This window comes from Mesorhizobium sp. B2-4-2, from assembly GCF_006442845.1.
In the GTDB taxonomy this organism is placed as follows: Bacteria; Pseudomonadota; Alphaproteobacteria; order Rhizobiales; family Rhizobiaceae; genus Mesorhizobium.
Window position 1 is genome coordinate 113,531 of record NZ_VFVM01000001.1, and the last position, 112,459, is coordinate 225,989.

General features: G+C 64.7%; 109 protein-coding genes (2 of these 109 cut by a window edge). 65 read left to right on the forward strand and 44 right to left on the reverse strand.

Going from position 1 to position 112,459, the window contains the following annotated elements:
• The 5 genes from FJ942_RS00575 to FJ942_RS00600 form a co-directional block, all read left to right on the forward strand.
• Positions 1-847, forward strand: partial view of a Rieske 2Fe-2S domain-containing protein gene (locus FJ942_RS00575; RefSeq protein WP_140561633.1) — the 3' end only. Its footprint begins 920 nt before the window's first position; the window shows 847 of its 1,767 coding nt (coding positions 921-1,767); its start codon lies beyond the left edge, outside the window; its stop codon occupies positions 845-847.
• A gap of 9 nt (positions 848-856) precedes the next feature.
• The gene (locus FJ942_RS00580; protein ID WP_140497527.1) at positions 857-1,504 is read left to right on the forward strand and encodes a glutathione S-transferase; all 648 of its coding nucleotides are present in this window, start codon (positions 857-859) and stop codon (positions 1,502-1,504) included.
• A 57-nt stretch (positions 1,505-1,561) separates the two neighbouring features.
• Positions 1,562-2,689 (forward strand): S-(hydroxymethyl)glutathione dehydrogenase/class III alcohol dehydrogenase, encoded by a 1,128-nt coding sequence (locus tag FJ942_RS00585; protein WP_140497529.1) that lies wholly within the window; start codon positions 1,562-1,564, stop codon positions 2,687-2,689.
• 274 nt (positions 2,690-2,963) lie between these two features.
• Positions 2,964-3,797 (forward strand): S-formylglutathione hydrolase, encoded by an 834-nt coding sequence (gene fghA / locus FJ942_RS00590; RefSeq protein WP_140562365.1) that lies wholly within the window; start codon positions 2,964-2,966, stop codon positions 3,795-3,797.
• 206 nt (positions 3,798-4,003) lie between these two features.
• Positions 4,004-5,074, forward strand: coding sequence for a tartrate dehydrogenase (locus FJ942_RS00600; protein WP_140897067.1), 1,071 nt, complete (start codon positions 4,004-4,006; stop codon positions 5,072-5,074).
• A 127-nt stretch (positions 5,075-5,201) separates the two neighbouring features.
• Here the strand turns inward: FJ942_RS00600 and FJ942_RS00605 are convergent, their stop codons facing one another.
• On the reverse strand, positions 5,202-6,137 hold the full coding sequence (locus FJ942_RS00605) for a LysR family transcriptional regulator (RefSeq protein WP_140897068.1): 936 nt from the start codon (positions 6,135-6,137) through the stop codon (positions 5,202-5,204).
• Between the two features lie 77 nt (positions 6,138-6,214).
• Here FJ942_RS00605 and FJ942_RS00610 point away from each other — a divergent pair, with 77 nt between their 5' ends.
• Positions 6,215-6,742, forward strand: coding sequence for a hypothetical protein (locus tag FJ942_RS00610; RefSeq protein ID WP_140897069.1), 528 nt, complete (start codon positions 6,215-6,217; stop codon positions 6,740-6,742).
• Positions 6,743-6,806: 64 nt separating this feature from the next.
• Here FJ942_RS00610 and FJ942_RS00615 read toward each other — a convergent pair whose 3' ends face one another.
• The 3 genes from FJ942_RS00615 to FJ942_RS00625 all read right to left on the reverse strand — a co-directional run bounded on the left by FJ942_RS00615 (position 6,807) and on the right by FJ942_RS00625 (position 9,977).
• On the reverse strand, positions 6,807-7,553 hold the full coding sequence (locus FJ942_RS00615; protein WP_140497539.1) for an SDR family NAD(P)-dependent oxidoreductase: 747 nt from the start codon (positions 7,551-7,553) through the stop codon (positions 6,807-6,809).
• 59 nt (positions 7,554-7,612) lie between these two features.
• Positions 7,613-9,124: an altronate dehydratase family protein gene (locus FJ942_RS00620; RefSeq protein ID WP_140497541.1), complete on the reverse strand. Its 1,512-nt coding sequence runs from the start codon at positions 9,122-9,124 to the stop codon at positions 7,613-7,615.
• A gap of 178 nt (positions 9,125-9,302) precedes the next feature.
• A complete protein-coding gene (locus FJ942_RS00625) occupies positions 9,303-9,977 on the reverse strand; it encodes a GntR family transcriptional regulator (RefSeq protein ID WP_140497544.1) in 675 nt (224 codons plus the stop codon).
• 314 nt (positions 9,978-10,291) lie between these two features.
• Here FJ942_RS00625 and FJ942_RS00630 point away from each other — a divergent pair, with 314 nt between their 5' ends.
• From FJ942_RS00630 to FJ942_RS00655, 6 genes are all read left to right on the forward strand, one after another.
• Positions 10,292-11,791, forward strand: coding sequence for a sugar ABC transporter ATP-binding protein (locus FJ942_RS00630; protein ID WP_140555628.1), 1,500 nt, complete (start codon positions 10,292-10,294; stop codon positions 11,789-11,791).
• Positions 11,788-12,786, forward strand: coding sequence for an ABC transporter permease (locus tag FJ942_RS00635; protein WP_224681912.1), 999 nt, complete (start codon positions 11,788-11,790; stop codon positions 12,784-12,786). The genes FJ942_RS00630 and FJ942_RS00635 overlap by 4 nt, the downstream gene beginning before the upstream one ends.
• Positions 12,786-13,781, forward strand: a complete 996-nt coding sequence (locus FJ942_RS00640; RefSeq protein ID WP_140686640.1) for an ABC transporter permease — start codon at positions 12,786-12,788, stop codon at positions 13,779-13,781. The genes FJ942_RS00635 and FJ942_RS00640 overlap by 1 nt, the downstream gene beginning before the upstream one ends.
• A gap of 14 nt (positions 13,782-13,795) precedes the next feature.
• Positions 13,796-14,734: a sugar ABC transporter substrate-binding protein gene (locus FJ942_RS00645; RefSeq protein ID WP_140514469.1), complete on the forward strand. Its 939-nt coding sequence runs from the start codon at positions 13,796-13,798 to the stop codon at positions 14,732-14,734.
• Between the two features lie 164 nt (positions 14,735-14,898).
• Positions 14,899-15,114 (forward strand): KTSC domain-containing protein, encoded by a 216-nt coding sequence (locus FJ942_RS00650; protein WP_140525095.1) that lies wholly within the window; start codon positions 14,899-14,901, stop codon positions 15,112-15,114.
• Between the two features lie 133 nt (positions 15,115-15,247).
• A complete protein-coding gene (locus FJ942_RS00655) occupies positions 15,248-15,928 on the forward strand; it encodes an aspartyl/asparaginyl beta-hydroxylase domain-containing protein (protein ID WP_140525094.1) in 681 nt (226 codons plus the stop codon).
• 43 nt (positions 15,929-15,971) lie between these two features.
• On the opposite strand, the gene hutH is transcribed toward FJ942_RS00655, so the two are convergent.
• Complete coding sequence (hutH, locus tag FJ942_RS00660; protein WP_140671913.1) at positions 15,972-17,468, reverse strand: histidine ammonia-lyase; 1,497 nt, start codon at positions 17,466-17,468, stop codon at positions 15,972-15,974.
• A 249-nt stretch (positions 17,469-17,717) separates the two neighbouring features.
• Between hutH and FJ942_RS00665 the strand changes: the two genes are divergently transcribed.
• Both FJ942_RS00665 and FJ942_RS00670 read left to right on the forward strand, forming a co-directional pair.
• Complete coding sequence (locus tag FJ942_RS00665) at positions 17,718-18,398, forward strand: GntR family transcriptional regulator (RefSeq protein WP_246679626.1); 681 nt, start codon at positions 17,718-17,720, stop codon at positions 18,396-18,398.
• A gap of 198 nt (positions 18,399-18,596) precedes the next feature.
• Entirely contained in the window at positions 18,597-19,430 is an 834-nt protein-coding gene (locus tag FJ942_RS00670) for an SDR family oxidoreductase (protein WP_224519090.1), read from the forward strand.
• A gap of 6 nt (positions 19,431-19,436) precedes the next feature.
• Here FJ942_RS00670 and FJ942_RS00675 read toward each other — a convergent pair whose 3' ends face one another.
• Complete coding sequence (locus FJ942_RS00675) at positions 19,437-20,312, reverse strand: SMP-30/gluconolactonase/LRE family protein (protein WP_140514479.1); 876 nt, start codon at positions 20,310-20,312, stop codon at positions 19,437-19,439.
• A complete protein-coding gene (locus FJ942_RS00680; protein WP_140497561.1) occupies positions 20,309-20,968 on the reverse strand; it encodes a GntR family transcriptional regulator in 660 nt (219 codons plus the stop codon). The genes FJ942_RS00675 and FJ942_RS00680 overlap by 4 nt, the downstream gene beginning before the upstream one ends.
• Before the next feature lie 141 nt (positions 20,969-21,109).
• Here FJ942_RS00680 and FJ942_RS00685 point away from each other — a divergent pair, with 141 nt between their 5' ends.
• The 9 genes from FJ942_RS00685 (at position 21,110) to FJ942_RS00725 (ending at position 30,632) form a co-directional block, all read left to right on the forward strand.
• Entirely contained in the window at positions 21,110-22,306 is a 1,197-nt protein-coding gene (locus tag FJ942_RS00685; RefSeq protein ID WP_140628984.1) for a UxaA family hydrolase, read from the forward strand.
• A gap of 35 nt (positions 22,307-22,341) precedes the next feature.
• Entirely contained in the window at positions 22,342-23,112 is a 771-nt protein-coding gene (locus tag FJ942_RS00690) for an ABC transporter permease (RefSeq protein WP_140555620.1), read from the forward strand.
• Positions 23,109-23,861 (forward strand): ABC transporter permease, encoded by a 753-nt coding sequence (locus FJ942_RS00695; RefSeq protein WP_140583911.1) that lies wholly within the window; start codon positions 23,109-23,111, stop codon positions 23,859-23,861. Before FJ942_RS00690 ends, FJ942_RS00695 begins: the two co-directional genes overlap by 4 nt.
• Positions 23,858-24,664: an ABC transporter ATP-binding protein gene (locus FJ942_RS00700; RefSeq protein WP_140547458.1), complete on the forward strand. Its 807-nt coding sequence runs from the start codon at positions 23,858-23,860 to the stop codon at positions 24,662-24,664. The genes FJ942_RS00695 and FJ942_RS00700 overlap by 4 nt, the downstream gene beginning before the upstream one ends.
• 24 nt (positions 24,665-24,688) lie before the next feature.
• Positions 24,689-25,921, forward strand: coding sequence for a PhnD/SsuA/transferrin family substrate-binding protein (locus tag FJ942_RS00705; RefSeq protein WP_140897070.1), 1,233 nt, complete (start codon positions 24,689-24,691; stop codon positions 25,919-25,921).
• Between the two features lie 57 nt (positions 25,922-25,978).
• Entirely contained in the window at positions 25,979-26,878 is a 900-nt protein-coding gene (locus tag FJ942_RS00710) for an NAD(P)-dependent oxidoreductase (RefSeq protein WP_140555617.1), read from the forward strand.
• Between the two features lie 17 nt (positions 26,879-26,895).
• The gene (locus tag FJ942_RS00715) at positions 26,896-27,156 is read left to right on the forward strand and encodes a UxaA family hydrolase (RefSeq protein WP_210243336.1); all 261 of its coding nucleotides are present in this window, start codon (positions 26,896-26,898) and stop codon (positions 27,154-27,156) included.
• A 125-nt stretch (positions 27,157-27,281) separates the two neighbouring features.
• The gene (locus FJ942_RS00720; RefSeq protein ID WP_140728071.1) at positions 27,282-28,070 is read left to right on the forward strand and encodes a DeoR/GlpR family DNA-binding transcription regulator; all 789 of its coding nucleotides are present in this window, start codon (positions 27,282-27,284) and stop codon (positions 28,068-28,070) included.
• Between the two features lie 84 nt (positions 28,071-28,154).
• Positions 28,155-30,632, forward strand: coding sequence for an FAD-dependent oxidoreductase (locus FJ942_RS00725; RefSeq protein WP_140555613.1), 2,478 nt, complete (start codon positions 28,155-28,157; stop codon positions 30,630-30,632).
• Here FJ942_RS00725 and FJ942_RS00730 read toward each other — a convergent pair.
• Positions 30,629-31,498: a LysR substrate-binding domain-containing protein gene (locus FJ942_RS00730; RefSeq protein WP_140497582.1), complete on the reverse strand. Its 870-nt coding sequence runs from the start codon at positions 31,496-31,498 to the stop codon at positions 30,629-30,631. The genes FJ942_RS00725 and FJ942_RS00730 overlap by 4 nt on opposite strands.
• Before the next feature lie 293 nt (positions 31,499-31,791).
• On the opposite strand from FJ942_RS00730, the gene FJ942_RS00735 reads away from it, so the two are divergent.
• The 9 genes from FJ942_RS00735 (at position 31,792) to FJ942_RS00775 (ending at position 42,518) form a co-directional block, all read left to right on the forward strand.
• Complete coding sequence (locus tag FJ942_RS00735) at positions 31,792-32,991, forward strand: 2-aminoethylphosphonate--pyruvate transaminase (RefSeq protein WP_140497584.1); 1,200 nt, start codon at positions 31,792-31,794, stop codon at positions 32,989-32,991.
• Positions 32,992-33,016: 25 nt separating this feature from the next.
• Positions 33,017-34,273, forward strand: coding sequence for a phosphonoacetate hydrolase (gene phnA, locus FJ942_RS00740; RefSeq protein WP_140728072.1), 1,257 nt, complete (start codon positions 33,017-33,019; stop codon positions 34,271-34,273).
• 238 nt (positions 34,274-34,511) lie between these two features.
• Positions 34,512-35,969 carry a phosphonoacetaldehyde dehydrogenase gene (gene phnY / locus FJ942_RS00745; RefSeq protein ID WP_140583899.1) on the forward strand — a complete coding sequence of 486 codons (1,458 nt, stop codon included), beginning with the start codon at positions 34,512-34,514 and terminating at the stop codon, positions 35,967-35,969.
• 71 nt (positions 35,970-36,040) lie between these two features.
• A complete protein-coding gene (locus FJ942_RS00750; protein ID WP_140728073.1) occupies positions 36,041-37,399 on the forward strand; it encodes an aspartate aminotransferase family protein in 1,359 nt (452 codons plus the stop codon).
• Between the two features lie 2 nt (positions 37,400-37,401).
• Positions 37,402-38,412, forward strand: coding sequence for an NAD(P)-dependent oxidoreductase (locus FJ942_RS00755; RefSeq protein ID WP_140878786.1), 1,011 nt, complete (start codon positions 37,402-37,404; stop codon positions 38,410-38,412).
• Positions 38,413-38,667: 255 nt separating this feature from the next.
• The gene (locus FJ942_RS00760; RefSeq protein ID WP_140564380.1) at positions 38,668-39,696 is read left to right on the forward strand and encodes a 2-aminoethylphosphonate ABC transporter substrate-binding protein; all 1,029 of its coding nucleotides are present in this window, start codon (positions 38,668-38,670) and stop codon (positions 39,694-39,696) included.
• Between the two features lie 59 nt (positions 39,697-39,755).
• Positions 39,756-40,868: an ATP-binding cassette domain-containing protein gene (locus FJ942_RS00765; RefSeq protein WP_246670978.1), complete on the forward strand. Its 1,113-nt coding sequence runs from the start codon at positions 39,756-39,758 to the stop codon at positions 40,866-40,868.
• The gene (locus FJ942_RS00770; protein WP_140514510.1) at positions 40,861-41,718 is read left to right on the forward strand and encodes a 2-aminoethylphosphonate ABC transporter permease subunit; all 858 of its coding nucleotides are present in this window, start codon (positions 40,861-40,863) and stop codon (positions 41,716-41,718) included. Before FJ942_RS00765 ends, FJ942_RS00770 begins: the two co-directional genes overlap by 8 nt.
• Positions 41,719-41,720: 2 nt before the next feature.
• Positions 41,721-42,518, forward strand: a complete 798-nt coding sequence (locus FJ942_RS00775) for an ABC transporter permease subunit (RefSeq protein ID WP_140514512.1) — start codon at positions 41,721-41,723, stop codon at positions 42,516-42,518.
• A gap of 7 nt (positions 42,519-42,525) precedes the next feature.
• Here the strand turns inward: FJ942_RS00775 and FJ942_RS00780 are convergent, their stop codons facing one another.
• The 8 genes from FJ942_RS00780 to FJ942_RS00815 form a co-directional block, all read right to left on the reverse strand.
• The gene (locus tag FJ942_RS00780) at positions 42,526-42,972 is read right to left on the reverse strand and encodes a MaoC/PaaZ C-terminal domain-containing protein (protein WP_140514514.1); all 447 of its coding nucleotides are present in this window, start codon (positions 42,970-42,972) and stop codon (positions 42,526-42,528) included.
• A gap of 8 nt (positions 42,973-42,980) precedes the next feature.
• Positions 42,981-44,057 (reverse strand): Gfo/Idh/MocA family oxidoreductase, encoded by a 1,077-nt coding sequence (locus FJ942_RS00785; RefSeq protein ID WP_140514516.1) that lies wholly within the window; start codon positions 44,055-44,057, stop codon positions 42,981-42,983.
• The gene (locus FJ942_RS00790) at positions 44,050-44,379 is read right to left on the reverse strand and encodes an L-rhamnose mutarotase (protein ID WP_140497605.1); all 330 of its coding nucleotides are present in this window, start codon (positions 44,377-44,379) and stop codon (positions 44,050-44,052) included. The genes FJ942_RS00785 and FJ942_RS00790 overlap by 8 nt, the downstream gene beginning before the upstream one ends.
• Positions 44,380-44,389: 10 nt before the next feature.
• Entirely contained in the window at positions 44,390-45,502 is a 1,113-nt protein-coding gene (locus tag FJ942_RS00795) for a mandelate racemase/muconate lactonizing enzyme family protein (RefSeq protein WP_140728075.1), read from the reverse strand.
• A gap of 4 nt (positions 45,503-45,506) precedes the next feature.
• Positions 45,507-46,604 (reverse strand): sn-glycerol-3-phosphate ABC transporter ATP-binding protein UgpC, encoded by a 1,098-nt coding sequence (gene ugpC, locus FJ942_RS00800; RefSeq protein ID WP_140555594.1) that lies wholly within the window; start codon positions 46,602-46,604, stop codon positions 45,507-45,509.
• Positions 46,605-46,608: 4 nt separating this feature from the next.
• On the reverse strand, positions 46,609-47,475 hold the full coding sequence (locus FJ942_RS00805) for a carbohydrate ABC transporter permease (RefSeq protein WP_140629022.1): 867 nt from the start codon (positions 47,473-47,475) through the stop codon (positions 46,609-46,611).
• Complete coding sequence (locus tag FJ942_RS00810; protein WP_140514521.1) at positions 47,475-48,371, reverse strand: sugar ABC transporter permease; 897 nt, start codon at positions 48,369-48,371, stop codon at positions 47,475-47,477. Before FJ942_RS00810 ends, FJ942_RS00805 begins: the two co-directional genes overlap by 1 nt.
• 145 nt (positions 48,372-48,516) lie before the next feature.
• Positions 48,517-49,836 (reverse strand): sugar ABC transporter substrate-binding protein, encoded by a 1,320-nt coding sequence (locus FJ942_RS00815; RefSeq protein WP_140655549.1) that lies wholly within the window; start codon positions 49,834-49,836, stop codon positions 48,517-48,519.
• 169 nt (positions 49,837-50,005) lie between these two features.
• Here FJ942_RS00815 and FJ942_RS00820 point away from each other — a divergent pair, with 169 nt between their 5' ends.
• Positions 50,006-50,791, forward strand: a complete 786-nt coding sequence (locus FJ942_RS00820) for an IclR family transcriptional regulator (RefSeq protein WP_140497617.1) — start codon at positions 50,006-50,008, stop codon at positions 50,789-50,791.
• A gap of 62 nt (positions 50,792-50,853) precedes the next feature.
• On the forward strand, positions 50,854-51,690 hold the full coding sequence (locus tag FJ942_RS00825; RefSeq protein ID WP_140818445.1) for an amidohydrolase: 837 nt from the start codon (positions 50,854-50,856) through the stop codon (positions 51,688-51,690).
• 20 nt (positions 51,691-51,710) lie between these two features.
• Here FJ942_RS00825 and FJ942_RS00830 read toward each other — a convergent pair whose 3' ends face one another.
• The 8 genes from FJ942_RS00830 to FJ942_RS00865 all read right to left on the reverse strand — a co-directional run bounded on the left by FJ942_RS00830 (position 51,711) and on the right by FJ942_RS00865 (position 59,273).
• Entirely contained in the window at positions 51,711-52,679 is a 969-nt protein-coding gene (locus tag FJ942_RS00830; RefSeq protein WP_140897071.1) for an ABC transporter permease, read from the reverse strand.
• A 1-nt stretch (position 52,680) separates the two neighbouring features.
• Positions 52,681-53,631 carry an ABC transporter permease gene (locus FJ942_RS00835; RefSeq protein WP_140897072.1) on the reverse strand — a complete coding sequence of 317 codons (951 nt, stop codon included), beginning with the start codon at positions 53,629-53,631 and terminating at the stop codon, positions 52,681-52,683.
• On the reverse strand, positions 53,628-54,368 hold the full coding sequence (locus FJ942_RS00840) for an ATP-binding cassette domain-containing protein (protein ID WP_140555583.1): 741 nt from the start codon (positions 54,366-54,368) through the stop codon (positions 53,628-53,630). Before FJ942_RS00840 ends, FJ942_RS00835 begins: the two co-directional genes overlap by 4 nt.
• Positions 54,361-55,098 carry an ATP-binding cassette domain-containing protein gene (locus FJ942_RS00845; protein WP_140897073.1) on the reverse strand — a complete coding sequence of 246 codons (738 nt, stop codon included), beginning with the start codon at positions 55,096-55,098 and terminating at the stop codon, positions 54,361-54,363. The genes FJ942_RS00840 and FJ942_RS00845 overlap by 8 nt, the downstream gene beginning before the upstream one ends.
• A gap of 72 nt (positions 55,099-55,170) precedes the next feature.
• Positions 55,171-56,358, reverse strand: coding sequence for an ABC transporter substrate-binding protein (locus FJ942_RS00850; protein WP_140562013.1), 1,188 nt, complete (start codon positions 56,356-56,358; stop codon positions 55,171-55,173).
• 22 nt (positions 56,359-56,380) lie between these two features.
• Positions 56,381-57,526, reverse strand: a complete 1,146-nt coding sequence (locus FJ942_RS00855) for an extracellular solute-binding protein (RefSeq protein ID WP_140897229.1) — start codon at positions 57,524-57,526, stop codon at positions 56,381-56,383.
• A gap of 32 nt (positions 57,527-57,558) precedes the next feature.
• Positions 57,559-58,719: a CaiB/BaiF CoA-transferase family protein gene (locus tag FJ942_RS00860; protein WP_140497632.1), complete on the reverse strand. Its 1,161-nt coding sequence runs from the start codon at positions 58,717-58,719 to the stop codon at positions 57,559-57,561.
• Between the two features lie 2 nt (positions 58,720-58,721).
• Entirely contained in the window at positions 58,722-59,273 is a 552-nt protein-coding gene (locus FJ942_RS00865) for a MaoC family dehydratase (RefSeq protein ID WP_140623716.1), read from the reverse strand.
• A gap of 199 nt (positions 59,274-59,472) precedes the next feature.
• Here FJ942_RS00865 and FJ942_RS00870 point away from each other — a divergent pair, with 199 nt between their 5' ends.
• Positions 59,473-60,570: a lactonase family protein gene (locus tag FJ942_RS00870; RefSeq protein ID WP_140648981.1), complete on the forward strand. Its 1,098-nt coding sequence runs from the start codon at positions 59,473-59,475 to the stop codon at positions 60,568-60,570.
• Positions 60,571-60,869: 299 nt separating this feature from the next.
• Here the strand turns inward: FJ942_RS00870 and FJ942_RS00875 are convergent, their stop codons facing one another.
• The 3 genes from FJ942_RS00875 to FJ942_RS00885 form a co-directional block, all read right to left on the reverse strand.
• Positions 60,870-61,859 (reverse strand): Tim44 domain-containing protein, encoded by a 990-nt coding sequence (locus FJ942_RS00875; protein WP_140497638.1) that lies wholly within the window; start codon positions 61,857-61,859, stop codon positions 60,870-60,872.
• Between the two features lie 68 nt (positions 61,860-61,927).
• A complete protein-coding gene (locus FJ942_RS00880; protein WP_140497640.1) occupies positions 61,928-62,224 on the reverse strand; it encodes a zf-TFIIB domain-containing protein in 297 nt (98 codons plus the stop codon).
• Positions 62,225-62,478: 254 nt separating this feature from the next.
• Positions 62,479-63,468, reverse strand: a complete 990-nt coding sequence (locus FJ942_RS00885) for a zinc-dependent alcohol dehydrogenase family protein (RefSeq protein WP_140897074.1) — start codon at positions 63,466-63,468, stop codon at positions 62,479-62,481.
• Between the two features lie 103 nt (positions 63,469-63,571).
• On the opposite strand from FJ942_RS00885, the gene FJ942_RS00890 reads away from it, so the two are divergent.
• Both FJ942_RS00890 and FJ942_RS00895 read left to right on the forward strand, forming a co-directional pair.
• Positions 63,572-64,474: a LysR substrate-binding domain-containing protein gene (locus FJ942_RS00890; RefSeq protein ID WP_140897075.1), complete on the forward strand. Its 903-nt coding sequence runs from the start codon at positions 63,572-63,574 to the stop codon at positions 64,472-64,474.
• 141 nt (positions 64,475-64,615) lie between these two features.
• Positions 64,616-66,262 carry an acetolactate synthase large subunit gene (locus tag FJ942_RS00895; RefSeq protein ID WP_140897076.1) on the forward strand — a complete coding sequence of 549 codons (1,647 nt, stop codon included), beginning with the start codon at positions 64,616-64,618 and terminating at the stop codon, positions 66,260-66,262.
• A gap of 62 nt (positions 66,263-66,324) precedes the next feature.
• Here FJ942_RS00895 and FJ942_RS00900 read toward each other — a convergent pair whose 3' ends face one another.
• Positions 66,325-66,972 carry a GNAT family N-acetyltransferase gene (locus tag FJ942_RS00900; protein WP_181168572.1) on the reverse strand — a complete coding sequence of 216 codons (648 nt, stop codon included), beginning with the start codon at positions 66,970-66,972 and terminating at the stop codon, positions 66,325-66,327.
• A gap of 166 nt (positions 66,973-67,138) precedes the next feature.
• On the opposite strand from FJ942_RS00900, the gene FJ942_RS00905 reads away from it, so the two are divergent.
• The 4 genes from FJ942_RS00905 to FJ942_RS00920 are packed head-to-tail and all read left to right on the forward strand — an operon-like array spanning position 67,139 to position 71,491.
• Entirely contained in the window at positions 67,139-68,440 is a 1,302-nt protein-coding gene (locus FJ942_RS00905; protein WP_181169764.1) for an ArgE/DapE family deacylase, read from the forward strand.
• Positions 68,437-69,495 (forward strand): phosphotransferase, encoded by a 1,059-nt coding sequence (locus FJ942_RS00910; protein ID WP_140671884.1) that lies wholly within the window; start codon positions 68,437-68,439, stop codon positions 69,493-69,495. Before FJ942_RS00905 ends, FJ942_RS00910 begins: the two co-directional genes overlap by 4 nt.
• 6 nt (positions 69,496-69,501) lie before the next feature.
• Positions 69,502-70,806: an aspartate aminotransferase family protein gene (locus FJ942_RS00915; protein ID WP_140671882.1), complete on the forward strand. Its 1,305-nt coding sequence runs from the start codon at positions 69,502-69,504 to the stop codon at positions 70,804-70,806.
• 28 nt (positions 70,807-70,834) lie between these two features.
• Positions 70,835-71,491, forward strand: coding sequence for a GntR family transcriptional regulator (locus FJ942_RS00920; RefSeq protein ID WP_140555566.1), 657 nt, complete (start codon positions 70,835-70,837; stop codon positions 71,489-71,491).
• Positions 71,492-71,523: 32 nt separating this feature from the next.
• Here the strand turns inward: FJ942_RS00920 and FJ942_RS00925 are convergent, their stop codons facing one another.
• Genes FJ942_RS00925 through FJ942_RS00945 form a run of 5 tightly spaced genes read right to left on the reverse strand, consistent with a single transcriptional unit; the run spans position 71,524 to position 76,262 of the window.
• Complete coding sequence (locus FJ942_RS00925; RefSeq protein ID WP_140897077.1) at positions 71,524-72,822, reverse strand: FAD-dependent oxidoreductase; 1,299 nt, start codon at positions 72,820-72,822, stop codon at positions 71,524-71,526.
• Positions 72,819-73,796 carry a branched-chain amino acid ABC transporter permease gene (locus FJ942_RS00930; protein ID WP_181169798.1) on the reverse strand — a complete coding sequence of 326 codons (978 nt, stop codon included), beginning with the start codon at positions 73,794-73,796 and terminating at the stop codon, positions 72,819-72,821. The genes FJ942_RS00925 and FJ942_RS00930 overlap by 4 nt, the downstream gene beginning before the upstream one ends.
• A complete protein-coding gene (locus FJ942_RS00935; protein WP_140897079.1) occupies positions 73,793-74,701 on the reverse strand; it encodes a branched-chain amino acid ABC transporter permease in 909 nt (302 codons plus the stop codon). The genes FJ942_RS00930 and FJ942_RS00935 overlap by 4 nt, the downstream gene beginning before the upstream one ends.
• On the reverse strand, positions 74,698-75,465 hold the full coding sequence (locus FJ942_RS00940; protein ID WP_140497660.1) for an ABC transporter ATP-binding protein: 768 nt from the start codon (positions 75,463-75,465) through the stop codon (positions 74,698-74,700). The genes FJ942_RS00935 and FJ942_RS00940 overlap by 4 nt, the downstream gene beginning before the upstream one ends.
• Positions 75,462-76,262 (reverse strand): ABC transporter ATP-binding protein, encoded by an 801-nt coding sequence (locus FJ942_RS00945; protein ID WP_140897080.1) that lies wholly within the window; start codon positions 76,260-76,262, stop codon positions 75,462-75,464. The genes FJ942_RS00940 and FJ942_RS00945 overlap by 4 nt, the downstream gene beginning before the upstream one ends.
• Positions 76,263-76,407: 145 nt before the next feature.
• On the opposite strand from FJ942_RS00945, the gene FJ942_RS00950 reads away from it, so the two are divergent.
• The 6 genes from FJ942_RS00950 (at position 76,408) to FJ942_RS00975 (ending at position 80,798) form a co-directional block, all read left to right on the forward strand.
• Positions 76,408-77,136, forward strand: a complete 729-nt coding sequence (locus FJ942_RS00950; RefSeq protein WP_140497664.1) for a GntR family transcriptional regulator — start codon at positions 76,408-76,410, stop codon at positions 77,134-77,136.
• Between the two features lie 9 nt (positions 77,137-77,145).
• Positions 77,146-77,634 (forward strand): DUF3830 family protein, encoded by a 489-nt coding sequence (locus FJ942_RS00955; RefSeq protein ID WP_140497666.1) that lies wholly within the window; start codon positions 77,146-77,148, stop codon positions 77,632-77,634.
• Between the two features lies 1 nt (position 77,635).
• Positions 77,636-77,995 (forward strand): TIGR04076 family protein, encoded by a 360-nt coding sequence (locus FJ942_RS00960; RefSeq protein WP_140497668.1) that lies wholly within the window; start codon positions 77,636-77,638, stop codon positions 77,993-77,995.
• A complete protein-coding gene (locus FJ942_RS00965) occupies positions 77,992-79,047 on the forward strand; it encodes an aldo/keto reductase (RefSeq protein ID WP_140763457.1) in 1,056 nt (351 codons plus the stop codon). Before FJ942_RS00960 ends, FJ942_RS00965 begins: the two co-directional genes overlap by 4 nt.
• Positions 79,044-79,475, forward strand: coding sequence for a DUF4440 domain-containing protein (locus FJ942_RS00970; RefSeq protein WP_140497672.1), 432 nt, complete (start codon positions 79,044-79,046; stop codon positions 79,473-79,475). Before FJ942_RS00965 ends, FJ942_RS00970 begins: the two co-directional genes overlap by 4 nt.
• A 63-nt stretch (positions 79,476-79,538) precedes the next feature.
• The gene (locus FJ942_RS00975) at positions 79,539-80,798 is read left to right on the forward strand and encodes an ABC transporter substrate-binding protein (RefSeq protein WP_140514561.1); all 1,260 of its coding nucleotides are present in this window, start codon (positions 79,539-79,541) and stop codon (positions 80,796-80,798) included.
• A 109-nt stretch (positions 80,799-80,907) separates the two neighbouring features.
• Here FJ942_RS00975 and FJ942_RS00980 read toward each other — a convergent pair whose 3' ends face one another.
• Complete coding sequence (locus FJ942_RS00980; RefSeq protein WP_140671880.1) at positions 80,908-82,569, reverse strand: alkaline phosphatase family protein; 1,662 nt, start codon at positions 82,567-82,569, stop codon at positions 80,908-80,910.
• Positions 82,570-82,700: 131 nt separating this feature from the next.
• On the opposite strand from FJ942_RS00980, the gene pcaD reads away from it, so the two are divergent.
• Positions 82,701-83,525 carry a 3-oxoadipate enol-lactonase gene (gene pcaD, locus FJ942_RS00985; RefSeq protein ID WP_140671878.1) on the forward strand — a complete coding sequence of 275 codons (825 nt, stop codon included), beginning with the start codon at positions 82,701-82,703 and terminating at the stop codon, positions 83,523-83,525.
• On the opposite strand, the gene FJ942_RS00990 is transcribed toward pcaD, so the two are convergent.
• The 3 genes from FJ942_RS00990 to FJ942_RS01000 all read right to left on the reverse strand — a co-directional run bounded on the left by FJ942_RS00990 (position 83,515) and on the right by FJ942_RS01000 (position 86,565).
• Positions 83,515-84,378 (reverse strand): carbohydrate ABC transporter permease, encoded by an 864-nt coding sequence (locus FJ942_RS00990; RefSeq protein ID WP_140497680.1) that lies wholly within the window; start codon positions 84,376-84,378, stop codon positions 83,515-83,517. The genes pcaD and FJ942_RS00990 overlap by 11 nt on opposite strands.
• Entirely contained in the window at positions 84,375-85,049 is a 675-nt protein-coding gene (locus FJ942_RS00995; protein ID WP_246679628.1) for a sugar ABC transporter permease, read from the reverse strand. The genes FJ942_RS00990 and FJ942_RS00995 overlap by 4 nt, the downstream gene beginning before the upstream one ends.
• A 223-nt stretch (positions 85,050-85,272) precedes the next feature.
• Complete coding sequence (locus FJ942_RS01000; RefSeq protein WP_140897081.1) at positions 85,273-86,565, reverse strand: sugar ABC transporter substrate-binding protein; 1,293 nt, start codon at positions 86,563-86,565, stop codon at positions 85,273-85,275.
• Between the two features lie 321 nt (positions 86,566-86,886).
• On the opposite strand from FJ942_RS01000, the gene FJ942_RS01005 reads away from it, so the two are divergent.
• From FJ942_RS01005 to FJ942_RS01040, 8 genes are all read left to right on the forward strand, one after another.
• A complete protein-coding gene (locus FJ942_RS01005) occupies positions 86,887-88,155 on the forward strand; it encodes an extracellular solute-binding protein (protein ID WP_140514572.1) in 1,269 nt (422 codons plus the stop codon).
• A gap of 50 nt (positions 88,156-88,205) precedes the next feature.
• A complete protein-coding gene (locus FJ942_RS01010) occupies positions 88,206-89,138 on the forward strand; it encodes a sugar ABC transporter permease (protein ID WP_140514575.1) in 933 nt (310 codons plus the stop codon).
• Positions 89,135-89,992: a carbohydrate ABC transporter permease gene (locus FJ942_RS01015; protein WP_140897082.1), complete on the forward strand. Its 858-nt coding sequence runs from the start codon at positions 89,135-89,137 to the stop codon at positions 89,990-89,992. The genes FJ942_RS01010 and FJ942_RS01015 overlap by 4 nt, the downstream gene beginning before the upstream one ends.
• The gene (locus FJ942_RS01020) at positions 89,989-90,726 is read left to right on the forward strand and encodes a PIG-L family deacetylase (protein WP_140629063.1); all 738 of its coding nucleotides are present in this window, start codon (positions 89,989-89,991) and stop codon (positions 90,724-90,726) included. The genes FJ942_RS01015 and FJ942_RS01020 overlap by 4 nt, the downstream gene beginning before the upstream one ends.
• Entirely contained in the window at positions 90,723-91,598 is an 876-nt protein-coding gene (locus FJ942_RS01025) for an ROK family protein (protein WP_140897083.1), read from the forward strand. The genes FJ942_RS01020 and FJ942_RS01025 overlap by 4 nt, the downstream gene beginning before the upstream one ends.
• Positions 91,595-92,365, forward strand: a complete 771-nt coding sequence (locus tag FJ942_RS01030) for a GntR family transcriptional regulator (protein WP_140562046.1) — start codon at positions 91,595-91,597, stop codon at positions 92,363-92,365. The genes FJ942_RS01025 and FJ942_RS01030 overlap by 4 nt, the downstream gene beginning before the upstream one ends.
• Positions 92,366-92,405: 40 nt before the next feature.
• Positions 92,406-93,197 carry an SIS domain-containing protein gene (locus FJ942_RS01035; RefSeq protein WP_140520921.1) on the forward strand — a complete coding sequence of 264 codons (792 nt, stop codon included), beginning with the start codon at positions 92,406-92,408 and terminating at the stop codon, positions 93,195-93,197.
• A 289-nt stretch (positions 93,198-93,486) separates the two neighbouring features.
• A complete protein-coding gene (locus FJ942_RS01040) occupies positions 93,487-94,521 on the forward strand; it encodes a LacI family DNA-binding transcriptional regulator (protein WP_140897084.1) in 1,035 nt (344 codons plus the stop codon).
• On the opposite strand, the gene FJ942_RS01045 is transcribed toward FJ942_RS01040, so the two are convergent.
• Positions 94,509-95,459: an alpha/beta hydrolase gene (locus tag FJ942_RS01045; protein ID WP_140897230.1), complete on the reverse strand. Its 951-nt coding sequence runs from the start codon at positions 95,457-95,459 to the stop codon at positions 94,509-94,511. The genes FJ942_RS01040 and FJ942_RS01045 overlap by 13 nt on opposite strands.
• A 23-nt stretch (positions 95,460-95,482) precedes the next feature.
• Positions 95,483-96,631, reverse strand: coding sequence for a Gfo/Idh/MocA family oxidoreductase (locus FJ942_RS01050; protein ID WP_140897085.1), 1,149 nt, complete (start codon positions 96,629-96,631; stop codon positions 95,483-95,485).
• Positions 96,632-96,806: 175 nt separating this feature from the next.
• Between FJ942_RS01050 and FJ942_RS01055 the strand changes: the two genes are divergently transcribed.
• The 6 genes from FJ942_RS01055 to FJ942_RS01080 are packed head-to-tail and all read left to right on the forward strand — an operon-like array spanning position 96,807 to position 102,086.
• Complete coding sequence (locus FJ942_RS01055; protein WP_140897086.1) at positions 96,807-97,628, forward strand: sugar phosphate isomerase/epimerase; 822 nt, start codon at positions 96,807-96,809, stop codon at positions 97,626-97,628.
• A gap of 4 nt (positions 97,629-97,632) precedes the next feature.
• Complete coding sequence (locus tag FJ942_RS01060; protein ID WP_140897087.1) at positions 97,633-98,709, forward strand: Gfo/Idh/MocA family oxidoreductase; 1,077 nt, start codon at positions 97,633-97,635, stop codon at positions 98,707-98,709.
• Entirely contained in the window at positions 98,709-99,530 is an 822-nt protein-coding gene (locus tag FJ942_RS01065) for a sugar phosphate isomerase/epimerase (protein ID WP_140897088.1), read from the forward strand. The genes FJ942_RS01060 and FJ942_RS01065 overlap by 1 nt, the downstream gene beginning before the upstream one ends.
• Positions 99,527-100,360, forward strand: coding sequence for an alpha/beta hydrolase (locus FJ942_RS01070; protein ID WP_140685216.1), 834 nt, complete (start codon positions 99,527-99,529; stop codon positions 100,358-100,360). The genes FJ942_RS01065 and FJ942_RS01070 overlap by 4 nt, the downstream gene beginning before the upstream one ends.
• Complete coding sequence (locus FJ942_RS01075; RefSeq protein WP_140895587.1) at positions 100,357-101,079, forward strand: ribulose-phosphate 3-epimerase; 723 nt, start codon at positions 100,357-100,359, stop codon at positions 101,077-101,079. Before FJ942_RS01070 ends, FJ942_RS01075 begins: the two co-directional genes overlap by 4 nt.
• The gene (locus FJ942_RS01080) at positions 101,076-102,086 is read left to right on the forward strand and encodes an ROK family protein (RefSeq protein WP_140897089.1); all 1,011 of its coding nucleotides are present in this window, start codon (positions 101,076-101,078) and stop codon (positions 102,084-102,086) included. Before FJ942_RS01075 ends, FJ942_RS01080 begins: the two co-directional genes overlap by 4 nt.
• A 114-nt stretch (positions 102,087-102,200) precedes the next feature.
• Here the strand turns inward: FJ942_RS01080 and FJ942_RS01085 are convergent, their stop codons facing one another.
• The gene (locus FJ942_RS01085; protein ID WP_140897090.1) at positions 102,201-103,529 is read right to left on the reverse strand and encodes a dicarboxylate/amino acid:cation symporter; all 1,329 of its coding nucleotides are present in this window, start codon (positions 103,527-103,529) and stop codon (positions 102,201-102,203) included.
• A 323-nt stretch (positions 103,530-103,852) separates the two neighbouring features.
• Between FJ942_RS01085 and FJ942_RS01090 the strand changes: the two genes are divergently transcribed.
• From FJ942_RS01090 to FJ942_RS01100, 3 genes are all read left to right on the forward strand, one after another.
• The gene (locus FJ942_RS01090) at positions 103,853-105,658 is read left to right on the forward strand and encodes a sensor histidine kinase (protein WP_140897091.1); all 1,806 of its coding nucleotides are present in this window, start codon (positions 103,853-103,855) and stop codon (positions 105,656-105,658) included.
• Positions 105,655-107,046 (forward strand): sigma-54 dependent transcriptional regulator, encoded by a 1,392-nt coding sequence (locus FJ942_RS01095; protein ID WP_140897092.1) that lies wholly within the window; start codon positions 105,655-105,657, stop codon positions 107,044-107,046. Before FJ942_RS01090 ends, FJ942_RS01095 begins: the two co-directional genes overlap by 4 nt.
• Before the next feature lie 65 nt (positions 107,047-107,111).
• Positions 107,112-107,540, forward strand: coding sequence for a GNAT family N-acetyltransferase (locus tag FJ942_RS01100; RefSeq protein WP_140562060.1), 429 nt, complete (start codon positions 107,112-107,114; stop codon positions 107,538-107,540).
• Here FJ942_RS01100 and FJ942_RS01105 read toward each other — a convergent pair whose 3' ends face one another.
• The 4 genes from FJ942_RS01105 to FJ942_RS01125 form a co-directional block, all read right to left on the reverse strand.
• On the reverse strand, positions 107,541-108,656 hold the full coding sequence (locus FJ942_RS01105) for an anhydro-N-acetylmuramic acid kinase (RefSeq protein ID WP_140897093.1): 1,116 nt from the start codon (positions 108,654-108,656) through the stop codon (positions 107,541-107,543). It abuts the gene before it with no gap.
• Entirely contained in the window at positions 108,656-109,657 is a 1,002-nt protein-coding gene (locus FJ942_RS01110; protein ID WP_140897094.1) for a serine hydrolase, read from the reverse strand. The genes FJ942_RS01105 and FJ942_RS01110 overlap by 1 nt, the downstream gene beginning before the upstream one ends.
• Before the next feature lie 226 nt (positions 109,658-109,883).
• Positions 109,884-111,632, reverse strand: coding sequence for an ABC transporter ATP-binding protein (locus FJ942_RS01120; protein WP_140897096.1), 1,749 nt, complete (start codon positions 111,630-111,632; stop codon positions 109,884-109,886).
• Positions 111,629-112,459: the 3' portion of an ABC transporter permease gene (locus FJ942_RS01125; protein WP_140897097.1), read on the reverse strand. Its footprint extends 9 nt past the window's final position; the window shows 831 of its 840 coding nt (coding positions 10-840); its start codon lies beyond the right edge, outside the window — the gene reads right to left on this strand; its stop codon occupies positions 111,629-111,631. The genes FJ942_RS01120 and FJ942_RS01125 overlap by 4 nt, the downstream gene beginning before the upstream one ends.

A 112,459-nucleotide genomic window follows, 5' to 3' on the forward strand; every position in this document is an offset into this window, starting at 1 on the left:
GCCTGGGGCCCATATCGACGTCCATATGCCCAATGGCGAGATCAGGCAGTATTCGATCACCAACGGCCCTGGTGAAACCGACAGCTTCATCATCGGCGTCAAGCTGGAGCGGGATTCGAAGGGCGGCTCCAAATGCATGCATGAGACAGTCCGCGAGGGCGACGTGCTGGCGATCTCCGAGCCGCGCAACAATTTCCCGCTGCGCCGTGACGCGATCAAGACGCTGTTCGTCGCCGGCGGCATCGGCATCACGCCGCTGCTCGCAATGGCGCAGGCGCTGAAGAACCAGGAGCTGGCGCACGAGCTGCACTATTTTGCGCAAGGGGAGGAACACCTCGCTTTCGCCGATCGGCTGAAGCATCTCGGCGATGCGCTGAAGCCGCATCTCGGGCTGTCGCCGGACGCGACCGGCGCCGAGCTTCGGGGGATTCTCGCCGGTTACCGGGACGGCATGCATCTCTACATCTGCGGTCCCGGACCGATGCTGGAAGCCGCCCGCAAGATCGCCGCCGAGCAGGGCTGGCCGGATACCGCCATCCATTTCGAATATTTCAAGAACACCAACAAGATCGACGACAGTTCGAGCTTCGAAGTAGCGCTGGCGCGCTCCTGCGTCACGCTGCAGGTGCCGGGCGGCAAGACGATCATGCAGGTCATGCGCGAGAATGGCATCGATGTTCCGTCGTCCTGCGAGCAGGGCGCATGCGGTACCTGCGTCGCGACAGTGATCGAGGGCGAGCCGGACCATCAGGACGTCTACCTCAACGATGCCGAGCGCAAGGCCGGAACCAGGATCATGACCTGCGTCTCGCGCGCCAAATCGGCACGCCTCGTGCTCGACGTTTAGGAACTCCCGATGATCACGCTTTACGATTACGAACTTTCGGGCAACTGCTACAAGCTGCGGCTGCTGATGAGTTTTCTCGGCATCGACTACAAGACAGTGCCGGTCGACTTCTACCCCGGCCGCGAACACAAGTCGGAATGGTTCCTGAAGCTCAATCCGCTCGGCCAACTGCCGGTTATCGAGGATGAAGGGCTGATCCTGCGCGACGCCCAGGCGATCCTGGTCTACCTCGCGTCGAAATACGATCCGTCGGGCACATGGTATCCCCGGAACAGACCGGCCCTGCTCGGCGAGATCAGCCAGTGGCTGGCCTTCGCCGACGGCATCACTTCGACGGCGTCGGCCGCCCGCCTGCACGACGCGCTGTTCTACGATTTCGACATCGATGCCGCACGCGCCGGCGCGCACCGGCTGTTCCGTATCCTCGACGAGCATCTGTGGTTCGGCGAGCAGCAGGGCCGCGGCTGGATCTGCTCGGCCGATCATCCGACCATCGCCGATATTGCCTGCTTTCCCTACATCATGCTGTCGGAGGAGGGCGGCATTACGCGCCAGGACTATCCCGCCATCCGGCGTTGGTGCGATCGTGTCAAACGCATCAAAGGCTTTACCGTGATGTCGGGCGTGTTCCCGGCGGGGCCGGCCAAGGCCGCATGATTTCTATCGCAACGCCGGGCGATCGGTCGTCCCGGCAAGCAAGTTTGGGAGAAAGAAATGAAAACCCGCGCCGCTGTTGCCGTTGCTGCCGGAAAGCCGCTTGAGATCATGGAGGTCGACCTTGACGGCCCGCGCGAGGGCGAGGTGCTGGTCGAGATCAAGGCGACCGGCATCTGCCACACCGACGAGTTCACGCTGTCGGGTGCCGATCCCGAGGGCCTGTTTCCCGCCATTCTCGGCCATGAGGGCGCCGGCGTGGTGGTCGATGTCGGCAAGGGCGTCACCTCGGTCAAAAAGGGCGACCATGTGATCCCGCTCTATACGCCCGAATGCCGGCAGTGCCCGTCGTGTTTGTCGCGCAAGACCAATCTGTGCACCGCCATCCGCGCCACGCAGGGGCAAGGCCTGATGCCGGACGGCACCTCGCGCTTCTCGATCGGGGGCGAAAAATTGTTTCACTATATGGGCTGCTCGACCTTCTCCAACTTTACGGTGCTGCCGGAGATCGCCGTTGCCAAAGTCAATCCCGACGCGCCCTTCGACAAGATCTGCTACATCGGCTGCGGGGTGACCACCGGCGTGGGCGCGGTCATCAACACCGCCAAGGTCGAGCAAGGCGCGACCGCGGTGGTCTTCGGCCTCGGCGGCATCGGGCTCAACGTCATCCAGGGCCTGAAACTTGCCGGCGCCGACATGATCATCGGCGTCGATCTCAACAACGACAGACGAGCCTGGGGCGAGCGCTTCGGCATGACGCATTTCGTCAATCCGAAGGAGATCGACGGCGACATCGTTCCCCATCTCGTCAACATGACCAAGCGCGGCGCCGACCAGATCGGCGGCGCCGACTATACGTTCGACTGCACCGGCAACACCAAGGTGATGCGCCAGGCGCTGGAGGCTTCGCATCGCGGCTGGGGCAAGTCGGTGGTCATCGGTGTGGCGGGCGCCGGCCAGGAGATCTCGACGCGGCCCTTCCAGCTGGTCACCGGGCGGACCTGGATGGGCACCGCCTTCGGCGGCGCGCGCGGCCGCACCGACGTGCCCAGGATCGTCGACTGGTACATGGACGGCAAGATCGAGATCGACCCGATGATCACCCACACGCTGAAGCTCGAGGACATCAACAAGGGTTTCGACCTCATGCATGAGGGCAAGTCGATCAGGAGTGTCGTGGTTTACTGAGGGCGGCCCACACGCCGCGGGCCCGAGGACATCCCCGCTTGGACCGACAGGAGCCCTGTCGGCTTGAGAAGGCGGGCCACAGAAATGCCCGGACTTTTCGCTACCTCCAGCCTCCCGGCCAGGTCGGCGTGTTCCCAAAGTCCGGCGTCGACCGGCGGCGTGACCAAGGTGCACCTCGGTTACGCCGCCGGTGCTGTTTGCAGGGCTGAAGGTTGCGGGTGCGGCGGCCGGCAGCTATGTCGGACGGAAAGGTCATGACGAAAAGGCAGAGTTGATGAAAGTCGTTTCCACGTCCAAGTCGCATGGCGGCGTCCAGGGTGTTTATTCGCACGCTTCAGAGGTCTGCGCCTGCGACATGACCTTTGCCGTCTTCGTGCCGCCGCAGGTCAACGATGGGCCGGTGCCGGTGCTGTGGTATCTTTCGGGTCTCACCTGCACCCATGCCAATGTCATGGACAAGGGCGAGTACCGGCGCCTGGCGGCCGAGCTTGGCCTCATCGTGGTCTGCCCCGACACCAGCCCGCGCGGTGCCGATGTGCCGGACGAGAAGGATAATTGGCAGTTCGGCTGCGGCGCCGGTTTCTATGTCGATGCGACGCAGCAGCCTTACGCCAGGAACTACCGTATGTATTCCTACGTCCTCGACGAGCTGCCGGGATTGATCGCCGCGAACTTCCCTGCCGACACGGCGCGCCAGGGCATATCGGGTCATTCGATGGGCGGACACGGCGCGTTGACGATCGCGCTGAAGAACCCCGACCGCTTCAGGAGTTGCTCGGCCTTCGCGCCGATCGTTCAGCCGACGACCGCTGGCTGGTCGCGGCCTGCGCTCGAGAAATATCTCGGCGCCGACGACAGGGACTGGCGCGCCTATGACGCCACGCTGCTTATCGAGGACGGCCGCCGTTTTGGCGAGTTCCTGGTTGACCAGGGCACGGCCGATGGGTTCCTTGACGAAGGCCTCCGTCCGTGGCTGCTGGATGAAGCCTGCAAGAAGGCCGGCATCGACCTCACCTTGCGCATGCAGGAAGGCTACGATCATTCCTACAACTTCATCTCGACCTTCATGGACGATCACCTGAAGTGGCACGCCGCGCGGCTAGGCTGAAGAACCGCCGGGCATTATCAGCGGTAGGACCTGTGCATCGGCGAAGGCGACATAGCCATGGCGCAGGCGGCGCACGGGTCCGCGCCCGATATCGCCGGCAAGGGTATCGTCAATCCCTACGATGATCGAATCCACCCGCATGCTGCTGCAATGGCTTGGCCACAACCGCGGCGCCATCGTCGCTGCCATCGAGAAGGAAACTGAAAATGTCCTCGCATAGGATCGCTGTCATCGGTGGTGACGGTATCGGGCCGGAGGTCGTCGAGGCCGGCGTGAAGGTTCTGGAAGCCCTGACCGCTGTCGAACCGGGTTTGGCCTTCGACTTCAAGCGCTTCGACTGGGGCTCCGATTATTACCGCCGCAACGGCCGCATGATGCCGCCGGACGGCCTCGGGCAACTGGAGGGTTTCGATGCGATCTATTTCGGCTCGGTCGGCGATCCGGACCTTCCCGACGACATCACCCTCTGGGGCCTGCGCCTGGCCATCTGCCAGGGGTTCGACCAATACGCCAACGTGCGGCCGACGCGCCTCTTGCCCGGGCTGACCGGCCCGTTGCGGCCCGATCTCGGCAAGCAGATTGACTGGGTGATCGTGCGCGAAAACAGCGAAGGCGAATATGCCGGCGTCGGTGGTCGCGCCCATCGCGGACTGCCTATCGAGGTCGGCATGGATGTCGCCGTCTTTACCCGCGCCGGGATAGAACGCATCGCACGTTTCGCCTGCGAGCTTGCGCTGTCGCGCCCCCGCAAGCTTCTGACGGTTGTCACCAAGTCGAATGCGCAGCGTCATGGCATGGTGCTGTGGGACGAAGTCGTGCGCGGCCTGCTTCGCGACTACCCCGGTCTCACCGTCGACTGGATGCTGGTGGACGCCATGACCCAGCGCATGGTCAACAAGCCCGGCAGCATCGACACGGTTTTGGCGACCAATTTGCATGCCGACATCCTCTCCGACCTGGCCGCCGCGCTGGGCGGATCGCTCGGCATAGGCTCGACGTCGAACATCGATCCCTCGCGCAGCCGGCCGTCCATGTTCGAACCCATCCATGGTTCGGCCTTCGACATCACCGGCAAGGGCGTCGCCAATCCGCTCGGATCGTTCTGGACGGCGAGCCTGATGCTTGAGCATCTCGGCGAGCAGGCCGCCGCGCGGCGCCTCATGGTTGCGATCGAGCTTGTCACGGACCGGGCGGAATATCTCAGCCCCGATCTCGGCGGCACCGCGAGCACCGCCGAGGTTACCGCCGCGGTGATCGCGGCCCTTCGCGCCAATTAGAGTAATTCCAGGAAAAGTGTGTACGGTTTTCCCGGGAAAAGCGCGTAGCGCTTTCCCTTGGGAATTGCGACAAAAACAAAGAGATAGCGCGGCACGAACAGGCAAGCATGTCATCGAGGGCGTGGCCTCAGGAAGTTCGCGCGCCTTCGGCGTCCGTTCCCCGATATTTAACATGCTCTATGAACGCGCGCAGTTTGGGCAAGACCTGGCGTCTGTCGGGATAATACAGAAAAACGCCAGGCGTCGTGACGGCGAAGGGCGTGAGCAACGCTTGCAACCGGCCATCGGCAATCGGGGCTTCGGTGAGAGGGCCGGGCACCTGTGCAAGTCCGACACCTTGGATCGCCGCGCCAAGCAGTGTCGGGTAATCATGCGCGACCAGCGGCCCGGAGACGATTGCCTCGACGGTCTTGTTGCCGTCGATGAAGGGCCAGGGCGCGATCGATCCGTTGGAGCGGCGCATGCGCAGGCAGGCATGGCCGCGCAGATCGTCGAGGCGCTCCGGCCGTTTCTGCCGGCGCAGATAGCCAGGGCTGCCGACGACCACGAGCGGGAACGGCGGCGTCAGCCGAACCGCGACCATGTCGGCGGCGATGAACTGGCCGAGCCGGATGCCGGCGTCGAATCCCTCGGCCGCCAGGTCGACCAGCTCACCGCTTGCGGCGATCTCCACCTCTACTTCGGAATAGGCCTGGCAAAAGGATGCCACCAGCGGCTCCAGCAGGATCGGCACAACGGCGCGCGGCACAGAGAGGCGCAACAGCCCGGTCGGCCGCTGCCCAAGTTCACGTGCGACTTCGCTTGCTGCGACCAGTTCCTCGAAAGCGGGCTTTGCGCGCGAAAGGAACCGTTCGCCGGCTTCGGTCAGGCCGACGCTGCGCGTCGTGCGCATGAAGAGCGCCGCGCCGACGCGCACCTCGAGCGCGCGCACCGCCTGGCTGATCGCCGATGGCGTGACGCCGAGCTCCGCGGCCGCTTTTCGGAAGCTGCGGTGTTGCGCGACGCCGAGGAACGCCTCCACGCCGTCGAGCGCACCTTTCCGGATTGTGAAGTTCTGCTTCATGCCCCGTCAACATTATCGCGAATAGTCAACCGCTGGAAGCGGGCGTAAATTGCGCCGTGTATCTCTCGGGAGGCCATATGTCGCCTGCAACCATTTTCCTGTTACATCTCGCTCTAGGCTACGTGCCTTGGCTGCTCTGCGTCGGCGTGTATGTCTTGCCTCGGCTCAGATCCGTCAACCTGGTCGAGGCGCAACGTGCCATCGCCACGCTGCACAGCTTCCGCTTCTTCGGGCTTGTCTTCATCGTTCCAGGCGTCGTCGGGCGCGATTTGCCGGCTGATTTCGCCACCTTCGCCGCCTATGGCGACTTCGCAACCGGAGTGTTGGCCATGCTGGCGCTTTTGACGACGAGGATACGTCCGCTGTTCTGGTTGTCCGTCGTCGCGTTCAATCTCGTGGGGACGATCGATATCGCCGTCGACTACTATCACGGCAGCCAAGCCGGTCTTCCTGAGCTGGCGGGGCAGTTGGGCGCTGCATACGCGATCCCCGTAATCTATGTCCCACTGCTGCTGATCACGCACGCCGTCGCGTTCTACCTGATGCTGCGCCCCCAGTTCCAGGCAGCTCGAGTCTTCGCCGGCGACGCGGCCGCATCTCCGTGACGCAGCAAGTGCCGGTGTACCGGGGCGCCGCGGCGCAGACGCTTCGCGGCGCGCCGGTATTCGACTAATAGGTCGTGCGCCCGCCCGACAGGTCGAAGGTCGAGGCGGTGGTGAAGCTGTTTTCCTTTGAGACGAGCCAGGCGACCATGGCGGCGGCCTCGTCGACCTCCAGCAGACGGCCGCGTGGAATGCGCGAGCGCATGTATTCGATGTGCTCGGGCGTGAGCTGTTCGAGGATTCGAGTCTGCGCGGTGGCCGGCGAGATGCAGTTGACCGCAATGTCATACTGCGCGAGCTCCTTGCCGAGCGACTTGGTCATGCCGATGACCGCCGCCTTCGAAGCGGAATAGGCGGCGGCGTTGGGATTGCCTTCCTTGCCAGCGACGGAAGCGATGTTGACGATCCGCCCGTAATTGCGCGCCTTCATCCCGGGCACCACGGCGCGGTTGACGTAGAAGGTGCCGTTGACGTTGATGTCGATGATCTTCTTCCACGTCTCTATGTCGTAGCTGTCGAGCGGGGCGGCGGGACCGGCAATGCCGGCAGAATTGACCAGGATGGAGATTTTGCCGGCGCTCTCCTCGGTTTTTGCCCGCGCGGCGTCCACCGTCTCCCAATCCGCAATGTCGACGACCAGGGTCGTGGCGGCCTTGCCAAGGTCGCGCTTGGCCGCTTCGAGGCGCGCCTCGTCGACGTCCCATAAGGTGACCGTCGCGCCGGAGGCGACGAAACGTTTAGCCATCGCGAAGCCGAGGCCTTGCGCGCCTCCGGTGACCACGGCGTGTTGGCCGTCAAGATCGATCCTGTTCATGCCGAGCGTTCTTTCTGGTTGAGTGAATTGAGGTTGCCCGTTGCGGGCGGGCGATGTCGCTACATGGTAGCGCCGAGGTTCCAGGGCACGAACTCATTGTCGCCGTAGCCCAGCGATTCCGATTTGGTACGCGCGCCCGATGCCACGCGCAGGATCTCTGCGAAGATCTCCTGGCCTTTGTCGTCCAGCGTGACGCCGTCGAGGATGTCCCCGCAATTGATGTCCATGTCCTCGCGCATCTGCTCGAAAATGAAGGAATTGGAGGCAAGCTTGATCGAGGGCGTCGGCTTGCAGCCGAAGGCCGAACCGCGCCCGGTGGTGAAGCACAATATGTTCGCGCCGCCGGCGACCTGGCCGGTTGCCGAAACCGGATCGTAGCCGGGCGTGTCCATGAAGACGAGGCCGCGTTCGTTGATCGGTTCGGCATATTCCAGCACCGCGCGCAGATTGGTCGTCCCGCCCTTGGCGGACGCGCCGAGCGACTTCTCCAGGATCGTCGTCAACCCGCCGAGCTTGTTGCCGGGAGACGGGTTGTTGTTCATCTCCATGTCGTGCTTGGCTGTGTAGTCCTCCCACCAGCGGATGCGCTCGATCAGCTTCTCGCCGACCGCGCGGTTTTCCGCGCGCATGGTCAGCAGATGTTCGGCGCCGTAGATCTCCGGCGTCTCGGACAGCACCGCCGTGCCGCCTTGCGCGACAAGCAGGTCCACGGCGGCGCCAAGCGCCGGATTGGCGCTGATGCCGGAATAGCCGTCCGACCCGCCGCATTGCAGCGCGAGCACCAGTTCGGAGGCCGGTTGTGGCGTCCTTTGCGCGGCGTTGACCATGGGCAGCATATCGACGATCGCCTTGACCCCGGCCTCGACCGTCTTGCGTGTGCCGCCAGTCTCCTGGATCGTCATCGTGCGGAAGGTCGTGCTCTCCTCGATATTGTAGGACTGCATCCAGCGCGGAATCTGGAACGCCTCGCAGCCGAGCCCAACCATCAGCACGCCGCCGACATTGGGGTTCGTGGCAAAACCCCACTGCGTGCGCTTCAAGAGGTCGTAAGCGGGGCCTTTGGTGTCAATGCCGCAGCCAGTGCCATGGACGAGCGAGATCACGCCGTCGACATTGGGATAGTCGCGCAGGATGCCGCAGCGGTTGACCTCTTCTACGATGAAGCGGGCGACGCTGGCCGAACAATTTACCGAGGTCAGGACAGCGATGAAGTTGCGCGTCCCGACCTTGCCGCTCGGCCTGCGGTAACCCATGAAGCTCGCGCGCTCGGCTTCAGGGACGACAGGCGTTTGCCTGGCGTTGGTGCCGAACAGATAGTCGCGTTCGAAATTGCGCAGATATACATTGTGCTCGTGAACCCAATCGCCGGCGGCGATCGGTCCGCGGGCGAATCCGATGGTCTGCCCATATTTCACGACCGGCTCGTCCGAAGCGATGTCGCGGATCGCCATCTTGTGGCCGCGCGGTATGCGCGCCTTCGCGGGCATGTCGCCTGCCTTGTCGCCGATCATCAACGGATCGATCGCCAGAAGGATGTTGTCGGCATGCGAAAGCTGGATGAACCGCGCCATTACAAACTCTGAAAAAGCCCCCGTCGGCACAATGCCGCCGAATGGATCGGAATACTAATATAATAGATTGTCAACGGTCAAGCTGCGAACACGGCTCACCAGGCATCGGCAAGCCGGTCGGATGCCAGGTTCGGGACCTCAAACCTGCGCCGCCCGTCTCAGCGCTCAGTCGAGGTCGTCAGTCGAGAAGCTCGGCGGCGACTTCGAGCGTGTTGCGAAATGACGTCTCGAGGTGATGCTCCATTGCCTGTGCGGCGCCCTCGGCGTCGTGACGCTTCAGCGCGTCCAGAATGGCCTCGTGCTGCTCGATCGTCTGCTCGCCATAGCCGGGCTTCGGAATGGCGAGATAGCGGCCGCGATCCATCTGCGCCTTTGAGATGTCGACGGCGCGCCAAATCATCGGCAAGCCGCATATTTCAGCAATGGTGCGGTGAAAGACGTCGTCGAGCTGAATCGCTGTGGCGTACCTGCCGCGCGCAATGGCGAGCTTATGCGCGGCCATGTTGTCTTCCAGCAATTCACAGGCAGCCGGCGTCAGCTTGGCGGCGGCGCGCCTGGCGCTCTCCATCTCCAATGCACGCCGGATGACATAGGCTTCCTCGAGGTCGGCCCGGCTGATGGGAGCAACGTAGGTGCCGGTCTGCGCCAGGATCTTGACGAGCCCTTCGTCGCTGATGCGTTTGACCGCTTCGCGCACGGGCGTGCGCGAGACGCCCAGCGCTTCGGCAATTGCGATCTCATTGATGACCTCACCCGGTTTCAGCCGTCCGACGACGATCATGTTGCGGATCTTGTTGTAGATCTGGTCGCGCAGCGGGAGGGCTCGATTGAGGGTCGAAGGATCTAGATCCATGGAAAATCCCATCGTTCGTCCACCTGAAATGGCAAAATTATTCGAATGTCAAACGGAATGCACCTGCTTGCGACGCGGGGTTCGTTGCGATCCGACGCCAGTGACGGGAGCGGTCAGATCCAGCTTGCCAGAACTATTATATTAGTGCAATAGTGCCGCCCGTTGCGTGATTTTCAGCCTATGGTGAAGTGCCTGGTGCGGATGCGCTGAAAGGGGCCTTCGGGCCGGCTCGAGGTGGGCCGAACCGTGCCTGGAAATGCATTATACTAACATAACGCTGCCAGCCGCGTGCTACCAGGGAGGACCAAGCCTAGATGAGTGCCGCCGCCGATTGTGCCCTGGACATGAGAGGCATCTCCAAGACTTTTCCCGGCGTGAAGGCCCTGTCGAACGTCAATTTCGCCGTCCGGTTCGGCACCGTCCATGCGGTCGTTGGCGAGAATGGCGCCGGCAAGTCGACGCTGATGAAGGTGCTCAACGGATCCTACGCTCCGACCGCCGGCACGATCCTCGTCGGCGGCGCCGAAGTGCGCATGCGGCGTCCCGCCGACGCCCAGGCGCTCGGCATCCGCATGGTGCACCAGGAGATCAATCTTGTTCCCGACCTGACCGTCGCGGAGAACGTCTATCTCGGCCGCATGCCCGGCAAATGGAGCTGGCTGCACAAGGGCGAAATGGTCAGGAAGGCCGCCGCCGTCCTCGACGAGCTGGGCGCGGCCATCAACCCGCGCGCGCGGCTCGGCGACCTGTCGATCAGCCAGCAGCAACTGGTCGAGATCGCCAAGGCCTATGCGGCGCAGCCCAGGATCATCGTGCTGGACGAGCCGACATCGAGCCTGAGCGAGCACGAAACCGCGGCGCTGTTCCGGATCCTTCGCAAGATGCGCGATGACGGCATCGCCATCGTCTACATCAGCCATAGGCTGAGGGAGGTTCTCGAGATCGCCGACGAGGTGACCGTGCTGCGCGACGGCTCAATGATCGAGACCCGTCCGATCGACGGCATAACCGCGGCCGAGATGATCAGGCTGATGGTTGGCCGCGAGGTCGCCAACGTGTTCCCGAAAAGCCCGGCCGCGATCGGCAAGTCCGTGCTGCGTGTCGAACGCATCGGCGACGGGGCGCATTTCAGTGATGTCAGCTTCGATGTGCGCGCTGGGGAGATACTGGGCTTGACCGGACTGGTCGGGGCGGGTCGCACCGAGGTAGCACGCGCCATCTTCGGCCTGTCGCGGCTGGTGGAGGGAACGGTCAGCGTCTACGGGCGCAAGGTCGCCATCAACTCTCCTTCCGAGGCGGTGCGAGCCGGGATCGCCTACGTCCCCGAGGACCGCAAGGGCGACGGCATCATTCCGGGCATGTCGGTCCGCGAGAACATCAGCCTGTCGATATTGCGGCGTCTGACCAGCTTCGGCCGTATCAGGCGCAGCGCCGACCGTTCGCTGGCGACGACCTATGTGAAGCAGTTTTCCATTTCGCCGCCCGACGGGGAGCGGCGCATCAACCTGTTGTCGGGAGGCAACCAGCAGAAGGCGGTCATCGCCAAATGGCTCGCGGCCAAGCCCTCCGTGCTCATTCTCGACGAGCCGACGCGCGGCGTCGACGTCGGCGCCAAGGCCGAGATCCACAGCATCATCGGCCGGCTTGTCGCCGACGGCATGGCGGTGGTGATGATCTCGTCGGAACTGCCCGAAATCCTCGGCGTCTGCGATCGCGTCGTTGTGATGCGCGACGGCCGCGCATCGGAGGCGCTCGCCCGCGCCGAACTGAGCGAGGAGCGCATCATGGCGCTGGCGACGGGGGAGGCTGCATGACTGATGCGGCCATGGAGACCAGCGGGGCGAACCGCAATGACCGCTTCACGCGCGGCAGCAGGCTTGCCGATGTCCTGTCCAAGGCGGGGCTTGGCTTCGCTATCCTTGCAGTGGTGCTCTACGGCTCATTCGTCAGCCCCGCCTTCTTCACCACAGGCAATCTGCTCAACGTCCTGACCTCGATGTCCATTGTCGGCATCGTCGTCGTCGGCATGACTTTCGTGCTTGTGGCAGGCGGCTTGGCGGACCTGTCGGTGCCGGCCACCATCGCCTGCGGGGCCATCCTCTCGCTCGGGCTGCAGCCAATGATCGGGCCGGTTCCTGCCTTCGTCCTGGCGGTGGCGCTTGCGGGCCTTATCGGCCTGCTCAACGGCGTGCTGGTCGGCTATGTCGGTATCAATCCCATCATCGCCACGCTCGGCATCGGCACCATCGGGCTGGGCATCGTGCAGGCGGCCGTCGGCGGCGTCATCGTCTATGGCAACAATCCCGCTTCGGCCGAATTCGCCAAGGGCCGGCTCTTCGGCGTCCCGGTCGTGGTGCTGATTTTCCTGCTGATCGCCCTCATAGGCCATATCGTCCTCTCGCGCTCCTTCTGGGGCAGGTGGACGCTCGCCACGGGCGGCAATTACAGCGCCGCCGAGGCGAGCGCGGTGCCGGTGGAGGCGGTGAAGGCCGGTGCGTTCGTGATCACGGCGTTGGCTTCGGGCGTCAGCGGCGGCCTGCTGGGCCTGACCTTGCAAAGCGCGCGGCCGCTGATCGGCGCCGGCTACGAGTTCAGCGCCATCACCGCGGTCGTGGTCGGCGGCGTGTCGATCATCGGCGGTTTCGGCTCGGTGCCGAGGGCGATCGCGGGCCTGATCTTCGTGCAGCTTCTGACCAACGTCATGGTGCTCGACGGCGTGCGCACGCCGATCCAGGGTTTTGTCCTCGGCATCCTGATCGTCGGCGCCGTCGGCATGGACGCGGCATTGCGCAAGAGGGGGGTGGCGTGATGAGGTTCCTGGCGCTTGCCTCGCGGCACAGGGTGATGATCATCCTCGGCCTGACGCTGATCATTTCCGCCCTGGCGGTTCCGGGTTATTTCTCCGCATCGACCCTCGGACTCGGCCTCGACCGGGCGGCGACGATCGGCCTGATCGCCATTGGACTTACGGTGCTTCTGGTCGCCGGCCAGATCGACCTCTCCGGCGGCGCGGTGTTCGCGCTGGCGGGAATCATGTCGGTCATCCTGCAGCGCGAGATCGGCATCCTGCCTGCCGCACTTGTCGGTATCCTGGTCGGCATGCTGGCAGGCGCCATCAACGGCGCGCTGGTCGTCGGGCTGAAGGTGAACTCGCTGGTGCTGACGCTGGCGACGATGCTGATCTTCCGCTCGCTCGCGCATTGGATCACCAACAGCCAGCCGGTGACCGGCACCGACATCATGCTTTCACTGGCGTTCGCCAAGATCCATCTCGAAGTCTTCACCATCCGCAGTGCGCTGTTCATCGTTCTGATCGTGCTGCTGCATGTCTGGCTGACGCGTACAATACCGGGCCGAAATGTCTTTGCGGTGGGGTCCAATCCGGCGGCAGCCAAGGAGAGCGGCATCGCTTCCGATCGCATCGTTTTTCTGGGCTTCGTCTTCGCCGGGACGCTCGCCGGTCTCGCAGGCGTTCTCCAGAGCCTCGTCACCAACACCGGTTCGCCCGTCTTCGGCTCGGAACTGACGGTCGCCGTCATTGCCGCGGTCGTGGTCGGCGGAACCCGCCTCGAAGGCGGCAAGGGATCCGCGCTCGGCACGCTTGGCGGCGTGCTGACGATCGGCTCGCTGACCATCGCGATGGAGTTCCAATCCGTTCCCGCATACGTCCAGCAGGTCGTGTCGGGGCTTATCCTGATCCTGCTCGTCGTGCTCGATCGGGCCGTGACTACCAAGGGGAGGGCGCCGGGCACAGGCCCCGCGCTCATTCGCGACAATCCAATCACTCAAGGAGGAAATACATGATTGGGAGGAAACCTATGGTTGGCAAGAAAAGCATGCTCCACATTACCGCCATGGCGGTAATACTGGCCTCGACGGGCTGGGCCAGTGCAAAGACGGTCTGCTACGTCACGGCCGCGGATTCGCATGCCTATGCGACGCCGGCCAACAAGGCGCTCCAGGCGCGCGCCGGCGAGCTCGGCATCGAGATCCTGAGCCTCAGCCAGGATTTCGACGTCCAGAAGGGCACCGAGCAGCTCAACACCTGCGTCGCGCGCAAGGTTGACGGCATCATCCTGTGGCCGCTCGACCCGCAGGCCTACATACCGGGCCTGGCCCGCGCACAACAGGCGAACATTCCCGCGATCCTTATCAACTCGCCGATGAGCGACGATGCCAAGCCGTTCATCAAGTCGTTCACCGGGCCCGACGTTTACGAGGAAGGCAAGCTTGCGGCCGACTCGCTCAGCAAGGCGCTTGGCGGCAAGGGTTCCGTCGTCATCATCGCCGGCCAGGCCGGCAACGGCACGACGATCGGCCGCGTCGGCGGCTTCACCGATCGTCTCAAGGAAACCAGCGCCGACATCAAGGTGCTCGATACGGTCAATGCCGATTTCGACCAGCAGAAGGCGCTGGTGGTCAGCCGCGACCTGATCACCCGTTTCGGCGACCAGATCAGCGGCGTCTACGCCAATGACGACACCATGGCGCGCGGCTTCATCGACGCCTGGAAGGAGGCCAATCCGTCCAAGGCGGCACCGCCGATCGTCGGCATCAACGGCCAGAAGGATGCGTTCGAATCGATCCGCACCAACGAAATGTACTCCACCATCGTGCAGTCGCCGGTTGAGGACGGCCGCCTGGCGATCAACACCATGGCGGAGATCATGGACGGCAAGGAGGTCAAGGACCGTTTGCCGATCCCGCTGACGGTCGTCACCAAGGACAATGTCAACGCGGTCGAGCCGGCGTTCTGATCCCTTGGGGCCGGCTCGGCAGAACCGGGCCGGCTCCTTCGTCTTCTGGCGCGGACGGACGATCCGGCTGCGCTGCTCACTATAGGAAGGCCTGCCAGCCAAGGCTGCGCGGCACAGTTGGAACTTCCGTTTGCGCCCCGGATTATCCATCCGGGAGAACGCCAATGCCTTCTACGGCCATCCGCAGCACACAGTACCATCCCGCCACCAGGGTGCTTTCGGTCTGGTTCGTACCGAGCGGAAACCGCTATGACTACGAAGACGTGGAGCCCGAGACCTACGCTGCCTTCAAAGCCGCCTCTTCCAAGGGACGCTTCTTCAATGAGTTCATACGGGATCGCTACAGGTTTCGTCTGGTCGAACGCGCCCCCGAACGCTGACGCACGCCAGCAACAAAGCGCGGTATCGCGGGACTGTTCGTCGGTCACGAATTCGTGCTGACAGGCATACGCCGAACAAGATCAGCAACTTAATTGCTGGATATCCGTTTCATGATGTCCTCGAGGCCATGAAATGTCTCAAGTTTACGATCTTGCATCCGGTCTGGTGCGGCGGATCTACGAAAAGCGCATCGACGCGCCGGCGATCCTCGATACCGCCAGCGAATTTCCAAACGCCACCAAGTTCACGGCCGCCTGGCAGGCCATCCGCGACGAAGCGCTTGCCGTGGGCAAGGCGCCCCGCTTCCACGACATCATGCCTGAACAGGCCGACATCTCGGCCAATGACGGTCGCGACTGGCGTATGTTCGTGCTCAAGGCCTACGATGTCGCGGTTCCGCAAAACCTCGCGCGAATGCCGGTCCTCGACCGGCTGCTTGCAGAATGCCCTGAGGTGAAGTCGGCGGCGATCTCTTTCCTGGCTCCGGGCAAGCACATTCCCAGCCATCGCGGCCCTTTCAGGGGCATAATGAGGTTCCATCTCGGCCTGGTAATCCCTCGACAGGCAGATGGTCGTCCGGCGACGGTCATGATGATCAATCATCAGGAGAGGCGGATCGCCGACGGCGAGTGTCTGTTGTGGGACGACACGTTCCCTCACGAAGTGACAAACAACGCCGACAAGCCTCGCGTGGCCCTGCTTTTGGATATCTGGCGTCCACGAATGCCGCGCGACATGGAAATCCTGTCACGCCTGATCGTCCACGGCGTGCAGGCAGGCATGCGCCGCAGAGGCGTGTCCTTTTCTGCGTGAGGAGAGGCTCGCGGGCCATGGGCTCGCCGAGCGCCTTGGCGCGTCAGTCGCGTGGGCCCGCCACCATCCGTGCGATCCGTGTCATGTCCGTGCTCATTTCGCGGTCGTCGTCAAGCGGGCTGACAAGGGAGCGCACGGCGGCGAAGGTGCGCTGCGGTCCGTCGCCCATGCCGTCGACGACACCGCGCAATTCCACCCCCGTAGCCGCAAAGATCAGTTCCATCGCAACGAGATAACGCAGCCGCTCGACGATTTCGGCTGTCTTGGCCACCACGCGCGGGGCCATCGACGACTGATCCTCGATGCCGTCCGAAACGGCAAGCGGGCTGAGCGACATCGGGTTGGCGAGGTGCCGGATCTCGACTTCCAGCGCGGCAAGCGGTTTCTGCAGCTCCGCGTAGCCCTGGCGGCTCCCACCCCTGGCCGACAGGAAGCGCGGCAGCTCCGCCGTTATCGGCGACATCAGCTTCATGCAACGGTTGGCGGTGCCGACCGCGCAATGCGCAAGCGCCTGGCCGAGCTGTTCCCAGGCCAGCGTCATCGCCGTCAGGTCGAAGTTGCCGTTCGAGACGACCCGCTCGATCTCCGGCAGGATAACCGGGTTGTCGCCCGAATGAGCCAGTTCGATCTCCGTCGCCAGCTTCGCCTGTTCGAACGCATGCAGCAGGCCGCCCCACACCTGCGGCACGCAGCGATAGCTGAGCGGGTCCTGGAGACGCCGCGCGGCGTTGTCCTCCCACAGGCCGCTTCCCGCCAGTTCCGCCCGCAGACGCGCGCCGATCTCGCGCTGGCCGAATGCCGGGCGGGCTGACAGCGCCTCCTCGCTGATTGCGCTGACGGATGAGCGGAATGCCTCATAATTGAGGGCCACGGCAGCCAGCGACCAGTCGATGAGATGGGCGACGTCTTCCAGGCACAGGCATGCCGTTCCGGTCGAAAGGCTGTTCGCGACGATGATGGCGTGGCCGTCCTTCTCGCGCAGGTTGAGTGGTTCGAGCCCGGCGAGAGCCAGCGCCTCGGCGGACGGCATGATCTTGCCCTGGAACTCCGCTTCGCCGTCGCCGCGCAGCGCCCTTGCCATATGCCCGAGGGCGGCAAGGTCCGCCGCCCCGATCGATCCCCAACTGGGGATCACCGGATGAACCCCGGCGTTAAGTGCCGCCACAAGGCCCATGACCATATGTTCGGAGGTGCCGGTGCCGCCGGCCGCCATGCCTGAAATCCTTGCGGCCATAAGCGCCCGCACGGCCTCCGTCGGAAGGGCGGGGCCGATGCCCATACTGTGGCTGAGCGGTACGCTATGCTGGAACGCGATCAGGTCGGCCTGCGCAAGCGGCGTATCCACGCACGCACCGAGACCGGTGGTGACGCCATACATGGGCTTGCCAAGTTGCGTGAGATGCTCGATGAGCGCACGGCTCTCGCGGATGCGGCGCATCGCCTGACCGCCCAACTCGAGGCGGGCGTTGCGCCGTGCGACCTCGGCCACATCAGCCGCACTGAGCGGCTTGCCGTCAAGCACTACCATTCTGAGTGTCATATCCTGCCCCCATGATCGCTGCCGCCAATGCCGCGCGGGCCTCACCGCATGCGGCTGGCGGCTGCCGGTTTTGCTGTTTCCGCGGGCCAAACTGCAAGCCATTCCCGTTCCGAAGGTTTCGCCGCGGCGATCTCGCGTCCATGCCGGGCGCATCGCCGCCGGCTTGCAACTCTTCTCGTACACATGGATACCTATATCCGAGAATGAAGCTTTCCCCTAAGCTGACGATACGTGAAATGGGAGCATGGATTGCGCGGATTTGGCGAAGGCTTGATCGAGAGGCCGCAAACGGTTGCCGAGCAGGTCGCCAATGTCTTGCGCGAGGCCATTGCCAGCGGGACCCTGAAGGCCGGCACGACGTTGCGCCAGGATGATCTGGCCGAGCAGTTTGGCTTCAGCCGGATGCCGATCCGGGACGCGCTTCGTCAGCTCGAGGCCGAAGGCATCGTGTCCATCCACCCGACAAAGGGTGCGCACGTCGCCAGAATGGACGGCGACGAGATCCGAGAGATCTATGCCGTGCGCGAACTGCTCGAGTGCGAGGCACTGCGGCTCTCCATTCCCGGCCTACCCGGCGGCAAGCTGGACGAGGCCGAACAGGTGCTCGATCAGATCGATGCCGAGCGCAATGTCGGCAGGTGGGGGGTGCTGAACCGGGCCTTTCATCTGGCGCTTTATGACGCCTGCGGCAATCGCCGGTTGCTCGGCCTGATCGAGGCGCACCATAATGCGGCCGACCGCTACGTCCGTATCCTGTTGTCGAACCTCGACTACCGCGCCCGCTCTCAGACGGAGCATCGCGGCCTCTTGGCCGCTTGCCGGCGACGCGACGCCGGCAAGGCCGTCAGCGTTTTGATGCAGCATCTGCGCCAAGGCAGCGAGACACTGGTCAACGCCATAGAAGGCGACGGTCTGTCGCGAAAATCTTAGAATCTTTGTCCAATTCCGATGGGCGCGCGTGACAGGCTGTACGCCTTCGTCTAGCCGCTGCCGGCCAAGGACGCTGCTTTTCAGCTTGCCTGATTTGATCAAATGGAAGAATTGGTTCTGGATTTCTCCCTGAAAATGCGTTTTGAAGAGCACTCCAAAGAAAAGTGTGATCAAATTGGAAAGGCTGGGCTATTGACGGTGCAAAAGGAAGAGATCGACATCCAGAATGCGCTGGCTCTTGCCGAGCGCTTCACGATGGCTGGCCGGCGCGCCTTGGTGACCGGCGGCAGCGTCAGCATCGGTCGTGAGATCGTGCGGGTTTTTGCCGAGGCGGGCGCCGATGTGGCCGTCCATTTCGCTCGCGACGCCGACGTGGCATTCGGGCAGCCGGATGCGGCCGCCGAAGCTGTCCGTGAAATTCGCGGGAAGGGCAGGCGCGGCGTCGCCATCGATGCTGATTTCGCTCGGGCCGGAGAGGCGGCTCGCTGTGTCCAGGCGGCGATCGAGGCGTTGGGTGGTGTCGACGTGCTTGTCGTCTGCGCCTCGATCCAGTACCGCACGCCTTTCCTCGATCTACCCGCCGAGCAGATCGAGCACCAGATCCAGATCAACTTCAAGGCGACGATCGAATTGCTGCAGGCCGCCTTGCCCGGCATGAAGGACAATGGCTGGGGCCGTGTGCTGACGATCGGCAGCATCAACCAGACGCGGCCCGAATCCGATCTCGCCGTCTATGCCGCGCTGAAGAGCGCGCAGCACAATCTGTCGTTCAACCTTGCCAAGGATTATGCGCCACACGGGGTGACGATCAACAACCTGTCGCCCGGCCTTGTCGTTACCGAGCGCAATCGCTGGCGCCGCGAGGACGCGGCCAAATGGGCGGAGATCCAGAAGGGGTCCGCGCCGATGCAGCGGGCCGGCGAGGCGCGCGAGATGGCGGGAGCGGCGTTGCTGCTTTGCTCCGACGCCGGCAGCTTCATCACCGGGGCGGACCTGCAGGCGACGGGTGGCCGCCATCTCGGCTGGCAATAGCCGAGATTAACCGGCAAAAGCCGGCTCCGGCAGTCCCGCCACGCCGACGTCGAGTGCAAGCAGGCAACCCGCCAGGGGCTCGTTGGCCAGTTGATCCTCCGTCAGCTTCTGCGTTGCGGTCGTCACGTACAGTGTCTTCAGGCCTGGACCGCCGAAGGCGCAGGAGGTCGGCTGAGTGACTGGCAGAGGGACCAGCCTGTCGAGCCGGCCATCGGGCGCGAACCGCGCCAGCGAGCCGCCTTGGTAGCGCGCATTCCAGAGGAAGCCGTCCGCATCGACGGTGGCGCCGTCGGGCTTTCCAGGCGCCGCGTGCCGGTCGGCGAACAGAGACCACGGCCCCACAAATCCGCTCGCCGGGTCGAAATCCGCCCGCTCTATATCGCCTTGCCGCGTATCCGTGAAGTAGACGGTACGGCCATCCGGGGCAAAGGCGATCGCATTGGGCACGGCGATCCCGTCGCGGATCCGGCTCGAACTTCCGGCGGCGTCGATCCGGTAAAGCGCCCCGGACGCATGCAGCCCATAGTCCCACATGCTGCCGCAGATTATGCCGCCGCCGGGATCGCACTTCATGTCGTTCAGCCGATGCTCGGGCGGCCCATCCTCCACGCGCGCCAGCAGGCTCAGTGCGCCGCTGGCGGGATCAAATGCGTGGAGACCTTGCCGCAAGGCCACGACGACACCGCCCGATGCTCGTGGAACCACCGAGCCGATGACCTCAGGCATCGGCCACGATGTCACCGCTCCTGTCTCGGGCCGCAGCCTGTGCAGGCAAGGACGCCGCAGATCGACCCAGAACAGCTCTCCGCCCCGCGCCAGCCATGTCGGCGATTCGCCCAGCGTATCGCCCGTCGACGCCGCGACCTCGAACCCGGCCGTCATTGCCGGCCGATATCGGGTTTGGGATCGACGGCGATGCGCGCCAGGAGGTCGTGTTTGGCCTTTTCGATATGCGCGCCCATCAAGGTCGCCGCCGAGCCGGCATCCTGGCGCTCTATGGCCCGGATGATGTGGCGATGATCGTCGATGACGCCATGGAAGCGCCCCTCGTCATAGCCGTAGCGTTGCCAGATCGCCGCCACCAGCAGCCAGTTGCGATCCACCATCGACAGCGCGCCCGGATTGCCGGCCGCCTCGTTGATGACGCCGTGAAAGATGTTGTTGGCATGTGGGACGGCAAGGAAGTCGTCGCTGGCCACTCTTTGCTCAAGCATGTCCTGCGCGGCCTTCAGATCGCGCAGATGCTCGGCGGTACGCCGCTCGCTGGCACGCCGCGCCAGCATCGTTTCGACGGCGCTGCGGATATCGAACAGGTCGATCACAAACGACATGTGGACCGTCCTGACGCTGGCGCCGCGATTGGGTTCCAGCACGACCAATCCCGTGCCGCTCAAGGCGCGCAAGGCCTCGCGGACCGGCATATGGCTTACGCCATAACGACCGGCGAGATCGTCGATCCTCAGCCTTGCCCCGAATGGAATGGCTCCGGAAACGATGTCGTCACGAAGAAGCTTCTGAACGTCGGGAATACGCGCCATGCATCCAAGCCTACCCTGATTTGAGCAAATATTGCTCGCACGGCGATCGAAAGAAGTCAATTTTGCCCTTGCCAAGGCAACATTTGATCAAATATTGAGATTTGAAGAGATTGCCTCGCTCGCGACGGTTTGGAAACGCCAATGCCACTGCCTGCCTCCGGTGCCGACAAAATCGACGGCCTGCCGCCATTCAGTGGCTACAGGCGGATCGATGGCCGCGCCGGAATCCGCAATTATGTGCTGATCCTGTGCATCAATGGTTTGGCGCTGCGCGTCAGCGAGCGGATCGCGGCGGGCCTCGAAGGCGCGCTTCTGGCCGCGACGAGCGCGGGCAGGGGGCACATCGAGCCGGACCTCGGCCTGCACCTTGATCAACTTGTCGGTCTCGGCCGCAATCCGAACGCCGCCGCCGTTCTGGTGGTCGGAGTGGATTCGGCGACGACCGAGATGGTCGCGGCCCGCATTTCGGCTTGCGGCAAGCCGGTCGCCAGCGTTTCCTTCGCCGAGCAGCATGAGGACATGCTGTCGGTCATGGGCGAGGGCATCAGGCGCGGCGCGGCGTTGCTGCGCGAGGCTTCGCGGATCCGGCGCGAGAACTTGCCCGGCGCGCAGCTGGTGGTCGGCATCGAATGCGGCCATTCCGACGCGACGTCGGGTCTGGTCAGCAATCCGGTCGTGGGGGCCGCGGTCGATCTTCTGGTTTCGCATGGCGGCACCGTCATTGTCGGTGAGACCGTCGAGTGGCTGGGGGCAGAACATATACTCGCGGCGCGCGCTCGCGATGCAACGGTGGCACGACAGATCCTGCAGGCCGTGGAGCGCAAGGAACGCTTCGCCGCCGCTTCCGGCCACAGCCTGACCGGCAACAATCCGGGCGAGGAGAATATACGCGGCGGGTTGAGCACGATCGAGGAGAAGTCCCTCGGTGCCCTGGCCAAGACGGGAACTTGCCGCATCGACGGCGTGCTCGGCATGGCCGAGCCGGTCACCGCCGGCGGCCTTTACCTCATGGACGGCCCGTCCTTCTCGCCGGAATCGATGACAGGCTTCGCCGCGGCCGGTGCCCAGATCATGCTGTTCACAACCGGGCCAGGCAACAGCACCGCGAGCGCGCTCGCGCCGACGATCAAGATCACGGCGCGGCGCGAGACGGCTCGCCGGCTGCCTGAGCAGATCGATTTCGACGCCAGCCCGGTTTCGGAGGGGATCGAAACCGTCGCCGAAGCGGCGAACCGGCTGCTGGCGACCATCCTCGATGTCGCCGGCGGCACCCTCACCTTCGGCGAGATTTTGGGGGAAGGGCTCGAAGTTCCGACCCGCGTGCGGGGCTCGTTGTGACGGCTATCTCCTCGAACGATGCCGGCCAAAGGACAATGCGCTTTGCGCGCCTGACCAGCCTGTTCGTGTATTTGCGCACGATGGGCCTGTTCGTCCTTGCCTGGTATGTCGGCTCGTTCTTCGTGCCTTCGAAGCTGCTCTTGCCGTCGCCGGTCGCGGTTGCGCTTGCGCTGCGCGATACGGCCCTCAACGGCGAACTGCTCGGCAATGCAGGGATCAGTCTGGCCCGTCTGCTGGCAAGCGTTGCGGCTGCCGCGGCGGTGGCGGTGCCGCTCGGGCTGCTGATGGGCCGCAGCCGGCTCTGGAACGATCTGCTCGAACTGCCGGTGGAGATCCTGCGGCCGATAGCCGGCATCGCATGGATACCGCTTGCGCTCTACATGTTCGGCATCGGCCATCGGCTGCCGCTGTTCATCATGTTCTATACCGCCTTCTTCCCGCTGCTGATCGGCACCGCCGCGGGCGCCGCCGCCGTCGACAGGCGGCTCGTCGCGGCGGCCAGCACGATGGGCCTGTCTGGGCGGGCGATCATGCGGCGCGTCATCGTTCCGGCGGCGCTGCCGGCGATCCTGGTCTCGGCACGGCTTGCGGTGGCGGCCTCGTGGACCGCCGTCGTCGCTGCCGAACTGGTAGGAGCGCCGAACGGCCTCGGCTACGCCATCGAATACTACCGCAGCATGCTGTCGACGCCGACGGTGATGGCTTTCATCGTCGCCATCGGCCTGCTCGGCTTCCTGACGGACAAGGGGTTGCGCTGGCTCTCTGATGTCTTGACACCGTGGGCGCGGACGGAGGTGGCGCGATGAACAGGTTTGCGCTTCGCCTCATCGTTCCGGTGCTGCTGCTGGTCGTCTGGGAAGCTCTCGCGTCCGGCTCCGCCCAGGCGCCACGCCCCAGCACGGTGGCCGAAACGGCCATTTCCATGCTGCGCGACGGCGATCTCGTGGCCGGTCTCGCCACCAGCCTCGGACGGGTCTTCGCCGGCTTCGCGGCGGCGGCCCTGTTGGCGATCCCGCTTGGCATCGCCATGGGCAGCATGCCGGCCGTCGAGCGCAATCTCGATCCGCTGGTCGAGACCTTCCGGCCGATAGCGGCACTTGCCATCCTGCCCCTGGTTATCCTCTGGTTGGGCTCGGGCTCCGGGGCAGCTGTCGCCATCGTTGCCTATGCCGCCTTCTTCCCGATCCTGATCAACACCATCTCGGGCGTGAAGCGTATCGAGCCCAGTCTGATGCGCGCCGCGCTGACCATGGGGCTGGCGCCGCTGACGCGGATGCGGGTGGTGCTGCTGCCGGCCGCCTTGCCATCCATTCTGGTCGGCATGCGCATCGGCCTCGGCATCGCCTGGACGGCGATCATTGCCGCCGAACTTGCGGTCGGCGCCAAGTCCGGCAGCAGCGGCGGCATCGGCCAGATGATGTTCGTCTTCTACGCCTATTCGATCAACCTCAACGGCATGGTGGTCTGCATGATCGCGGTCGGCATCGTGGCCTTCGCGCTCGACCGCATCCTGCGTGCCGCACTCGCCTTCGCCGTGCCGTGGAGCCAGCCATGAGCGATGCCAAGATCCGCCTCGACGGCGTCAGCAAATCCTTCGGGGAATCTGCCTCCGTGGTGGCGGTCGACAGCCTGTCGCTGGACATCAAGGCCGGCGAGTTCATGGCTATCGTCGGCCCATCCGGATGCGGCAAGACGACCGTTCTCAACATGCTCGCCGGCCTCGACAGGCCGACGTCGGGTACGATGAGCCTGAACGGCAGGCCGATCGAAGGACCGGGGGCCGAACGCGGCGTGATGTTCCAGGACTATGCCCTGTTTCCCTGGCGCACCGTGCGCGGCAATGTCGAGTTCGGATTGATCTATGGGCCGGCCGGGCGAGGGCTTTCGCCCGCGCAGCGCGCCGACCGCGTCAACCGCACCGTCGAAATGGTCGGCCTGACCGGCTCCGAGGACAAGTACCCGCACCAGCTATCGGGCGGCATGCGCCAGCGCGTGGCACTGGCGCGCCTGATGGCGAACGAGCCGGAAATCCTGCTGATGGACGAACCGCTAGCGGCGCTGGACGCGCAGACCCGCGTCATCCTGCAAGACGAATTGCTGCGCATCTGGGGGCAGGACCGCCCCGCTGCCGAGCGGCGGACGGTCGTCTTCATCACGCACGCCATAGACGAGGCGGTGTTCCTGGCCGACCGGGTCGCGGTGCTAAGCAGCCATCCGGGCCGCCTGAAGCAGGTCATCGACATCGACCTGCCCAGGCCACGCGGCGACGAGACGCGGCGCTCCGGCGATTTCGCCAGGCTCAGCCAATCGATCTGGGAACTGATCCGCGAAGAGGCTTACCGCGCAACGATGAACTGAAACGACAACAGGGAGAGGATTGTCATGAGGAAACTTCTGGAAACCGCATTCAACCGACGCGCAGTCCTGAGTGGTGCCGCGGCTGCCGCGCTGGCCATGCCATCGATCGTGCGGGCGCAGGACCGCAAGCCGGCCAAGGTCTCAATCGGCCGCCAGCCCTACGCGGCTGGCAACTCGCCGCTGACGCAACGCATGATCAACGAAAAGCTGCTCGAGAAGGCGGCCGCCGAACTCGGCTACGACCTGACAGTCGACTGGCGCGACTATCCTTCCGCGCTGCCGATGGTGGAGGCTTTCGTCTCCGGCGATCTCGACATCGGCATGTGGGGCAACACCCCGATCGTGCGGCTGCTTTCGCAGGCGCAGCCGATCAACATTCTCACCGTCGGTGAGGGCCACATGCGCATGGTGCTGGCGACCCGCAAGGGCTCCGCCATCAAGAACATCGGCGACCTCAAGGGCAAGACCGTCGGCGCGCTTGTCGGCGGCGACCCCTACAACGCGCTCTCGCAAATGCTGCTGCAGGAACTGGGCGACGCCGACCCGCGCGCCTTCGGCATCAACATCGTCAACACGCCGACCCAGGCCGTTGCCGCGTCCCTCCCGGAGGGCATGGACGCGTCGGTGGTGATCTACCCGGCCTTCCTCAAGGCGAATGCCGAAACCGGCCTCACCGGGATCATGAATTCGTTCGGCTATACCGAGGCCGGCTACAGCGGACCCGCGGGCGAGGGCGAAGGCCACATGCTGCCCGGCGTCAAGAAGTCGAAATTCTACCCCGACGGCTACTATTTGCACCGTTCCTTCTGGATCTGCAGCGACCGCATCGTCGGCGACGATGCCGCGCTCGGCCAGGCCTTCCTGACGGCCGCGCAACGCGCGCTTGCCGATCTCCAGAAGATCGACCCGCGGGAGATCTCGCAGTCGGTTGTCAAATATTGGGGGCTCGATCCTGCGCTGGGCGCCAAGGTCATCGGCGACGAGCTGCTTTTCCAGCGCGGCTGGATCTGGCCGACCGAAGGCGATGCGGCGGCAATCAGCCAGATCTCCCAGTTCATGGTTGCCGGCAAGATGATTCCTGAGGCGCTGAGCTGGGACCAGGTCAAGGCCGCCTTCGGCAAGGCGGCGCCGCTGCTTCAGAAAGCCTATGAGGGCACGGGCAAGGTGCCGGACGAAAGCGGCTTCACCGACAAGAATGCCAAGGATCTGCGTGGCCTGCCGGCATGGCAGCTCGACCAGTGGAAAGTGCCGTCCTGAGGAGTTCGGGGGGCACGCGCATTCGCAGCAGAGTCATTCAGGGAAGGAAGTTGATCCATGACGTCAGTCGGTTTTGTCGGACTTGGAACCATGGGCGCACCCATGGCCCGCAACGTGCTCAAGGCAGGACATGCGCTGACGGTCTTCGACCTCAACCCCGTGGCGGTGAAAAAACTCGTCGACGCCGGCGCCCGGGCGGCGGCGTCGCCGCGCGAGGTTGCGCAGCAATCGGAAATCGTCATCACCATGCTGCCGGATGCGCCTGATGTGGAGGCCGCCGTGCTCGGTGCCGACGGCATCGGGCATGGCCTCAGGGCCGGCAGCCTCTATATCGACATGAGCACGATCGACCCGCAGACCACCCAGCGTATCGGCGCATGGCTGGCGCAACGCGGCGTGGACATGATCGACAGCCCTGTTGGCAAGACGGTGGAGCACGCCATCGCCGGAACCTCGACGCTGATGATCGGCGGCGATGCCGCCGTGCTGGAGCGCGCGCGCCCGATCCTGTCGAGCATGGGGGCCGACCTCATCCATTGCGGCGGGCTCGGCATGGGGCAGGCAATGAAGCTCACCAACAACCTGCTGGCCAGCGTGCTGATAACGGCCAGCTCCGAGGCGCTGGTCGCCGGCGCCAAGGCGGGCCTGACGCTCGACACCATGATCAACGTGCTGAAGACGACGATGGCCTGGAACCAGCAATTGGCGGTGGCGATGCACAATCGCGCGCTCAAGGGCGACTTCGAGCCAGGCTTCATGGTCAAGCTCGCCCACAAGGATTGCCGGCTTGCCCTGGCGATGAATGATGCGCTCGGCGTCGAGACGCCGGTCGGGGGCGCCACGCTTGCCGTGCTCAGGGAGGCGATGGACGCCGGCATGGCCGGCAAGGATGTTGGCGCCGTGCTGAAGTTGCGCGAAGACGCGACCGGCGTCCAGGTCCGGCTTGCCGGCGCATGACCAAGCCTGGAGCCATAGTGCTGCACGCTGACGACGACGTGGCTGTCCTCGTGGAACCGGTCGAGGCAGGCGCCGAAGTGACGACGCGAGGCGCCCGCGAGGGGGTTGTCCTCAAGGCCGGCGCCGCGTTGCAAGCCGGTCATAAGCTGGCGTTGCACGACCTGGCCGCCGGCTCCACCATACGCAAATACGGCGAGGCGATCGGCCGCCTGACGGCTGCCGTGGCGGCCGGCGACCACGTCCACGTGCACAATCTGCAAAGCCTGCGCGGACGCTGACGCTGGGTCAGCACCCGAACAGGGCCAGACCTTATCGATCGACTATGGCCACGCCGTCCTCGCGGTTGCCTCCCGGCCGGTTCACTGCCACATATCGCCATCATTCGTTCGATATGAGGTTCTTCATGTCCCCCGACAGCCGTCTGCCGGCACGTGCCCTTGCTCCTCGCCGCCATGACGAGATCCTGAGGCGCCTGGGTGCCCAGGGCTCGGTCAGCGTCGCCGAACTGGCCGGCTTTTTCGACGTCTCGCGCGAGACCATCCGCCGCGACCTGAAGCTGCTTTCAGACCAGGGACGGCTCGGCATCGTGCATGGCGGCGCCGCTCGCTTCGAGCCGAGCGAGCCGGCGATGGGCCTGCGCAGCCGGGAGAATGCGCACGGCAAGGCGGCGATCGGCAGGGCGGCGGCCGGCCTTGTCAGCAGCGGTATGGTGGTGTTCCTCGATTCCGGCACCACCACCTTGGCCGTCGCGCAGGCCATGAACGACCTGCGCGATCTCACCATCTGCACGACCAGCCTGAAGATTGCACTGCATCTGTGCCATGTGCCCGGCATGCGCGTGCACATACTGGGCGGTGAAGTCGACCCAGGCGAGGAGGCCGCTTCCGGCATCGATGCGCTCGATGCAATGGCGCGCTTTCGCGTCGACATCGCCTTTCTCGGCGGCGGCGCGTTGTCGCCGAATGGCGAGGTGACCGATTTCACCAGGGCCGGTGCCGAGCAGCGCGGCCGCATGATCGCGCTCGCCGGCAAAACCTATTTCGTCCTCGACAGCAGCAAGTTCGGCAAGCTGACGCCGCTCAGGATTCCGAATTTCGACCGCGCCGCCGGCGTTATCGTCGACGCCCGGCCGCAAACTGCGCTTGCCGACGCGCTTTTACAAAAAGGGCCGGAACTGATCATCGCATCTTGATGTGATATTTTGTGACTTTTTGGCTTGATATTTGACTTTCCTGTGTTAGCTTGCCGACCATCCCTCAAGATGGCGGAACCCCTCATGGCACATGAATTTCCCACGCAGGCACGCGTCGTGATCGTCGGCGGCGGCATCATCGGCTGCTCCGTCGCTTATCACCTGACGAAGCTTGGCTGGGCCGACGTCGTCCTGCTTGAACAGGGGCAGCTCAGCGGCGGCACCACCTGGCATGCCGCGGGCCTGGTCGGGCAATTGCGCAGCCATTCCAACATGACCAGCCTGATCAGATACTCCACTCAACTCTATGGCGAACTGGAGGCCGAGACCGGTCTCGCGACCGGCTGGAAGAATTGCGGCTCGCTGTCGGTGGCGCGCACCGCCGACCGCATGACGGTGCTGAAGCGCACGGCTGCGTCGGCGCGTGCGCAAGGGGTTGAGATCGATGTCATCTCGCCGAGCGAAGCCGGCGATCTGTGGCCGGTCATGGCGACGGACGATCTGGTCGGCGCGGTCTGGCTGCCTGGCGACGGCAAGGCCAATCCGACCGATCTCACGCAATCGCTCGCCAAGGGCGCGCGCAATCGCGGCGCGAGGATATTCGAGCGCGTCAAGGTCACCGGCATCACGGTGAGAAACGGCGTCGCCTGCGGTGTCGAGACCGACCGTGGCGACATCGCCGCCGAGATCGTCGTCAACTGCGCCGGCCAGTGGGCGCGTAAGGTCGGGCTGATGTGCGGTGTTTCGGTGCCGCTGCATTCGGCCGAGCACATGTACATCGTCACGGGCCGGATCGAGGGTGTGCATCCGGACCTGCCCGTCATGCGCGATCCGGACGGCTTCATCTATTTCAAGGAAGAGGTCGGCGGGCTGGTCATGGGCGGCTTCGAACCGCATGCCAAGCCGTGGGGCATGAACGGCATCCCCGAGAATTTCGAGTTCGCGCTGCTGCCGGACGATTGGGATCAGTTCGAGATTCTGATGGAAAACGCGCTGGTGCGCGTGCCGCAACTGGCGCAAGCCGAGGTCAAGAAGTTCTACAACGGTCCCGAAAGCTTTACGCCCGACAACAATTTTCTCCTCGGCGAGGCGCCGGAGCTGAAGAATTTCTATGTTGGCGCCGGCTTTAACTCGATGGGCATCGCCAGCGCCGGCGGTGCCGGCAAGGCGCTGGCCGAGTGGATCGTCAACGGCGCGCCGACCATGGATTTGTGGCCTGTCGATATCAGGCGCTTCGCCGCCTTCAACAACAATCCGCGCTGGCTGCATGATCGCGTCAAGGAGACGCTCGGTTTGCATTACGCCATGCCGTGGCCGAACCGCGAGCTGGACACCGCCCGACCCTTCCGCCGCTCGCCGCTCTACGACCGGCTGGCCGCCAGGGGCGCCTGCTTCGGTTCCAAGATGGGCTGGGAGCGCGCCAACTGGTTCGCGGCCCCGGGAGAGAGGGCCGGGAACGATTATGCCTTCGGCCGCCAGAACTGGCATGAGGCAGTCAAGCGCGAAATGAAGGCGACGCGCGAGGCTGTTGCCGTATTCGACCAGACCTCTTTCGCCAAGCTTCTCGTGCAGGGCCGCGACGCCTGTGCCCTGCTCAACCGCATCTGCGCCGGCAATGTCGATGTACCGGTCGGTACATCCGTTTACACGGGCGTGCTCAACGCGCGCGGCGGGTACGAAAGCGATCTCACCGTAATGCGACTTGGTGCGCAAAAATTCCTCATCGTCACCGGTTCGGCGCAAGCGGTCCACGACGCCGACTGGATCGCCAGGAACATCCCACCGGACGCACATGCCATCGTGACCGACGTCACCTCGTCCTACGCGGTGCTGGCGCTGATGGGGCCGCGCTCGCGCGATCTCCTGGGCAAATTGTCGTCGGCCGATCTTTCCAACGCCGGCTTCCCCTTCGCCACCATCCGCGAGATCGATATCGGCTACGCTACCGCCTACGCCAACCGCATGACCTATGTCGGCGAGCTCGGCTGGGAGCTGATCGTGCCGACGGAATTCGCCGTCGGCGTCTACGAGGCGCTGCACGAGGCTGGCGGCGAATTCGGCCTCCTGGACGCCGGCTACTACGCGCTTGATGCCTTGCGCATCGAAAAGGGTTTTCGCGCCTGGGGCCGTGAGTTGACGCCTGACATTACCCCCTGGCAGGCGGGGCTTGGCTTCGCCGTCGCCATGGACAAACCGGGTGGCTTCATCGGCCGTGACGCGCTGGTCGAGGCCAAGCCGTCGACGGCGCCAGCAAAACGCATCGTACTGTTCACGCTCGACCATGCCGAGCCGATGCTGTGGGGCGGCGAGCTGATCCTGCGCGACGGCAAGCCCGTCGGCGAGGTCCGCTCGGCCGCCTACGGTCACACGCTTGGCCGCTCGGTGGCGCTCGGGCTGATCGAGAACGAGACGGGCGTCGACGCTGCGTTTCTGGCTAGCGGCCGTTTCGAGATCGATCTTGCCGGCGTTCGCCACGCGGCCACGGCACATTTGCGCACCCCTTACGATCCGAAGTCGGAACGGGTGAAAGCGGATGTGGAGGAGATCAGGGCCGCCGCCTAATCCGCCGACATCGAACGCGCCATGTCGAGGAAGGCGCGCACCAGCTTGCCGCCGCTGCGTTCGCGCAGGCAGATCAGCGCTTCGTCCATCAACGTCTCAGGCGCGTCGAGCGCGATCGCTACCAGCCGCGAATCCTGGCCGAATTCGGCCGCCGAGACAAAGCCGATGCCGGCACCCGAGGCGACGATCTCGCGGACGGCTTCACGGCCTTCCGCCTCGATCACCGGCCTGAGTTCGACCTTCGATGCCGCGGCCAGATCCTCGAGCTTCTGGCGCGTCTTGGAGCCGCGCTCCCGCATGACCAGCGATTCCTGCGCGAGTTGCTTGAGGCTCAATGATTTCTTGCCCGACAGCGGATGATCGACGGACGCAAAAGCGATGATCGGCGTCGAATTGAGTTTCAGCACCTCGAAGTCGCGTCCGGTCGGCACCTCGCCCAGCACGCCGATGTCGGCATCATAGCTGTAGAGGCTGCTGATTACCGTCTCGGTGTTGCCGGCGCGCAGCGAAACCTGGACGCCGGGATAGCGCGCGCGAAAACTGCCGAGGATGTGAAGCAGATGATGCGCGGCGTCGGCGACGATGCGCAGCGTGCCGGAGCGCAGGGCGCGCGATTCCGTCAGAAGCTCGAGCGCCTGCTGCTCGGTGTCGAACATGCGGTGGGTAATTTCGAGCAGCTTCTGGCCCGAATGGGTCAGCGTGACCTGCTTCTTGTTCCGGTTGAACAGCAGCACGTCATATTCTTCCTCGAGCTTGCGCACCTGGTCCGAAATTGCCGGCTGCGTCAGGAACAGCGCTTCCGCGGCACGTGAAAACCCGCCTGATATCGCCACCTGGTGAAAGGCTCGCAATTGAACGTAGCGCATGTTCTCACCTTTCTAGATCCGAGTTCCGGCCGCCAACCTATCATAAGCCTCGCAGGCAAAAAGGCATGAAGGAACGATTCTTCTTATATCTGGGGATGATCGCCCACGGTCACGCACATGTCATGGATACCACGCAGGCTGCGCTCGGCTGGAGGCGCGATTATCCCGCCGGGCAATAATTCGACCGCAAGCCAGATCATCGGGTTAGCTTATACATCAATACAAAATAACGATTTTACAAATACGTCGTTCCAGCCAAGAATGGCCACACATAAAAAGCAGCGGAGGACACTATGCTCGCCGAGACGAAATTTGCCGCGGAGCCGTTGGCCGGTCCGGCGCTGGGCGAGCCATACCTGCTGACGCCCGGGCCGCTCACCACCTCCTATCCGGTCAAGCAGGCGATGCTGCGCGACTGGGGATCCTGGGACGGCGATTTCCGCGCCATGACGTCAGACATGCGCCGCCGCCTGCTGGCGCTGACCGGCGATGCAAAAGGCGAATTCGACTGTGTGCCGATGCAAGGCAGCGGCTCCTTCTGCGTCGAGGCGATGCTGGGTTCGTTCGTGCCGAAGGACGGCAAGGTTCTGGTCCTGGCCAATGGCGCCTACGGCCTGCGCGCGGCCCAGACCATGCAGTATCTCGGCCGCGCCTATACGCTGATCGACAAGGGCGACTACCTGCCGCCGCGCGGCGACGAGGTGGCCGCCGCCCTCGAGGCCGATCCTGCCATCACGCATGTGATCGCCATCCATTGCGAGACCAGTTCCGGCATCCTCAACCCCGTCGCCGAGATTGCCGAAGCCGTCCATGCCAAGGGCCGCAAGCTGCTGGTCGATTCCATGAGCGCCTTCGGCGCCATCGCGCTCGACGTGAACGAGATCCGCTACGAGGCGATGGTCTCGTCCGCCAACAAGTGCATCGAGGGCGTGCCGGGCTTCGGCTTCATCATCGCCCGCAAGAGCGAATTGGAAGCCGCCAAGGGCCGCAGCCATTCGCTGTCGCTCGACGTCCATGCGCAGTGGGCGCATATGAACAAGACCGGGCAGTGGCGCTACACGCCGCCGACCCATGTCGTCGCCGCCTTCCTTGAAGCGCTTCGCCAGCACGAGGCCGAGGGCGGCGTTGCCGGCCGCGGCGCCCGCTACACCAGGAACCGCGACGTGATGGTGGCCGGCATGCGCGAGCTCGGCTTCGAGACTTTGCTCAGGGATCGCTGGCTGTCGCCGATCATCGTCACCTTCTTCAACCCGGCCCACGCCAACTTCGCCTTCGACCGCTTCTACGAGCTGATGAAGGACAAGGGCTTCATCATCTATCCGGGCAAGCTGACCGTCGTCGATAGCTTCCGTATCGGCTGCATCGGCCAGATGGACGAACATGTCATGCGCCGCGTCGTAGAGGCGGCGGCGCAGTCGCTGAAGGAGATGGACGTCGACACCGCCGCTCCTCCCGCCGCGGCAATCGCCGAGCGCGCCAAACTCGCCGCCTGAAGCGGCAGAATTTTTGAGGATTTCGATGAACCAGATGTCTCCCATCAACGTCGCGGTCAACGGCCGCACCTACGCCTGGCCACGTGTGCCGGCCATCGCCATCTGCCTCGACGGCTGCGAGCCGGCCTATCTCGACGAAGCCATCAAGGCCGGGCTGATGCCGGCGCTGGTCAGGATCAAGCAGAAAGGCACGGTGCGTTTTGCGCATTCTGTCATTCCGAGCTTCACCAACCCCAACAATCTGTCGATAGCCACAGGCCGCCCGCCCTCGGTGCACGGCATTTGCGGCAACTACCTCTACGAGCGCGAAACCGGCAAGGAAGTGATGATGAACGACCCGCGCTTCCTGCGCGCGCCCACCATCTTCCAGGCCTTCTACGATGCCGGCGCCAAGGTCGCGGTGGTCACCGCCAAGGACAAATTGCGTGCGCTGCTCGGCAAGGGCCTCGCCTTCGACGACGGCCGCGCGCTGTGCTTCTCGGCCGAAAAATCCGACACCACCACCAAGGCCGAGCACGGCATCGACAATGCCTCGAAGCACTTTGGGCTGCCGGTGCCGGAAGTCTATTCGGCCGAACTGTCGGAATTCGTCTTCGCCGCCGGCGTCCAACTGCTGAAGGAATTCCGCCCCGACATCATGTACCTGACCACCACCGACTATGTGCAGCACAAATACGCGCCCGGCGTGCCCCAGGCCAACGCCTTCTACGAGATGTTCGACAAGTACCTGGCCGAGCTTGATGCGCTGGGCGCGGCAATCGTGGTGACCGCCGACCACGGCATGAAGCCCAAGCACAAGCAGGATGGTTCGCCTGACGTCGTCTATGTCCAGGACCTGCTCGACGAATGGCTGGGCAAGGATGCCGCGCGCGTCATTCTGCCGATCACAGATCCCTATGTCGTGCATCACGGCGCGCTCGGCTCGTTCGCCACCGCCTACCTTCCTGACGGCGCCGATCAGGCCGACATCATGGCGCGGCTGGCGAAGATCGACGGCATCATGCTGGTTGTCGACAGCCCGACCGCCTGCGAGCGTTTCGAACTGCCGGCCGACCGCATCGGCGACATCGTGCTGATCTCGACGCAGAACAAGACCATCGGCACCTCGGAACACCGCCACGACCTGGCAGCCCTCAACGAGCCGCTGCGCTCGCATGGCGGGCTGACCGAGCAGGAGGTGCCGTTCATCGTCAACCGCGTGCTGGCCGATTTGCCTGATGAGCCCGTGCTGAGGAACTTCGACGCGTTCTACTACGCGACGATGGCGGCCGCGCAGGCTTGATCTCGAGCGTGATTGTCGACCCCCACTCCGCCGAGCTTCGCTCGGCACCTCTCCCCCGATCGACGGGGGAGAGGAAAGGCGCCAGGGCTAGCGGCGGCTTAGCCCGGAAACGTGGTGGCGCCGACCTCACCTGATTTCCTCTCCCCCGTCGAGCGGGGGAGAGGTGGCCCGAAGGGCCGGAGTGGGGGTCGACAATCCGTTGCACCACTTTCTCCTTCGAATTGCTGGAACGGAACCGATGACCAAGCTCGATACTTCGATCAAAGTCCGCCACGAACCGATGCGCATAGCTGGTCGCAAGGCCGACGCCGACGGCGTCGTTCCTGTCCACTACCCCTATACCAATGCGGTTATCGGCACCGTGCCCGCCGGCCGCGCCGAGCATGCCCGCCAGGCCTTCGAGATCGCCGCCGGCTACAGGTCGAAGCTGACGCGCTACGAGCGCCAGCAGATCCTGTTCCGCACGGCGGAAAAACTGGCGTCGCGCCGGGAAGAAATATCTGATCTCATTACGCTCGAGCTCGGCATCTCCAAGACGGATTCGCTCTATGAGGTCGGCCGCGCCTATGACGTGTTCACATTGTCGGCGCAGATGTGCATCCAGGATGACGGCCAGATCTTCTCCTGCGATCTCACCCCGCACGGCAAGGCGCGCAAGATCTTCACCACGCGCGAGCCGCTGAAGGCGATCTCGGCGATCACCCCGTTCAACCATCCGCTCAACATGGTCTCGCACAAGGTGGCGCCGGCGATCGCCACCAACAATTGCGTGGTGGTCAAGCCGACCGAACTGACGCCGATGACGGCGCTGCTTTTGGCCGACATCCTCTACGAAGCCGGCCTGCCGCCGGAAATGCTCTCGGTGGTGACCGGCTGGCCGGCCGACATTGGCAACGAGATGATCACCAACGACAATATCGACCTGATCACCTTTACCGGCGGCGTGCCGGTCGGCAAGATGATCGCCCGCACCGCCGGCTACAAGCGCCAGGTGCTGGAGCTCGGCGGCAACGATCCGCTGATCGTCCTCAACGATCTCTCGGACGACGATCTGGCCAGGGCCGCGGATCTCGCCGTCGCCGGCGCCACGAAGAACTCCGGCCAGCGCTGCACGGCGGTCAAGCGCATCCTTGTCCAGGAAAGCGTCGCCGACCGCTTCGTGCCGCTGGTGCTGGAGCGGGCCAGGAAGATCCGCTTCGGCGACCCCATGGACCGCACGACCGATCTTGGCACCGTCGTGCACGAGAAGGCGGCGGCACTCTTCGAAGCCCGGGTCCACATGGCCGCCGGGCAGGGCGCCGAAATCCTCTACAATCCGGGCCGGCAAGGCGCGCTGCTGCCGCCGATCGTCGTCGATCGTGTGCCGCACACATCCGAACTGGTGATGGAAGAGACCTTCGGCCCGATCATCCCGATCGTGCGCGCACCGGACGATGACGAGGCGCTGATCAGGCTCTCCAACTCGACCGCCTTCGGCCTGTCGTCGGGCGTCTGCACCAACTCGTTTCCGCGCATGCAGAAATACATCACCGGCCTTGAGGTCGGCACCGTCAACATCTGGGAAGTGCCGGGCTACCGCATCGAGATGTCGCCGTTCGGCGGCATCAAGGACAGTGGCAATGGCTACAAGGAAGGCGTCATCGAGGCAATGAAGAGCTATACCAATGTGAAGACGTTTTCGCTGCCCTGGTCCTGACCGGACGACTCGGCTGACAGAACAACCGAGGGAGCGTTCCACGCTCCCTCATTCGCGTTTCGGAGATGGTTATGGCCGCGATCAAAGAGCTTGTGCATACCGAGGGCGATTCCAACACCACGGCGGCCCGCAGCCGCTGGGATTCCGGCCAGGACGATCCACGCATCCGCGGGCTGCTTAACCGCGACGCTTCGGCCTTCATGCACCAGAGCCTGTCCAGCCCTTGTCTTTCGACGATCGCTAAGGCCGAAGGCATCTGGATCGAGGACACCGCCGGCCGCCGTTTCATGGATTTCCACGGCAACAGCGTGCACCATCTCGGCTATGGCCATCCGAAGCTGGTCGCCGCGATCAAGAAACAGCTCGACGATCTCTGTTTTGCGCCGCGCCGCTTCACCTGCGAACCCGCTGTCGAACTGGCCGAGAAATTGGCCGAGCTGGCGCCCGGCGATCTCGGCAAGGTGCTGTTCACGACAGGCGGTTCCGACGCCATCGAGGTGGCGCTGAAGATCGCGCGCGCCGCGACCGGTCGCTTCAAGACGGTTTCGTTCTGGGATGCCTTTCATGGCGCCGGCTTCGGTGCCGCAAGCGTCGGCGGCGAAGCGACCTTCCGTTCCCATATCGCCGGCCCGATGATGACCGGCACCGAACATGTCGCGCCTTGGGACGGCTACCGCTGTCCTTACGGCCACGGCACCCTGGAAGCCTCCGGGCTCGCCTGCGCCAACATGATCGCTTATGTGCTCGGTCGCGAACAGGATGTGGCCGCGGTCGTCGCCGAGCCGATGCGGGCCACGCCCAACCCGCCCCCGCCCGGTTTCTGGAATCGGGTGCGCGAGGCCTGCGACCGGCACGGCACGCTGCTGATCTTCGACGAGATACCGACCGGCCTTGGCAAGACCGGAAAATTCTTCGCCCATGAGCATGACGGCGTGACGCCGGACATCGTCGTTCTCGGCAAGTCGCTCGGCGGCGGCATCCTGCCGATCGCCGCTGTCATCGCCCGCCGCGATCTCGACGTCACCGGCGGTTTTGCCATCGGTCACTACACCCACGAGAAGAACCCGGTGACGACGCGCGCGGCGCTGACGACGATCGATATCATCCTGGAAGAAGGACTGGTCGAGCGTGCGGCCGAGCTTGGCCGGCATATGCTGGGACGCATGCAGGATCTGATGGGGCGCTCGCCCCATGTCGGCGATGTCAGGGGCAGGGGGCTGATGGTCGGCGTCGAACTTGTCGAGGACCGTACCTCGCGCCAGCCCGCGCGCGATCTTGCCGAACGCGTCTTCTATGCCTGCCTCGAACGGGGGCTGAGCTTCAAGGTCAGCCACGGCAACGTGCTGACGCTGTCACCGCCGCTGGTGATTTCGAAAGCCGATCTCGACCGTGCGCTCGACATCGTCGAACGCGCTGTGCTGACAGCCTGACCGTGAAGGCCGTCCGCACCGACCGCGAGCTCGAATGTCCAGGCATCGATGCCGGCTTGCGGGCAAGGGGTGTCGAGCTGGTGACGCTGCCGGACGGCATTTCCGAGGCGGAGCTCAAAGCCGCGGTCGCCGACGCCGATCTGCTCTTGATGTGCTACACGCCAGTCACTGCGGAGGTGATCGACGCGGCGCCTAGGTTGAAGGGCATCGTCAAATATGGCGTCGGTATCGACGCCATCGATATCCCCGCTGCCATGAGGCGCGGTATCCCCGTCGTCAACGTGCCCGAATATGCCGAGGAAACCGTCGCCGAAGGTGCTTTCGCCATGATGGTCGCGCTGGCCAAGCGGCTGCCCGCCATCACCGCGGCGGTATCGCGCGATGGCTGGATCTGGCCCGAGCCGCGCTGGCTGGGACGCGACATTTCAGGCGCCACGCTTGGGATCGTTGGTTGTGGCAAAATCGGCCGCAGCATGGCGCGCATGGCCGGCCACGGATTTCATGCGCGGCTTCTTGGCTTCGATCCTGGTGTCGACGCCGAAACGATGCGCGCCGCCGGCATCGAAAAAGCCGACGACCTCCAGGCAATGCTTCGCGCCTGCGACTTCGTCTCAATCCATTGCGTGCTGAACGACAGCACGCGCGGCCTGATCGGCAAGGCTGAACTCGCCTGTCTCAAACCTTCCGCCATCATCGTCAACGTCTCGCGCGGCGCGCTCATCGACGAGGCGGCCCTTGTCGAGGCGATCGTTTCCGGGCGCATCGGCGGCGCCGGGCTCGACGTCTATTCGGTCGAGCCGCTGGCAAAATCGGGCCATCCGATGGGCGCGCTTTTCGGCCGCGAGGACGTCATACTGTTCCCGCACCTCACCTTCTTTACGCATGAGGCGATGCGCCGGCTCGAGGACGACACGCTCGCGCGCTGCTTTGAGATTCTCGACGGCCGGCCGGTGACCGTGCGCTCGTCCGACCCGCGGTTGCGGGCGCAGACTTCTGGCGTTTCATTCGTCTGATCATCACCTGCTCGAACGCTTCGACGGCCTGCCCTGAGCAGGCCGAAATATGTCACGACATGACTGCGACGGTTCCATGACAACTATCAGATGAAGTTTGCCTGTCATAAAATAAATAGATTTTACTTATCGATCTCCAATCCCCAGAGTTGCCCTTAACGACGACGCTGCCGGCACCCATCGAAGCAGAAGCAGCCGGCGCGGTCGCCACAGTGCATCGCAGAATGTGCCATCAATCAAAAAGGGGAACTGGACATGAAATCACGCAACGCAACCATGGTCGCGGCTTTCGCCGCGTTGCTGGCGTCGGCTGCCCTCATCGGACCGGCGATGGCAGATGGCGTCGTCACCATCTACTCCGCCGATGGCCTGCATGACGGCAACGGCAGCTGGTTCGAAACCGAGTTCGCCGCCTTCACCAAGGCCACCGGCATAAAAGTGCAGTATATCGAGGCTGGTTCGGGCGGTGTCGTTGAGCGTGTCGCCAAGGAGAAGTCGAACCCGCAAGCGGACGTGCTGGTGACATTGCCGCCCTTCGTGCAGCGCGCCGCCGCCGGCGGCCTGCTGCAGGATTACAAGCCCGAAGGGGCGGACCAGATCGACGGCGGCACCGACAAATACCGGCCGCTGGTCAACAACTACATGAATTTCATCTACAACAGCGCCGTGCTTTCGGAAGCGCCGAAGAGCTACGACGATCTGCTGGATCCGAAATTCAAGGGCAAGATCCAATACTCGACGCCCGGCCAGGCCGGCGACGGCACCGCTGTCATGCTGCAGATCATCCATGCTTTCGGCGGCGAGGATGCAGGTTTCGAGTTCATGAAGAAATTGCAGGACAACAATGTCGGCCCCTCCGCTTCGACCGGCAAGCTGACGGCGCTGGTCAACAAGGGCGAGCTGCATGTCGCCAACGGCGATTTGCAGATGAACATGTCGCAAATGGCCGACAATCCCAACATCAAGGTGTTCTGGCCGGCGGGGCCTGACGGCGTGCGCTCCACCTTTGCGCTGCCTTATGAGATCGGCCTGGTAACCGGCGCGCCCAATGCCGACAACGGCAAGAAGCTGATCGACTTCCTGCTCTCAAAGGAAGCTCAGTCGAAGGTCAGTTCCGTGGCTCTTGGCCTGCCGGCCCGCAAGGATGTGACGCCGAACGACGCCAATTTCGCGAAGGCGCAAGAGGCGATGAAGGGCCTGACCATCTGGTCGCCGAACTGGGATGACGCTCTGGCCAAGCTGCCCGACTACGTCAAGCGGTGGAACGAAGCGACCGGAAGTTGATCCCTGCCAATCCGGAGGACCATGCCATGTCGGCCGCCGCTTTTACTGGGACCAGTGTCATGGACATCGACGCCGCGAAGGTTCGCGGCGCCGGCTCCAATGTCCATTTCGACAAGGTCGTTGTCGCCTATGGCGCGCATGTCGTTCTGCATCCGCTGACCCTGGATATTGCTCCCGGCGAGATCCTGGCGATGATCGGCCCGTCCGGCTCCGGCAAGACCACCGCCTTGCGGGCGGTGGCCGGCTTCGTGCGGCCGAGAAGCGGACGAATCCGCATTGGCGCGACGGATGTGACCGATCTGCCGCCTTATGAGCGTGGGCTCGGCATGGTGGTCCAGAACTACGCGCTGTTTCCGCATATGCGGGTCGAGGACAACGTCGCCTTCGGCCTCAGGGCTCAGGGCGCCGACAAGGCGCTGATCGCCGAGCGGGTCAAGGATGCGCTCGGCACCGTCGGCATGGCTGCCTATGCAGCACGTTATCCGCGCGAGCTTTCCGGCGGCCAGCAGCAGCGTGTCGCGATTGCGCGCGCTCTTGCCGTGCGGCCCCGCGTGCTGCTGCTTGACGAGCCGCTTTCGGCGCTGGACGCACAGATCCGCCGCAATATGGTCGAGGAGATCGCCAGGCTGCACCGCAGCCTGCCGGGCCTGACGATCCTCTATGTCACTCACGACCAGACAGAGGCGCTCACCCTCGCCGACAAGATCGCCATCATGCGCGACGGCTCGGTCTGTTCGCATGGACCGACGACCGAGCTCTATCGCCGCCCGCCCAACCGCTTCACCGCCGAGTTCCTCGGCCGCGCCAATCTCCTGCCGGTCACCATTGCCGAGGCTGCCGGCTCCAAGGGTTTTGCCGCGGCAAGGCATGGCGACGCGGTGCTGATGGGCACCGGCCGTGACGAGAAGGCCGGCGACAAGAGCCTGCTTTGTATCAGGCCCCAGCACCTCAGCCTGACGGCCGATGGCGACCATACCAATCGCATTGTCGGCACGCTCCTGGAGGTGCACTGGCAAGGCGAACTCACCCATCTCGTGCTCGATGTCGACGGCACGACGGTGCGCGTCTCGGCGACGAGACTGCCGATGGCCCTGCCGGAACCCGGCGCCAAGGTGCCGCTGTTCTTCGCGCCCACCGACACCTCGCTCGTTCCGGAAGACGCCGGTGTCTGAGGCTGTCGCTATGGCCTCGCCAGCGGTCAGGAGAGAGCCTGGCAGATTCTGGATCGTGCCGCCGGCCGCACTCTTGGCCCTGCTGTTCTTCTATCCGCTGGCGCTCATCGCCCGGCAGGCCTTCCTGGACGACAGCGGCGTTGCCAATGTCGCCGAAGTGATCCGCGTCCTGCATTCGCGCTTCTTCCTCAACGCGCTGATCAACACGGTGACGATTTCGGTTACCGCGACTGCCGGGTGCCTGATCGTCGGTCTCGTGCTGGCACTGATCCTGGCCTTCGTTCCGTTCCCCGGCAGCGGCTTCATCGCCAGGCTGATCGACACCTTCATCGCATTGCCGACCTTCCTGGTGACGCTCGCCTTCACCTTCCTCTACGGTTCCGCAGGCATGCTCAACGCAGGGCTGATGGAGACCTTTTCACTGCCGTCGCCGCCCGTCGATTTTCTCTATTCGAGCTGGGGCGTGGTGCTGGCCGAGGTCACTGTCTACACGCCGTTCATCCTACGGCCGCTGCTTGCCGCCTTCTCGCTGGTGGACCGCGGCCAGATCGAAGCGGCAAGCGTGCTCGGCGCGCGGTCGTTCCGCATCGTGCGCCAAATCATCCTGCCGGCCGCCATCCCGGCGCTCATTGCCGGCGGGAGCCTCTGCCTGCTGCTCACCGTCAACGAGTTCGGCATCGTGCTGTTCATCGGCGCCAAGGGGGTCATCACGCTGCCGCTGCTGATCTATGGCAAGGCGATCCAGGAATCGGCCTATCAGGTCGCCTGCATCATCGCCCTGATCAACATCGCGCTCTCGCTCGGCCTGTTCGGGCTTTATCGTTTCGCAGCCGGCCGGCTGGGGGTCTAGCCATGCTGGTCTGGTCCCGCTCCGGTCGCCTCGTTCTGTGGCTCCTCTTCGCACTGATCTTCGGTGTGCTGTTCCTGGCGCCGCTTGCGGTCATTCTCCTGTCCAGCCTTGCCGGCCAGTGGAACGGCGTGCTGCCGAGCAGCCTGACGACGGAACACTACAGCGACGTCTTGCATGGCGCGGCCGGCGATGCGGTCAAGGCGAGCCTTCTCACCGGGTTTGCAGCCAGCGCGCTGGCGCTGGTCAGCGGCACCTGGGCGGCGCTGTCGCTGCGGGTCCAGGGGCATGCGCTGCGGCGCCTGCTCGGCCTGTTGTTCTTCATCCCCAGCGCCGTGCCTTCGGTCTCCGTCGGCCTTGGCCTGCTGGTCGCCTTCAGCCATCCGCCGCTGCTGCTCAACGGTACGATCGCGATCGTCATGATCGCGCACTTCGTGCTGATATCGGCCTTCACCTTCGGCAATGTGTCGGCCGGACTGGCGCGGCTCTCGCCCGACTTCGAACAGGTGGCATCGAGCCTCGGCGCGCGGCCGGCCTACCGCCTCTGGCACGTCACCTTGCCTCTGCTCGCACCCTATCTGGTCGCAGCGTTCGGGCTCAGCTTCGCACTGTCGATGGGTGAACTCGGCGCCACCGTGATGGTCTATCCGCCGGGTTGGGTGACGCTGCCGGTGTCGATCTTCAGCCTCACCGACCGAGGCGACATCTTTGCGGGAGCAGCGCTCACCATGATCCTGGTGGTGGCGACCCTGGCGCTGCTGCTCGGTCTGGAGCGCATCACCGCGCGCGCCACCGGATCGTAGCGCTGCCTCAGCCGGGTTTGCGTTCGACGATGTAGATGTGATCCGCGGCCAACACCACTTCGTCGCGCTGGTTGATCACCTCGCAGCGTTCGATGACCCGGCCCGCGGCCGGCCGCTTCGGATCGTCCTCCTTGGCCGCGATGGTGGTGCGCGTGCGGATCGTGTCGCCGATGAACACCGGCTTGATGAAACGCAGCCGATCATAGCCATAGGAGAAGGCAACGGGATTGACGACGCTTGCCGTCAGTCCGATGCCGACCGAGAACACCAGCGTGCCGTGCGCGATGCGCTGGCCGAACGGCGTCGTCTTCATGAACTCGGCGTCCATGTGGTGCGGAAAGAAATCGCCGGTGTGGCCGGCATGGACGACGAAATCGGTCTCGGTAATGGTGCGGCCGCTGGTCAGCCGCGAGGAGCCGATCTCGTAGTCTTCGAAATAAATGATCTGTTCCATGTCCTGCCTTACGGCTTTTCGGCCAGCGGCGTCGCCGGCGCCGCGCTCGATTTATAGGCGGCTTCCACCAGCGCCATCGTGCTCCAGGCGTCCTCGACCGAGCTGACCAGCTCGTCGTCTTCTCCGCAAGCAAAACGCTGGACATTGGCCATACGCCCGACAAAGGCATCGGGGAACCATTCGCCTGCGAGTGGCACGGCAATCCAATCCGTCCCGCCTTTCGGGTATATTTCCAGGATGTCCGGTTCGCCGCGGGGATAGTCGAGGTTGAGGCCGAGTTTGAGATAGGCCGCGCCCTCGGTGCCGCCGATGCGGAATTCGCAGGCCTGGTGCCGGCGCCCGAACTTGTGGTCATGGTTGATCGACAGCGCGCAGCGCACGGTGTCGCCATAGTCGAGGATGGCGCTGGTGCGCGTCTGAGCCACGGTATGGTTGGGGTGGCCGAGCGTCTTGGCGTGCACCCCTTTGGGTTCGCCCAGCAATTGCCTGACGAGGTCGAGATAGTGGATCGAATGCATCGCGATCTCGACGCGCGGCGCCTTGAGCAGGAATTCCCACAGTTCCCAAGGTGTCGCCAGCGCCAGCCAGGCATCGAAGTCGACGACCTCGCCGAGCCATCCCTTGGCGATGGCGTCCTTGAGCGCCAGCATCATCGGCGCGAAACGCAATTGGAAATTCACCGCAGCCTTGAGCTTCCTGGCGCGGCAGATTTCGAGGATTTCGGTTGCCTCGCCGAGATAGTTGCCCATCGGCTTCTGGATCAGTGCGACCGCCCCCTCGGGAAGCGCCTTCAGGATCTCGGCATGCCGACCGGGCGGTGTCGCGAGATCGAAGATCGCATCGTTGATTCCGGCGGCTTCTTCCACGGAGCGGAATGCGGTGACACCCCATTTCTCGGCCAACGTCCGCGCCTTGGCCTGGTCCGGATCATAGAGGCCGGCAACCGGAAACTCGGCCTTCCGGTAGGCGGGAAAATGGGCATCGCCGACAATCGAACCTGCGCCAAAGGTGACGATCGGCCGGGGCTTTGTAGGCTTAGGCCAGGACTGGATGAGTGAGGCAGGGTCGAAACCGCCTTCAGTCATGATGGAAGACCTCGTCCATCGAAGCCCACCATTCGCCCTCCTTGCGGGTCGCCAGCGGCTCCTGGCAAGGCATGCAGAGGGCCCACCATTCCTGTGTTTTCGGGTCTGCCGCCATCTTGGCCATGTCGGCGGCATAGTCGGTGCCGTGGTATTCGAAATAGGCAAACAGCAGGTTCTCCGGCCGCTTCAGGTAGATCGAATAGTTCTCGATGTTGCAAGCCGAGATCATGGTCAGCACGTCGGGCCAGACGGCGGCATGGAGGCGCACATATTCCTCGACCTTTTCCGGCTTCAGTCCCAGAACCATTCCCATCCGCTGCATGTTCGTTCCCCTATTTCGTGATCGCCGTGGTGAATTCGGCGATGCTCATGGCCTTGACCGCGTCCCAGTCCCAATCGATGCCGATGCCGGGCTCCTCGGGTGCCAGAGCGTGCCCATCCTCGATGCGCATGCGCTTGCCGGTCAACTGGTCAAGCTGCGGAATGTACTCGACATACCGGCCGTTCTGAACAGCGCAGGTGAGGCTGACATGCAATTCCATCAGGAAATGCGGACAGACCGGGATGTCGAAGGCCTCCGCCGCATGCGCCACCTTTAGCCAGGGCGTGATACCGCCAATGCGACCGACATCGACTTGCACGATCGAAGAGGCGCCTTTCTGCATGTATTCGCGGAAATGCCTGATGGAATAGAGCGACTCGCCGATGGCAATCGGCGTCTGCGTCGAATTCGACAGCCTGACATGGCCATCGATGTCGTCGGCCGGCAGCGGCTCCTCGATCCAGGCGAGATCGAGTTCACGCAGCCTCGCTGCGCGGCGGATCGCTTCGTCGACGGAGAATCCCTGATTGGCGTCGGTCATGATCTCGTAGCCGTCGCCCACCGCCTTGCGCACCGCCGCCAGCCGCGCCAGATCTTCCGATCCGTGCGGTTTGCCGATCTTCACCTTCGAGCCGCGAAATCCCTTGGCCTTCGCTGCCAGCGCGTCATCGACCAGCGCCTGCGTCTCGATGTGCAGCCAGCCGCCCTCCGTCGTGTAGAGCGGGCAGCGGTCCTTGGCGCCGCCCGCCAGCTTCCACAGAGGCAGGCCCTGCTTCTTCGCCCGCAGGTCCCAAAGCGCGGTGTCGATCGCCGCGATCGCGATGGCCGTGATCGCGCCGATCGTGGTGGCGTGCGTGGCGAATTCGAGATCGTGCCAGATCGCCTCGATCATGTCGGGGTCGCGGCCGATCAGGCGCGGCGCCAGATGGTCGGACAAGAGCCGCATCACGGACGAGCCGCCGGTGCCGATCGTGTAGCTGTAGCCGGTGCCGACGGCGCCGTCGGAATCGGTGATCGTGACGAGAGGCGTTTCCTGGCTGACGAAACTCTGGATCGCGTCCGTGCGCTTGACCTTGGGCACAAGGTCCACCATCCGCAGTTCTATCTTCTCGATCTTGGCCATGTCGTCAGCTCCGCAATGACTTTCCGGTGTCGGCGGCAAACAGATGCGCCTGCGACAGGTCGAGGCTCATGGCCACCCGCTCGCCCGATCTCAAAGCTCTTGGGTTCAGCATGCGCGAAACCCAGTCTGCGCCATTGAACTCGACGAACACCAGCGTCTCGTTGCCGAGTGGTTCGGTGACCGTGATCGGCAATTCGATCTGGTGGACGTCGGCCGCACCACCGGAACTGATACCATGGCCGGTCGGGTAGATGTCGTCGGGCCGCAACCCGAACACCACCTTGTTACCCCTGGCGACATTGGCTTTGAATTGGCTAGGCAGCGGCAGCTTTTCGCCGCTGGCGAAAACCAGCTGGCCGTCATCGATCGTCGCCTCGTGCAAATTCATCGGCGGCGAGCCGATGAAGCCCGCGACGAACCGCGTCGCCGGCCGTCGGAACACCTCGTCTGGGGTGCCGACCTGTTCGATATGGCCGTCGCGCATGATGACGATGCGGTCGGCAAGCGTCATCGCCTCGACCTGGTCATGGGTGACATAGATCACCGTCGACCGCACCTTGGCGTGCAGCTTCTTGATTTCGGTCCGCATCTGCGTGCGCAGTTTGGCGTCGAGATTTGAAAGCGGCTCGTCGAACAGGAACACGTCGGGATCGCGTACGATGGCGCGGCCCATGGCGACGCGCTGGCGCTGGCCGCCGGAAAGTTGCGACGGGCGACGGTCGAGCAGCGTGTCGAGGCCGAGGATGGCCGAGGCTTCGGCGACGCGGCGCTCCATATCCTCCTTGGCGGCCCCGGCAATCTTCAGGGAGAAGCCGAGGTTCTCGCGCACCGTCATGTGGGGATAAAGCGCGTAGGACTGGAACACCATCGAGATGTTGCGCGAACGCGGCGGCAAATCGTTGACGACGCGGCCGCCGATCTCGATCGAGCCGGCGCTGATCTCTTCCAGCCCTGCGATCATCCTGAGCGTCGTCGACTTGCCGCAGCCGGAGGGGCCGACCAGCGCGATGAATTCGCGGTCCGCGATGTCGAGGTCGATGCCGTGCACGATCCCGACATTGCCGTAGCGCTTGGTCAGCTTTTGGAGGGAAACCGTTGCCATGGGATCAGCCTTTCACCGCGCCGGAGGTCAAGCCGCCGACAAGGTGTTTCTGGACGATGTAGGTGAGGGTGAGCGCCGGGATGATCATCACCACGGCGAGCGCGCACATGCCGCGCCAGTCGATGGTGAATTCGGCCGTGTAGTCGAGCAGGCCGACCGGCAGCGTCTTGGCGCTGACCGAGCGGGTCAGCTGCGAGGCCAGCGCGAACTCGTTCCAGCAGGTCAGGAAAGCAAAGATCGCGGCGGAGGCGATGCCGGGCCCGGCAAGCGGGAACTCGACCTGCCAGAAGGCCTGCCAGCGGGTGCAGCCGTCGATCTGGGCGGCTTCCGCGAGGTCCTTCGGCACCTGGCGGAAGAAGCCGTCGATCAGCCAGATGGTGAACGGCACGTTGAGCGCGACATAGGCCAGGATCAGTCCGAAATGCGTGTCGATGATGCCGAGCCTGACATAAAGGAAGAACAGCGGCAGCGAGAGCGCGATACCCGGCACCGTGCGCGTCAGCATCAGGCCGAGGAAGACGCCCGACTTGCCGCGGAAACGGTAGCGCGCGAAGGCATAGCCGCCGGCCATGCCGATGGCCACTGCGATCATCGTCGAGGTCACCGAGATGATCAGCGAGTTGCGGAAATACTCTATGACCGGGATGCCGCCCTTGCCGATGCCTGAGAACATCGCGACATAGGCGTCGAACGAGATCTGCTGCGGGATCCACACCGGCGGCTTGGCCATGATCTCCACCGTCGGCCGCAGCGACGAAAGCACGATCCACAGGCCGGGCAGGCAGATGGTCAGCATCGCCAGGAACAGGCCGATGAGATAGGCGATGCCCAGCAGCCGGCGCTTGAGGCGGGCGGAAGAATTCTCGTCCATCACCACTCCGCACCGATCTGCGTGCGCGCCGCGGCGAGCTTGTTGAAGAAATAGACGGTGAAGGCGATCGACAGCAGGATCGAGAAATAGGCCATGGCGTTGGCCATGCCCATGCGCCCGTCGCTGTAGGCGGTGCGCGCCACCAGCGTCCACAAAAGCTCGGTGCGGCCCGCCGGCCCGCCATCGGTCATGATCTTGACGATGTCATAGGCGCGCGCGACGTCGAGCGAACGGATGGTCATGGCGATGTAGGCGAAAGGCATGACGAACGGCCAGGTCACATAACGGAATGTCTGCCACGGCGTGCAGCCGTCGACGCGCGCCGCCTCGATTGGCTCCTTGGGCATGGCGAGCAGCCCGGCGAGGATCAGGATGGCGAAGATCGCCGTCGACGACCAGATCTCGGCGATCGAGATGGCGATGAAGGCGAGATGGCCTTCGATCAGCCATGCAATGGCATCCCTGGTGATGCCGAGCGATTGCAGGGCGTTGTTCACCAGGCCGATATTGTCGTTGAACATGAACTTGAACTGGAAGCCGACGAGGATCGGCGAGAACATCATCGGAAACATCATCAGCGTGCGCAGGATGCGCTGGCCGCGCGTCGCCTTTTCGACCAGCATGGCGAGGCCGAGGCCCAGCAGCATTTCGAGATTGAGCGCGATGGTCAGCAACAGAACCGTGCGGCCGAACGCCCACCAGAAATCGGCGTTCGCCAGGATCGAGAGATAATTGCGGAAGCCGACAAAGACGAAGAACGTTTCGGGCTTGGTCAGGCGGAACGGCGTGAAGCTGGAATAGAGCGACAAAAGCAACGGCACCACGACGACCGCCGCCAGCACGATCATCGCCGGAAGCAGCAGCAGGAATGGCGCGGATGGCTTGAAGCCCTTCATTGGGACCCTGTGAGTTGCATTCGATTGCCGCCTGTCGAGCCGGGCGGGGCAGGCATCGTCATCGTGGAACACCCGAGGCAGTGCGCGCCTTAAGACGCGAGCGCCTCCCCCATGACTGATGGGGGAGGCGGCCTTGGGAGCGGTTCTACAGCTTGCCGGCGTCTTCGAGGATTTGCGTCGCCTTGGCGGCGGCTTCGTCGAGCGCCTGCTTGGACGTCTTGTCGCCGAGGATCGCCGCCTGCAATTCGGGATAGACGGCGTTCGAGATCTCGATCCATTCAGGCGTCTGCGGCACCGCGAAGGCGTGCTTGGCTTCTTCCTGGAAGGCGGAGAGGACCTCCTTCTTGTAAGGATCGTTTTCGGCCTGCTTCAGGTCCCAGTCCCAGACCGCGGTGCGGGTCGGCAGCGGGCCCGCGGCGGCTTCCAGCTTCTGGCTGTCCTCGTTGGTCAGCCACCACACCAGCGATGCCGCGGCCTCCTTGTTCGGGCAGTTCTCGGTCACCGAGAAGCCATGGAAACCGGACCAGCCGGTGCGCTTGCCGGACGAGCCTTTCGGCGCGACCTTGACGCCGACATTGCCGGCGACCTTCGACGACTTCGGATCGTTGAAGAAGCCGGCCCAGCCCGGCCAGTCCAAGTTGATGGCGACGGTGCCGGAGGCAAAACCCTGGCCGAGATCGTCCCAGAGATAATTGGTGGTTCCGGCCGGCACGGCCTTGGCCTTGTAGAGGTTGACGAACCAGTCGAGCGCACGCACGCCGGCTTCGGAGTTGAAGACTGGCTTGCCGTCCTTGTCGAGATACTCGCCGCCCTCGGCCACCACCATCTCGTAGAAGCGGCCGTTGATCGCCTCTTCCTTGCCGGCGAACTGCGTGCCGTAGAAATTGGGCGGGTTGGCGAAGAACTCGGCCTGGTCGGTGACCTCTTTCCAGGTGTCCGGCGGCACCAGATCATAGCCGTATTTCGCCTTGAACTTGGCCTTGTTGTCGGCGTTCTCGTAGAGGCTCTTCTGGTAGTAGAGGGCAGAGACGTCGAACTGCGCGCGCGGCAGCATCTCCAGCTTGCCATCTATGGTCGCCGCCTTAATCGTCGATGGCACGAAGGCGTCGATCTCTTCCTTGGGCAGCAATTTGCTGAGGTCGGTATAGAGGCCGGTATACTGCGGCGCGAAGGAGGAATGGTTCCAGCCGACGCACCAGTTGGTGCTGCCCGAGGCGATGTCGGACTTCAACTCCTTGTCGATGTCGAAGCCGTTCTTCTTGGTCAGGATGTTGACCTTGGCGCCGGTCGCCTTCTCCCATTCGGGGATGCGCTCGTAGAGCTTTTCATATTGCTGGCCGCCGATCAGCTTCACGTCGACGGTAACGCCTTCGAACTTGCCGGGCAGGTCGCCGGCAAGGGCTGCGCCTGCGCCTGACGCGAGCAACAAAGCGCCGGCGCACACGCCGGAAAGCAGTCTGTTCATTGGTATCCTCCCTGGGGTGCGCCTTGGCGGCGACCGCAACTCGTCTGATGACAAGAAGCGCTACATTCATATACAAACAAAACATTCATAGAAACGTCAAGGCGAAATTTGTTTCCGTCGGCGGCGTTCCTGCGTATATGAAGAATCGATTTCACTGGAGGGAACGCCCATGGATGACAGCGAAGACGAGCGGTATCGCGCGCCTGCGCTCGACAAGGGGCTCGACATCCTGGAACTGCTGGCCGGCGTCGACGGCGGCCTGACGCAGGCGGAAATCGCCAAGAAGCTCGACCGCAGCCCCAACGAGTTCTACCGCATGCTGGACCGGCTGGTGCGACGCGGTTATGTCACGCGGCTCGACGGTGACCGCTATTCACTGACGCTCAAGCTGTTCGGCCTGGCGCAACTGCACGCGCCGGTGCGGCGGCTGGTTTCCTATGCGACGCCGTTGATGCGGGAGCTGGCGGAGACGTCGCAGCAGGCCAACCAACTCGTTGTTTTTGATCGCGGTTCCGCCGTGGTCATCGGCCAGCAGGAGGCGCCGAACTACTGGGGCATCTCGATCCGGGTCGGCGCCCACATCAGCCTGTTCGACACCGGTTCGGGACATGTGCTGCTCGCTTTCCGTTCGCAGGAGGAGCGCCAGATGATGATCTCCGAACATGTCCGCAGCACCGACAATACGGCGCAGCCGCCCGAGTTCTTTGCCCGTCTCGACCAGATCAGGGAACGGGGATATGAGATGATGGCCTCGATGCAGACTGCCGGCGTCTACAATCTGTCGGCACCGGTGCGCGGCTCCGACGGCAAGGCGATCGCGGCGCTTTCGATTCCTTACATCACCGTCGTCAACGCACCGTCCGCGCCGGACATGACCCGCACCATCGAACTGCTGCTGGCCACATGTGAAAAGCTGTCGCGTCTGGCCGGGTCGGCCGTCGGTTCATCGGCGTAATTCTTATTTGAATGAAGAATTCCTCCGTGAGATGATGTGAAAGATACGGGAGGAGCCCTGCCATGATCATCGACACCCACCTGCACCTCGTCGACCGCTCGGCCTTGCGCTACCCGTGGCTTGCCGGCGTGCCCGCTCTCAACCGCGACTTCTCCTATGAGGAGTACGGCGTGGAAGCTCAACGTGTCGGCGTCGAGCGTGTGCTGCATATGGAGGTCGATGTCGACCCTGCCGATATCGAGGCCGAGACCGAACGTGTCGAAGGCCTGTCGAGACAGGCCGGCAGCATGCTGGCCGGGGCGATCGCCGCCTGCCGTCCGGAAGAGGCCAATTTTGCGGCCTATCTCGAGCGCCAGCGAGCAAAGCCGTTCGTCAAGGGTTTTCGCCGCGTCCTCCACGTCATGCCCGATGAACTCTCGGAAGGCGCGCTATTCCGGGACAGCATCCGGCGGCTCGGCGGCACCGGGCTCACCTTCGATCTCGTCGTGCTGCCGCACCAGATTCCCAAGGCGATCGCGCTCGCCGATCTGGCGCCCGACGTCCAGTTCGTGCTCGACCATTGCGGCGTCCCCGACATCAAGGGCAATGGCGAGCACCCGTGGCGCGAACACATGAGCGAAATCGCGCGACGTCCGAACGTCGTGGCCAAGATTTCCGGCGTCGTCGCCTATGCCGATCCCGGCAGTTGGACGGTCGAGACGCTGCGGCCCTATGTCGAACACACGATCGGTTCGTTCGGCTGGGACCGCGTCGTCTGGGGCAGCGACTGGCCTGTCTGCACGCTAGGCGGCGGTCTGTCGACCTGGGTGGCGGCGACCCATGCGTTGCTTGCGGGTTGCAGTGTTGCGGAACGCGACAAGCTCTTGTCGGCGAACGCCCGCAAGCTCTGGCGGCTTTAACCGGCTCCGCTTGGGGTTCTTCAGATCGTCGCCGAAACGTGCCGTTCGCGGCCGTAGAGCGAAACCAGCAGCACGATGATGAAGCCGAGTGCTGCCTGCACCGCCGAGAGCTGGAAACCGAGCCCGATCAGCAGTGTGTTGATCTCGGTCAGCACCAGCACGCCGGCGATCGTGCCGAGATAGCTGCCGCGGCCGCCGACCAGCGCGGCGCCGCCGACGACCACGGCCGCGATGGTCTGGAACAGGTAGGGCTGCCCGACGTCGCCATAGGCTGAGCCGGTGAAGCCGAGCAGCAGAACGCCCGCCACCGCGGCGAAGAAGGCGCTTGCCGCATAGGTGATCATCCACATACGGACGGGATCGATCAGCGCCAGAGGCGCGGCACCCGGATTGCTGCCGAGTGCGTAAAGCCGGCGTCCATAGGGCGTCCGCTCCAGCACCAGGACGACGAGCGCCGCCAGCACGACGAGACAGGGCACCAGCCATGGAACCGGCAGCGGTCCGGCCGATCCGCCGATAGACACGAAGCTCGAAACCGCCTGCGGTGCGGAGCCTGAAGGAAAGCCCGCGGTCCACAAAAGCACCAGCCCTTGCACGACCATGCCGATGCCGAGCGTGACGATAAGCGGCTGGATGTCGAGGCTGCGCGCGATCAGCCCGTTCAGGCCACCGATAAGGATCGCCAGCACGCCGACGAGGCCGCAGACGAGGACAAAATTCCAGCCATCGCCGTAGAGTTGCGCGGCCACGACATTGGCAAAGCCGATGACGAAGGGGATCGACAGGTCGATGCCGCCCATGATGACGACCAGCGTCTGCCCGATCGAGGCGACGGCGAGCAGCGAGGCAAGCACCAGCATGGCGCGCACCGCAAACGGGCTGGAGTAGCCCGGAATGAGGATGATGCCGGCAAGATGCAGAAGGGCGGCAACACAGAAGGCGCCGACGACACGGGCATTGGTTGTCGCGAATAGATTTCGGCCAGCCATGTCAGCGCCTCCCCATGGCAAGGCGTTCCTGCAGCGCGGTCAGCATCACCGCCAGCACCAGTATGGCGCCGTAGGCGATCTGCAGCACGAAGGTCGAGACGTTGAACGTCGTCAGCACGCTCTGCAGCAGGAAGATGTCGACAGCGCCGATCGCAGCACCCGCGACGCCACCACGGCCGCCGGCAAGACTGACACCGCCAAGAGCGACAGCCGCAATGGCGATCAGCGTGTAGGTCGGGCCGATATTGGGATCGGCCGACCCGATCAGCGCAGTCAGCATCAGCCCGGCGCAGCCGCCAAGGATGCCGGTCATGACGTAGGCGATGAAGCGCACGAGCGTGACGTCGACGCCGGCTGTATAGGCGGCGCGATCGTCGCTGCCGACCGCCATCAGCTGGTCGTAATAGGGGCTGCGCCGCACCAGCCACCAGAAAAGGAACATCGAGGCCAGCGGCAGAAGCGAGAACGGGCCTGCCAGGGATTTCAGCCAGGCCGGCGCCGGGCCGATCGGCGCCGGCAGGATGGTCAGCGTCACCCCCGTCAGGATCAGATAGGTGCCGAGCGTGGCCACGATCGGCTGGATGCGCACGATGGTCGCCAGGAAACCGTTCGCCGCCCCGACCAGCGCACCGATGAGCAGCGCCGCCGGAACAAGCGCCAGCGGCGAGGATATTCCGGCGCGCAGGAAAAGCACCTGGATCACGATGGCGTTGACGAAGCCCATCAGCGGCCCGACCGAAATATCGATGCCGCCGCGCCCGGCGAGGATCACCGGCGTCGAGGCGATGGCCGCACCGATCAGCGGCGCCGCCAGACCAACCAGCGCACCCCAGGAGCCCGGCTGGAACCGTGCCGGGCTCAGCATCAGATTGATCGCCAGCAGGACGATCAGCAGCACGACGGCGAAGCCGACGCTTCGCCCGAGGGACAGGATGCGTGCAAAGGGTCTCATGCTGCGCGTCCGAACATGGCTGCGATCACGTTCCCGGTGGTCATCGCCTGGCCGGCGATTTCCGCCGCGACTTCATTTTCGCGGAACACCAGCACGCGATGGCAGAGAAGAAGGATCTCCTCGATCTCGCTGGACAGGATGACGAGCCCCATGCCGTCGGAAGCCAGCCCGCGAAAGACGTCGTAGAGAACATGCCGGGTCGCCACGTCGACGCCGCGCGTCGGGTCGTTGAGAAGCAACATTGCGGGGTCCAGCGCCAGGGCCCGCGCCAACAGCACCTTCTGCTGGTTGCCGCCGGACAGGGTGGTGATCGGCGCGTCGGGCCGAGGCGCTGATATCGACAGCCTTTCGCGATAGGCCTCGTAGCGCGCCTTGCGCGCCGCCGGGCTGATCAGGCCGAGGCGGGTATCGCGAGACAGCGTCGAGACGGCGAAATTGTCGAGCACCGACTGCGTCGGGAAAATGCCTTTGGCACGCCCGCGCGGAAGATAGGCGATGCCGCTCGATACGGCCTTGCGGAAGCCGGTGATGGCGCGGGATGCGCCGGGCAGATCAAGGATGACCGAACCGCCAAGCGGCGCGACAAGGCCGGCAAGCATCTCGAGGAAAAGCTCCTGGCCATGGCCATCCAGGCCGGCGAGCCCAACGATCTCGCCGGCGGCGATCGCCTGCATGATCGGGCTTGCGCCCGGCGCGATGACGAGGTCGCGGATAGTGAGGGCGGCGCGATCAGCCATGCGCCAGCTCCGCGGCGGTGCGTGGCGCCATCGCCTTGAGAAGCTCCGCCGGCGTCGAAGCGCCGCGCTCCTCGGTGCGCACCACGCTGCCGCCGCGCAGGATCGAGATGCGATCCGAAAGCGACGTCACCTCATCCATGCGGTGGGTGATGAACAGGATCAGGCAGCCTTCGCCGGGAAGCGTGCGCATCAGCGAAAAAACGGACTCGCGGTCGGCGAAGTCGAGTGCTGCGGTCACTTCGTCGAGGATCAGGATCTTTGGATCGCGCACGACCGCACGAGCAAGAACGACGAGTTGCTGTGCTGCGAGCGGCAACTGCCCGGCGGGCATGTCGAGCGGAACGTTGGTGACGGCGAAACGTTTGAGGGCGGCGGCTGCCCTGTCGCGCCGCTCGTTGCGGGGAACCGCGCGCCGGACCAGGCCGTCGAGGCCAAGCAGGATATTGTCGGTCACGCTGCGGTCCGGCGCGATCAGCACTTCCTGGAAGACCGTGGCGAAGCCTTGCGCCTGGAAAGCCGAGGGGGTTCCGCCCGAAAACGGCCTGCCTTGCAGCAGGACCGTGCCGCTGTCGGGCTGAACGATGCCGGACAGCAGCTTGACCATGGTGCTCTTGCCCGAACCATTCTCGCCCAGGATGGTGTGGATGGTTCCTGCCCGGAACGCGATCGAGGCGTCCGCAAGCGCGACCGTCTCGCCATAGCGTTTGGATATGTTTCTGATTTCAAGCATGTCGCGTTTCGAAGCTGGCAAGCCGGCCCTCCGAAAGGAGCCGGCTTGTCGAGGTCTTATCTGGCCCAGGCGTCACTTCGCGCAGGCGTCTGGCACCTTCGAATAGTCCCATCCCTTGGTCGGCGCCGGGTTGGAGAAATAGGCGTCGAGCCATTCTTCCGGCATCGGATCCTTGGGCGGCACCGGGAAGATCGATACGGCATCCGTCGTCATGCAGTCCTTGTACCAGGCGCCGAGATCGGCATTGTGGACCGGCGGAATCGGAATGAGCAGCGTGTTCAGCTTCGGCTTCTGGCCGTCGAGCATGCGTTCGCCGACGCGAAACAGCGTTTCGGCGGTCCAGTGCGGCAGCACGGCATGGCCCTCGAAGCGGTACTTGTCGGGATTGGCCTTCCAGTAGCCCAGGGCATCGCCGGTGATCGAACCGGTGATCAGCGGCGCCGGCCGGCCGGCTTCGGCGAACGCCTCCGCGACGACGCGGCTTTCGCTGCCTGTCGTCCACACCGCATCGATCGGCGCCGGGTTGGTGGCGATCGCCTGCAGCACCACCGTCTTGGTGACATTGGCCGTCCAATTGCCGTTGACCGTGCGCGAGATCTTCAGCTTGGGGTTTTCCGCCAGCGCCTTGTCGGCGCCCTGGCGCTCCTGAACCACGATCGGGTGGCCGGCGATGCCCTCGACCAGCAGGATGCTGGCGCCATCAGGCTTGGCCTTGCCGATCGCCGTCATCATGTCGTAGCCCCAGCGCGCATAGTTGGAATCGACATTGATCGCGTTCGGGCTGGTCACCGAACCGGCGGCGGTGATGAACGGGATGCCTGCCTTGGCGGCCGCATCGATGGCGTCATCGAGCGCTGTTGCCGAGCCCGGGATCGAGGTGATGATCGAGCACTTCTTGTCGATGAAGGCGCGGATCTGGTTGATCTGCTGGCTGGCGTCGTTGTTGGAATCCGACACTTCGAAGCTGGAGACGGTGCCGTCGGCGATCAGCCCGTCGACCAGGCGCTTCAGCTCCTTGGTGACGGTGACCCGCCAGGGGTTGCCCTGGTAGGATTCCGAATGGCACCATTTCCATGGCTTGGACGGCGGGTTGAAATTGTCCCAGGCCGATGGCAGCACCGTCTGCGGCGCGCCGTCATATTGCGCCTTGAGTTCATCGGGCAGCCCGCTGATGACGCCTTGTACGTCTTCGGCAAAAGCTGTCGTTGCGAGTGAGGCGAAGGCGGTTGCGGCCACAAGGCCGCGGATCAGGCTTTTCATTTGTCTCCTCCGTTCAATTTTTTCAGGCTCCTCCACCGGCAGTGCCGGTCGCCTGCGCCGGGGCGCTCTGCCGAAACAGGCGATTGAGATCGGCAATGACCTGGCTGGAACGATGCCCTGAGGTCATGCCGGAATTGACGCGGTCGGACGCGGCCTGCTGGAACGCCATGTAACCATCATGGCGAGGCCGCACCCATGCGCCCTCCAGGGTCGCGCGCGTATCGCGATAGAAATTGCCGGTCGCCGCATTGACGGCCTGATCCTCCCAGGCCGCGGCATGGCCGGGCTGTCCGCCGGCCGCGGCATAGGGGCCACGCTGGACCTCGCCGCTGGCGAGCCAGTAGGCGAAATCGGTTGCCGCCTCTTTCGCCTTCGAGAAGGCCGACACCGCTATGCCTGTGCCGCCAAGCGCCGTGCCAATCGGGCCGCTGGATCCGACAACAGGGATGTCGCCAAATGCCAGGCGATGTGGGCGAAACCCGGCCATCGCGTAGGAAACATAGCCGTAGATCAGCGGTGCGCAGACGATCGGGGATCCGGCCTGCGCCATCCGCTCCAAAACGGCGATCGGATCCATCTCGAAGCAGGCCGGGTCGACCAGCGCGGCAATCTCGCGCATTGTCTCGAAGACTTCGCTGCCGGCCTCGCCGTCGATGAGATCGTTGGATGGGTCGGTCGCGCAAGCATGCCCGAGATTGCCTGCGAGCGTGAAGAACACCATCATCGAATGCGGTGGCCGCAACGGCAGCAGCACGCGTGCCTGCCGGGCGAGATCGAGCACTTCGCTCCATCGCGATGGCGGTGCGCCAAGCGCATCGGGCCGCCATGCCTGGACCTGCGTCGCGGCATCGATGGGAAACGCCCACTGCCGTCCCTGCCATGTGTAACTCGGATAGGACTGGCCGACGCTGCCGGAGGAAAGTGCCGCGCGCTCCGCCTCGCGGCCGGCGACATCGAGCGGCTCCAGGCAGCGTTCGGCGGTGATCTGGCCGACATGCGGATGGTCGATGACGATCAGATCATAGGCGCGCGCCAGTTCCTCGACCGGGAAGGACTCGAAGTCCTGCAGCGAACGCTTGTCCCATTCGACGGCAATGCCGGTTTTCTGCTTCCACAGCGACGAGCAGGCGACCATCGGATCATAGCCGCGCGGATGGTTCCAGGTCATGCCCCTGAGCGTGGGCTTTAGGAAGCGCGTGGTCACAGGCCGAACTCCTCGCGGATCGCGGCGCTATGCTCGCCGATGCGCGGTGCTGCCCGGTCGACCTTGGCCCTGATGCCGTCGACCCTGAGCGGCGAACTGGTGGTAAGGATCGAGACATCGTCCTCGCGCGTCACCGTCTGCAGCATGTCGAGCGACTGGAAGCCCCCGCTTGCCAGCATTTCCGGCCAGGTCAGCACCTTGGCGCACCAGATGTCGGCGGGTTCGAGAACATCAAGCCACTCGTCGACCGTCCTGGTCGCGATCCGCTGCGCGACGATCGCCTTGATGTCGTCGCGCGCGGTGAACCAGGATGCCGGCTTGTCGCGGTAGGGCGCCAGTTCCTCCAGCGACAGCAGGTCGGCGAGTTTCGGGATTGGCGTCATGGCGATGGCGAGATAGCCGTCCTTGGCGGGATAGACGCCGTAAGGTGCCGACAGATAGGCATGCGCGCTGCGGAAGCTGGAGCGGCGCGGCAAACGGCGGCCGTCATTGAGATGCGTGGTCAGTACCTCGAACTGGAAGTCGACCAGCGCTTCCAGCAGGCTGGTTTCGATATGGCTGCCCTGGCCGGTGATGCCGCGCCGCACAAGGGCGGCCAGTATGCCTTGCGCGCATGCCGCGCCCGCCAGCATGTCGCCGATAGCAAGCCCGAACGGCACCGGCCCCTGGTCCTCGTCGCCGTTCAGCCACATCACCCCGGAGCGCGCCTGCGCCAGGAGGTCCTGGCCGGGCCGCTTGACCCATGGGCCGTCCTCGCCATAGCCGCTGATCGAGGCATAGACCAGGCGCGGGTTGATCTTGCGGACCGCCTCGTAGTCGAGGCCGAGCCGTTCGATGACACCCGGCCTGAAATTCTGGATCAGCACGTCGGCCTTCGCCAGCAGGCCGCGCAGCGCCTTGAGATCCGCCTCGTCCTTCAGGTCGATGGCGAGGCTTTCCTTGGCCCGGTTGATGGCATGGAAGATGGTGGAATCACCGCCGATCTCGGTGTCGCTGAGATAGAGCCGGCGCGACAGGTCGCCGCCGTCCGGACGCTCGATCTTGATGACGCGGGCGCCGAGATCCAGCAGCCTGAGCGAGCAGTAGGGCCCGGACAGGAACTGGCTCATGTCGACGACGACGAGACCGGCAAGCGGCAATTCGGCTGCTGCCGGCATTTCTACTTCTCCGTCTTGCCGAGGAAATCGGCAGGGTTGCGGTACTTCACCGTCTGCAGATGCTCGCAATAGAGAACGAGTTCGCCTTCGCCCTTGAACACCTGGTAGCTGGCGCGGATCAGCCCCATGTCCTTGTAGCGCGGCGTCTTGTCGAGGTTGGACCGGATCGAATAGATCGTCTCGCCGATGAAGACGGGCTTTATGAAGCGGAGCTTGTCGTAGCCATAGGAAAACGCGTTGACGCAGTTGGTTGCGACGAGCCCCAGGCCAGCCGAGAAGACGAAGGCGCCCGCCACCAGCCGCTTGCCGAAAATGCCCTCTGTCTCGGCAAACATCTGGTCCTGCACGTAAGGATGGATGTCGAGCACCAGCGTGTTGAACAGGTGGCTGTCCCCTTCGGCCATGGTGCGGCGCAACGAGCGGATCTTCTGGCCGACCGGCCAGTCCTCGTAGAACCAGTTCTCGGCGTTCCAAACCGGCAAGGCGGCATGTTCCGCGGGCATGTTGGCCGGATGCGTCGAGGCGACGCCGACGGTCGGTGCGAAGTCGTTCATCGCTGGCTCCGCTGGCACTGCGCAAGGCACGGCACAAGTTTCGGAACACGCGTCAAGGCGCCAGATTGCACGACGTCTCCTCCCGTCAATCTTCTTTTGTAAATACTATTTTCACATATGGGGTTGCGTTGCAAGCGAGGACGGGCGAAATTTTGGCTGTTTCCGCTGCGCTCGAGCCCGGCGGAACAGGGAGGAAAACATGCGCGATGCCTGTCTGGTCTTTGTCGGCAGCCTGAACCGGGAGGCGCCCTATTTTCAGGGCGCACGCGGCGTCGGCCTCGGCGTCTACAGCTTCGACGAGGAGACGCTGGAAACACGAAAGCTGGCCGAGACCAGTGACATCGACAATCCGACCTTCCTTTCGGTGACGCCGGACGGTTCGCGCCTCTACGCCAATTCGGAAGTCTTCCCCTGGCGCGAAGGAACGGTTTCGGCCTACGGCTTCGACCGCGCCTCGGGCACGCTCACTTACCTGAACAAGCAGCCGTCACTCGGCAGCATCACCGCGCATAACACCATCACCCGCGATGGCACGAAGCTGCTGGTCGCCAATTACGGCATGGGCGAGGGCGGTCCGGATCGCGCAGTCGCGGTCTATGGCTTCGACAGCGATGGCGCCTTGTCGGCTCCTCTGGCCAGCGTTTCGCACAAGGGCACTGGCCCGAATCCAGCCCGGCAGGAGCGCTCGCATGCCCATAGCGTCACCGAAACCATCGCCGGCGGAACGGCCATTGTCGCCGATCTCGGCATCGACCGGCTGGTGTCCTACCGGATCGAGCACGATGGCAATCTGACCAAACTGGCCGAATCCGCTTTGCCGCCGGGCGCCGGTCCACGCCATCTCGCCTTGCATCCGAACGGCCGTTTTGTCTTCGTCATGAACGAGCTGGATTCGACCATCGTGTCGATGGCGCTGGACAAGGCAAGCGGCAAGCTCTCGACCATCGACGCCAGGCCGGCCGTGCCGGCCGAGGCGCGCCAGGCCAATCACTGCGCCGATATCCAGATCTCGCCCGACGGCCGCTTCCTCTACGGCTCCAACCGAGGCCATGACAGCGTGGTCATCATGGCCGTCGACCAGCAAAGTGGCGCGCTGAGCCTCGTCGGCCATGTCCCTTGCGGGGGCGCCACGCCGCGCAACCTGGCGCTGACGCCGTCCGGCGGCCACCTGTTCTCGGCCAACCAGAATGCCGACCGCATCTCGATCTTCGCGCGCGACGCCGAGAGCGGCGGGCTGACCGACACCGGCCGTGCCATCGAGATCGGCACGCCGATGTGCGTCAAGATCGTGCGGTGAACCGTGCGCGACATCGGCATCGAGCTTCGGACGGAAACGGGCCGGAGCTCAGGCCGGGCGATCCGGGTTGACGGGTGCCTTCGCCGGAGCTGTTGACGGAGCATTGAACGAAAAAAACCCGCCTGCGCGGCGGGTTCCTGGCGCAACTCAGCACCATAGATAAATATCTACCATAGTTGCCTTCACCCAGTCAAGAAAAAATTCCTATCTTGAGAGCTGCCGGCCATGGAAGGCTGCTGACACAGCCGGACCGGCCGTCGTCAGGCCGCCTTTGTCAACGCGAGTTCGCACGCTGGAGCTCAGGCCTGTTGGATTGCCGAGAGCTTCCAACTCGAGCCATTCTGACGCGTGAAGGTCCACAGCTCCGTCGTCTCCGTGGGATGATCCTCGTCGCCCTCGACGACCTTGCCGCTGGCCCGTTCGCGCATCACGTCGCGCGATTCATAACGCAGGGCCGCCGTGGCATAGTCGCGGTCATCCTCGCGCCAGCTTTCCGCGATGTCGGCCTGCAGGAGGGTGACGTCGGATACCTCGTTCCTGAGGCCCTTCTTCGCGTTGTCGGCCAGCTCTTCAGAGAGATAGGACACCATTTCGGGAGTCGTCGTCTTGCGCAACGCGGCATGATCCTCACGCCCGAACGCTTCCTGGACATCGCTCAACAGCTGCTGGAATGCGTCGAGGTCGGTCTGGGCGAGCCGGATTTCATCGGAACCGGTGGCCGCCGCGGAGCCTCCGCCTGAACCGCCGCCAAAGCCGGGAATGGCGAAAGAACGCGCATTGTTGGCATCGCTCTGTCCGGCTGCGCGGTTTTCAAATCGCGAGGCATTGCCGGCGCCGGCGAGCGCAGGGGCGGGGCCACGCGCGGATTGCGACCGGAAGAACCTGATTGCCAGCATGATGGCGCCACCGATCAGCACGGCCTGCAGCAGGAAACCGAACATGCCCGCCAGCCCGCCGAAGCCCTGGCCCAGGAGCAGCCCGATCAGGCCGCCGATCAGCAGGCCGCGCATCATCGTTCCACCGAAGCCGCTCATGAAGCCGGGCCTCTGCGGGCCGGCCTGCGGCTGCCGGGCCGCGGTGTTCACGCCGGTATTGGGCGTCATCGAACGCTCGACCGGAGCGGTCGGCGCCGGAGCGGTCCTGGTCGGCGGCGCTGATTGGAACGTGCGCATGCCGCGGCTGCCGAAACTGCCGCCGCGACGGGCCTCGGCATGGTCTACCGCGACCATGGAGAATGCCAGGAACAGTCCGGCAAACAGGGCGGCAAATCGGCTTGTGCGGGAAATCATCTGGACGGACCTTTATCGATGGGTTTCGGAAATTCTCGACAGACGTCGGGCCGGCTACCGGCGTGCGGTCAATCGAACAGCTCTTCGAAGAACGATTTCTTCCGTTTCGGATAGCGGTGGCCCTGCGAGCGCGCATAGTCGTCATCGCGGTCCCGGCCATGCTGGGGCTGGGAGAACGCTGCCGGCTGTGGCGCGGGCGAGGCCTCCTTGGCCGATCGTTCGATGATCTTGTCGAGTTCGCCGCGGTCAAGCCAGACGCCACGGCACTGCGGGCAATAATCGATCTCGATGCCTTGGCGTTCGCTCATCACGAGCGCGACGCGGCAGGAGGGACAAACCAAACCAAGAAGGGAAGACGATGTCATATGGGGCTCCAAACCAAAAGAGATGAGCCCGCTTGACCGAAAGGATGGAAACGGGCCCGTTAAAGCGGTCCGACATCACAGTCGCGAGGTGCGACAGTCAGAGGGGCCCGGCCCGCATGCGAGAGTTAGGAACGCAGAGCGGCGCCTTCAAGAGCGACATTGTCCGCGAGGATCGAATTTGTTCCCCATCGCTGACGTCATTGCGCTTCGAGCGCTGGGTACCGCGCCTGCGCCAACGACCCCGGCGTCCCTGCTCAGACCGTCACCACGATCTTGCCGAACTGCTCGTTCGACTCGAGATAGCGATGCGCCTCGACGATCTGCTCGAACGGGAAGGTTCTGTCGATGATCGGCCTCAGCGTGCCGGCCTCCAGCCCTTCGAGGATGAACGCCTTGGCGGCTTCCAGCTTCGCCGGGTCGCCGGTGATCTCGTGGACGAGGTAGCCGCGCAGCGTCAATGTCTTGCCAAGCACGGCGGGCAAGGGAAACGGCGTCGGCTCGGAGCTCAACCCGCCATATTCGATGAGAATGCCACCACGGGACATCGCCGCCGCGAGCGGCTCGAAAATCGGGCCGCCGATCGCCTCCAACACGATGCGCACGCCTCGCGGCCCGGCGATCCGGCGTAGCCGCGCCTCCAGATCCTCCTCGGCCAGGACCACGACTTCAGCCGCGCCGGCGTCGAGCAGGGCCTGCTTCTTCGTCGAGGTCCGTGTCACCGCGATCGCCGTCGCGCCGACGCTGTTGGCGATCTGGATCGCGGCAAGCCCGACGCTGCTCGAGGCTGCCGTGATGACGACGAAGTCCTCGTTGCGCAGCCTGGCGATATCTATCAGCGCGCCATAGGCGGTGAGGTACGGCATCCACATCGCGGCCGCGGTCTGCCAGTCGAGTGATGCCGGATTTTTGACGACGAGCCCGGCAGGATAGGTAACAAGCTCTCCATAAGCCGGCCAGCGGATCATCGATTGCGGCGGGATGACGCTGACGGCATCACCCGGAGCCAGACCCGTCACGGCTTCGCCGACCGCTTCGATGAGGCCTGCGGCCTCCAGGCCAAGCCCGGAGGGCAGGGTGGGCGTCTCGATATAGGTGCCCGCGCGCAGCAGCGCCTCGGCGCGATTGAGGCCGAGCGCCTTGACGCGGATCTGAACCTCGCCCGGGCCGGGTTGGGGAGGGTCCACATTTTCGATCCGCAGGACCTCGGGGCCACCATGCCGATGAAAGCGAACGACGCGCGCCATTCGGTCTACTCCTAATTGTCTGAACCGAAAGGAGCTATGCCGGTAAGACGAAGTCGGATAAATGGCCTTCGGAGCAGAACAGTAGAAACCAGGAGTTTCGAATATGGATCGGCTTGAGAGCATGGCCGTGTTCGTCAGGGCGGTCGACCTCGGCTCGTTCGCGGCGGCCGCGGCCGCACTCGATCTGTCCGGACCGATGGTCGGCAAGCACGTCCGTTTTCTGGAGGAGCGTCTCGGCATGCGCCTGCTCAACCGCACCACGCGCCGGCAGAACCTCACCGAGTTCGGACGCGCCTATTACGACCGCTGTCGGCTGGTGCTGGCCGAGGCCGAAGCGGCCGATCAACTCGCCGCCGACCAGCTCTCGCAACCGCGTGGCAAGCTGCGCGTCACCATGCCGGCGCATTTCGGCCGGCACTGCGTAACACCCGTGCTGCTGAAACTGGCGCGGCAATATCCGATGCTGGAACTCGACCTGTCGCTCAGCGACCGCTTCGCCGATCTTGCCGAGGACGGCTACGATCTTGCCATCCGAACCGGCGATCTGGAGGACAGGGCAGGCGTGATCGCGCGCCGCGTCGCGAGCCAGGACATGATTGTCTGTGCGGCGCCGTCCTACCTGAAAATTCAGGGCGAGCCACGGCGGATCGAAGATCTCGCCAATCATCATGCCATCGTATATCGCCGGCTCGGCCAAGCCGTTCAGCCTTGGCTGTTCCCGCGCGAAGGACAACCAGCACAGGAGATCATGCCCGGCGGCCGGCTGCGGCTCGACGATCTCGATGCCATCGCCGATGCTTCGGCCGAGGGCATGGGGCTCGCCTGGTTGCCATGGTGGCTGGTTCGCGAGCGCATCCGGGCAGGCGCGCTGGTCGAGCTCTTGCCGAACCAGCCGCGATATCTCTATGACTGCCACGCCCTTTGGCTGCAGACGCCCCATTTGCCGCTGAAAGTTCGGCTGGCCGTCGATGCGCTGGCGGCCGCCTTGCCGAAACGGATGGCTTGATCGCTAGCGCTCGCGGCCACTCTCGTTTGGGATCGCGCGGACATTCCGTGGAGAGGCGCCTCGGCTCTTTGAGGCATCGCTTTCCAGTGCCATATGAGGCAAAGCTGGCGGCATGCAGGCGCATTGCAGGAGAGACGGTTGATGACCAAAGGTTCGGATCTGTTCGTGGCGGCCCTCGAGAACGAAGGGGTCGACCGGATATTCGGCATTCCGGGCGAGGAGAATCTCGACATCGTCGAATCCATCCGCCGCTCCTCGATCCAGCTCATCCTGACCCGTCACGAGCAGGCGGCCGCCTTCATGGCCGCCACCTATGGCCGGCTCACCGGCAAGCCAGGTGTGTGCATCACCACGCTCGGCCCCGGCGCGCTCAACCTGACGACCGGCTCGGCCTATGCGCTGCTCGGCGCCATGCCGATGATCATGATCACCGGCCAGAAGGGAATCCTGTCGTCCAGGCAGGCGCGGTTCCAGATCGTCGACATCGTCGCGGCGATGAAACCGCTGACCAAGCTGTCGCGCCAGATCGTCTCGCCCAAAATGATCCCCTCGCTGGTGCGCGAAGCCTTCCGCGTCGCGCAGGAAGAGCGGCCGGGTCCCGTGCATCTGGAACTGCCGGAAGACATTGTGGCGGCTGAGTGTGAGGATGTCCCGCTGGTGCCGACGCATCCGGTCGAACTGCCGCTGGCCGGTGCGGGCGCGCTCGACCGCGCCGCCCGCATGATCATCGAGGCCAAACGTCCGCTGCTGATGTTCGGCGCCGCGGCGTCGCGGCCGCGCGTCACGCCCGATGTCGCCCAGTTCGTGCTGCGCACCCAAATTCCCTATTTCACCACGCAGATGGGCAAGGGCACCGTGCCCGGCGGCACCGAACTCTACATGGGAACGGCGGCCCTTTCGGAACGCGACTACGTGCACGAGGCCATCGAACAGGCCGACCTGATCATCACCATCGGTCACGACACGGTCGAGAAGCCGCCCTTCATCATGGGCGTCAACGGGCCGAAGGTCATTCATGTCGGCTATCAAACCGCCGATGTCGAGCAGGTCTATTTCCCACAGACCGAGATCGTCGGCGACCTCGGCCCTTCGCTGGCGCTGCTGGCGGATCGCATCGAGGGCAAGATCCCCAACGCGCAGGCCCTGTTGCCGTTGCGCGAAGGCATTCTGAGCCGCATCGCCGCGCGCGCCACGGAAGACCGCTTCACGCCGCAACGCATCGTGCATGACGTGCGCGCCGTGATGCCCGCCGACGGGATCCTTGCCCTCGACAACGGCATGTACAAGATCTGGTTCGCGCGCAACTACCGCACGCGCATGGCCAACACGCTGCTGCTCGACAATGCGCTGGCCACCATGGGCGCGGGGCTGCCGTCGGCGATGATGGCGGCACTGCTCCATCCGCAGCGCCGCGTCATGGCCATCTGCGGCGATGGCGGCTTCATGATGAACAGCCAGGAACTGGAGACCGCCGTCCGGCTCAAGCTCAATCTTGTCGTCCTGCTGCTCGAGGACCACGCCTATGGCATGATCCGCTGGAAACAGGCGGTCGACGACTTTCCGGATTTCGGCATGACCTTCGGCAATCCCGATTTCGTCAAATACGCCGAGGCTTATGGCGCCAAGGGAACCAGGGTCGGCGCGATCGCCGAATTCCGGCCGGCGCTGGAACAGGCTTTTGCCGGCGGCGGCGTGCATCTCGTCGTCGTGCCCATCGACTATTCCGAAAACATCAGGGTGCTCGTCGACGAATTGCGTGAGCGGCTGCCAGCGGTGCAGGCGACCTGACGGCGGCCGGCGCCAAGGCCGTCGATGCCGCGATGCCTGGCTGGCTGGTTGCGAAGGCGTTTTCATCTGGCGTCGGGGGACCATTCCGTCTCGATCAGGGGAATCTGCGGCGCGGCGTCACGCGGCAGTGTTCCCTTGATCCTGGGATCGTCGGCGATTTCGAAGCCGGTCGCAAAGGGCTCAAATCCGCAGGCCCTGTAGAAACCGATGACACTGTGATGGTCGAAGCTGCTGGTATGGAGCCAAATGCGGCTGGGCCGGAGACGCCATGCCTGGTCGAGCGCGCCGGCCATCAGCCGCTTGCCGAAGCCGCGGCCGGTCAGGGAAGGGAACAGGCCGAAATAGGTGATCTCGATCTCGTTGTCCTCAGCCGCCGAGAACTCGACCATGCCGACATGGGCGCCGCTTTCATCATGGCCGTGATAGAGATGCTGGCGCGGATCGGCGAAATGCGTGGCGATCTCGGCATCCGACATTTCGGCAGCGCGATCCCAGAGCCAGGGAGCGCCGATCTCCAGGAAGATTGCACGGTAGGAAGCACTGTCGGGTTTCGTGATCCTTGTCATGGTCAACGGCCGGGCGAGACCCGGCACCGGCGCGCGCGCTTCCATCCATGTCACCGCATTGACGATCTTGCCGGCCGGGACCCGCCGATAGCCGACCGTTAGATTGGTGATTTCATCAGGCAATCTGCCTTCGGTGACCAACATCTGTCCTCGACCTTCCCCACCGGCGCGCAAGAAGCTGATGCCAACTCTGCGCTCGCTTGCCAAGAGGCTCCCGAGGTGGGTCAAGATTTTTGGCCCACCTGTCCCTTGCGTTTCACAGAGATGGCATATGAGATATGATACACCATCGAACGGAAAGCGGAATATCATGCCTGAGCGAATTGCCGACGAGGCCATTTTGAACGCGGTCGACGAAGGCTTCGCGCGGCAGGTGGAATTCCTCGCGAACCTCGTGCGCTTCCCCTCGCAACGCGGCGAAGAACACGCGGCCCAATCCTTCATGGCAGCCGCGTATGAAGCAGATGGCTATACGGTGGACATGTGGCGTGTCGATGTCGATGCGATTCGCGACCTGCCGGGCTTTTCGCCCGTGGCCGTCTCCTATGACGACGCCTTCAACGTCGTCGCCACCCACATGCCGCGAAACGCGACCGGCCGCTCGCTGATCCTCAACGGCCACATCGACGTCGTGCCGACGGGCCCGCTCGATCGCTGGCTGCGCGATCCCTATGATCCGGTCATCGAGGACGGCTGGATGCATGGTCGCGGCGCCGGCGACATGAAGGCTGGGCTCTCGGCCTGCCTCTACGCGCTGGCCGCACTGCGTTGCCTCGGCTATCAGCCGGCCGCGAAGGTCTTCCTGCAATCGGTGGTCGAGGAAGAGTGCACCGGCAATGGCGCGCTCGCTTGCCTGCAGCGCGGTTACCGCGCCGACGCAGCCTTCATCCCCGAACCGCTGGAGCCGAAGCTGATGCGGGCGCAGGTCGGCCCGATCTGGTTTAGGGTCGAGGTCGACGGCGATCCCCAGCATGCGTCGGGCGCTTTCTCGGCCGGCGCCAACGCCATCGAAAAGGCTTTCCTCATCATCCAGGCGTTGAAGCAGCTCGAAATCGTCTGGAACGCGCGCAAGGTCGACGACAGGCATTTCTGCGATCACCCGCATCCGATCCGTTTCAATCTGGGCAAGATCGAAGGCGGCGAATGGACATCGAGCGTCCCCGCGCGCTGCGTGTTCGAGATGCGTGTCGCCACCTATCCCGGCCAGAAGCTGGAGGATGCCAGAGCCGAGCTCGAGGCCTGCATCGCCGACGCGGCCCGCGCCGATCCGTTCATGGCCAACCGCCCGCCCAGGATCACCTACAATGGCTTCATGGCCGAGGGCTATGTGCTGGAGGGCGCCGACGAGATGGAAACCGTGCTGCGTCGTAGCCATACCGCCGTCTGGGGCGAGCCGCTGCAGGAACACGTCACCTCTGCCACCACCGATGCGCGCTTCTTCGGCCTCTACGCCGACACGCCGGCCATCGTCTACGGTCCGATCTGCCGCATGCCGCATGGCTATGACGAAGCGGTGGACCTTGATTCCGTACGCAAGGTCACCCAGACAATCGCACTGTTCATCGCCGACTGGTGTGGGCTGGAGCCTGTCGACCCCGAGGCAAGGCCATGACCGGCGCCGTGACCGATGCATTCGGCGAGACGCTGGCCGAGGACGCGCCCGATGTCTCGATCGCCGATGCGCTTGCCATCCTGCGCCAGCACTACGGCCTTGCCGGCACCGCTCAGCCCTTGCCCGGGGAGCGCGACCACAATTTTCACATCCGCACCGATGGCGAGGGCGAGTTTGTCCTGAAAATCTCGCATCCGGCGGAAGAGGCCGGCTTCACCGATTTCCAGAACAAGGCGCTGGACCACATCCTTGCGGTCGATCCCGCCTTGCCGGTTCCCTCGGTGCGCAAAAGCCTCGATGGAGATGCGCAGTTCGCCGTCAGCATCGGCGGTTCGCAGCCGCGTATCATCCGGCTGGTCACCTATCTGCCCGGCCAGTTGCTTTCGCGCTCGCCTGTATCGCCTGCGCAAGATCGCAATCTCGGCATCTTCCTCGCTCGGCTTGGCCGGGCATTGCGCGGCTTTTTCCACCCGGCCGCCGGCAGCGACCTTTTGTGGGATATCCGCAAGGTCGCCAAGACGCGGCCCATGCTGGCGCATATTGCCGATGCCGGGCGCCGGGCCATGGTCGAGCGCGTCATCGATGCCTTCGAGGAGCACGCCGCACCCGTCATCCCCAGCCTGCGCGCCCAGATCGTCCACAACGACATGAACTCGTACAATGTGGTGATGGACGCATCGCGGCCGGAGATCGTCAGCGGCATCCTCGATTTCGGCGACATGATCCATTCGCCGCTGATCTGCGATCTCGCCATCGGCGCCGTCTACCGCTGGCCAGCCGACGGTCACCCGCTGGCGCCCGCCGCGCGCTTCGTTGCTGGCTACCAGTCGGTGCAGCCGCTCGAGGCCGAGGAGATCGGCATCCTGTTCGACCTGATCCGTGCCCGCCTTGCTCTCATCGCCAACATTGCCACCTGGCAGGCGGAGCGCTTCCCGGCCAAGCGCGATTATGTGCTGCGCCTCATCACCGAGGTCTGGGCCTCGCTCGAGCGGCTGGACGGACTGTCACACAGCGATGCCCGCCGTTATTTCCTCGATCATTCCAATCCGGAGTAGACGCTCGTGTCCCAATCCTCGCCCGCAAATGCCTCCGCCGATGCCGGTGCATCAGCATCCGCGCTGCTCGAGCGCCGTGCCAGGCTGCTCGGCCCGACCTATCGCGCCTTCTACCGCAACCCGATCCATCTCGTGCGTGGCAGCGGCGTCTGGCTCTACGATGCCCAAGGTCGCAAGTATCTCGATGCCTACAACAACGTCGCTTCGGTCGGGCATTGCCATCCACGTGTCGTCGAGGCGCTGTCGGGGCAGGCGGCCACGCTCAACACCCACACGCGTTACCTCAGCGAAATCATCCTCGACTACGCGGAAAGACTTCTCGGCACGCTTCCGCCCCATCTCGGCCATGCCATGTTCACCTGCACCGGCAGCGAGGCCAACGATCTCGCCATCCGCATCGCCCAGCATTCGAGCGGCAATACCGGCGTGATCATCACCGATTTCGCCTATCATGGCGCCACCATCGCCACCGCGCAGCTGTCGCCGGCCGCGGTCGGGGCGAAGGGCGTGCCCGCGCAGCACAGGACCGTGGCCGCCCCGGATACGTTTCGCGATCAGGGCCGGGCCGCACGCGATTTCGCCAGGAATGTCGCCGCCGCCATTGAGGACATGCGCGCACAGAACGTGCGCCCGGCGGCGCTGCTGATCGACTCGGCATTTTCCAGCGACGGAATTTTCTTCCCCGATGCGTCGGCGATGCGCGAGGCCGCCGATCACGTCAGGAAGGCGGGCGGCATCGTCATTGCCGACGAAGTCCAGTCCGGCTTCGGCAGGCTCGGCCAGGGCATGTGGGGTTTCGCCAATTACGGCCTCGAACCTGACATCGTCACCATGGGCAAGCCGATCGGCGACGGGCATCCGATGGCCGCGGTCATCGTGCGGCCGCAGCTTGTTGCCTCCTTCGGTTCCAACACCGGCTACTTCAACACATTCGGCGGCAACCCCGTCGCCGCCGCCGTCGGCATCGCGGTGCTCGATGTCATCGAAGGCGAGGGACTGGTCGAGAATGCGCGCACGGTTGGGGCCTATACGGGCGAGCTGCTGCGGGCTCTGCAGAACCGGCATGCCATGGTCGCCGATGTCAGGCATAACGGCCTTTATTTCGGCATCGAGTTGACGGCGGAGGAGGACGAGGCGCTGGCCGCCACCAGGACGTCGGCGGTCGTCGAAGCCATGCGCGAGGACGGCGTGCTGATCTCGTCATGCGGTCCGCGCGGGAACGTGCTGAAGATCAGGCCGCCATTGCCGTTCGCCAGGGACAATGCCGAGCAACTTGCCGAAACGCTCGATCGCACCCTGTCGCGCTGGTGAGGGGATAGGAAAGGGTGCGGCAATCGACATGCTGAAGCTCGAACATCAGACCCTGAACGACCGCGCCTATGGCGCGCTCAAGCAGGAGCTGATTTCGGGCGGCTTCAGCCCGGGCCAGACATTGGTCATCCGCAAGCTTGCCGAGACGTTCGGCATTTCGACGACGCCAATCCGCGAGGCGCTGCAACGGCTCGTCGCCGAGCGGCTTCTGGAGTTGCAGAACAACCGCTCGATCATCGTGCCCTTGCTGTCTGCCCCCGCCTTCGAGGAACTGACGCGCATCCGCGTCGCGGTGGAGGGGCTGGCGGGCGAGATGGCCGCCTCGCGCATCACCGAAGACGGGCTGGTCGACATACAGGCCACGCTGGCGGGCATGCAGCGCGCGATCGAGGCGGGCGACGCCGGGGCCTATCTCGCGCTCAACGAGGCCTTCCACTTCGCCATCTACCGGCATGCCGGCGCGCCGATCCTCCTCAACATGATCCGTGATCTCTGGGGGCGGGTTGGGCCCTATCTCAAGCTCCTGATGCAGGCTGAGCGCTACAAACCCCAGTCGAACGAGGCGCATCGCAAGATCGTCGCGGCATTGGCGCAGCGCAACGGCGCCGACGTCAGGACCTCCATAGAACAGGACATCGCCACGGCGGCAGCGGTGCTGGCGGGGAACCTTCGCGCGGCCGAATGACGACGCGATCCCGTCGCGCCCCGGCGATCGGCCTATCCGGTCTTGTCCAGCCGGTCGCGAAGCATGCTCCACGGCAGCAGCGCGTTCGGCGCGAAGCGCAGCAGGCTGTGGAACGGCATCGGCGACGGTGGCCCGAAGGGCAGCGGCAGATCGCGGGCGTCGGTTCCACCAGCCCAATCCGCAAGCACCTTGCCCAGGGCCGTGGTCATGGCGATGCCGCGGCCGTTGCAGGCGCGACCCGCGATCAGCCCCGGTCCGAGATCGATGAGGTGGGGCAGGAAATCGGGTTCGACCGCAGCCATGCCCGACCAGCCATAGGCGAGCGGCGGCAGGTCCGGGAGCTCGAGATGCCGGGCCAGCCGCCGCCGGATCGTCTGCGGCAGGCGTCGTTCCGCACCCGCGCCGAAGACATGCATGCCGCCGCTAATCAGCCGGTTTTCGGCATCGAAGCGGTAGGTGAAGAGATTGCGTCTCGTGTCGCCGACGCCTTGCCCGCCGGGCAACAGGCGGCTGCGCACCTCGCGCGGCAGCGGCGCCGTCGCGATTTGGAAGATTTTCAGCGGGAAATAACTTTTCCGAAGCTCCGGATTGAGCCGTCCGCCATAGGCGTTGGTGGCGATCAGCACCTTTCCGGTGCGCACCGAACCCGTTTGCGTCTTCAGCGACCAGCCGTCCGCGATAGGGTCGATCGCGACGACGCGCGTGTGCTCGAACAGACGCGCGCCGGCTTTTTCCGCCACGTCGGCCAGGCCGCGCGCATAGGCGACCGGATTGAGCACGCCGCCGGAACGGTCCATCCAGCCGCCGGCATAGCCGCGCGCGCCGGTTAGCGCCTCCGTTTCTTGCCGGTCCAACACGACAGCCGGCCGGCCGCGCTGCGCCCATTGCCCTGCGCGTGATTTGACCTTTTCGAGCGCAACAGGGGAATGTGCCGGCTGGATCCAACCGCTCTGCACCGCGTCGCACTCGATGCCGTGCCGCCTGATCAGGCCGAAGACCAGGTCGGCGCTGCCGGCCGCGAATTCGATCAGCCTCTCGCCGCGCTCGGGTCCAAGATGGGCCTTTATCGCATCCGGATCCATTTTGGCGAAGTTCGGCACGATGAAGCCGGCATTCCTGCCGGTAGCGCCCCAGGCGATGGTTTCGGCCTCGAGAACGGCGACCGAAAGACCTCTGGCCGCGGCATGCAAGGCCGTCGAAAGGCCGGTGAAGCCGCCGCCGACGATGGCAAGGTCGACATCGAGCTCGCCTTCCAGCGCCGGGCGGAGGCGGGTCTCACGGCTGACCGCGTGCCAAAGCGAAAGCGCTTCCTGCCGGGCCATTGCGGTCACGAGCCGCTCTCGCCGGCGGCCACCTTCGCCCGCTTGCCGAGCCGTGCCCGCCGCGGCCGTTCCCCGAACAGTCCGTCGGGGCGGACCAGGAGGATAATGCACAGCATGACGCCGATTGCCACGATCTGCAGGGATGCGGCGCGGGCCTGTTGCTCCGGCGGGAACAGCGCGCTGGTCAGCGTGCCCGACCCGGCCCATATCCCCCAGACCAGGATGCTGCCGATGACGGCACCGGCATTGCTGCCCGAGCCGCCGACGATCAGCATCACCCAGACCTGGAAGGTCAGGATCGGCAGGTAATTGTCCGGCGCAATGAAGCCGGTGAAATGCGCCTGCAAGGCGCCCGCTAGGGCCATGATGGCGCCGCCGACCGCGAAGGCCTGGACACGGTAGAAGCGCGCGCTCTTGCCGAGCGAGATCGCCGCCCGCTCGTCCTCCCGCAGCGCCTTCAGCACCCGGCCCCACGGGCTGCGAGACAGGTGCTCCAGCGCCAGATAGGCGACCAGCGTGACCGCCGAGACGACGGCAAGGTTCGACAGGTTGAACAGCAGCGGCGTCTCGGCGAGGCTGCCGAAAGGGCGCGGGATGAAGCCGATGCCGAACGGACCGCCGGTCAGTTTCTGCGCATTAAGCGCGACCAGTTGCACGACCACGGCGACGCCGAAGGTGGTGATGGCAAGGTAGTCGGATCTGAGCCGCAACGTGGCGATGCCCGTCAGGGCCGCGGCGATGCCGCCGACGACCATGGCGCCGACCCAGCCGGCCAGGATCGGTAGCCCAAAACCGCCCAGACGCGCGGCATCGTCCGGCGTCGTCAGCAGCGCCGATGTATAGGCGCCGATGGCGACGAAGCCGGCGAGCCCGACATTGAAGAGCCCAGTCAGCCCCCATTGCAGATTGAGCCCCAGCGTGACCAACGAAAAGATCAGCGCCGTGGTCAGGAAGAAAGCGCCATAGCCGAGCAGGTCCATCAGCGTTCCCTCACACCAAAAAGGCCGATCGGCCGCACGAACAGCACCGCCATCAAGATGATGAAGGAGACCGCCGCGCGCCATTCGGCGCCGATCAGTTGCACGGCGCCCGCTTCGGCGAGCCCGATGATCAACCCGCCGAGCACGGCGCCCGGGATGCTGCCGATACCGCCGAGAATGGCGGCGGCGAACATCGGCAGCAGCATGTCGAAGCCCATGAACGGGCGGATCTGCACCAGGATGCCGATCATCACGCCGGCGACGCAGGCAAGCGCTGCGCCGAGGACCCAGGTGACACGCACCACCTTGGCGACATCGATGCCGACGATGCGGGCAAGTGCCGCATTCTGGCTCAGGGCCTGCATGGACCGGCCGGTCTGCGTGCGCGTCATCAACAGGTGTACGCCCAGCACCAGAATTGCTGTCAGCAGCAACAGCGCGATCTGGTCCGGCGTGATGCGGATGCCGAAGCCGACCGGCATGGCGATCTGGATGGCGCGGCTGAAATAGGTCGGGCGTGAGGTGAAGGTGAACTCGAGCAGGCTTCGCAGCGCCATCGAGGCGCCGAAACTTGCCATCACCACGATGATGGCCTGGCCCTGAGAGCGCAGCCGCGCGAACAGCACCTTGTCGAGCAGCAGCGCCAGCAGGGCGGTGAATGCCATGCCGACGACCAGCGCGACGATGAGCGGCCAGCCGAAGGAAAGCGGGGCGATCGGCGCCACCTTGCCGATCGTCGCGCCGATGGCGCCTACGACGGCCAGCGTCGCATAGGTGCCCCAGGCCATGAAGTCGCCATGGGCGAAGTTCGAGAAGCGCAGGATCGAATAGGTCAGCGTCACGCCGATGGCGCCGAGGCCGATCATCGAGCCCGTCAGCAATCCGTCGACGATGAATTGCAGGTTCATGCCGCACTTCCCTTGCCTGAAGGCGCGGCCTTGCCGGCGCTGTCCGGGCGCTGGCCAAGATAGAGCTCGGCGACCACCGGATCGCTCCACAGTTCAGAGGCGATGCCCTCGTGCCGGTCCTTGCCTTCGACCAGCACATAGGCGCGGTCGCCGATGGCGAGCGCCGCCTTGGCGTTCTGTTCGACCAGCAGGATGGTGACGCCGGACTTGCGGATGCCGGCCAGCATCTCGAACACCATCGAGACGAATTTCGGCGACAGGCCGGCCGACGGCTCGTCCAGCACCAGCACCTTGGGATGGACGATCAGCGCCCGCGCCACGGCCAGCATCTGCCGCTGCCCGCCCGACAGATTGCCGGCGGCGATACGGCGCTGGCGCGCCAGGTCCGGGAAGGTCGCGTACATCTCGTCGATGCGGGCGGGAACCTCGCGGCGCTCGATAATGCCGCAGGCAACCCTGAGATTGTCGTCGACCGACATCAGTGGAAACACGTTCTCGGTCTGAGGCACGAAGGCGAGCCCAAGCCGCACCATGGTGTGGGCCGGTGCGGTGGTGATATCCTTGCCGTCGAGGAGAACGGTGCCGCCGGTGACCGGGACGAGACCGGCAATTGCCTTGATCAGGCTCGACTTGCCGGCACCGTTGGGGCCGAGAACGACGACGATTTCGCCCTTCCTCACCGTGATCGAGGCACCGCGCACGATCGGCACGCCGGGCTCGTAACCGGCTTCGAGGTTGCGGACGTCAAGCACGGTCCCGCTCATGCCGCGCCCCCGAGATAGGCCTCGATGACGCGCGGATCGCGCGCCACCTCGTCGGCCGTGCCCTCGCACAGAAGCTCGCCGCCCGCCATCACCAGAACGCGATGGCAAAGCCGGGTCACCATGTCGATGTTGTGCTCGATCAGAAGAAAGGTGATGCCGCTTTTGTTGATGTCGCGGATGCGGTCGATGATGACTTCGAGCAGCGTGGCGTTGACGCCGGCCGCGGGCTCGTCGAGCAGGATGATGGCCGGGTCGGCCATCATCACACGGGCAAGTTCGAGCAGTTTGCGCTGGCCGCCGGAAAGCACCCGCGCCGGTTCGTGCGCCAGCCGGGTGAGCGAGACGAGTTCAAGCAGTTCGGCAGCCTTCTCGGCGGCTGCCTTCTCTTCGGCGGCGACCCGCCACGGGATCAGGAAATTGGCGAGCAGCCGCTCCCCTGCCTGACGTTGCGCGGCGAGCATGACGTTTTCGATCAGCGTGAGATTGGGCAAGGGCCGGGGAATCTGAAAGGTGCGCCCAAGACCGCGGCCAATGCGCAGGTGCGCTGCTTCGCCGGAGACGAGCGCCCCGTTGAGACGTATCTCGCCGCTTGTAGGCAGGATGCTGCCGGCGAGCAGGTCGAACATCGTCGTCTTGCCGGCGCCGTTGGGGCCGATCAGGCCGAGGATCTCGCCCGAGCGGACCTCGAACGAGACATCGTTGACGGCGACAAGGCCGCCGAAACGCCGCACGACGTTCTTTGCTGCCAGAACCGGCGCCTGGGTCTCCGTCCCATGCCGTTTCGCCGTGTCGTTCATCAAGCCCTCTGGCCGAAGCGATCTTTGCCGCTTTCTGATTTTTTGATTTGTGATCACACTTGCTTTGATCACGCTAATCAGCTTTAATTTTCTCCGCAAGCCGAAAACAGGCCAGGCCGCCGAAAAGGCCAAGATCGGGAACGCCATGCAAAGGGCTGCTGTCGAGCGCACCAACGAGGTCATCGCCGCGCAACTCGCGCCGGTCGGCCGCGAGACGGTGCAGGACCGCGTCTATTCCGAATTGCGCCGGGCGCTGATTGGCGGTCTCTTCGAGCCGAGCCAGGTTCTGACCATACGCGGCCTTGCCGATGCGCTGGTCACGTCTACCATGCCGGTGCGCGAGGCGCTTGGGCGGCTGATCACGGAAAAGGCGCTGGAAGCGCTTCCAAACCGCTCGGTGCGGGTGCCGCCGATCACGCTGGAACGGATCGACGACCTCCTGCGCGCCCGTGCCCTGATCGAAGGCGAAGCAATCGCGCTTGCCGCCGCGCGCATGGATCCGCGTCAGATCGCCACCATCGAAACCATTCTCGGTGAATGGGACGAGATGCGGGCGCTGAAGCACAAGAAGGATGTCGACCGCGAGGTGACGCTCAATCAGAGCTTTCATTTCGAAATCTATCGCGCCTGCGGTTCCGCCGTGCTGATCCCGATGATCGAGAGCCTCTGGCTGCAGTCGGGACCATGCATCCGAGTTGCAATCTATGCCTTTTCCGAGGCCGGCGAGGTCGACACCGCCCATTATCATCGCAGCATCGTCGCCGCGCTTGCGGCGCAGGATGCCCAGGCCGCACGCGAGGCGCTGGTGGCCGACATCAGCCGCCCTTTCGCTTTCCTGCGCGACAAGCTGAAGTTGACGGCAAAAGCGGAGTGAATGCCTGATATGACCAGACGCATCATCAGGATAACCGAGCCGCATTCCGAGCTGTCGGTGACGGCGCAGTTGCTGCCGGAAAAAGCGCCAGAGAACGCAACGTTCCTGTGGTCTTACCTGGCCGAGCCGCGCGTCGTCGCGGGCATTCATGCCATGTGGACCGGCCCGGAAATCTCCTGTCCGATCCCCGCGGCGCATCTGGACGGCGAGGCCTTTGCCCAGGCCTTGCCGGCGGAGAACGCGACGCTGACGCCGCAGCCCGGCGACATCGTGCTTTCCTATGTGCCGCCGCGCATGTGGGGCGGCAACCCGCATGCGATCTTCGACATCGGCCTGTTCTACGGGCAAGGCGCGCGCCTGCTGTTTCCGATCGGCTGGCTGGCGGGGAGCGTCGTTGCGCAGGTGCTGCCTGAGCAACGCGATCAGTTCGCATCTGCCTGCGGCATCATTCGCCGCAATGGCGCCTGCGACGTCACCTTCGCGCGGCTGGAGAGCTGAAATGGCTGAACGCGACGACAGCTTCGAACTTTTCGACCTCCGCGTCGAGGCTGTCGTCCCCGAGGGCAAGCCGGTGTATTGCGGCGCCAGGCCCGGCGACTATTTCGAGCTGAAAGGCGAGATGCTGTCGATGCCGGTGGGCCAGGGATTTTCGATCTATTCCATAGCGGCCGTGCTGCCGCTGCTGGCGGCGAAGCAGCGCCCCACCCATGCCAATGACTGGATGACCTCGGATGCCGAGATCGCCTGTCCCGATCCCAATTGCGCCAGCAGGCTCAGGATCGTCAGGACCGGCAAACGGCGGTTCAGCCACGCCGAGACCACGGCGGTGCCGCTGCCGAAGGAGAGTGAGCAGAGATGACCGCCAAGACTTTCGAACTCAGCCCCGGCTACACAATCTCGCGCGTCATTCGCGGTGGCTGGCAGTTGGCCGGCGGCCACGGCGCGGTCGACCGTCAGCAGGCAGTATCTGACCTGATCGCCACGTTCGACGCCGGCATCTGGACCTATGACTGCGCCGATATCTACACCGGCGTCGAGGAGCTGATCGGAGCGGCGCGGCTGCGTCTGGCCAACGAACGTGGTCTCGATGCCGCCGCCAGGATGAGGGTGCACACCAAGCTCGTGCCAGACCTCGAGCGGCTCGCCGGCATCAGCCGCGATTACATCAGAGGCATAGTCGACCAGTCTCTGCGGCGGCTGAAGACCGAGCGGCTCGACCTCGTGCAGTTCCACTGGTGGGATTATTCAGTGCCTCGCTATGTCGACGCGATGGGTTGGCTCGACGAGCTACGGCTGGAAGGCAAGGTGCGCAATGTCGGCACCACCAATTTCGATACGCAGCGCCTTGGCGAGATCCTGTCGGCCGGCGTGCCAGTCGTCAGCCAGCAACTGCAATACTCCGTCCTCGACCAGCGTCCGGCGGCGAGCCTCGCCGCGCTCGCGGCACGCAACGGCGTCAGCTTTCTCTGCTACGGTTCGGTGGCCGGCGGCTTTCTCGGCGACAGATGGCTCGGCGTCGCCGAGCCGGACATGCCGCTCGAAAACCGCTCGCTGGTCAAATACAAGCTGATCATAGACGATTTCGGCGGCTGGGAGCTCTTCCAGGCCCTGCTCAGGGTGCTGAAGCGGATCGGCGACCGCCACGGCGTCGACATCGCCACTGTCGCCAGCGCCTGGGTGCTCGAGCAGCCGCAAGTGGCGGCCGTCATCGTCGGCGCCCGCAACCAGGCGCATGCGCTGGCCAATGCGAAGATCATGGATGTCGCGCTCGGGGCCGAGGACCGGGCGGAGATCGGCGCCGTGATCGCCCAGAGCCGGGGTCCCCTCGGCGACGTCTACACGCTGGAGCGCGACCGTCACGGCCGCCACGGCTCGATCATGCACTACAATCTCAACGCGGCCCGGCCATGAGCGCCACCACCGAAAGCCTGTTTTCGCGGGCCAGCACCGAAATCGTCGAGTTGCATCGCTTCTTCGTCGACTGGTTCGTCGCATCGCGCGCCGGCAAGGCCGATTTCAGCCGCTTCGAACGCGTCATGGGCGAAGGCCTGGCCATGGTCACGCCTGACGGCACGGTCCTCGATCGCGATGCGGTGGTCGACCATGTCCGCGCAAGCTGCGCTTCCTGCGACGAAGCCTTCGCCATCTCGATCGAGGACATCCGGCCGGGCTGGCAAACCGGCGGCGCGATCGTCGTGCTCTATGTCGAGGCGCAGTTGCGAGGCGGCAAGCATAGCCGCCGTCAGTCGAGTGCGCTCTTCACCACCAATCCATCGGCGCCCAACGGCGTCGAATGGCGACATCTGCATGAAACCTGGCTGCAGATGCCGGAAAGCTGAACAGGCTCCAGGCGTGAAATTTGGTTCGTGTAACTCGATTCGTGTAGCTCAAGGGGAACAACAATGAGAAAGACGATACTCCAACTCACCACCGCGCTCGCTCTCGTGACGATCGCCGGCGCGGCCCATGCCGCCGACTGCAAGATCACGGTCGGCCTGGTCATGGAATTGACCGGACCGGCCGGTGAATACGGCCAGGCCGGCGCAAAATCGGTCGAGATGGCCTTCCGCGACATCAACGACGCCGGCGGCGTTCGCGGCTGCGATCTGGTGACCGACACGCGTGATAGTCAGAGCCAGGGCAATATCGCCGTCGATGCGGCGACCCAGTTGGTTCAGGTCAAGAAGGTGCCGGTGATCATCGGCGGCATCATCTCCTCGGTGTCGATCCCGATCCTGACCTCGGTCACCGCCCCGGCCAAGATCGTGCAGGTCTCGCCGGCTTCGTCCTCGCCGACGCTGACCGCACTCGGGCGCGATGGCAAGACCAACGGCATCTTCTTCCGCACCATCACCTCCGATGCGCTGCAAGGCGTGGCCGCCGCGAAATACGCCATCGACAAGGGCTTCAAGAAGCTGTCGATCATCCATGTCAACAATGATTTCGGGGTCAACATGGTGGCCGAATTCTCGCGCGCCTACAAAGCGCTCGGCGGCACCGTCGTCTCCGACACGCCCTACAACGAGAAGCAGTCGAGCTATGCCTCGGAAGTCACGGCGGCCATGGCCGGCGAGCCCGACGGGCTTTATCTCGTCAGCACGCCGGTCGACGGCGCCACCGTCGCCCGCACCTGGATTTCGCAAGGGGGCGTGCAGAAATTCCTGCTCAATGACGGCATGAACAGCCCGGACTTCATCGAGTCCGTCGGCGCCGACTATCTCAAGGAGGCCTATGGCACCTCGTCCGGCACCAGCCCGACCGCCTCCACCGACTACTTCACCAAGAACTACAAGGAGTTTTCGGGCATCGAACCGTCCAATCCTGCGGCCGACCGTTCCTATGATGCCGGCGCCATTGTCGGCCTGGCAATCGCCATCGCCGGCTCAGAGGATCCGGCCAAGATCAAGGACGCCATGTACAAGGCGGTCGATCCGGCTGGCGCGCCGATCTTTGCCGGCAAGGACGAGTTCGCCAAGGCGCTCGGATTGATCAAGGAAGGCAAGCCGATCCGCTACGAAGGTGTCATCGGCCCGGTCGCCTTCGACAAATATGGCGACATCACCGGTCCGTTCCGCCTGTGGAAGATCGTCGACGGCAAGGTAACGACCGACGGTGAAATGACCACCGACGACGTCAATGCCCTGCAGGCGAAGCTCCAATAGGCCGTCACATCAGGCAGCCCGGCATCGATCTCTCGATGCCGGGCTGCTCGCAACCTGCCTTGGCCTTGCGCTCTGAAATTCATGTCGTCCACAACAAGGGCTGCGGGCTTCATTCTCCCGACCCGCGTGACAGCCAGCGCCTGCGTCTTTCGCGCTGTTCGGCGAGCTCGGCCTCGTCCCAGTAGCCGATCAGCACGCCGGGCTCGATCAACGGATCGAAGTGCCGCATCCTGTCGTCGTTTCCCGTCAGCCATTCCTCGGCGGCGGTGATGCGGTTGTTGGGCAGCGCCAGCCAGCGGAACAGCGCCTGCCGCAGTCGTTCGATGTCGGCCGCCGCCGATGCTTCGGTGCCGAGGTCGCGCAGCTCGTCCGGATCACCGTGCAGATCGAAGAACATCGGCGCCAGGCCCTCGCCATGGACCAGTTTGAAGCGGCCGTCGGTGATCATGTAGAGCTTGCAGTCGGCGACCGGCATAGCGAGCTTCAGCCGCGCGGCATCGCCGCCATAATCGTACTCGCTCACCGCGTGCCGCCGCCAGTTCACGTCCTGGCCTGCCAGCAGCGGCAGCAGCGACCGGCCCTCGAGAACATGCGGCTTCGCCTTGCCGCCGAAGAAGTCGAGGAAGGTGGGCGCGAGGTCGATCATCTCCACCAGCGCATCGGACGTCGTGCCGCGCGTCGCGTCGGCCTGCCGGCGCGGATCGCAGACGATCATCGGCACCTTGGCCGCGACGTCGTGGAACAGGTATTTTTCGCCCAGCCAATGGTCGCCGAGATAGTCGCCGTGGTCGGAGGTGAACACGATCATCGTGTTGTCGAACAGGGCGCGCTGCTCCATGAACTCGAACAATCCGCCCAACTGATCGTCGATCTGCCTGATCAGGCCCATATAGCAGGGAACGACCCTTTCGCGGACCTCGTCGCGGGAGAAGTTCCTGGAATAGCGCTCCTGCTGGAAGGCTTCGAAGATCGGGTGAGGCGAGACGCGTTCTGCTTCGCTGCGCACGACCGGCTTTATGTCGGCCTTGCCGTACATGTCGTGATAGGGCGCCGGCACGATGTAGGGCCAGTGCGGCTTGACGTAGGAGAGATGCGCGCACCAGGCTTCGCCCTTTGCCTCGGCCTCCTCGATGAAGCGCATGGCGCGGCGCGTCATGTAGGGCGTTTCCGAATGCTCCTCGGGAATGCGCGCCGGCTTGTCGGCATGGACGAGCAGCCAGCCGTTGAAATTCTCGCCGTTCTCGCCTTCACCGGAATTGGCCCAGTGCTCCCACGGATTGGCGGCATCGAAGCCGTGCTCGCGCAGATATTGGTCGTAGGCCGGGTCGGGATCGTAGGCGGACGACGGATGCAACCCGTCGTCGCGCTCGAACGGTTCGAAGCCGCATTCGGCGACGCGCACGCCGATGATGGACGTCTTGTCGATGCCGAGGCGCTCCATGCCTTCCTCGTCGGCCCTCATATGCGTCTTGCCGATCAGCGCGCAGCGCACGCCGATCTCGCGCAGATGCTCGCCGAGCGTAGGCTCGCCGACCCTGAGCGGCACGCCGTTAAGCGTCGATCCGTGCGAGCGGACATAGCGGCCTGTATAGGCACTCATGCGCGAGGGCCCGCACACGGTCGATTGCACATAGGCGTTGGTGAAGCGCACGCCGCGGCTGGCCAGCCGGTCGATATTCGGCGTGTGCAGGGTCTGGTGTCCGGCGCAGCTCAAATAGTCGAAGCGCAGCTGGTCGCACATGATGAAAAGGACGTTGCGGCGGTCTGTCATTGGTCGTCCGTCATTGTGGTTCGCGCAAGACCGGTGTGCCAGAACGGCCGATGTCCTACAACGATGCCTCAAAATATCATTTTACCCAACCAGATGCCTCATGCACTGTGGGAGCCGGGAGGGTCGAAATCGTGCCGTTCGTCACCATTGGCGGCCTTGCGCTGCACCACCGCTATATCGAGGCGACCGGCACCGCGCGGCCGGTGATCTTCATCAATTCGCTGGGTACCGATTTGCGCATCTGGGACGATGTCATCTCGCAATTAAGCGGTGACATGCCTCTGCTGGTCTACGACAAGCGCGGCCACGGACTTTCCGATATCGGCAGCGGCATCCGGTCGATCGATGATCATGTCGACGATCTCCTGGGCCTCATCGATCATTTCGATCTCGGCAGGGTCGTGCTGTTCGGCCTGTCGGTCGGTGGCTTGATCGCGCAGCGGCTCTATACCCGTCATCCCAGCTGCGTTGAGGCTCTGATCCTGTCCGACACGGCGCACAAGATCGGCACGGACGAGAGCTGGAATAAGCGTATCGCCACCGTCGAGCGCGACGGGATCGAGGCGATAGCCGACGGTGTGATGGAAGCATGGTTCACGCCCGGCTTCCATGCCGCGCGTGCGGCCGACCTTGCCGGTTGCCGCAATATGCTGACCAGGCAGGCGCTGCCGGGTTACATCGGGACATGCATGGCGGTCCGCGACGCCGACCTCACCGAGGCCGCGCGGCGTATCGCGGTGCCGACACTTTGCATGGTCGGCGACCAGGACGGCTCGACACCGCCCGATCTCGTCCGCTCGCTGGCAGCGCTGATCCCCGGCGCCCGCTTTGAAATCATTCCTAATGCCGGCCATATTCCCTGCATCGAACAGCCGGAGGCGGTGGTCGCGCTGATCCGCGATTTTGTCGCGTCGCCTCCTCCGGGGCAGAAACCTTTGAGCGCGGCTACCCCTTGATCGCCGAGCCGACGATGGAATCGACGAAAAAGCGCTGCAGCAGGACGAAGAGGATGAGCGGCGGCAGCACGGCAAGCGTCGCGCCGGCCATCACCAACCCGGTGTTGACGGCGCCTCTGTTGTAACTCAACAGCCGGCTGAGGCTGATGACGATCGGATAGGCGTCGGCGTTGCCTTGCAGCACGGTCAGCGGCCACAGATAGCTGTTCCAGTGATAGACGAAGGCAAACAGCGCCAATGCCGCGATCGCCGGCGCCACGCTGGGCGCCACGATCTTGAACAGGATCAGCAGTTCGGAGGCGCCGTCCATGCGCGCAGCGTCGATCAGATCGTCAGGCACGCTTGCAATGAACTGGCGCATCAGGAAGATACCGAAGGCATTGGCGAGGTTGGGCACGATGATGCCGGCGAGGCTGGCATTGAGGCCGATCGAGCCGACGAGGCGATAGAGCGGGATCAGCGTCACGATCGGCGGCAGGAACATGGTCGCGATCAGCACCGAGAACAAAAGCGAGCGGCCGGGGAAGTGGTATTTGGCGAAGGCGTAGCCGGCCATCATGCTGGTGATGAGGATACCGGCTGTGGTGATCGAGGCGATGACCAGGGAATTCCACATAGAACGGCCGACATTGACCACGCCCGAAACTTTCCCGTAGGCGTCGAGGCTCGGCGTGTGCGGGATCCACACCGGCGGCACCTGCATGCTCTCGGCCGGAGTCTTGAGACTGGACAGAACCATCCAAACCAGCGGAAAGGCCGACGCCACGGCCACGAGCAGCATGAGCGTGGCCAGCAGCGCCTTGCGGCCGGCGGGGCGTCTGCGCGGCAACCGGCTCGACGATCCCGCGCTCATTCCTGATCCTTCCGGTTGGCAAAGGCGAACAGAGCGCAGACCACGACGATCAGCGACAGCATCAGCATGACGGCCATGGCCGAACCCAGTCCGCCCTGCGCGCGCTCGATGCCGACGCGGCGTATGTGATAGGTCAAGACATTGGTCGAGCCGACCGGCCCGCCCTGCGTGATCAGCGCCACCGGCTCGAACACCTGCACGGCGTTGATGATGGCGATCACCGCGCTGAACAGGAGTGTGCGCCGCAGCAACGGCAAGGTGATGAAGCGGAACTGCTCGAACCGGTTGGCGCCGTCGAGTTTTGCCGCCTCGTAGAGGCTGCCGGAAATCTGGGTCAGCCCCGCAATCGCCAGCACCGTGAAATAGCCGACCTGCTGCCACACGTTGAGCAGGACGATCGAGATCAGCGCCGAGCGCGGGGACGACAGAAAGGGCTGCGGGCCGACGCCGATCAGGCCGAGCATCTGATTCAGCGGCCCTTCACCAGGCGAATAGAGTTTCGACCACACCAGCGCCACCGCGATCATCGGTACCACATAGGTGGAAAACAGCACGGTCCGCAGCGCCGTGCCGCCGCCAACATCGTGCTGGTGGACCATCAGCCCGAAGGCGACCGAGAGCGGCAGGATGAGGATGACGGAAAGCGCGGTGTAGATGGAGGTGTTGATCAACGCGCCCTTGAAGTCGCGTCCGACCGATGAGGCGCCGAAAATCTCGCGAAAATTGTCGAAGCCAATGAAGGCCGCATTGGAAAAGGCGTCTGCGTCGACCAGTCCTGGAAGGATAGCCAGACGGTGAGCAGCATCGGCAACAGGATGAAGATGCCGATCAACGTCACGGCGGGCGCCAGCATGATGCCCGCCGAGGCACGGTACCTGTTGATCATGGTTCAGTCTACTTGGCGGCGCGCTCCAGGATCGAGGCGGCGTCCGCCTGTGCCGTCGCCTGCGCATCCTTGGCCGAGACCTGGCCGTACTGCAACGCCTCCAGCGTCTGCTGCAGGGATTCCGAGAACTCCTGTCCGCCCGGCACGACCGGGAAGGGCTTGGCGTCGGCCAGCACGCTGACATAGCCCGACAGGAATTCCGAGCCGAGCTTGTCCTTGTGGGCCTCGATATCGGAGCTGCGCGAGGGCAGGATGCCCATCGACATCAATATGTCGGACATCGCCGAGGCGCCGTTCTTGCCGGATTTCGGATTGTTGAGCCAGGCCAGGAATTCCCATGCGGCCTTCTGCTCGGCCTCGCCGGCATTGACGTTGACCACCGTCATCCAGGAATAGGAGATCGAATGCGGCTTGTCGCCGCTCGGGCCGACGGGGATTGGTGCGGTGGCGATATCCGCGAACCTGTCGCCCATGCCTGCCTTCAGCGCGCTTTCCCACCAATTGGCCATGATGATCATGCCGGTCTTGCCGGAGACGAAATTGTCGAGGAAGGGGCCAGTGGTGTTGGCGTCTGCCGTCGCCATGGCCGGCACGCTGGCGCCCGACTTGATGAGATCCTCATAGAGCTGGAAGGTCTGCGCGGCCTGCGGAGTGTCCAGCGCCGGTTTGCCGTCCTTGACCAGGTCGCCGCCATTGGAGACCAGCAGCGAGGCGAAGGGATGGACGACGCCCGCCGCCCAGGAATTGATCATGCCGAAACCCTGCTGGCCGGCATCCTTGTTGGTCAGCTTCTTCGCCGCCTCCTTGAACTCGTCCCAGGTCTTCGGCGCAGCGGTAATGCCGGCCTGCTTGAACAGTGCCTTGTTGTAGTTCAGCGCGTAGACGTCGATCTCGTTGGGAATGCCGTAGAGCTTGCCGCCGACCGACGCGGCGCTCACCACGCCAGCCGGCCATGCTCCCTTGACCTCTTCGGCGACGGGGTCGGGGGCGGGCGCGACGAGCTTGTCGCGGGCGAGCTCAGGCAACCAGAGATCGTAGATGCCGCCGATCGTGGGACCGTCCGCGCCGCCGCCCTGGGAGCGCAGCGTGGTCAGGAGATCGCCGAAGGGAACGGCGCGCACGGTGACGCTGACATCTGGATTTGTCTTCGCATAGTCCTTGGCCGCCGCTTCCAGCAATGCGACCGTCTCCGGCGACCAATGGGTGAGATAGGAGATGTTGACCGACTGCGCCCAGCCGCTGGCGGGCAGGATGGCCAGGCTCGCGGCCAGAGCCAGTTTCGAAGTCCAGGCAAGAGACATCCTCATCCTCCCTCAGGCTAGCGATCACGATGACGTTATGACAACATGAAGCATTGGCGCAAGGGCCCGATTGCGAAAAAGCTGCGCATGGCGCTGTCCCTGATTTCTCTGCTGTCCGTTCACATACGAAATTTACGGTGGAAATACAGTTAGCTGTGAAGGAATCATGGTTGATTGGCTTAGCCCAGCCGTTCCCGGAGGGAGTGTCAGACCTCTTGCGGAGGCTGCTATGTCGTTATAATGACTTTCCTGAGGAATGACTCTCCGCGGCGTCGATAGGGCCGCGGGACGCCAAGGACAGATAAAAATGGGAGACTGGCAATGAGCATGCTTTCAATTCACCGACGCGCAGCCCTTGGCCTGATCGGCGGCCTTGCCGCCTGCGCCGGCCTGTTCACCAGCCTGCCGGCGCGGGCCGACAGCACGGTGACGCTGTGGAGCTGGCGCACCGAGGACGAAGCCGCGATGCGCCGCATCTTCGATGCCTTCGAGGCCAAGAACCCAGGCATCAAGGTCAACATCCAGTTCACGCCGGATGCCGACTACCAGAACCGCCTGAGCACGGCGTTGCGTGGCGGGCGCGGGCCCGACATCGCCCAGCTCAAGGCCTATGGCGAATTGCAGCCTTTCGTCGAGGCGGGCTATCTCGACGCGCTCGACGAGAGCGTGCCGGAACTGAAGAGCATGCCGGACGCAGCCCTTGGCGGCGCGCGTGGGCGCTCCGACGGCAAGCTCTACGGCGTGCCCTATTCGGTGCCGATGATGGGCGTCTTCTACAACAAGGATATCTTTGCCGCGCAGGGCATCGAGGTCCCCAAGACCTACAAGGATTTCGTCGCCGCCTGCGACAAGCTGAAGGCGGCCGGCATCACGCCGATCGCCACCGGCGGCGCCAACGGCTCGGCGTGGGAGTTGGAGATCGGCGTCGGCGTCATCGGCCCGACCGTCTACGGCCCCGGCTTTTACGACGAGATGATGACCGGCAAGGCGACCTTCGAGGATCCGCGCTATGTCGCGGCGCTGAAGCGCTTCGCCGAGCTGAAGCCTTATTTCCCCGACGGCTTCGCCGGGATCGACTACACCACCGCCACCCAGCAGTTCATTGGTGGCAAGGCCGCGATGTTTCTTGGCGGTTCGTTCGAGAATGGCAGCTTCAAATCGCAGAACCCGAAGCTGAAATTCTCGATCTTCCCGTTCCCGGCCGACGATGCGGGGGCAAAGCTCTACACCTCGGCCTTCTCGGACGGCTCCTACGGCCTCGTCTCCGAAAGCGCGAACAAGGAAGCCGCGATCAAGGTGCTGGACTTCATGGCCTCGGCCGAATTCGCGCAGATGTTCGCAGACGAACTCGGCTGGCCGCCGGCCCGCACCGATGTCACGGTGAAGGACCCGGTATTGGCCGAGATGATGGAGATGTCGAAGAACTCGACGCCCTACCTGACGCTGGTCGGCTTCCGCTGGCAGTCGCCGACCGCCTCTTCCGTCCTGCAAGCGGAGATCATCGACATGGTCGAAGGCAACATCGCACCGGAGAAGCTGGCGGCCGACATGCAGGCCGCCGTCGCCACCTGGTTCAAGCCGAAGCAGTAAGGAGCCGGGCCGGCCGCAATGCGGCCGGCCTCCCACCGGGCAAGCCACGCATGATCGATCGTCGCCGCAAAAGCAGCCTGAAGCGAACGCAGCAGCGCATGGCCGTGCTTTTCATCCTGCCGGCGCTGGCCGTCTACGCCCTGTTCGTCCTCTATCCCTTGGCGATGTCGCTGTGGGGCAGCTTCTTCATCTGGAAGGGGCTGCGCATCACCGAGTTCGCCGGCCTGTCGAATTTTTCGCGCCTGTTCGTTTTCCCCAGTAGCGCCAGGCTCTACGGCGCGCTCTGGCACAACACCGCCTGGTTCTTCGGCATCATGGTCTTCCAGAACGGCATCGGACTGCTGTTCGCCTGGCTGCTGTTCCTGCGTGATCGGGGTGCGGCCTTCTTCCAGTCGGTGTTTTTCTTCCCCGCGGTGCTGAGCCCGGTCATCGTCGGTGCGCTGTGGCGCCTGCTGTTGGCGCCGGGCGGCGTGGTCGAATGGGCGCTGAACGGGCTTGGCCTGCATCAGGGCAGCCTGACCGTGCTTGGCAACAGCCACACCGCGCTGGCCATGCTGGTCGCCGTCGACGCCTGGAACTGGATGGGCCTGCCGGTGCTGATCTACACGGCGGGCCTGCGGCAGATTTCGGGCCAGATCTTTGAGGCGGCGAAACTCGACGGCGCCGGCAATGCGCGCATGCTGTTCTCCGTCGCGCTGCCCTTGCTGATGCCGGCGCTGGGCACGCTGACGACTTTGTCCTTCATCAACACCTTCAACCAGTTCGACATCGTCTATGTGATGCAAGGCGTACAGGGCAATCCGAGCTATTCGACCGACACGCTGGTGACCTATTTCTACAGGCTGGCCTTCGGCGCGGAGGGCGCCGTCGGCATCACCGATATCGGGCTTGCTTTGGCGTTGGGCACCATGCTGTTCCTCATCCTCAGCGTCGGCACGCTGTTGATGCTGCGCTTCTTCGACCGCCGCACGGTGCAGCTATGAGCACGCTGGCCATCTCAGGCAGTCCCCTGATCTCGCGCCGGCTTTCGCGGCTGCCCGGTTGGACGGTGCTTGCCGTATGGACGGCGGCCGTGCTGCTGCCGCTCTACATCCTCGTCGTCTCCTGCTTCAAGTCGACGGCCGAAATCTACGACAACCGGCTCGGCCTGCCGACAAGCTGGGCCTTCGACAATTTCGTCAACGCGTGGACACGTGCCGAGCTCGGCCACAATTTCATCAACAGCCTGATCGTCACCGCCGGCGCGGTCATCCTCACCATCGTCGTCTCGGCCATGGCCGCCTATCCGCTCAGCCGCTATCGGCTGGGCTGGAACGCCATCATGCTCGGCCTGTTCCTGTCCGGCATCATGCTGCCGATAAGGCTCGCCTCGGTCGAGCTGTTCACGCTGATGCGCAATCTCGGCCTGCTGGATTCCCTGACCGGACTGATCCTCGTCTATTCGGCGATCCGCATTCCCTTCGCCGTCTTCATCTTCGCCAATTTCATGCGCGTCCTGCCCTCCGAACTCGACGAGGCGGCACGCATGGACGGCGCCGGCGAGGTCCGCATCCTGTTCCAGATCATCCTGCCGATGGTGAAGCCGGCGGTGTCGATCGTCGCCATCTTCACGGCGATCGCCGTGTGGAACGACTTCTTCTTCCCGCTGATCTTCATCTTCGACGACCGCTACAAGACCGTGCCGCTGGCCATCAGCGTCTTCGTCGGCCAGTACCGCACCGATTGGGGCCTGGTGTTCGCCTCGCTGGCGATCTCCATGGCGCCGATCCTGATCATGTATTGTCTGCTCGCCCGCCAGATTCGCGAGGGCGTCGGCGCCGGGGGAGGCATGAAATGATCGAGGACAGGATTTATGCCGCCAAATCCATCCTGGTCGTCGGCGCGCATGCCTTCGATGCCGAGGTGATCGCCGGACCGCTGGCGGCGGCCGCCGTACTGAGGGGCACCACGGTGACGTTCCTGCACCTGAGCATGGGCGAGCAGGGCCATCCGTGCCTGATTCCCGAGCACTATTGCGCGCAGAAGGAAGACGAAGCGGGCAGGGCGGCCGCGCGCCTCGGCGTCGCCATGCGCAATCTTGGCCTGCATGATGCGTTCCTGCCTTCCGATGACGAGACGGCGCTGAAACTGTGCGATGTGATTCGCGAGCTGAAGCCGGAAGTGGTCATAACCCATTGGCACGGCAGCTGGCACAAGGACCATCGCGCCGCAGCCAAGCTGACGCAGACCGGCATCTTCTTCGCCGCCTTGCCAACCGTTGCGCGCGACCATGCCGCCTTTACGCCGGGCTTGCTGCTGTTCGGCGAGAACTGGGAGGACGATGACGGTTTCCGCCCCGAGCATTTGGTCGACGTCAGCGACGGCTTCGAGGCGTGGAGCGAGGCGGTGAATGAATACGAGCTGGCGCGGGGCCTGAGCAGCTTCCCCTATGTCGATTACTACAGCGCGCTCTATCGTCTGCGCGGCTGCCTGCGCGGCACGCGCCATGCGCAGGCCTTCGCGGCGGCCTCGCATTCCTGGAACGCCGGCAGCGGTCTGTTCGCGCCGCCGGCTGCCGGAGGGCGCCGATGACGCGGGTTCTGGCCATCGATCTCGGCGGCACAAATCTGCGTGCCGCCGTCCAGTCCGGCAATGTCAGCGCGCTGGAGAGGCCGAGCCACGAACCGGCGCCGGCAAGCCTTGATGCCTTCGTCGCCCGTATCACGGCGCTTTGCGCCGAGGCTGGCGCGGTCAAGGCGTTGGGCCTGGCGGTGCCAGGTCTCGTCGAGGGGTCGGTCTGCCGCTGGATCCCGAATCTCCCTTGGCTCGACGGTGTCGACATCGCGGCGCTGTTCCCACAGTTGCGCGTCGCCGTTGGCAATGACGCGCAGATCGCCCTGCTGGCGGAAGCCGTTGAAGGCACCGCGAAAGGCATGTCGGATGCGATCCTGCTGGCAATCGGCACGGGTATAGGCTCGGCGGTGCTCGCCAACCACCGCATCGTCGCCGGCACGCATGGCGGCGCCTGCTCGTTCGGCTGGGCCTGCGCCGACATCAAGGACCATGGCGAGGAGCGCAGCGGCTGGCTGGAGCGCGTTGCATCGGGCCGTGCGCTTGACGCGCTTGCCGGCCAGGTCGGCCTTGCCAACGGCCGCCAGCTGATCGCGGCTGCCCAGGCGGGCGAACTCGCGGCACAGACCTTGCTCGAGCTGCCGGCGCGCCGGCTGGGCACCGCGCTTGCCGGCGCCGTCGCGCTGCTCGACCCCCAGGTGATCCTGGTTTCCGGCGGCCTTGCCGATGCGCTTGACGTCATCGGACCGCCGCTGCTCGCCGCGCTGCGGCGCCAACTGCCGCCGCATCTGCGCGGCATTTCTCTCAAGGCTGGCGCGTTCGGCCCCGGCGCCGGCCTGGTCGGTGCGGCAGTGGCCGGGCAGGCCGGAAGCGGGTGGAGACAGATCCGATGAGTGAAGCCAGTTTTCAGCAGCCGGATCGCAGAAGGCCCGAGCCGCTCTGGTATCAGGTCGAGGAGGCCATCCGCGCCATCGTCAAGAGCGGCGAATGGGCGACGGGCGACCAGATCCCAGCCGAAGACCGGCTGGGCGCGCTGTTCGGGGTCAGCCGCATCACGCTGCGCCACGCTTTGCGCAATCTGGAGGAAAGCGGATTGCTGCGCCGCGAACACGGACGCGGCACCTTCGTGCGCTCCACCACGCTCGTCGCCGGCACCCGCGAACTGACGAGCTTCACTCAGGAGATGGGCAATATCGGCGTCGTTGCCGGCTCGCGCCTGCTCGATTGCAGCCTCACCACCGCCAATGCGGCAGCGGCCGGCGCGCTGGAGATTGAGGAGGGTGACCCGGTGGTGCGCATCCGGCGGCTGCGGCTCGGCAACAACGAACCGATCGGCATCCAGACGGCGCAGCTCTCAGCCGCACGTGTGCCGGGCTTCCTCGACGCCGGCCTGCTGCAGGGATCGCTGTACGAGGCGCTGGAGCGCCACTACGGCATCGTGCCGGTGGCGGCGCGCGAGAATTATCGCGTCGGCGCGGTTGGCGCGGCGGATGCCGAGCTGCTCGATCTGCCGGTCGGCAGTCCGGCTTTCGTGGTCGAGCGTATCGCCACCGACGAGCGCGGTCCGTTCGAGTTCACCGTCTCCATCATGCGCGGCGACCGCTACGAGATACGCTCGACGCTGCGCGCCGGGCGCGTCCCGTCAAATCCGCGAAGCTGATCCATCATCACCCAAGCAGACACTTAACAGGAGTACCCACGTGTCCGACCTCTACATTCACCGTCTCGCCGCCCTCATCGACCAGGCAGCGAAAACCAATGAAGCGGCCTTTGGCCAGGCAGCCAGCCGCTTTGCCGACTCGCTTGAAGGCGGCGGTCTGATCCATCTCTACGGTTCAGGCCATTCGGTGCTGCCGGTGCAGGAAGTGTTTCCGCGTTACGGCAGCTATGTCGGTTTCAACCCGCTGACGGACCCGCGCGTGATGTGGCACAATGTGCTCGGCGCCGGCGGCGTGCGTGAGCTGCTGTGGCTGGAGCGCACCGAGAAATACGCCGAAAAATTCCTGGATCATCAGCCGCTCAACAAGGGTGACTCCATCATCATCTTCGGCCACAGCGGCCGCAACTCTTCCGGCATCGATACGGCGCTCTATGCCAGGAAGCGCGGCATCTTCGTCGTTGCGGTCACCAGCAAGAACAATCTCGACAAGCCCGCGACGCACTCCTCCGGCAAGCGACTGGCCGACGCGGCCGATCTCGTCATCGACACCTGCTCGCCGATCGAGGATGCGATCGTGCCGGTCGAGGGCTGGAGCCGTCCGGTCTCCGGCTCTTCGACGGTGCTCGCCATGATCCTGGCGCATGAGCTGATCGCGCGTACCGCCGAGCAGCTCGCCAAGCGCGGCATCGAACTGCCGGTCTTCGCCTCGCCGACGATCGCGGGCGTGACCCTGCACGACACCGATGTCATCTACGGCGTCTACCGCGAACGCATGCTGGAAGCACAGAAAAAGCACCTGCCGGCCTTCCAGGCGACGATGCGGGGAGAATGATGTTCGGGGCGGGAGGCGTCGCGGACGCCTCCCGCCCATGGATGCGCCCAATGCGAACTTATCATCGTCGATGCAAGACCGGGCCTATCCCCTTGGCTTCCTTCCGAAGCTTCAGTGTCGCTTTGAAAGCGTCAATAAATAATTTGACGCGCGTAATGACTCTGCGATCTATTCGGAACCGTTAAAACTTGACTGGACAAGTTCGGTCGAGCATTGCTGCTTCCAGGCAACGGCCACGTGACTCGTGTCGGCCGGGGCGGCGGGCGAGGGCAAGGGACCCTGAATATCGATGGCGGAAAAGACGCACCGCACGATGGATGACTTCGCCCGGGCGTGCGGCGTGTCACGGCCGACCCTGTCGAAATATTTCGATGATCCGGCGAGCGTCAAGCCGGCGACGCGCACCCGCATCGAGGCCGCGCTTCGCTCCTCGGATTATCAGCCGAACCTCTTCGCCCGCAATCTCAACCGCAAGCGCACCCGCAATGTCGGTATCGTCGTGCCGGCGATCACCGATCCGTTCTATGCCGAGATGGTCAGCCGCATTGAACTGCGCTGCCGCGACGAAGGTTTTTGGCCGATCGTCATCTCCTCGCACGGTTCGCCCAGGCTTGAGTCGGAATCGGTCAAGACGCTCACCTCGCTGAAGGTGGCCGGCGCCATCGTGGCCCCGCTGGGATCGGTTTCCGAGCCGGGCGTCTTCGAACGGATGGGCAAAGACATCCCGATCGTTTATTTCGACACCTATATCGAGGGTGACACGCCCTTCGTCGGCAACGACAACCACCAGAGCACGTCGATCATGGTCGATTATCTCTGCCGGTCCGGCGAGCCGCCGGTGTATGTCGACATCCCGCACGTCAACCACAATTCGGGCGAGCGACTGCAAAGCTATACCGAGACGATGCGGGCCGCCGGCGTTGAGCCTGTCGTCATCAACGCGGCGCGCGACTACACCTGGGACTTCGAGCGGATCGGCCATGAATGGATGGAAAGGACGCTCGACAAGGGAGGCCTGCCTGGTCGCACGATCCTGTGCGCCAATGACCGGCTCGCCTTCGGCATCATGTCGGCCGCTTTCACGCGCGGGCTGAAGATCGGCCGCAAGCCCGATTGCGACTTCCGTGTCGCCGCCCATGACGACCACCCGTTGAGCCGCTACACCTGTCCGCCGCTCACCACCATGGCGCAGGACTTCGCCGCAATGGCCGGCCGCAGCGTCGAGATCCTGCTGGCCTTGCTCGACGAGGCCCGCCCGCCCGCGCATGACCTCGTGCGAAACGTCAAGCTCGGCGCGACCCTGGTGATGCGTCAGTCGGCCTGAGCGCGCGTCTGCAATTGGAGCCAGGCCGCGGCCTCGCTCATCGCTTGCCGCGCGGCGAGAATGTAGCGGCCCATCGAGACGAAGCCGTGGATCTGGCCCGGCCAGTGCCGCAGGACCAGCGGCACCCCTTCAGCAAGCAGGCGTTCGCCATAGGCGGTCCCTTCGTCGGCCAGGATATCGTGACCGGCGGTCACGACAAACGCCGGCGCCGCGCCTGCAAGGCTCGGTGCCAGCAGCGGCGAAACGCGCCAGTCCTTGATGTCGTCCGGGGTGCGCACATAGTGGTCGCGGAACCAGGCCATGGTGGCGGCGGTCAGTCCAAAGCCGTTGCCGAAACGGCGGTAGCTGTCCGCCGTCTGGCGGGCATCGGTGTTGGGATAGATCAGGATCTGGGCGGCAAGCGGCGGTGCTTGCCCGTCGCGGGCGAGCAGTGCCAGCACGGCGGCAAGGTTTCCACCGGCGCTGTCGCCGGCAACGGCGATACGGGCAGGATCGATGCCGAGCTCCCCGGCGTCTTGCGCGATGAAGCGGAGCGCTGCCGCGCAGTCTTCGAGCCCGGCGGGGAATTTGTGCTCTGGTGCCAGTCGATAATCGGGGCAGACGACGAGGGCATTGGCCAGATTGGCCATCCAGCGGCAGATCTCGTCATGCGAATCGAGATTGCCGATGACCCAGCCGCCGCCATGCAGATAGAGCACGGCGCGCGCGCCGGTTCGCGGTGCGCCGATGCCGCGATGGATGCGGATCGGAACCGGGCCGTTCGGTCCGTCGATCTGCCGCTGCGACGTCGCCGCGACCGGCTCATGTTCGCCCTGCTGCGCCGGGAACGAAGCGTTGTAGGCGGCCCGCGCCGCCGCCACGCTGCCGTTCTCGAACGGCTCACCACCGGCCGCGCGGCCGATTTCCAGGGCACGCAGAGCATCAGGATCGAGCGTCATCGCAATCTCCGTCATGATTGCATCTAGGCGAGCAGGCCGCGCGCCTCGTCCTCCGAGAGTAGGGCCGGCTGGACGACATCGCCAGCAATGTCGACCGGGCTTTTCATTTCGCCGGAGCGCAGGATCGCCTCCATGATCTCCAGCACATGCAGCGCCAGAGTGCCGGACGCCCGGGGCGTGGCACCTGTCGCGAGCGAACGCACAAGGTCGGCGACGCCGAGCATGCGATAATTGGCGCGGTCGGGCGCGGCATAGGGCCAGTTGCGGGCGCCGTAGAGTTCGCCCTCGCTGGGGAAATCCTTCCACTCGGCGCCGCGCTCGGACAAGGACACGGTGCCGCCGAACGTGTCGGGGTCGGGCAGGCGCAGCGAGCCCTCCGTGCCATGCAGTTCGATCGGATGGTTGGAGTGCTTGAAGACGTCCCATGAGGCGCCGAAGGTGACTGTCGCGCCTGACCGGAATTCGAGCAGCGACAGCACGTTGGTCGGCGTGCCGACCTTGAAGGTCGTGTTCTTGAACGGTCCCTCGGCTGATATCAGCCGCTCCTGCTGGCCAAGCGTCGCCATTGCCATGACGCGTTGGACGGGGCCGAGCAAATTGACCAGCATGGTCAGATAGTAGGGGCCCATGTCGAACACCGGGCCGCCGCCCGGCTGGTAGTAGAATTGCGGGTTGGGGTGCCAGTGCTCCATGCCGCGGCCCATCATGAAGGCGGTGCCGGTCACGGCGCGGCCGATGGCGCCATCGTCCATCAGGCGGCGCGCCCGCCGGCCGGCGGCGCCGAGGAAAGTGTCGGGGGCCGAGCCGAGCAGCAGCCCCCGCTTGGCCGCCTCCGACACCAGGCGGCGCCCGTCGCTGGCCGAGGTCGCCAGCGGCTTTTCGGTAAACACATGCTTGCCCGCCGAAAGCGCCGAAAGCGAGACCTCGAAATGTGCAGCCGGGATGGTCAGGTTGAGGACGAGATCGATCTCGGGATCGCCTAGCATCGCATCGACGCCGAGCGCACGAATGCCATATTCCTTGGCGCGCAAGGCAGCCATGTCGGCCGAGATGTCGGCGCAGGCGCGCAGCTCGATGCCGCCGAAAAGCGCGGCATTGCGCAGGTAGGTCATCGAGATGTTGCCGCATCCGACGACGCCGATCCCAAGCTTCGTCTTCGATTGTCCGTGCATTTTCTTGTCGTTCCTCCGATGCGGCCACGCTCTGCCCGATCCGTTGCCCGCCAATGGATCATTCCTCGCAGCCGCTATACAACATATTGAATATTGACGCGCGTAAAATTTTTATAGACCATGCGAAATCCAGGGGCGCCAAGGAAACCCAGGGCGGCGTCAAGGAATGAACGACATGACGAAGACGAAGCTCAAGGTCGGCTGCCAGACCTTCACCTGGGAGATGCTCGGCAAGGCCTGGACCGGCGGCCCCGACGATCTCCTGAAGGCGATCGCCGATGGCGGCTATGCCGGCATCGAGATCACCGACACCATGATCGGCCGCTATGCAGGCAAACCGACGGAGTTCGCCGCGGCGCTTGGAGCATCCGGCCTGACGCTGGTCTCCTTCGCCTTCGGTTCGAAAAGCGGGTTCACGCTGAAGGACGAGATCGGCGCCGACCTCGAAGCCGCGAGGCGCTGGATCGATTTCGCTGCCGCCTTCCCAGGTGCGCTAGTCTCGATGGGCTCGGCGACCGTCGTCTCCAACGGCTCGCGCGACGACAAATTCGCTATCGCCGCGGAGGTCTACAACAGGGCCGGCGAGATCGGGCGAAAGGCCGGCGTCCAGGTCGCAGTGCATCCGAGTTCGCACCACAACACGCTGCTGTTCGACCGCGCCGACTACGACGCGATCTTTGCCTTGCTCGAACCCGACCTGGTCGGCTGGGTGCCCGATACCGGCCACATATTGCGCGGCCACAAGGACATGGCCGATACGCTTACCACCTACCGCGACCGCATCCGCTACATCCATCTGAAGGACGTCGACGCCAAGGGCGATTGGGCGATGCTGGGTAAAGGCGTCTGCGACACGCCTGAAGTGATCGAGATCGTCGGTGCTGCGCCGCGCTTCAACGGCTGGCTGGTGCTTGAAGAAGAATCCGACACGGCCGCGGCCGATCCTGCCGGCGCGGTCAAGACCAACCGCCAGACGATGCGCGGCTACGGGGCCTGAGACGGTGATCAGGAAACAGGACAGGCGCCTCAGGGTCGGCGTGCTCGGCTGCGGCCCCATCGCGCAGTTCGCGCATCTGGAATCCTGTGCAAAGGCCAGCAATGCCGACCTCTACGCCATTTGCGACGCCGCACCCGACCTGCTCGCCCGCATGGGCGCCACCTACGAGCCGCGGAAGATGTATGCCGACTATGACGAGATGCTCGCCGATCCGGAGCTGGAAGCGGTCATCGTCGCCACCTCGGACGCCTATCACGTGCCGATGTCGATCAAGGCGCTCGACGCCGGCAAGCATGTGCTGTGCGAAAAGCCGATCGGAACTTCGGTCGAGGAAGGCGAGGCGCTGGCGGCGGCGGTGAAACGCTCCGGCAGGATCCTGCAGGTCGGCCACATGAAACGCTTCGATCCGGCGCTGGAGGCGGCGCGCGACTTCGTGCGCGACGAAATGGGCGAGGTGCTGGCGCTGAAGGCCTGGTATTGCGATTCCACCCACCGCTACACCAATACGGATGCGGTGCAGCCGCTGCCTGTCACCAGCAAGCTGGCGAAGAAACCGTCCGGCAATCCGAAGGCGGATCTCCGGCAGTATTTCATGCTGGCGCACGGCTCGCATCTGGTCGATACGGCCCGCTTCCTCTGCGGCGAGATCACGGCCGTACGCGCCCGTCTCAACGAACGCTTCGGCGCCTATTGCTGGTTCGTCGAGACCGAGTTCGCCAGCGGCGCGCTCGGCCATCTCGATCTCACCGTCGCCGTACGCATGGACTGGCACGAGGGTTTCCAGCTCTATGGCGAGAACGGCTCCGTCATCGCCAAGACGTTCAATCCCTGGTACTTCCGCGCCAGCGAGGTCGATATCTTCCATGAGAAGGGCGCGACCTCGCGAAAACCGCTCGGCGCCGACGGCCATTTCTTCCGCCGCCAGCTGGAAGGTCTCGCCGACACGGTGCTGAACGGCGCGCCGATGCGCGGTGCCAATGTCGAGGACGGCATTGCCTCGATCCGCGCCATGGTCGCCATTGCCCGCTCCGTCGAGACCGGCGAGCGGATCGAGCTCGCTTCGGTCTCGGGTGCGGTCTGATGCGTCTCGGCATCTTCGCCAAGACCTTTGCGGGCACCGAGCCGGCTGTTGTGCTGGAAGCAGTGCGGCAGGCGGGCTATGAGACGACGCAATTCAATCTCGCTTGCGCCGGCCTGCCGTCGATGCCCGATGCGGTGCCTGACGCAGCCATTTCGGCCATTCGCGCCGCCGCCCGATCAACAAGCGTATCGCTCGCCGCCCTGTCAGGCACCTACAACATGGCGCATCCAGACAAGGCGGTGCGCGACGATGGTCTTTGCCGCCTTGCCGTCGTCATCGATACAGCCGCCGCCCTCGACATTCCGCTGGTCACGCTCTGCACCGGCTCGCGCAATGCGGCCGACCAATGGGCCTATCATCCCGACAACGCCACACCGGCCGCCTGGTCCGACATGGCCACTGAGATGGAAAAGGCGCTGGCGCTGGCCGAAGGGGCAGGCGTCGATCTCGGCATCGAGCCCGAACAGGCCAACATCGTCACCTCGGCGAAGGATGCCACCCGCTTGATCGCCGACATGGGCTCGAAGCATCTGAAGGTCGTGCTCGATCCGGCGAACCTGTTCGAGCATGCGACGCCGGGCGAGGCGCGCGCCATCGTCGCGGCGGCGATCGACGAGGCCGCCGGCCATATAGCCATGGCGCATGCCAAGGACCGGCATGCCGACGGCCGCTTTGCCACAACAGGGGAGGGCATTGTCGATTTTCCGGATTTCGTCGCGCGGCTGAACACTGTGAAATTCGATGGCCCGCTTGTCACGCACGGACTGTCGGCCGACGAAGCTCCCGCCGTTGCCGCCTTTCTGCGCCGCCTGCTCCGATGAGCGTCGCACCGACGACCATGCTTCGCGACGATGCGGCGCTTCGTGTCTTCGACACGGAGCAAGGCAGGCTTCCCGTCGTCTTCCAGCACGGTCTCGGCGGTGACGCCGCCCAGGTGGCGCAGAGTTTTCCCGACGGCCCGTCGCGACGCCGGCTCACCGTCGAATGCCGGGCGCAAGGCGGCTCCGGTGCCGGCCATAAGCGCCCCTTTTCGATCGCCATGTTCGCCGACGACGTGCTGGCCGCCGCCGATGCGGCCGGCATCGAACGCTTCGTCGCCGGCGGCATCTCGATGGGTGCGGCGATCGCGCTGCGCCTGGCCGTCCGGCATCCCGAGCGCGTCACCGGCCTGGTGCTGGTCCGTCCGGCCTGGGCCTTCGACGCGGCCCCTGAAAACATGCGTCCCTATGCGGAAGTGGCCGAGCTCATCCGAAACCGTCCGCCGAACGAGGCGCGCGCCGTCTTTGCCGCTTCGGCCACGGCCGCCCGGTTCCGCGCCGAGGCACCCGACAATCTGGCTTCCCTTCTCGGTTTCTTCGAGCGCGACAATGCAGCGGACTTCGCCGAAATGATGCAGGCAATCGCTGGCGATGGGCCCGGCGTTTCGCGGGCCGCAGCCTCTGCGCTCTCAATCCCCACACTCGTCGTCGGAAGCGGCGTCGACCTCGTCCATCCCTTGGCGACTGCCCGCGAACTGGTGAAGACAATCCTCAACGCGATCTTCACCGAGGTGACACCGAAGGCCACCGACAGGGATCGCCACTTCGCCGAAATCCGTGCCGCGATCGGCGGCTTTCTCGATAAAAATTTCAACAACCAGGACCAGTCATGATCTCGAAACCCCTGTCAGGCCCGGCCGCTATCGCCGCATTGCCGCGCGATCGTCTGATCGCTGAATTCTCGTCTTGGTCTGCCAATCTCGCCAATTTCGAGAGCGACTTGAAGCGCATCGAACCCTATGTCGACCTTCACCACATCGATGTCGCTGACGGCCACTTCGCGCCGTCCTTCCTGTTCTTCCCCGATCTGGTCGCTAGCATCGCCAAGCTGACGGCCAAGCCCCTCCATGTCCATCTGATGGTCGACGGGACAATCGTCGAGGAACAGACGCGCCAATTCATCGAGGCCGGCGCCGACATGATCAGCGTCCATGCCGAGAATGGCGAAGCAGGATTGCGCGCCGTGCGGCTGGCGCGCGAACTTGGCGCCGAAGCCGGCGTCGTGCTGCGGCTGGAAACGTCCGTCGAAGCGGTGAGGCCCTTTGTGTCCGAAGTCGCGTTCGTCACGCTTCTGGGAACCGCGATCGGCGTCAAGGGGCAAGGCCTTTCGGAGAAAGCCTGTGACAGGCTGGGCGCTGCCCGCGCCATCCTGAGGAAAGCCGGCCGCGAGGCGGACGTGGTTCTTGCCGCCGACGGCGGCATCCGCCACGAGACGGTGCCGCTGCTGCGTGCCGCGGGCGCCGAGACCGTCGTTCTTGGTTCGCTCGCCTTCGGTGACAAGGATCTGGCCGGCCGCATCGGCTGGCTGCACGGGCTGAAAGTCGCGGCATGAGCAACGAGGCCGCTCTCGCGATCGATCTTGGCGGCACCGAGCTTCGTGCCGCCCTGGTCGACCATGATGGCAAGATACTGGCATTCGCGGCGGTGCCGACACAGGCGCAGGCCGGTCCCCAAGTGGTGATCGGCCAGATCGAGGCTCTCGCCGCGACCATCCATGCCGAGGCGCCGGCCCTCGCCATCCTCGGTGTCGGCGTCGGTGCGCCGGGACCGCTCGATCCGCTGGCCGGCATCGCGGTCGGGCCGCCGACGCTCGCCGGCTGGCTGGACGTGCCGCTGGCCGACATCCTCGAGCGGCGGCTCGGCTTGCCGGTGCGGCTGGAGAACGACGCCAATGCCGCGGCACTTGGCGAGTGGCGCTTCGGCGCCGGCCACGGTGCCCGTTCGCTTGTCTTCGTCACCGTCTCGACCGGCATTGGCGGCGGCGTCGTCGTCGACGGGCGCATCCTGCACGGCCGCCGCGGCCTTGCCGCCGAGATCGGCCATATGACCATCACCAATGAAGGCGAGCGCTGCATGTGCGGTGTCGTCGGCTGTTTCGAGGCCATCGCTTCGGGCACCGCGCTCGGCCGCCGCGCCAATGCCGCGACGTCGGCCTTCGACGGCTCGACGCTGCGCCGCCTCTCGGCCAACGGCGAGGTGACGGGCCGCCATGTCGTCGATGCGGCGCGGCTGCAGGACGATCTCGCCCTGGCCTTGCTCGAGGAGGAAGCGCGTTGGCTCGGCGTCGGCTTCACCAACCTCCTGCATCTCTATTCGCCCGACGTGCTGGTCGTCGGCGGCGGCATCGCCAATGGCCTCGATCTGATGGCTCCGGCAATAGAGGCGACCATCCGCCAGCGCGCCATGCGCGCCTATCGCGACGTGCCGGTGATTCAGGCCCAGCTCGGCCGCCACGCCGGGCTGGTCGGCGCGGCAAGCCTTGTCCTGTTCGACGACGGCACGGCTCGCGTGCCTGTCGAAGGGCCGAGCAGATATCCCGGACAGGAGGAGGGACACTGATGGCCGAGCTGCGCGGCGTGCGCCAGTCCTGCCGCCTCACACGGTGAACACACGAAAGATGGCCGGAGGCAGCGATGCCTCCGGCCATTTGCTATCGCTGTGCGACCGTGCGGACTACTCGGCTGGAACGATGTCCGCCGGCAGGCTGTCGTCGGCCGTTCCCGCCAGCGCCCTGGCGAGTTTGGCCTCGTCGAGTTCGCCTTCCCAGCGCGCCACCACCAGCGTCGCCACCGCATTGCCGACGAAGTTTGTCAACGCCCGGCATTCCGACATGAAGCGATCGACGCCGAGGATAAGCGCCATGCCGGCGACAGGCACGGCCGGCACCACCGAAAGCGTGGCGGCAAGGGTGATGAAGCCGGCGCCGGTGATGCCGGCCGCCCCCTTGGAGGAAAGCATCGCCACCAGGAGCAGCAGGATCTGGTCGCCGAAGGAGAGGTGGATGTTCGTTGCCTGCGCGATGAACAGCGCGGCCAGCGTCATATAGATGTTGGTGCCGTCGAGATTGAAGGAATAGCCGGTCGGGATGACCAGCCCGACCACCGAGCGCTTGGCGCCGGCCTTCTCCATCTTCTCCATCAGCGAGGGCAGTGCCGCCTCCGAAGACGAGGTGCCCAGCACCAGAAGCAGCTCCTCCTTGATGTAGCGGATCAGCGACAGGATGGAGAAGCCGTTGTAGCGGCAGACGGCGCCCAGCACGATAAACACGAACAGGAAAGCGGTCATGTAGAAGGTACCGACCAACATGGCGAGGTTGATGACCGAGCCGATGCCGTACTTGCCGATGGTGAAGGCCATGGCGCCGAAGGCGCCGATGGGGGCTGCCTTCATCAGCACGCTGACCAGCTTGAACATCGGCGCCATCAGCGCCTGCAGGAAATTGAGCACCGGCGCGCCCTTGTCGCCGACCAGCGCCAGAGCGATGCCGAACAGCACTGAAAAGAACAGCACCTGCAATATGTCGCCGTCGGCGAAGGCGCCGACGATGGTCGTCGGGATGATGTTCATCAGGAAGCCGGTGACCGACTGGTCGTGCGCCTTGGCGGCGTAGCTGTTGACGGTCGCGGCGTCGAGCGTCGCCGGGTCGATGTTGAAGCCGGCGCCGGGCTGCACGACATTGGCCACGATCAGGCCGATGATGAGCGCCAGCGTCGAGAAGGTGAGGAAGTAGAGCATCGCCTTGGCGGCGACGCGGCCTACCTTCTGCAGGTCGCTCATGCCGGCGATGCCGGTGGCGACCGTCAGGAAGATAACCGGGGCGATGATCATCTTGACCAGCTTGATGAAGGCGTCGCCAAGCGGCTTCATGCTCTCGCCGAGCGACGGATAGAAATGGCCGAGCAGGATACCGACGGTGATCGCCACCAGCACCTGCACGTAGAGTTGGGCGTAGAGCGGCTTGCGCTGCGCGGCGGGCGCGCGTGATTGGTCTGCCATGTGCATCTGCTATCTCCCTGGCCGGAGGGAACGGCACGCGCCGCCCCGCAAGACTTCTCCCATCGCGGCGCTCCGGTCGCTCGCCGCTGTCGAGAGTTTTGCAAGCGCCGTGCCAGATCGAGAAAAGGCCGGAACCCTGGATTTCCGGCGGTTTTGTCCCCGTTTCAATGGATGCCTGTGCGGATTTCCGCACTCACCCTTGTTTGCCTGGGCGGAGTTTCGCATTACAGTGGCTGCTGAACAGCGAACGGTGGAGAGGGCAGACGCCGCAGGCAGACACCGATAGCGCATCCCCGGAGTTCGCCGGCCGCGACCTGCTGCGTGAAGCTATGGCCAGGCTGCGTGACGGCCGCTGGCTCATTCTCCTGATCTGCCTGGCAATGCTGGCGGGAGCGGTCGCGATTGCCGGGCGCCTTGCCGCCAACCAGGCTGCCGGCGATCTGCGCGACGGAGCACTGGCAGCCTTGCCGCTGGCGGCGGGCACCTTGACCGGCGAAATCGAAAAGCAGCGTCTCGTTCCCTTGGTGCTGGCACGCGACGATGCGGTGCGCGACGCGTTGCGCCGGGCCGGCAAAACGCAAGAGACAGCGCTCGACGACAAGCTCCGCGCCATTGCCGCCGACGCCTTGGCATCCGCCATCTATGTCATCGATACGGCAGGCATCGCGATATCGGCCAGCAACGCCGGCGAGCCGGGCAGCTTCGTCGGCATCGACTACAATTTCCGCCACTATTTCACCGACGCCATGACCAAGGGCGCCGCCAGCCAGTATGGCCTCGGCACGATCAGCGGCAGGCCGGGACTTTATCTCGCCAGCCGCGTCGATGACGGCAAGACGCCGCTCGGCGTTGCCGTACTGAAGGTCGAACTCGACGGCGTCGAAGCCAATTGGCGCTCCAGCGGCTTTGTCGTCTTCGTCACCGACGAGCGCGGTGTCGTGCTGGCGACCAGCCGGCCCGAGTGGCGGTTCCACGCGCTTGCGCCGCTCTCGGCCGCGGATGCCGCGACAGCTCACGAGCAGCTTCAACTCGCCGAAACCGGCTTCGAACCGCTGCCGATACGACGCGGTGCCGGTGACGGCCTGGCGACAATCGACAATGCCGGAAAATCGCGCCAGTTCGTCGAAGTGGTGCAGGACCTGCCCGGCGCCGTTCCCGGCTGGCGTCTGTGGCTGCTCACACCTGCCGATGCCGCCTTGACGTCGGCCGTCAACACGGCGCGCCTGACCACGCTGCTGGCGTTGCTGCTCACGGGTTTGCTTGCCTACGTGCTTCTCAGGCGCCGCCGTGCGCGCCGCCTGAGGCAGGAAGCGCTGGCGCGCATGAATGCCGAGCTGGAGAGCAGGGTAAGCACGCGAACGGCGGAACTGACCCGCTCCAACATGGCCCTTGCCGGCGAGATCGCCGAGCGCGAAAACGCCGAGGCCAAGGTTCGCCGGCTGCGCGACGACCTCGCCCAGGCCAACCGGCTTTCCATCCTCGGCCAGATCGCCGCCGGCGTCGCGCATGAGATCAACCAGCCGGTGGCGGCGATACGCACCTACGCCGAGAATGCCGGCCGCTTCCTGCATGGCGGCAAGGTCGAATCCGTCTCGGGCAACCTGACATCGATCGTGTCGATGACCGAGCGCATCGGCGCCATCACCAGCACGCTGCGCACCTTCGCGCGGCGACCAGGCGTCGCCGCCTCGCCATTGCCCGTGCGCGAAGCGATCGACGGCGCGCTGTCGCTCCTGTCCGGCCGCATCCGCGATTCCGGCGTGACCGTCGTCAAGCCGCGCGGCACCGCCTCGCCGACGGTCATGGCCAGCCGAATCCGGCTGGAGCAGATCCTGGTCAATCTCTTGCAGAATGCGCTGGATGCCCTGAAGGACCGGCCCGATCCGCGCATCGAGATCGAGCTTGCCGAGCGCGACGACAGGGTGCTGGTTTCGGTGCGCGACAATGGACCTGGCCTCGGGCCGGAAGCGGCCGGCAATCTGTTCATGCCGTTCCAGACCACAAAGGAAAAGGGGCTTGGCCTCGGTCTGGTGATCTCGCAGGAGATCGCCCAGGAACTGGGCGGCACGCTGCGCCTCGATCCGGGCAGCACGAAAGGCGCATCCTTCACCATAGATCTGAGGCGAATTGAATGACTGAGGGATCAGGGCTGGTCGCGCTCGTCGAAGACGACGCGGATCTGCTTCACGCCACCACGCAATTGCTCGAGCTTGCCGGCTTCGGCGTGATCGCGTTCAAGGCCGCGGAGGCAGCGCTTGCCGCCGTCGACCGGGATTTTCAGGGCGTGGTGGTCAGCGACATCCGCATGCCCGGCATGAACGGTTTGCAGCTGTTCGATCGGATCAGGGCGATCGACATCGACATACCGGTGATCCTGGTCACCGGACATGGCGATATTGATCTCGCGGTGGCCGCGCTCAAGGATGGCGTCTACGATTTCATCCCGAAACCCTATGCCGGCGAGCGCCTTGTCGAAGCGCTGAAGCGGGCAAGCGAAAAGCGGCGGCTGGTGATGGAGAACCGGCGGCTGCACGAGGCCGCCGCGCAGGCCGCCGACGGCCTGCCGCTGATCGGCGAGGCGCCCGCCATCCGCCGCCTTCGCGAGACCTTGCGCCAGATCGCCGACATGGATGTCGACGTGCTGGTGGAAGGGGAGACCGGCACCGGCAAGGAGGTGGTGGCGGATCTCCTGCACCGATGGAGCCGGCGCCGCGCCAAGCCTTTCGTGCCGCTGAATTGCGGTGCCCTGCCGGAGACCGTCATCGAGAGCGAACTGTTCGGCCACGAGCCGGGTGCGTTCACCGGGGCGCAGCGGCGGCGGATCGGTCGCATCGAGCATTCGAGCGGCGGCACGCTGTTCCTCGACGAAATCGAATCCATGCCGCCGCCGCTACAGGTCAAGCTGCTGCGGGTGCTGGAAACGCGCAGCCTCACCCCGCTCGGCTCCAACGAAACGCGCCGCCTCGATCTGCGGGTCGTCGCGGCAACGAAGGTCGATCTAGGCCGGCCGGACCAGCGCGGCGATTTTCGCGAGGATCTCTATTTCCGCCTCAACGTGGTGACGCTGCGCATCCCGCCGCTGCGCGAGCGGCGCGGCGACATCCCGATGCTGTTCGGGCATTTCCTAGGTAACGCCTCGCAGCGTTTCGGCCGTCCTGTCGCGGCCGTGAATGCCGCGGTGAGCGACCATCTCCAGTCGCATGACTGGCCGGGCAATGTGCGCGAGCTCGCGCATTTTGCCGACCGGGTCGCGCTTGGCCTCGGGCCCGACGAGGAGGCCAGGGCAACGTCCGCGCGCTTGCCGGAGCCCTCGGCGGCGCTGCCCGAACGGGTCGGCCGCTACGAGGCGCAACTCATCCGCGAGGCCTTGCGCGATCATGCCGGCGACGTGCGCGGGGCCATCGACGCACTCGGCGTGCCGCGCAAGACTTTCTACGACAAGCTCAAGCGCTACGGCATTTCCGCCTCCGAATTCCGCAATGGTGGCACCCCGGACCGGCACCCTGTTCGGGGACGGACATAGGCGTTGCGCAGGCGCTCCGGCCTTCGTAACTCTGTTCGTCTCCCGTTGCGCATTTCGGATGAGCCATGATCACGACACTTGAAACGACGGCAACCCCGTTGCCCGAGGAGCTCGCCTTTCTCGGCGAGCGGTTGATGGCGTTCAACGACGGCGATGTCGCCGCTTCCGAAAGGAAGGCCCTTGCGGTGTTCGTGCGTGATGAAGCCGGCGCGATTGTCGCGGGCATTTCGGGCTACACCGCCTGGGGCTGGCTCTACGTGCAATGGCTGTGGGTCGACGAAAGGCTGCGCGGCCGGCACATGGCCGGCACGATGCTGGACGCGGCTGAGAAGGAGGCGATGGCGCGCGGCTGCCAGAACGCCTGGATCGACACCTTCAACCCCAACGCCGCCAGGGTCTATCGGCGCCAGGGCTATCAGCCCTTCGGAACACTCGCCGATTTCCCCGTCGGCCGCAGCCGCGTCTTCCTGCAGAAAAAACTGTCGGCGGGCTGATCAACCGGCCAGCCGTCCGCCGCGCATCGGCTGCGGCGCGCCCGTCGTGCTGGGGAAACTGATCGGCAGGCCGCGCAGCACGCGCACCGCCAAAAAGGCAAAACACTCCGCCTCCACCGCGTCGCCGCTCCAGCCGAGGCTTTCGGCTTGCACCACCTCGACACCGGCGCGGCTGGCGATCATTGCCATCATCGTCGGGTTGTGGCGGCCGCCGCCGCTGACCACCAGTCTTTTCGGGCGGCTCGGCAGAAGATCGAGTGCCTTGCCGACCGCGGCGGCGGTGAAGGCGGTCAAAAGCGCGGCGCCGTCCTCGGCGCTCAGGCCATCCGCCATGGTGGCGCCGAAGTCGAAACGGTCCAGCGATTTCGGATAGGGTTTGGTCAAATAGGGGTGTTGCAGCAGCTTGGCGAGCCGGGCTTCGTCGACCGTTCCCGCCCGGCCAAGCGCGCCGTCGCGGTCCATTTCGCCGAGCCCCTTCGACCTGATGAAATCGTTGAGCGGCGCGTTGGCGGGGCCGGTGTCGAAGGCAACGACATTGTCGCCGCCGTCCCACCAGGTGATGTTGGCGACGCCGCCGAGGTTCAGCACGGCCACCTCGCCGCTGGCGCCGGCGCTGCGCATCAGCGCGGTGTGATAGGCGGCCGCCAACGGTGCGCCCTGTCCTCCGGCGCGCATGTCGGCAGAGCGGAAATCGTAGGCAATTTTGGTGCCGAGGATCGCATGCATCAATTCGCCGTCGCCGAGCTGCCGGGTCTGGCCGAGCCGGCCGATTTGCGGCGCGCGATGCAGTACGGTCTGGCCGTGGAAGCCGACGACGCCGATATCCGCCATCGTCATCCCATAACCTTCTACGAGCTCCTTGACCGCCGCCGATTGCGCGCGCGTCAGCGCCTCCTCGGCCTCGCGGAAGATCGCCGGCTCCGGTCCGGCAAAATTCCAGCCCCGCGCCTGCTTAAGCGTCTCTTCCAGCAGCGAGCGGATCGACGGGGGGTAGGGCATCAGCCGGTAGGTGCCGAAATCGTCGATGCGCTCGCCATCTGTCTTGATCAGGGCGACATCGATGTTGCCGTCCAGCACGGTGCCGGTCATCAGGCCGACGGCCCAGATGGATTCCATTATCGAACTCCATTGATGAGATCGCCGACCGCTTGGCGAAGCGCGACGATTCCGCTGTCGAAGTGACGTGTCGGATGGATCCGGTTGGTAAGCAAGGTCCAGGCCTTTCCCTTGTCGAAGTCGATCCACAGCCCCGTACCGGTAAAGCCGGTGTGGCCTATCGTTTGCGGGCCGCACAAAGCGCCGCCGGACCAGCCGTCATAGGGACGCTCCCAGCCATGGGTGCGGGTGGCGGACAAGGGCGTGCGCATCGGCGCGATCGACCGTTCGGATGCGCCGGTCAGCAGCCCTTGGGCGAAATCGAGCACCGAGGCCGCCGTGCCGAACAGGCCGGCATGGCCGGCCCCTTGCAGCGCCGCGCAATTGTCGTCGTGAACCTCGCCGGACAGAACCCGATGGCGCCAGGTGCAGTCTTCTGTTGCAGCGGCGAGATCTGGCTCGGCGGACCACGCAAAGCCCGGACCGGGCTCCATGTCGCGGATGGTTTTGCCCGACAGCCGCTCGAGCGCAAAACCGAGCAGGATGAAATTGATGTCGGAATAGACCGGATCGCGGGCCCGCCATTCCCGTTGCAGGATGAAGGCGCGCAGCAAGTCGGGGTCGCGCCCGTAAGTGTAGATCGGTTCGACGGCCGGGAAGGGCGTCTGGTGCCCGAGGCACTGGCGAAACGTCACCTTCCGCTCCCAGGCACTCGCGTCATATTGGCGAAGGTCCGGCAGCACCGAGACGAGTGGTGCGTCGAGATCGATGGCACCGTCCTGAGCCAGCGCCAGAATGCGCGGCGTGGTGAAGATCACCTTGGTCAGGGATGCCAGGTCGAACCAGGTCTCCTCACGCATCGGTCGCTGCTTAGGCACGAGTTGGGCTGAGCCGATCGCCCTGGTGATGCGGTCGCCATTCCTGTCAACGATGCCGAGCACGCCACCGGGGATGCGCTTGGCGGCAACTGCCGCTGCGAGTGGTTGGAACGCGCGGTCGAAGATCTGGGCGAGGTTGGTCAATGCGGGCCTCCTGAAAGGCCGAGTTCCGTCACACCCCCCTCTGCCCTGCCGGGCATCTCCCCCGCAAGGGGGGAGATTGGCAGAGTTGATGTCCCGCCAGCCTTCCACCATTGGAGATTGGCGAAGGCCGAGGCGACATCCGATCTCCCCCCTTGCGGGGGAGATGTCCGGCAGGACAGAGGGGGGTGCTGTCCCGCCGACCTAACCGAGCCCAGGGCACCATGCATCACCCTTCCACCCTCGCCATATGATCTACCCCAAATTCCTCCCATCTCGCCGGCGCCGGCTCAAACCCTTGCGGGCGCACCAGGGAAGGCACCTGGCGTGTGTCGATCTCGAAACGCTCATGCCGCCGGTCGATGGCCGGAACCGCTGATATGAGCTTCTTCGTGTAGGAATGTTTCGGCGCCGACAGCACCGAGGCCGCGTCTCCGATCTCGACGATCTGGCCGGCATAGATGACGGCGATGCGATGAGCGACCCGCTCGACGACAGCCATATCGTGCGAGATGAACAGATAGGCCAGCCCGAACTCGCGCTGCAGGTCGACCAGCAGCTCCAGCACCTTGGCCTGCACTGAAACATCGAGGGCGGAAACCGCTTCATCCAGAACGACGACCGACGGGTTGAGCATCAGCGCGCGGGCGATGCACAGCCTTTGCCGCTGGCCTCCGGAGAATTCGTGCGGATAGCGCTGCAAACTGTTCTGCGGCAGGCCGACGCGCTCCAGCAGGCTCGCCATCCTGGCTCGCGTTTCGGCGTCCGCCCGGCCGCCATTGGCGATCACCGGCTCCGCCAGGATGCTCTCGATGCTCAGCCGCGGGTTGAGCGAAGCGTAGGGATTCTGGAAAACCATCTGCACGGGCTTGGCGCCGTGCTTTGCCGAGGCCGTCCGGGCGCCGACCGAGAAGCTGCCGCGCGTCGAGCGCACCAGCCCAAGGACTGCTTTCGCGGTGGTTGATTTGCCCGAGCCGCTCTCGCCGACAATGGCCAATGTCTCTCCCGGCATCAGGTCGAAGTCGACACCGTCGACGGCGTGCACCGCGCCGCTGGCATGGCTGAAGAAACTGCTCCTGAGCGGAAACCGCACCACCAGGCCGTTGACCTCAAGGGCCGGGTCGGTCCTTGTATTCTTGCCGCGCTGTCCGTCCGCGCGTGTCGCGCGGCCGTGGGCGAAATGCGGCACATCCCGTAACAGATGCTGCGTGTAGGCGTGCTGCGGCCTGTCGAGGACCTGGTTCAGTTCGCCCTGTTCCATGGCCTGCCCGTTCTGCATCACCATCACCTTGTCGGCGATGCCGGCGACAAGGCCGATGTCGTGGGTGATGAAGATCATCGACATGCCGCTTTCCTGCTTGAGCTCCGCAAGCAGCGCCATAATCTGCGCCTGTACCGTCACATCGAGCGCCGTGGTCGGTTCGTCGGCGATCAGCAGGCGCGGATTGCAGGCGAGCGCGATGGCGATCATCACCCTTTGCAGCATGCCGCCCGACAGCTGGTTGGGCGTGTATTTCAGCCGCCTTGCCGCATCGGGGATGCGCACCCGGTCGAGCGCGTCCCTGGCCGCCGCCGTGGCCTGCCGGCCGGTCAGGCCGCGATGCAGCCGGAACGATTCCTCGATCTGCGTGCCGATCGTCAGCACAGGATTGAGCGAGGTCATCGGCTCCTGGAAGATCATGCCGATCTCTGCGCCGCGAATCCCGGTCAGTTGCGGCTCGGTCGCGGTCGTCAGGTCGAAGAGACTGCCGTCGGCCCGTTTCAGCGTCATGGCGCCGCCGGTGATGCGGCCGCCGCCGAAATCGATGAGACGGTTGATCGACAGTGCGGTGACGGACTTGCCCGAGCCGCTTTCGCCGACAATGGCCAGCGTTTCGCCGTCGGCGAGATCGAAGCTGACGCCGCGCACCACCTCATTGGCTCTCGGGTCGCGGCCGAAGCCGACGCCCAGGTTGCGGACCGACAGAAGCGGGATCATGCGAGCGCTCTCCGCATCTTCGGATCGAGGATGTCGCGCAAGGCGTCGCCCAAGAGGTTGAAGCCCAGAATACTGATCATGATCGCCAGGCCCGGGAAGATCATCAGCCATGGGGCGGTTTCCATCAGATTGCGGCTGTCGCTCAGCATCAGTCCGAGCGAGGCGGCCGGCGGCTGCGTGCCGAGACCGAGGAAGCTCAGGCCGGCCTCGGTCAGCAATGCCCAGGCGAGCGCCAGCGTCACCTGGACGGTTAAGGGCGCGATCAGATTGAGCAGCAGGTGCCGCGTGACGATGTAGCTGGAGCTGCTGCCGAAGGTGCGCGCGGCGTCGACGAATTCGCGCGCCTTGAGCGACAAAGCAGGGCCGCGCACCACGCGTGTGAAAATCGGCATATAGACGACGCCGATGGCGACCACGCTGGTCCATGTGCCCGGTCCGGCAACGGTGACGATCAGCAGCGCCAGAAGAATGGCAGGAAAAGCCAGCAGCACATCCATGATCCGCATCAGCACGCCGTCCCAGCGACGCCCGAGCCAGGCGGCGGCGAGCCCAAGCACGGTGCCGGCAAGCGCGGCGAAGGCGACCGAAAAGAAGGCCACTATGAAGGACTGGCCGACGCCCGCCATCAGCCGGCTCGCCACGTCGCGGCCGAACAGGTCGGTGCCCATCGAGTAGGCGGCACTGGGCGCATGCAGCCGGTCGACCCGGTATTGCGTGATCGGATTGTGCGGGGTCAGTCCCAACAGGCCGAGGATGGCGACCAGGAGATAGACGCCGACGATCACGCCGCCGATACGGCCGCTGCTGTGCCTGAAGATGGCGCGCAG

Excerpts from the sequence above, each read along its gene's own strand:
- FJ942_RS00580 (WP_140497527.1), top strand. The coding sequence starts at position 857 with ATGATCACGCTTTACGATTACGAACTTTCGGGCAACTGCTACAAGCTG.
- FJ942_RS00585 (WP_140497529.1), top strand. The coding sequence starts at position 1,562 with ATGAAAACCCGCGCCGCTGTTGCCGTTGCTGCCGGAAAGCCGCTTGAG.
- fghA (WP_140562365.1), top strand. The coding sequence starts at position 2,964 with ATGAAAGTCGTTTCCACGTCCAAGTCGCATGGCGGCGTCCAGGGTGTT.
- FJ942_RS00600 (WP_140897067.1), top strand. The coding sequence starts at position 4,004 with ATGTCCTCGCATAGGATCGCTGTCATCGGTGGTGACGGTATCGGGCCG.
- FJ942_RS00605 (WP_140897068.1), bottom strand. The coding sequence starts at position 6,137 with ATGAAGCAGAACTTCACAATCCGGAAAGGTGCGCTCGACGGCGTGGAG.
- FJ942_RS00610 (WP_140897069.1), top strand. The coding sequence starts at position 6,215 with ATGTCGCCTGCAACCATTTTCCTGTTACATCTCGCTCTAGGCTACGTG.
- FJ942_RS00615 (WP_140497539.1), bottom strand. The coding sequence starts at position 7,553 with ATGAACAGGATCGATCTTGACGGCCAACACGCCGTGGTCACCGGAGGC.
- FJ942_RS00620 (WP_140497541.1), bottom strand. The coding sequence starts at position 9,124 with ATGGCGCGGTTCATCCAGCTTTCGCATGCCGACAACATCCTTCTGGCG.
- FJ942_RS00625 (WP_140497544.1), bottom strand. The coding sequence starts at position 9,977 with ATGGATCTAGATCCTTCGACCCTCAATCGAGCCCTCCCGCTGCGCGAC.
- FJ942_RS00630 (WP_140555628.1), top strand. The coding sequence starts at position 10,292 with ATGAGTGCCGCCGCCGATTGTGCCCTGGACATGAGAGGCATCTCCAAG.
- FJ942_RS00635 (WP_224681912.1), top strand. The coding sequence starts at position 11,788 with ATGACTGATGCGGCCATGGAGACCAGCGGGGCGAACCGCAATGACCGC.
- FJ942_RS00640 (WP_140686640.1), top strand. The coding sequence starts at position 12,786 with ATGAGGTTCCTGGCGCTTGCCTCGCGGCACAGGGTGATGATCATCCTC.
- FJ942_RS00645 (WP_140514469.1), top strand. The coding sequence starts at position 13,796 with ATGGTTGGCAAGAAAAGCATGCTCCACATTACCGCCATGGCGGTAATA.
- FJ942_RS00650 (WP_140525095.1), top strand. The coding sequence starts at position 14,899 with ATGCCTTCTACGGCCATCCGCAGCACACAGTACCATCCCGCCACCAGG.
- FJ942_RS00655 (WP_140525094.1), top strand. The coding sequence starts at position 15,248 with ATGTCTCAAGTTTACGATCTTGCATCCGGTCTGGTGCGGCGGATCTAC.
- hutH (WP_140671913.1), bottom strand. The coding sequence starts at position 17,468 with ATGACACTCAGAATGGTAGTGCTTGACGGCAAGCCGCTCAGTGCGGCT.
- FJ942_RS00675 (WP_140514479.1), bottom strand. The coding sequence starts at position 20,312 with ATGACGGCCGGGTTCGAGGTCGCGGCGTCGACGGGCGATACGCTGGGC.
- FJ942_RS00680 (WP_140497561.1), bottom strand. The coding sequence starts at position 20,968 with ATGGCGCGTATTCCCGACGTTCAGAAGCTTCTTCGTGACGACATCGTT.
- FJ942_RS00685 (WP_140628984.1), top strand. The coding sequence starts at position 21,110 with ATGCCACTGCCTGCCTCCGGTGCCGACAAAATCGACGGCCTGCCGCCA.
- FJ942_RS00690 (WP_140555620.1), top strand. The coding sequence starts at position 22,342 with ATGCGCTTTGCGCGCCTGACCAGCCTGTTCGTGTATTTGCGCACGATG.
- FJ942_RS00695 (WP_140583911.1), top strand. The coding sequence starts at position 23,109 with ATGAACAGGTTTGCGCTTCGCCTCATCGTTCCGGTGCTGCTGCTGGTC.
- FJ942_RS00700 (WP_140547458.1), top strand. The coding sequence starts at position 23,858 with ATGAGCGATGCCAAGATCCGCCTCGACGGCGTCAGCAAATCCTTCGGG.
- FJ942_RS00705 (WP_140897070.1), top strand. The coding sequence starts at position 24,689 with ATGAGGAAACTTCTGGAAACCGCATTCAACCGACGCGCAGTCCTGAGT.
- FJ942_RS00710 (WP_140555617.1), top strand. The coding sequence starts at position 25,979 with ATGACGTCAGTCGGTTTTGTCGGACTTGGAACCATGGGCGCACCCATG.
- FJ942_RS00720 (WP_140728071.1), top strand. The coding sequence starts at position 27,282 with ATGTCCCCCGACAGCCGTCTGCCGGCACGTGCCCTTGCTCCTCGCCGC.
- FJ942_RS00725 (WP_140555613.1), top strand. The coding sequence starts at position 28,155 with ATGGCACATGAATTTCCCACGCAGGCACGCGTCGTGATCGTCGGCGGC.
- FJ942_RS00730 (WP_140497582.1), bottom strand. The coding sequence starts at position 31,498 with ATGCGCTACGTTCAATTGCGAGCCTTTCACCAGGTGGCGATATCAGGC.
- FJ942_RS00735 (WP_140497584.1), top strand. The coding sequence starts at position 31,792 with ATGCTCGCCGAGACGAAATTTGCCGCGGAGCCGTTGGCCGGTCCGGCG.
- phnA (WP_140728072.1), top strand. The coding sequence starts at position 33,017 with ATGAACCAGATGTCTCCCATCAACGTCGCGGTCAACGGCCGCACCTAC.
- phnY (WP_140583899.1), top strand. The coding sequence starts at position 34,512 with ATGACCAAGCTCGATACTTCGATCAAAGTCCGCCACGAACCGATGCGC.
- FJ942_RS00750 (WP_140728073.1), top strand. The coding sequence starts at position 36,041 with ATGGCCGCGATCAAAGAGCTTGTGCATACCGAGGGCGATTCCAACACC.
- FJ942_RS00760 (WP_140564380.1), top strand. The coding sequence starts at position 38,668 with ATGAAATCACGCAACGCAACCATGGTCGCGGCTTTCGCCGCGTTGCTG.
- FJ942_RS00765 (WP_246670978.1), top strand. The coding sequence starts at position 39,756 with ATGGACATCGACGCCGCGAAGGTTCGCGGCGCCGGCTCCAATGTCCAT.
- FJ942_RS00775 (WP_140514512.1), top strand. The coding sequence starts at position 41,721 with ATGCTGGTCTGGTCCCGCTCCGGTCGCCTCGTTCTGTGGCTCCTCTTC.
- FJ942_RS00780 (WP_140514514.1), bottom strand. The coding sequence starts at position 42,972 with ATGGAACAGATCATTTATTTCGAAGACTACGAGATCGGCTCCTCGCGG.
- FJ942_RS00785 (WP_140514516.1), bottom strand. The coding sequence starts at position 44,057 with ATGACTGAAGGCGGTTTCGACCCTGCCTCACTCATCCAGTCCTGGCCT.
- FJ942_RS00790 (WP_140497605.1), bottom strand. The coding sequence starts at position 44,379 with ATGCAGCGGATGGGAATGGTTCTGGGACTGAAGCCGGAAAAGGTCGAG.
- FJ942_RS00795 (WP_140728075.1), bottom strand. The coding sequence starts at position 45,502 with ATGGCCAAGATCGAGAAGATAGAACTGCGGATGGTGGACCTTGTGCCC.
- ugpC (WP_140555594.1), bottom strand. The coding sequence starts at position 46,604 with ATGGCAACGGTTTCCCTCCAAAAGCTGACCAAGCGCTACGGCAATGTC.
- FJ942_RS00805 (WP_140629022.1), bottom strand. The coding sequence starts at position 47,475 with ATGGACGAGAATTCTTCCGCCCGCCTCAAGCGCCGGCTGCTGGGCATC.
- FJ942_RS00810 (WP_140514521.1), bottom strand. The coding sequence starts at position 48,371 with ATGAAGGGCTTCAAGCCATCCGCGCCATTCCTGCTGCTGCTTCCGGCG.
- FJ942_RS00815 (WP_140655549.1), bottom strand. The coding sequence starts at position 49,836 with ATGAACAGACTGCTTTCCGGCGTGTGCGCCGGCGCTTTGTTGCTCGCG.
- FJ942_RS00820 (WP_140497617.1), top strand. The coding sequence starts at position 50,006 with ATGGATGACAGCGAAGACGAGCGGTATCGCGCGCCTGCGCTCGACAAG.
- FJ942_RS00825 (WP_140818445.1), top strand. The coding sequence starts at position 50,854 with ATGATCATCGACACCCACCTGCACCTCGTCGACCGCTCGGCCTTGCGC.
- FJ942_RS00830 (WP_140897071.1), bottom strand. The coding sequence starts at position 52,679 with ATGGCTGGCCGAAATCTATTCGCGACAACCAATGCCCGTGTCGTCGGC.
- FJ942_RS00835 (WP_140897072.1), bottom strand. The coding sequence starts at position 53,631 with ATGAGACCCTTTGCACGCATCCTGTCCCTCGGGCGAAGCGTCGGCTTC.
- FJ942_RS00840 (WP_140555583.1), bottom strand. The coding sequence starts at position 54,368 with ATGGCTGATCGCGCCGCCCTCACTATCCGCGACCTCGTCATCGCGCCG.
- FJ942_RS00845 (WP_140897073.1), bottom strand. The coding sequence starts at position 55,098 with ATGCTTGAAATCAGAAACATATCCAAACGCTATGGCGAGACGGTCGCG.
- FJ942_RS00850 (WP_140562013.1), bottom strand. The coding sequence starts at position 56,358 with ATGAAAAGCCTGATCCGCGGCCTTGTGGCCGCAACCGCCTTCGCCTCA.
- FJ942_RS00855 (WP_140897229.1), bottom strand. The coding sequence starts at position 57,526 with ATGACCTGGAACCATCCGCGCGGCTATGATCCGATGGTCGCCTGCTCG.
- FJ942_RS00860 (WP_140497632.1), bottom strand. The coding sequence starts at position 58,719 with ATGCCGGCAGCAGCCGAATTGCCGCTTGCCGGTCTCGTCGTCGTCGAC.
- FJ942_RS00865 (WP_140623716.1), bottom strand. The coding sequence starts at position 59,273 with ATGAACGACTTCGCACCGACCGTCGGCGTCGCCTCGACGCATCCGGCC.
- FJ942_RS00870 (WP_140648981.1), top strand. The coding sequence starts at position 59,473 with ATGCGCGATGCCTGTCTGGTCTTTGTCGGCAGCCTGAACCGGGAGGCG.
- FJ942_RS00875 (WP_140497638.1), bottom strand. The coding sequence starts at position 61,859 with ATGATTTCCCGCACAAGCCGATTTGCCGCCCTGTTTGCCGGACTGTTC.
- FJ942_RS00880 (WP_140497640.1), bottom strand. The coding sequence starts at position 62,224 with ATGACATCGTCTTCCCTTCTTGGTTTGGTTTGTCCCTCCTGCCGCGTC.
- FJ942_RS00885 (WP_140897074.1), bottom strand. The coding sequence starts at position 63,468 with ATGGCGCGCGTCGTTCGCTTTCATCGGCATGGTGGCCCCGAGGTCCTG.
- FJ942_RS00890 (WP_140897075.1), top strand. The coding sequence starts at position 63,572 with ATGGATCGGCTTGAGAGCATGGCCGTGTTCGTCAGGGCGGTCGACCTC.
- FJ942_RS00895 (WP_140897076.1), top strand. The coding sequence starts at position 64,616 with ATGACCAAAGGTTCGGATCTGTTCGTGGCGGCCCTCGAGAACGAAGGG.
- FJ942_RS00900 (WP_181168572.1), bottom strand. The coding sequence starts at position 66,972 with ATGTTGGTCACCGAAGGCAGATTGCCTGATGAAATCACCAATCTAACG.
- FJ942_RS00905 (WP_181169764.1), top strand. The coding sequence starts at position 67,139 with ATGCCTGAGCGAATTGCCGACGAGGCCATTTTGAACGCGGTCGACGAA.
- FJ942_RS00910 (WP_140671884.1), top strand. The coding sequence starts at position 68,437 with ATGACCGGCGCCGTGACCGATGCATTCGGCGAGACGCTGGCCGAGGAC.
- FJ942_RS00920 (WP_140555566.1), top strand. The coding sequence starts at position 70,835 with ATGCTGAAGCTCGAACATCAGACCCTGAACGACCGCGCCTATGGCGCG.
- FJ942_RS00935 (WP_140897079.1), bottom strand. The coding sequence starts at position 74,701 with ATGAACCTGCAATTCATCGTCGACGGATTGCTGACGGGCTCGATGATC.
- FJ942_RS00940 (WP_140497660.1), bottom strand. The coding sequence starts at position 75,465 with ATGAGCGGGACCGTGCTTGACGTCCGCAACCTCGAAGCCGGTTACGAG.
- FJ942_RS00945 (WP_140897080.1), bottom strand. The coding sequence starts at position 76,262 with ATGAACGACACGGCGAAACGGCATGGGACGGAGACCCAGGCGCCGGTT.
- FJ942_RS00950 (WP_140497664.1), top strand. The coding sequence starts at position 76,408 with ATGCAAAGGGCTGCTGTCGAGCGCACCAACGAGGTCATCGCCGCGCAA.
- FJ942_RS00955 (WP_140497666.1), top strand. The coding sequence starts at position 77,146 with ATGACCAGACGCATCATCAGGATAACCGAGCCGCATTCCGAGCTGTCG.
- FJ942_RS00960 (WP_140497668.1), top strand. The coding sequence starts at position 77,636 with ATGGCTGAACGCGACGACAGCTTCGAACTTTTCGACCTCCGCGTCGAG.
- FJ942_RS00965 (WP_140763457.1), top strand. The coding sequence starts at position 77,992 with ATGACCGCCAAGACTTTCGAACTCAGCCCCGGCTACACAATCTCGCGC.
- FJ942_RS00970 (WP_140497672.1), top strand. The coding sequence starts at position 79,044 with ATGAGCGCCACCACCGAAAGCCTGTTTTCGCGGGCCAGCACCGAAATC.
- FJ942_RS00975 (WP_140514561.1), top strand. The coding sequence starts at position 79,539 with ATGAGAAAGACGATACTCCAACTCACCACCGCGCTCGCTCTCGTGACG.
- FJ942_RS00980 (WP_140671880.1), bottom strand. The coding sequence starts at position 82,569 with ATGACAGACCGCCGCAACGTCCTTTTCATCATGTGCGACCAGCTGCGC.
- FJ942_RS00990 (WP_140497680.1), bottom strand. The coding sequence starts at position 84,378 with ATGAGCGCGGGATCGTCGAGCCGGTTGCCGCGCAGACGCCCCGCCGGC.
- FJ942_RS01000 (WP_140897081.1), bottom strand. The coding sequence starts at position 86,565 with ATGTCTCTTGCCTGGACTTCGAAACTGGCTCTGGCCGCGAGCCTGGCC.
- FJ942_RS01005 (WP_140514572.1), top strand. The coding sequence starts at position 86,887 with ATGAGCATGCTTTCAATTCACCGACGCGCAGCCCTTGGCCTGATCGGC.
- FJ942_RS01010 (WP_140514575.1), top strand. The coding sequence starts at position 88,206 with ATGATCGATCGTCGCCGCAAAAGCAGCCTGAAGCGAACGCAGCAGCGC.
- FJ942_RS01015 (WP_140897082.1), top strand. The coding sequence starts at position 89,135 with ATGAGCACGCTGGCCATCTCAGGCAGTCCCCTGATCTCGCGCCGGCTT.
- FJ942_RS01020 (WP_140629063.1), top strand. The coding sequence starts at position 89,989 with ATGATCGAGGACAGGATTTATGCCGCCAAATCCATCCTGGTCGTCGGC.
- FJ942_RS01025 (WP_140897083.1), top strand. The coding sequence starts at position 90,723 with ATGACGCGGGTTCTGGCCATCGATCTCGGCGGCACAAATCTGCGTGCC.
- FJ942_RS01030 (WP_140562046.1), top strand. The coding sequence starts at position 91,595 with ATGAGTGAAGCCAGTTTTCAGCAGCCGGATCGCAGAAGGCCCGAGCCG.
- FJ942_RS01040 (WP_140897084.1), top strand. The coding sequence starts at position 93,487 with ATGGCGGAAAAGACGCACCGCACGATGGATGACTTCGCCCGGGCGTGC.
- FJ942_RS01045 (WP_140897230.1), bottom strand. The coding sequence starts at position 95,459 with ATGACGCTCGATCCTGATGCTCTGCGTGCCCTGGAAATCGGCCGCGCG.
- FJ942_RS01050 (WP_140897085.1), bottom strand. The coding sequence starts at position 96,631 with ATGCACGGACAATCGAAGACGAAGCTTGGGATCGGCGTCGTCGGATGC.
- FJ942_RS01055 (WP_140897086.1), top strand. The coding sequence starts at position 96,807 with ATGACGAAGACGAAGCTCAAGGTCGGCTGCCAGACCTTCACCTGGGAG.
- FJ942_RS01065 (WP_140897088.1), top strand. The coding sequence starts at position 98,709 with ATGCGTCTCGGCATCTTCGCCAAGACCTTTGCGGGCACCGAGCCGGCT.
- FJ942_RS01070 (WP_140685216.1), top strand. The coding sequence starts at position 99,527 with ATGAGCGTCGCACCGACGACCATGCTTCGCGACGATGCGGCGCTTCGT.
- FJ942_RS01075 (WP_140895587.1), top strand. The coding sequence starts at position 100,357 with ATGATCTCGAAACCCCTGTCAGGCCCGGCCGCTATCGCCGCATTGCCG.
- FJ942_RS01080 (WP_140897089.1), top strand. The coding sequence starts at position 101,076 with ATGAGCAACGAGGCCGCTCTCGCGATCGATCTTGGCGGCACCGAGCTT.
- FJ942_RS01085 (WP_140897090.1), bottom strand. The coding sequence starts at position 103,529 with ATGCACATGGCAGACCAATCACGCGCGCCCGCCGCGCAGCGCAAGCCG.
- FJ942_RS01090 (WP_140897091.1), top strand. The coding sequence starts at position 103,853 with ATGGCCAGGCTGCGTGACGGCCGCTGGCTCATTCTCCTGATCTGCCTG.
- FJ942_RS01095 (WP_140897092.1), top strand. The coding sequence starts at position 105,655 with ATGACTGAGGGATCAGGGCTGGTCGCGCTCGTCGAAGACGACGCGGAT.
- FJ942_RS01100 (WP_140562060.1), top strand. The coding sequence starts at position 107,112 with ATGATCACGACACTTGAAACGACGGCAACCCCGTTGCCCGAGGAGCTC.
- FJ942_RS01105 (WP_140897093.1), bottom strand. The coding sequence starts at position 108,656 with ATGGAATCCATCTGGGCCGTCGGCCTGATGACCGGCACCGTGCTGGAC.
- FJ942_RS01120 (WP_140897096.1), bottom strand. The coding sequence starts at position 111,632 with ATGATCCCGCTTCTGTCGGTCCGCAACCTGGGCGTCGGCTTCGGCCGC.